Origin of the sequence: Tenuifilum sp. 4138str (assembly GCF_041102575.1) — a bacterium.
Taxonomy (GTDB): Bacteria; Bacteroidota; Bacteroidia; order Bacteroidales; family Tenuifilaceae; genus Tenuifilum; species Tenuifilum osseticum.
This window is the reverse complement of sequence record NZ_JBGCUE010000005.1, coordinates 57,672-173,014: the sequence shown is the minus strand read 5'-3', so window position 1 is coordinate 173,014 and position 115,343 is coordinate 57,672. Positions and strand designations below refer to the sequence as shown.

Here is a 115,343-nt window from a genome sequence, read left to right as displayed (position 1 = left end):
TGTATTGCTTTTGCTTTCAGGTTTTTTTATTGTTTTTGAGGCCTGGGCACAAAAAGGATCAATTGAAGGTGTGGTTTACGACAGGTCGCACAACGAGACCCTTGTGGGTGCCAATGTAATAATTGAGGGTACCACTACCGGTACTATTACCGATTTTGATGGTCGGTTTACCTTATCAAATCTTAATCCGGGAACTTACAATGTTCTAGTTTCTTTTATTTCCTACCAACCCGTAATTTTGAATAACATTAAAGTTGAGCCTAATAAAAGTACAGTAGTAAAAGTTGAGCTTGAAGAAATAACCACTGCCATTGAAGGGGTTACTGTAACAGCCGCACGTAAAACAAACACTGAGGTTGCCATGTTAAGCACCATAAAGGCAAGTCTTACTGTGGCAAGCGGAATATCGGCACAGCAAATTACCCGTTCACAGGATCGCGACGCTTCGGAGGTTATACGCCGTGTTCCCGGAGTTTCAATTATTGACGACAGGTTTGTTGTGGTGCGAGGCCTAAACCAGCGTTATAACAACGCCTGGATAAACAATGCTTCAACTCCCTCCAGCGAATCCGATCAAAAAGCTTTTTCCTTCGATGTTATTCCAAGTGCCATGATTGACAACATGGTGATTTACAAAAGCCCTTCGCCAGAGCTACCAGCAGACTTTACGGGTGGATTCATTAAAATCTCAACGAAAAATATGCCCGATGAAAACTTTCTTAGCATTGGTTATGCAACTGGGTTCAACACTAGCACAAGCTATGGCAATTTTAAGCAGATAACCAAAAGTAAAACCGATTGGCTGGGCTTTGATGATGGTACAAGGAATTTACCCGCCGACTTTCCATCAACACTTAAAGGCTTAACAAACTCACAGCTAGCAAGTTTAGGGCAGAAATTAAACACCAGTTGGGCGCCCCAAAGTGTACAAGCAGTACCTGACCAAAAGTTCAACCTTTCCTTTGGAAGAAAATGGCAGAAAGGGAATAAACGCTTGGGTAACATTACATCACTTTCCTATAGCAACACCTTTGAGACTGAAGAAGTTAATCATAGTGAATACCAGGTGCAGTTAGTGCCTGGCCAGGAACCTCCCTTTAACCATAACTACACCGATAGCATATTTACCCGAAAAGTAAAAATTGGCTTACTTCACAACTGGTCGTTTTTCACTGGTAAAGGGAGTAAAATTGAATTTCGTAACCTTTTTAACCTAATTGGTAAAAGCAATGCAATAATCCGGAATGGGCTAAATGGGCATGAAGGTTTTACCATTCGTTCCTACCAGGATAACTTTCAAAACCGAACAACCTACTCATCACAGCTTGGTGGAGAACACCGCTGGGGCGACAATCAAAAGAATAAATTAGATTGGGTTACAGGCTATGCTCTTTCATACAGGAATGAGCCTGACCTGAAGCAGCTCCGCACTACCCTGCAGGATGAACCCCTTATTCCGCACTACAATGAGTATTACGCAGCAGTTGGAATTACACCCTCAGTAAGCGATGCGGGTAGAGTTTACATGAAACTTGTTGAGCATATTGCCAGTTTAGGAGTCAACTACGAAAGAAAATTAAAAATAGGGAATTGGGAACCTACCCTAAAAAGCGGTACTTACGGGGAATTTAAGGCGCGCTATTTTGACGCACGCATTCTGGGATTTGCCAAAAATTCATCGTACACCGAATCGGTTTGGTTACCAATCGATCAGATTTTTAGTGTGGAAAACATCAACACAAGCCCCGATGGGTTTTTGCTCAGAGAGTCAACCTCAAAATCTGACTCATACAACGTTTCATCCATTTTGGGATCAGCATACATAGCCCTTAACACAAATATTACCAAAAAATTATCATTTTATGGGGGACTTAGGGCGGAATGGATGAACCAGATTCTTAACAGTTACGACCGTTACGGTAGGCCAGTTAAAGTTGAGGATGATGGCATTGATATTTTCCCTTCAGCAAATATTACCTATAACTTTAACGAGAAAAACCTTATCAGGCTGGCAGCAGGTATCTCTATAAACCGACCTGAATACCGCGAAATTGCCCCATTCTACTTCTATAACTTTACCGATGAAGCTGAATTTGTGGGGAACACAAACCTTAAGAACTGCCTCATTCATAACTACGACTTACGCTGGGAACTTTATCCCAATACCGGCGAAACCTTTTCAGTAGGGCTTTTTTATAAAAAGTTTAATGGCCCAATTGAACTTGTATTTAAACCAGCTGGCGCTCGACCCCTCTTCACATACAATAATGCTGAAGGGGCCTATAGCTTTGGTGTAGAAGTTGACCTTCGCAAGTCCCTGCAAGCCATTCCAATGCTTAAAGATTTTTACATGGTCTTGAATGCGTCGTATATACATAGTAAGGTTATTTTCCCTGAAGGAAGTATTTTCAGGAATAGACCCATGCAGGGCCAATCCCCATACGTGGTTAATGCTGGTATTTTCTACCAGAACGATAAAAACAACCTAAGCGTTTCCGTTCAGTACAATGTTATAGGGGATAGAATTCTGGCGGTTGGGATTCCTTTCCAGAACCAGGACCAGGATATTCCTGATTACTACGAAAAGCACCAACATTTAGTTGACATAACAGTATCGAAAGAGTTTGGTAAAAAGGTTGAAATTAAAGCAGGCGTAAAAAATCTTTTAAACCAAAAATATAACACATACCAGCCTTTCATAGGTTCAAACAACAACGATTTGATTATGAACAACAAACTATACGAGCAGGGTATAACATTTTCCCTTGGTGCCAATCTTAGGTTTTAGTGTAGGTTTTAATCACCAGTGCCGGATGTTTAGATTAGTTTTAACATCCGGCTTTTCTTTTTCCCAGCATGATTTATACAATTTACATAAACTTAACATACAAATCATTTTTGGGTAATAATGAGGCAATATTGGAGTATTTACTTTGCAGTAGTTAAATGAGAAAACCATAAAGCAATGAAAAAAATACTGTCAGTTTTAATAGTTAGCATGTTGGCACTAAACCTTATAGCTGCTAACGAAGATGCTAAAAAGGAATCGGCTGAAACTACTTCCAACATGGTTAGCACCATTAGTGGAAAGGTAGTCGATAAAACAACAGGCGAGGCTCTGGCCGGTGTAGCGGTTAAGCTTGATGAGAATACAGTTGTTTATACCGATTTTGAGGGTAACTTTACAATAAACCTCACTCAGCCTAAGGCAAAATTATGTGTTAGTTTGATATCGTATGCACCTGCTGAGGTTGAGGTGAAAAAAAGTTCAAAGGAGGTAAAGATTGAGTTAAACACAGTTGAGTAGAATTTAGAAGTTAACATAACATACTAAACCAGAGTCGGATGCCCTAATCCGGCTCTTTTTTTTTCACCTTAACCTTAATGTAACAAACTGCTAATGTAAAGCTAAGCTCACCTTAACGTTAAAGTTCGATTTGCTGGATACTTTTGGATTGTGAAAAAGAAATAAACTAACCTTTAAATACTAATTGTATGAATCGGAAAAAAAGTAATTTGTTATTAATTGCAGTAGCCCTATTAGGCTTAGTGGTAACATCGTGCGATAAGAACGACGACGATACCCCCAAAGGAACCAAAAAAACCGTATCGGGTGAAATTTCACAAAACACCCTTTGGGAAGCAAAGGACACCATTATTCTCGATGGCTATGTGTATGTTAAATCAGGCGCAACCCTTACCATTGAACCAGGCACTCTGATAAAAGGGTTAAGCGACTCAAAGGCATGCCTTATTGTGGAACGTGGAGCTAGAATTGTGGCAAACGGAACAGCTGAGAAACCCATTGTTTTCACCAGCGATAAGCCAGCAGGAGAACGTAAACCTGGCGACTGGGCAGGGATAATCATTTGCGGGAAAGCCCCTATTAACCAAACCGGGGGTGAAGCAGAGGTTGAAGGCGGAACCGGCGCTGTTTACGGTGGAACCGATCCTAACGATAACTCAGGCATACTAAGGTATGTGCGAATTGAGTTTGCTGGTTATGAAGTTTCCAATGGTAACGAAATTAATGGTTTAACCATGGGCGGCGTAGGCCGTGGAACTACCATTGAGTATGTACAGGTTTCATTCGGCCGCGATGATTCATTCGAATGGTTTGGCGGAACAGTAAATGCTAAATACTTGATTTCCTATCGCGGTGGCGACGACGACTTTGATACCGATAATGGTTTTAGCGGTAATGTGCAGTTCGCTTTAATTCTTCGTGGCCCGGAAGAAGCCGATAAGAGCGATGCTTCCAACGGTTTTGAATCGGATAACGATGCTAACGGTTCATCAAATAGCCCTCTTACTTCAGCAAAGTTTAGCAACATTACAATTCTTGGCCCTTATGCCACTAAAACTCAAGCAAACGTAAATCCCAACCATAAATATGGCTTAAGGTTACGCCGAAATACCCGTTTGAACCTATACAACTCAATAATCGCAGGTTTTAATACTGGTATTTCTCTTGAAGGACCATCAATGGAACTTTACAATGCTGCCAGTGGTCCCGAAATCAAAAATTGCTTAATGGCTGGTATGGTAAAGAATTTTAATGCCAAAACCGATGGAACAAGCTTAACTCAGGAACAATACGAAACCATGTTTAGTTCAGGTAATAACACCATTTATGCTGAAAATAGCGAGCTTCAACTTACGAATGCCTGGAACTGGGGGAATGTAAACGCTGTGCCACAAAGCGGTTCCCCTGCATTAACTGGTGCTTCGTTTACCGGACTCACAGGATTTGAGACAGTTACTTTCCGCGGTGCTTTTGGAACCCAAAACTGGGCTCAGGGATGGACCAACTGGGACCCTGTTAATACCAATTACTAGTACTTTTATTTCATAAAATCAATAAACTTCCCGATATTCGGGAAGTTTTTTTGCACCTTTTTTGAAGTAATTTTCGTAAAATAAGTCTAAAATGCACATTATGAAATTATTTTTAACGTTACTCATCTCATTAGCTTCGCTGGTTAGCTTTGCCCAAACCAATGTTGTTGAACGCGAGGGTAGATATTATGATAGTAATGGGAAATTGTATTCCGGTCGCTACACCTCCTACTATGACAATGGAAACATTAAAGTTGATGCCTTAATCACCAACGGACTACCCGATGGCGAAATGAAACTATTCTACCCAACCGGAAAAATTCAGGAAATTAGGACCTACAGCCTTGGTGAAAAGAATGGCCGATGGGAGAAATGGAACGAAATGGGCATAAAGGTTTCCGAAGCAAACTTTGTGAAGGGTAAAAAACATGGGAAATGGTATGTTTGGGACGATAGCGGCACTCTCCGATACGATATGACCTATTCCGATGGCGAAAAAAGCGGTACCTGGATCATTTATGACGAGAACGGTAAGGAAACCTCACGGAAAGAATACTAGGTTCTCAGAATTAACTTTATAAAAAAGTGTTACATTTGACATCAAAATTTTTGGGCATACACAAGCTCAAAGAATAATTTGATGTTTGATGATTTCATTTAAAAACCGACTTGTTTGGATAACCGGTGCCTCATCGGGCATAGGAAAGGAATTGGCTTTACAGCTCGCTGAGGAAGGGGCTCATCTGATAATCTCGTCGAACGATGCCCAGGAGTTAAGCCATGTGGCCGATGAGTGCCGTGAGTTCACCTCATTCTGCCAGGAATATCCTTTTGACCTTTCCAGTCCCGTAGAGGTAAAAAACACTGCTGAAACCATTATTAATACTTATGGTCAGATATACCTGCTAATCAATAACGGTGGCATAAGCCAACGTTCACTTGTGAAAGACACACCTGTAGAAATCGACCGTAAAATTATGGAGATAGATTACTTCTCCTACGTAATACTCACTAAAACGGTTCTTCCAGGAATGATTGAGGCAGGTGAGGGTTTTATAGCAGCCACAAGCAGCATTTCGGGTAAATTCGGTTTTCCATTGAGGTCCTCGTATGCAGCAGCAAAACACGCCATTCAGGGTTTCTTTGAAACCCTCCGTGCGGAAATGAAACCCCACAACATTTCTGTTACCATTGCCTACCCCGGTCGTATTCAAACAAACATCTCGCTCAGAGCTATTGATCAGAATGGAAAAGAACATGGCAAAATGGATCCGGGGCAGCAGAACGGGTTAAGCGCAAAGGAATGTGCCCGACAGTACATTAAAGCCATAAAGAAACGCAAACCTGAGGTTTTTATAGGTAAAAGCGAGATTTTTATGGTGCACATTAAGCGACTTTTCCCAAGCATCTTTTTCAGAATTGTAACAAAAATCAAACCTACATAAACACTATGTCGAAAATTATATACGGTATCCAACAGGTTGGGATAGGGATATCAAACCTCTCTGAGGCATGGAAATGGTACAAGGAGCATCTGGGTTTTGATATTCGAATTTTTGAGGATAATACTGTGGCTGAGCTTATGCTCCCCTATACGGGTGGACAACCTCAACAGCGCCACGCTGCCCTTGCTCTAAACATGCAAGGTGGTGGTGGATTCGAAATATGGCAGTATAAGGGCCGAACTCCACTTATGCCAGAATTTCAGGTATTGCTTGGCGATAAAGGGATCTTTGCAGCAAAAATCAAATGTCCCAATGTAAAAAAAGCCTATGAGTACTTTGAAAGCATGGGTGTTCCTGTTAGCCAGCTTGCGGTAAATCCAAATGGCGATGAGCATTTTTTTATTAAAGATCCATTTGGTAATTTCTTTGAAATATACAGCCACAGCTACATTTTCAAGGACGAGAAAAAGCCTGTTTCTGGGGTTGGTGGAGCAATTATTGGCGTTAGCGATATTGAAAACGCCCTTAAGGTTTACCGTGATATCCTGGGATACGATACGGTTTTATACGACAAATCAGGAAATTTTGATGATGTAGCAGAACTCCCAGGAGGCAAGGGAAACTTCCGTAGAATGCTACTCACCCACTCCGAAAACCGAAAAGGCAGCTTCAGCAATTTCTTTGGTAAATCGGAAATAGAACTGGTTCAGGCACTCGATCGCGAACCCAACAAAATATTCAAAAACCGTTTCTGGGGCGATTTAGGGTTTATTCACCTGTGTTTTGACATGAAAAACATGAACGACCTGGAAAATGAATGCGTAGCTAAGGGTTTCCCGTTCACTGTAAACTCCAACGTAAAGCACAACGAAAAGGGTAGCTTTGACATGGGTGAAGCTGCCGGTCATTTCTCATACATTGAGGATCCCGATGGAACTCTCATTGAATTTGTTGAAACTCACCGTCTGCCCCTCATTAAGTCCTTGGGCATACAGCTTAATATGGATAAACGTGACCCACATAAACCAATTCCTAATTGGATTACAAAGCTGTTAAGCCTAAAAAGAGTAAAGAATTTGTAGAAATATAAGGCTACCCTCAAGGTAGCCTTACTTTTATTCCATTCGGAGTTTTTAAGGAAGCAATACACTTTTGCCAGCATGAATAATTGCAAAATTCTTAAACCGAGATTAGTGAATAGAAACACAAAAAAACATGTAAATAGCTTTTTTCTATTGGCTTACAAAGGCAATCCCAACTCTAAAAATATTACTGCGTCCATTATTTTATTAGCCCGGTTGAATTTGTTAATTCAAAATACTTTGCCTTAGCTGTTCACTTTTAACTATTCCTCTAACTTCCTCTAACTCCATCATATTCAAAATTCTTCCTTTAACTTTTAATGGCTCACGGTTCACGGCTCACCGTTCACGTTTAACGAACTAAAAATTCCTCTAACTTCCTCTAACTCCATCATATTCTGCCTATTCCGCCTCATTTCCGCCTAAAATCACACATTTAACTGTTCACTTTTCACTTTTCACAATTCCTCTAACTTCATCTAACTCCATCATATTCTGTCTATACCGATTCATTCCTCCTCATTCCATTAACAATGTTTCTATCTCCCCATTTTTTAGCTACATCATTTCTTTCATAGCAACTATTGGCTTAATCCTTTTTGTATTTTTGACGGTTAAGTTTTTGTTAAATGCGCATAAATTCTATTCTTTCAATTTTCCTTTTGGTACAGAGTGCCTATTCTCAAACCATTAATCACTGGGAAACAGCCATTTTTGCCAGCGATACCTGGCGGTATAGGGTAAACCAAACCACAACCCCAACAGGATGGACACTACACAGCTATGATGATAGTCAATGGCCTCAAGGGCCTGGTGGCTTTGGGTACGGCGATAACGACGATGCCACAGTTGTTCCCAGCTGCATATCGGTAAGCATCAGAACTACCTTTATTGTTTCCGATGTTGATGAAATAGCAATGGCCGTGCTAAGTGTCGATTACGACGATGCCTTTATTGCATGGATTAATGGAGTTGAAGTTGCACGCTCGGCAGGTTTACAGGGAGTAAACGTAAACTGGGATACACCATCATCGGAAAATAGAGAGGCTATGATGTACACCGGTGGAAATCCCACCGATTTTTTGATAAAAAAAGATGTTCTGAGCAACGCACTAAGGAGCGGTTTGAATGTTTTGGCCATAGAGGTTCACAACACGGGTATCAATTCATCGGATTTGAGTATCATTCCTTTTTTATCGTTTGGTATCACGGTGAATAACACTTACTATCGCCCTACACCGGAGTGGTTTAACCCACCCGTAACCTCGCTTAGCAGCAATTTGCCCATAGTGATTATTGATACCCAAGGCCAAGCCATTCAATCCGACAACGAAATAGTGGCAACCATGAAAGTTGTTGATAAGCAAAGCCCCCCTAACAGTATAGCCGATAACGATTTTACCTACAATGGTACTATTCATCTTGAGTACCGTGGCCAATCGTCGCTATGGAACGACTGGCCAAAGAAAAGTTACAATGTGGAGCTAATTAACGTACTGGGCGAAAACATTGACTCTGCCCTGATGGGAATGCCCCCTGGCAACGACTGGGCACTTTACGGGCCTTACAACGATAAATCGCTCATTCGTAACGCTCTTGCATACGAAATTGGTAGGCGCATGGGGCGCTATGCTCCCAGAACGGCTTTCTGTGAGCTAATCCTCAACGAACAGTATGCCGGCCTATACCTTCTTATTGAGAAAGTTCGTCGCGATAAAAACCGCGTGAATATTGCTAAACTTACCCAAAACGATATTTCAGGCGATGATTTAACTGGTGGCTACATAGTTAAAATTGATAAGGGTGATTTTGATGAGTTCGGTTGGGCATCGCCCTATACACACAACGGAAAGCCCATTAACTTCCTTTGGCACTACCCTAAACCAGAGAATATCCTACCGGTTCAAAAGAATTATATCCGTAACTACATCACCACCTTTGAGAATACCCTAAACTCATCGTACTGGAACGACCCTTTCCTTGGCTACTACCGCTACGTTAATATGGCATCGGCTGTTGATTACTTTTTGGTTAATGAATTATCAAAAAACATTGATGCCTACCGCATAAGCACTTTCCTGTACAAGGATAAGGATAGTAAGGGAGGAAAGTTAACCTTAGGCCCAATGTGGGATTACGACCTTACCTTTGGCAATGCCAACTACTACAGTGGCGACTCGCCACAGGGTTGGGTTTACAAATCGATTAGCGCCGACGATTACTACCAACCTCCCTTTTGGTGGGATAAGTTTACCACCGACGATAAGTTCAACAATATGGCTCGATGCCGATGGGAAGAGCTTAAAAGTAGTGGATTACTAACCCGTACCGGTGTCCATGCCATTATCGATAGCATGACAACGCTAATACAAGATGCCAGAATACGAAACTACAATACCTTCAACTCACTTGGTGTATGGGTTTGGCCTAATGCATTTGTTGGAAGTACGTACGAGCAGGAGGTCAACTACCTGAAAAATTTCGTCTCCAGCCGGTTGCTTTGGCTTGATGCTAACCTACCCGGGGTATGCAAGGACGAGCCTAATCCAATTATGATCTCAGCAATACCCAATCCGTTCAATGAATACTTCGATCTAAGGGTAATACTACCCGAAGCAGGTCAAATCACCCTAAAGCTTACATCCATTTCCGGATCAGTGGTTTGGCAAATGAGCGAAAATGCAACCCTAACGTCGTTTGTGTACCGATATCAGGCCCAGGATTTGCAGAAAGGGATTTACATACTCACAGCATACCTCAATGGTAAGTATCTTGGCGCGGTTAAGGTGATTAAGGGCTAATAAGGTTTTTACTCCTCAGCTCCAAGCAAACGGTTAACCGTATCAATCACTTCGTCCAGGGCAAAGCCCCGCGAAGCGCCAAACCGAATTAGCTTATTACGCAAGTCGAACCTGTTTTTAGCCTTTACCTGGGGCATTTTCTTGTTAAGGAGGTCAAAAAGATTAATCGGATTTTCGGAATAGCTCAGCTCATTAAGGGCCTGATCGATTATATCCTTTGCAATGCCCTTTGAAGCAAGCATTGCTCTAAGCTTTAGTGGCCCCCATTTGTTTATTCGGCTTTTTTCCCTAACGTAAAGCCGGGCAAAGCGGTTATCGTCCACATACCCATCGGATGAGAGCTTGCCAACAATTTTATCAATTTCTGCTTGAGCAAAACCCCACTGCTTAAGCTTTTGCACCAAATCGTGAGTGCATTTCTCCTGTCGAGCACAAAGGTACTGTAACCGCTCCATGGCCTTTTGGGGAGTTAACGCTTTATGGTTTTCGCCTTTAATCATGGGTTACACTTTTGGGCTTTTACAAATCGGGGTTTGCCTCTAAAATCGTCAATCAGCAAAACATTACCAAATCCTAATGATTTTAAAAGGTTAACAATCTCTGAACCGAGAGCCTCATTAATCTCAAACCAAAGCCAGCCCGAAGTTTCCAAACACCTAACGGAGTGTAGGGCTATTGCTCGGTAGAACTTTAAGGGGTCGGAATCGGGGACAAACAGAGCAATGTGCGGCTCAAAGTCCAGTACATTCCTGTTCATTAGCACCTTTTCCGAATCCCTAATGTAGGGCGGATTGCTAACAATGATATCGAAGGTATAACCGTCGAGCACTGTGGGTTGTAAAATATCACCATGAAAAAAATTCACATTCAAATTATTTGATTTTGCATTGTGCTGCGCCACATCAAGGGCATCGGTGGAAATATCGATTGCGGTAACGCTTGCATCGGGAATATGCTTTGCTAAAGCAAGGGCAATACAACCGCTTCCTGTTCCTACATCAAGAATTCTTGGGGCAACAATCCTATTCTCCTTCACAATTAACGACACCAGCTCTTCGGTTTCGGGGCGCGGAATAAGAACCGAGGGCGTAACCTTTAAAACCAAGTCGGAAAAGTAAGCCAAACCAATGGCGTATTGCAATGGCTTACCGCTTATGAGTTCAGAAATGATTCGTTCAACCTCTTGAACATCCTCGTGCTTAACCTCATGATGCTTGTTTATAAACACTTGATGGTATGGAACATTTAACACCGCCTCTGCTATGTACTTTTTTATGGTGTGTAGTTCGTTCTCATTGAAACTTCCACTAAGACTCCTGGAAACATGATTAAGTATACCGCTAAGGGTGATATGCTCCATAAAATTGCTTAACTTTGTGTAAAACAAAATTACATTTTTTATGGAGAATGCCGATGTTCACCGTAAATACATGGCCCGATGCCTTGAACTTGCCTTGGGTGGGCAAGGTAATGTTGCACCAAATCCTATGGTTGGTGCTGTTATTGTTCATAATAACCAAATAATTGGAGAGGGTTTTCACGCCATGTACGGGCAAGCCCATGCTGAGGTGAATGCAATTAATTCGGTTCAGAACAAGGAGTTACTCAAAGAATCAACACTATACGTTTCGCTTGAGCCATGCTCACACTATGGCAAAACCCCACCCTGCACCGACAGGATTGTTGAATACGAAATTCCCCGCGTGGTGATTGCCACCACCGACCCTAACCCCAAGGTAGCCGGAAGGGGGATTGAGATACTTAGACAAAACGGCAAGGAAGTTATAGTAGGTGTACTGGAGAACGAGGCCATTGAGCTTAATAGACGGTTTATTACCTTCCATACCAAGAACCGACCCTATGTAATTTTGAAATGGGCTCAAACCATGGATGGTTTTATTGATAAAAAGAGGGAACCCAATGAACCTGTAGGCTCAAACTGGATAACCAATGAGCTGGCACGTTCACTTGTTCACCGCTGGCGCAGCGAGGAACAGGCTGTGCTTGTTGGAACTAACACGGTGGAAAAGGATAATCCCCAGCTTAACGTACGGAACTGGAGTGGACGTTCACCAATACGCGTGGTTGTTGACCGCAAGTTGCGCTTGCCCCTTAACTCCAATGTGTTTGATGGAAGCCAGCCAACCCTACTTGTTACCGGAAACAATAGTAGCGCTTTGGCCCGAAAAAGTGAGTTTACAGGAATCGATAATCTGGAGATTATAACCATTGACTTTGTAAAAGGCGTAGAGGCTCAAATACTTAAGGAATTAGCAGAAAGGGAAATACTTTCAGTAATAATTGAGGGCGGAGCAATGCTACTCAACAGCTTTATACAGAAAAACCTTTGGGACGAAGCCCGAATGTTTGTGGGCAATAAGTTCTTTGGCGAAGGGGTTAAAGCCCCTACCCTCAAGGGTAAAATGGTATCGTACGATGAAATTGGCGATAGCAGGCTGTTTGTGTATAGGAACGAGTAAATAATAATAACGAATTGCTCTGTATTAAAAAAAGTTACTTCGCTAAATTAACAGTTTAATTGCATTATTCAACTAAAGTAAAATAGACAAATGAAATAATTACAAAGTAATTACTACAACTAAAACTAAAACTAAAACAAACCTAACAACTTAAATCTTAAAGCATTATGAACAGAATTATTTTTTCAAAGCTAATTTTGATTTTGTATTCAATCATTTTCAGCTTTACCATTAAGAGCTATGGGCAGAAACAAGATTATTCTAAAAATGAAGTTATTAAAGTTTTGGATGAAATTCGATCGTCAATTGAAGTAGTTCATCCGAATCCATACCATAGCACAAGTAAACAAAACATAGATTCAATACAAAAGTCATTGGTTCAAAATTTACCCGATCAATTATCTGAGATTGAACTTTATAAAGTGCTACTGCCGATAGTTAATTCATTTAACGATGGCCATATACAACTTCCCTGCCCCTTTGGTAAATACTTGAATAAAGGCTTAAACAATGGTAAAGGACTCTTTCCCTTTACCCTATACCAAAATAATGATGATGTATTTATAAAAATTTCCGTTTTTGATGAAATAGTTAAGCCAGGTTATCAGTTAGTTTCTATCGACAATAAAAGCATTGGAAGTATTATTGATGATTATTCCAGATATAAACATAGCGACAACTTGGTCATCAGAAAAAGTAAAGTGGTTGATGATTTTACTGCTCTTGATTTCTTTGCTAACAGGGGAAAGGATTCGTATCTAATAGGATATAAAAGAAGTAAAAATGATTCGGTTCAATTTTGTACTATTAACTCAGCTAAAATTAAGGATATTATTAAATTTAATCGATCATACAAGCCTAATAATACCGAATATTTTTCGAATTCAATCATCAAACTCCCAAATTTAATTTATCTGCAGTTACATCCAAGTAAAAACGTTGCTTTGCTAACATTGCCTTCGTTCGACATTAGTAAAGATCAAGAATTGGTATATAAGGAAAAGATTGACTCAGTATTTAGTATTCTTAATGCAAGAAAAATAGATACTTTGCTAATAGACATTCGGAATAATGAAGGGGGAAGGGATTACCCAAGTTTATGTATTCTTGATTACATTGCAACAAATGATTATAGTATGGGGAAAGCTTATTTAAAAAGAAGTTTGCATCAAAAGAAATTATACGAAGAAATCCTAAAGGAAGAACTCTCTGATAGTTCATACCTTAAAAGTCCAGAATATAATAATTACTTTTTAACTAATGATGGCAGCATAGTTGAATTAGATAGTTCAGCTATTAAAGTTAAGAATAGGGTTAAATACAATGGTAAAGTATTTGTTTTAATAGGGAGTAAAACATTCTCTGCAGCATTGACATTTGCATCTACTTGTAAGTGTTATAATTTTGCAACCCTTATAGGAGAAGAAACGTTTGGTCGGACTTCAACATACACATCTCTTGTTCCCATTCAATTATCTATACCAAACATAACATTAATGGTAGCTCACCGAATGGTTAAAAACGCCTGCAGTCAAGGGTTTAATTATGGGCTCACGCCAGATATTGAAATTAAAAGAACTCATGATGATTATCTTAATGGAAAAGATAGCGTTATTGAGTATTTTTTGAATGTAAATTAATGTTGATTAAAAATCAGTATTAATATCCTTTTTTACTACTGTTCCAAACCTAATACAAAAAAAATACTAGCCAATTAATGACTAGTATTTTTTTGTTTTTATTGACTATTCGTCTCTAAAAATGTTACTGCGTTCCTATTTTTTATCAGACTGGTAAAACTTTATATTTCAAGGTATAAGATTTAGCTATCCCATATTCCTCTAACTCCCTCATATTTTGAATTTCCTAATCATTCTGAATCATTTCCACTCAAAATCTCGTGTTTTACTTTATAAAGCCTACTGTTCACGTTTAACGAACTAAAATTCCTCTAACTTCCTCTAACTCCATCATATTCTATTTATTCCGATTCATTCCGATTCATTCCTCTAGAAATTAGCCCGGTTGAATTTTTTAACTCATGAAACTACTATTATACATGAACTAATTGTAATAGTTAATAGCCATTTATACCGCCGCAAAGTTAATTGCATCGGAATCCCAATGGGGAGCATTTAGTATTGCCGGTATTACTTCCTCCGGATTATCAACAAACTGCCAGATGGCATTATGCTCATCACGCATGAATCGTTCATCAATCATCTTTTGGAGCATCTCCTTAAGGTGGTAGTAGAAATTGTCAGTGTTCAGTATTACAATAGGTTTGGTAAACTTACCAAGCCGTTTAAGGGTTATAACCTCCATGAGTTCCTCAAGTGTTCCACAACCGCCAGGCAGGGCTACAACCGCATCAACATCCTGAATAAGCAGCTTTTTACGCTCATGCATATCCTTAACCAGTATGAGCTGGGTAAGGTTCTTATGCCCCCACTCCACCTTCTCCATGAAACGGGGTAAAACGCCAATTACTTTACCACCATGCTCTAATGCGGTATCGGCAATGCAGCCCATAAGCCCATGGGAGCCGCCACCGTAAACAATTGTTACATTTTTGGCCACAAGCTCTTTGGCTAAAACTTTAGTCGCCTCAAAGTACTTGGCATCTACCTTTGAGCTGGAAGCACAGTAAACACAAACTCGCATAGCTATCAAATTAAAAAAACTAAAGCCGGGTAAAGCACACCCGGCTTGTATGGTGATTGAAATACTTACAGTAATGCCTCGAGCTTAGCAACAAGAGCGCTCTTGGGTACAGCGCCTACCTGTTTATCGACCATTTGCCCGTTCTTAAAGAATAAAACGGTAGGAATATTGCGAATACCATAGCGTGCGGCAATTCCTGGGTTGCTGTCAACATCAACCTTTGCTACCACTGCCTTATCCTTATACTCCTCAGCCATTTGCTCAACGTAAGGAGCAATCATACGGCAGGGCCCACACCACTCTGCCCAAAAATCAACCATTGCGGGTTTTCCGGAGTTGAGCACAAGCTCATCAAAATTTGCGTCAGTTACTGCTAATGCCATAGTTTATATGTTTTAAGTTAGATTTGTCGATATCAAAACAATTACAAATTTAAACCAAAAATTTGATAAAAGGTTTACTCCATGGCAACTTTGTAGTTAATCTCGCTATCGTTAAGGTAATCAATAAAATCCTGAGTTATGTTTACGCGGTAAGCCCTGGAGAACAAATCCACAGCAACCTGGTACTCCGGATCGTAAACCTTAAATTTTAGGGTGATATTAGCCTTATCGCGTTGCACATACTTCAAAATATCGTCAATAAAAATATCGTTAATCTCATCGAGGGGAAGGTTAAGCGTAATGCTCTTTATCATCTTTTCGCGCACATCATAAAGCATGTTAATTGACTTGATGTGTAACTCAAGCTCCTCGGGCTTATAGGTTTTAGGCTGAACCTTACCCCTGACCATGATGTAGTAGCCGTTAAAGCAAAAGTTCCGGTAGCTCTCAAAGTCCTTACCAAAGAGCATGATATCCATGGAATCGGTGTAATCTTCAAGGGTTATGCGCCCATACTGTTTCCCATTTTTAGCAGTATCGATACGCGAGGCTATGGTCATGCCGGCAATGGTTACATCCCTGTCGCGATACTGCTCCATGTTGGCCTTAAGGTCGGCAATGGACACATTGCAAAGGCTTTCAATTTCAAAACGGAACTCATCGAGCGGATGGGCTGAAAGGTAGATACCTATCACCTCCTTTTCCTTGTTCAGCTTTTCAATGGTTGGCCATGGGTCTGCCTTGGGCGGTGCAGGTTTAGGAACCTCAAAGCCGGGAACCGACCCAAAAAGCGATTGCTGGGTACTATTCTTTTCCGATTGTACCTTTATTCCGTAGCGCATAAGCTGCTCAAGGTACGATACACCCTTAGCATCAACTGCCAATAGTACACTGCGGTCAAAATCAATAAGATTATCAAAGGCGCCGGCAACTGCAAGAACCTCAAGATTCTTCTTATTTACAGTTTGTAGGTTTACCCGTTCAAAGAAATCGAAGATATTCTTGTACTTCCCCCCTTTAGCTCTTATTTCAATGATGTTTTGTGCTGCATTCTCTCCCATCCCTTTAATAGCGCCTAAACCAAAACGGATATCGCCGTTTGGCATAACGGCAAACTTAATCTGGCTTTCATTCACATCGGGACCAAGCACCTGAATACCCATGCGGCGGCACTCGTCCATAAAAGTGGTAATCTTTTTGATATCGGAAAGGTTACGGCTAAGCACGGCAGCCATGAACTGGCTCGGGAAGTGTGCCTTTAGGTAAGCGGTTTGGTAGGCAACGTATGCGTAGCAGGTTGAGTGCGACTTGTTAAACGCATACTCAGCAAACGATTCCCAGTCGGACCATATTTTTTCAACAATCTTTTTATCGTATCCCTTACTTAGGCAACCCTCAATAAATTTCTCCTTAAGCTCATCCATCACCTTTTTGAGCTTTTTACCCATTGCCTTACGCAGGGCGTCGGCCTGACCCTTTGAAAAGCCTGCAAGCTTTTGCGACAAAAGCATCACCTGCTCCTGGTAAACGGTGATACCATAGGTATCCTTAAGCACCTCCTCCATCTCGGGGATATCGTAAACAATAGGTTCACGGCCGTGCTTTCGGTTAACAAAGCTTGGAATGTAATCCATGGGGCCCGGGCGGTAAAGGGCGTTCATGGCTATAAGATCCTCAAAGCGGTTGGGCTGCAGGGCGCGCATGTACTTTTTCATCCCGGGCGACTCGAACTGGAAGATGGCAGTGGTTTCGCCTCGCGAGAAAAGCTCAAAGGTTTTGGAATCGTCAAGCGGTATGGAGTCGATATCAACCTTTTTGCCTGTTGATTGCTCAATAAGCTGAAGGGTATCCTTAATTATGGACAGGGTTTTCAACCCAAGGAAGTCCATTTTGAGCAAACCAATGTCCTCCACTTGAGTGCCTTCGTACTGGGTAACAAATAGCTTTGCATCGGAGTTTGTGCAGAGTGGAATGTATTCCTCAAGGTCATCGCGGCCAATGATAATACCGCAGGCGTGCACTCCGGTTTGGCGCACTGTACCCTCTAAAACCTGAGCGTGCCTAAGGGTTTGACGAATTAACGGGTTTTCGGATTTGGTCTCCTTTTCAAGCTCAGGCACCTCCTCAAAAGCTTTTTTTAGGGTGATATTTGGGCGCTCAGGAACCATTTTGGCCAACCTGTCGGCAACTGGCAGTTCCACTTCAAGCGTTCGGGCCACGTCCTTGATGGACGATTTGGCAGCCATTGTACCAAAGGTTACAATATGCGCCACGCGCTTGGCTCCATACTTGTTAACAACATACTGAAGCACATCCTCGCGCCCGTCTTCATCAAAGTCGATATCGATATCGGGCATTGAAACACGCTCCGGGTTTAGGAAACGCTCAAACAGCAGGTCGTACTTAATGGGGTCGATATCGGTAATGCGTAAGCAGTAGGCCACTGCTGAACCGGCAGCAGAACCCCTACCGGGCCCAACTGATACCCCCATATCGCGAGCAGCCTTAATGAAGTCCCAAACTATAAGGAAGTAGCTGGGGTATCCCATTCGGGCAATTACTCCCAGCTCAAACTCCAAACGCTCAACAATGGTATCGCTTAGGTTCTCGCCCCAACGTTGCTTTGCCCCTTCGTAGGTGAGGTAGCGGAGGTAATCGTTATCGTCAGTAAACCCATCGGGTAAGGGAAAATAAGGCATAATAGGTTTACTGGATATATCGTAAACCTCAACCTTTTGGTAAATTTCCATGGTATTGCTTATGGCCTCGGGACAGTTGGGAAAAAGTTCCAGCATCTCCTCCTCGCTTTTCAGGTACTCCTGAAAGGTGTAGCGCATTCGGTTTGTTTCGCTTAGCTTTTTACCGGTGTTGAGGCAAATAAGGATATCGTGAGCTGATGCATCGTCGGCCAACACAAAATGCACATCGTTGGTTGCAATGCACTTAACTCCCGTCTTTTTCGATAGCTCAATAAGCGCCTCGTTTACCTTTAGCTGGTTCTCGTAAACCTCATAATCAATTCGGGGCTCACCCGACTTATGCAGCATGAGTTCAAGGTAAAAATCGTCGCCAAAAATCTCCTTATACTCATAAATGAGCCTTTCGGCCTCATCGATATTACCATTCAGAATGGCCTGAGGAATTTCGCCTCCCAAACAAGCGCTTGAGGCAATAATTCCCTTGCTGTACTTGCGAAGCAGTTCCTTATCGATACGGGGTTTGTAGTAAAAACCCTCGGTATAGCCATAGCTAACCAATTTCATAAGGTTATGGTAACCCTCCTTGTTCTTGGCAAGCAGAATAAGGTGGTAGTTATGCCTATCCTCTTTATCGGTTCTATCGAAACGGCTTTTTTTGGCAATGTATGTTTCACAGCCAACAATGGGCTTAAAAAGCTTGGCTTGTGCCTCCTTAAGCTTCAACCTAAGCTCCTCCAACCCGGCAGGGTTACCTCCGCCACGTTCAATTTCACCTTCGGCGTTCTCAATATCGCACTTAAGCTGTTTTATTTCGTCGTTTACCTTGCCGTTTACCATGCTTACCTTTGATAGGAACTCCTTTACCCCAAACATGTTACCATGGTCAGTAAGGGCAATGCCGGGCATTCCCAGCTCCAAGGCACGTGAAATTAGCTTGTCAATACTCGATGCCCCATCGAGGATTGAGTAATGGCTATGAACATGAAGATGAACAAACTGGCCCATTTACCTGTGTATTGAATTAATATCTACCTGATTACTTGCAAAATAGCACTTAAACCTTACATGCGAAGTTAACCAAATAACCCCACTTACCCGTGAATGGAATAGCGTAATTATTGAATTTTTTATCAACAATTTTATGCAGTTAAACTCATATTACTAAGTATCAATAAAAAAATGGTTGAAAAAGAAGAAATATTAGTAACCAAGTGTGAAAAACAGCTAAATTGATGACGTTTTAAAAAGGCATTTCATGTTCTACCTTCTCACTTATTATTGACCTTTAATAAAAAACACCATGAAACACCCATGTAAGGCAACTTATACAAACACGGATGAACAAAGTATGGGTGTTCCATCCGCTCGATAAAGTTTGTTGAAAACAAGAGAGTAACGAGTTAGTAATTAATAATCAATGTAGTTTAGTTAACAAACATAAACATGCTTGTCATCCTGAGCGGCCTGTCCCGCCCTAGCGGGGAGCGAAGGATCTCTAATCGGCCCCATGAGATGTTTCGCTTGCGCTCAATATGACAATAGTTTCACGAACAACGAGTAACAGCAAGTATCATAGAGTTACACAATGTAACACGGTGTTACACAGAGCGTGTGACGTGATATTCTCGAACATCGATTCACAAATAGCGAACAACGCTTCCAGCCCCGTAGGGGCGAAATATTTGTAACCCTATGAATACTCCCATATGTAAGGCGATGCACGCAACACCTTTTCCAAAGAGCAACACTGAAGCCTTGCATCGCAAAGGAAAAGCATTACAAAGAGCTATTTAAACGTTCTTTCTTGTCTTGATACAAGAAAGAACCAAAGAAAATCAAGGCTGAAAAGCCCGACCCGATGGGTACCCCGTGGGTGGAACTGCCACGCGATACAATTCGCCACGCCTGTAGCGTGGCTCATATGGTATCGCTTACTAAGCCCACCGCCATGTTCCACCCCCGACCCATTGTCGGGTCTGGCTTTTATGCCTTTATTTGCTTCTTCCACTCCAAACTCTCTCAGGGAAAACGACTGGGTGTGAGGTCGTTTCCCACGAACAACGAGCAACTTACACGAATAACCTCATTTGTCATCCTGAGCGTAGCGAAGGATCTCTAATCGACCCATTGAGATGTTTCGCTTGAGTGCAACATGACAAATAACCTTAACTAAACAACATTGAATTAATAAATAAATATTTTGTACGGATGAAAAAGTATGTTTTTTTTCTAATCCTGATGTTTGCAATTACGATGCAACTCTTAGCCAGCTCTAACGATACAATACCAGCCTTTATTGGGATTTGGTATACTCCCAAAATGAACTGGTATGTTAATTTCATTCAGCATAAGGCCATAGGTAAACCCCTTGAGGTTGATTTCAACACCTCATCGATGATGAGCGTTGAGGGGAATTTTGGCATACGGCGTATTGGTTTGCGACTGGGTTTAAATGCGCAGTTCGAGAATAACGCAATTAGCAAAGCATACCGTTGGGGGGGATACCTTGGGTTCAAGGGCTACTGGTTGAAGATTCAACGCTCCAACATCTCGGGTACGCTATACTGGACTGGTGAGTTACCACCTGGCGATTACCAGAGTCAGGCTGACTTTAACAATTCCTATTTCAATATAGATATCCTGAAAAATTTTAAAAAGAAAAGGTACGTTGATGGGAATTGGCAACGTGATGTCACTGACAATTCTGGATTTTACTGGGGATTTGGATATACATCAATGGGATTTCCCGTAGAGATTGCCACGCTAACCACCGAGGGTAACCTCCCTGACGACCTAAAGTTTGGCAAGCCTGCATACGACTCGCTCTATAAAATCAGATCGTTCAACTTAAGTGGTGGTTTTGATATGCTAAGGCAGCTATGCCAGGTTGGAGGCCGATATGGCCTGATACCAGGCCAACCTCCAATGAAACTGGCAGTTTATGCATCAACTGAGGACAGGATTGGTTTTGGGCCCGGTAAGCTTACCTCAAGAAGTATACAAATGGCTGAGGCCCTGAATCCAGGACGCACGGTTACCTCTTCATCGTTTTTTAATGTGAATGTGCACTACTTCCTCTCGGTAGGTTTTAGGTATTACATTAAATCGGGCCCATCGCTAATAGTTTTTGCAGCAGGATACGACTTTGAGGGAACCGCGTTTATACCCTTTGGCGCAAACACGCGGAAAAAGGAAGATTTGGGTTTGGATTTTTCAGGTGTTCTGCTAAACCACGGATTTACCTTTAAAATGTATATAGCCTTTGATAGGCGTTGGAACGACATGGAATAAAGAAGTGTACAGTGTGCAGTGTGCAGTGTACAGGGGAGATTGTGGTTAGTGTTTGGTTTTTGGTGTTTAGTGGTTGGTTAATCTAAAACTGTGTAAATCCAATAAATCAGCGAAATCTGCGTCCTATTAATCTCAAAATCTACCATTATCAAACATATCCATGTGTTAGGTAAAGTGGTTTACAAAAAATCATAAGACCATTTGATGAATTGTGAAAATATTTTACTTTTGTTTAAATAAACCTTACAAAAAGTACGGTTATACGCCCTAAATAGATGTATATAATTACTTTTGGTACGGTTATAAACGAGTTGGCAAACATGTTAAAAAACTACATACAAATGAAAAACATTACAAAAATCTTAATTACTATAATGGTTTTAACGAGTTGTTCAAACAAGACAGTTAACAATAATTGGAAAGGAGAATGGATTAGAAAAAAATGGAAAAGTAATGCAACCTTAGAGATTACTAAAGTAACTAGCGATTCTATTGATTTTTTTATTTTTGCACATAGTGGTGGACATACTGGAGAAATTGAAGGAAAAGCAAGTGTTGATGATACAATAGCTATATTTTCGAGTCAAGATGATATGGGAGAATTATGTACGATTGAATTTAGACTATTAAGTGATTCAATGATTTTGGTTAATCAAAAAGAAGGCAGTTGTTTTACTGGACTATCTGTCACTTATTCTGGAACATACATAAATTCAAAATTAATCACAAAAGAATTATCAAATAAACAAAACTTGATTAGCCTTGAAATATTAACATCACAAGAAGATTCAGCATTCAAAGAATTAGTTGGCAATTCGTATGATCTGTTTGTAAATTCTACTCAATTGGTTTCGCAATATAATGATATAGATAGTTTAAAAATGAAAGTTATTTCATCGGGAGTGCGAGGTATGTATACATATATGGAGAATATTATTATGGTGGATTCACTATATCGTTTTTGCGCTGCAGTTATTGATGACAATAAAATTCTATATTTCTCAAATATTGAAGAATTTAAGAATCAATTACCAAAGACAATAGAAAATTGGATGAAAAACTTTAAAGAATATGAGGTTATTTATAAGACAAAATAAAGTCGAGTAGGCAAGGGGGAATCACACCCCCAAGCCTCTCTCAGAACCGTACGTGAACCTCTCGATTCATACGGCTCTTCATGACGAAGACAATCAGGGCAAGTAGCCAAATTGCCAATGCACAAACAGGTAGGGATAGCGTTGCGCAATACCCCACAGGTATTTGTAGGCATTGTACCAATGGCGACGCCTGAATTTACGATACTTGTTGCGTATCCATTTCACCAAACGCATGTTAATGACTCGGAATAGTTTCCGCAGTTCGGACTTTCGGAACCTGGAGTAGTAGTTCACCCACCCTCTGATTTGGGGATTAAGCAGCTCTGCAATCTTGCTCAGCGGAAAGTGTACCCAGCGATGAATCTTTCGCTTGAATATCTCATCACTAATTCGGGCTATGTTCCGACTGCTGATGGCAGGGGAAAACCCCAGTTTCAGTTTGCCATTCATCATAGAGATGCGTGGCTTGAAGGTGAACCCTAGGAAGTCGAACTTCTGATAGTGAACCTTGAACGGGGGTTGGTTCTTTTGGTTTCGGCGACAGTACACGATTTTGGACTTCTCCCTGTTCAGTTCCAGCTTGCAGTCCTTCATGCGTTGCTTTATCGCCTCCAAGAGCCGTAACGCCTGCTTGAAATGTTGGCAGTGCACCACAATATCATCAGCGTACCGCTCAAAGGCTACATCAGGGTAGTGCTTCTCCATCCACTTGTCAAACACGATGTCGAGGAAGATGTTAGCCAGTATAGGGCTAATTACCCCGCCCTGTGGCGTACCCCTTCCCTCGCTCGGCTTGAGCGTTCCATCGGGGAGTTGGACAGGTGCTTTCAGCCAACGCTCGCAGTACAGCAGAGTATGCTTCTTGCTGGTGTAGTAACGTAAGCCTTTCATGAGCAACTCGTGGTCTATGTTATCGAAGAACCCTTTGATGTCCAGGTCAATAACCCAACTGTACTTCATACAGTTAATCCTGCACTGCCCTACGGCATCGTGTGCAGACCTGTTGGGGCGATACCCGAACGAGTTACGGCTGAAACGGTTATCGTTGTCATGCTCCAGCTCTGTTGCTATCACCTGTTGCGCTACCCTATCCGTCACGGTGGGTATCCCTAACGCCCTCTTCTTGCCGTTGGCTTTGGGAATTAGGCTCTGGCGGACAGGTTTGGGGAAGTAACTCCCGCTCGCCATCCTGTTCCATAGTGGGTACAGGTACTTGCGCTTGTTGCCCTCCACCTGTGCTGTGGTAATGCCATCAACACCAGCACTTCCGCCATTGGCTCTCGCACGTTTGAAAGCCTCTAGAACCTGCAACCTCGTTATCAGTTGCGTCTTTTGTTCTTCTACAAAAATCATCCTTAATGAAATTAAGTTGTTATACATACAAGAACCTGTCATGTGAAGCCCTTCGCTCGCGTAGGCATTACTTCCGCTCTCGTGGGTATGGTCGCTACTACGGCTTCATCCGCCCCATCGCTGCACTTCGCTACTTTTGGCATTTCCTTACAGGTTCTCTGCCGTTTCGCTTGGCATTGCAGCGCTGGTTCTCCTGTTCCTTACCAGAGCCCAGACAGGGTTCTTGCCACATTAATGCCGTGGAGCGCATAACCAGTAGTCAGGTCTCCGTTATGCTCGGTCTCTCGGGGTCGCTCCCCCCTCGATTTTGCTCCAGCAAAGGTTATTTTCGACACGTCGATAGTGGATCACTTGCATTCAACTCCCCTGCCCTCACCATGCAAGCGGTAATCGTACAACTGACCACGCTTGCTTTGACCATGTCGCTCAGCACCGATGCTCTTTACACCAGCACCACATGGCGGTTTGACAAATACGCCTGAACGCCTTTGCCGATAGTTCGCCTGTTGGTTGGGCGTTGGAGTAATTCAGCCAGTCAGTTCGCTCGACCTCCGCAATTATCCAATGCCCTTACATCCAGGGTCTATCATCTCTGATAAAGTTGTTGTTACCATCTCAAAGAACTTTTGTATCTTAGTACCCTGTGGTAACTCAGGACACACAACTATTGCCAACACGCAGTTGCTTTCACTGGGGCTAATGATGCAGATGCAGAATTTTTACTACCTTTAACTAACTTTTTAACGGCGGATAACGCCGCTGGCGGTTAACTCCCCAGCGTAAGCAACAGCCGACCGTTGGGCGTAATTTTATTAAGACAGAGACATGAGTTTTGACATTGAAAAATATAAGCAAACTGCTTTAAAAATATTAACACCTATAAAACCAGCCGACAAGAATACGTTAGCAAAAGATAATTTTTTGTTTACTGCTGAACGTAGTAATGCAGGACGAGGTCTTTCAGAATACTTTTTAGTCTATTTCTTGTTTAACAATTTATTGGGTTTCAAAAATTTAGGGAAGTCTGAGAAAATTGCATGGTCATTTCCAATTGACTATAAAGGCAAAGCTTTTTTAATTGAATATAGAAAATTTGGTGTTGGAGTATTCGTTCAAGACAAAGACAAAGATGAGGTTGAAGCGGAAGAGATAGTTAAGAAAGTCAACGGAGCTATAAAAAGTATTAGACCTTTTTACGACTACTTAGCAGAAGAAGCAGTAAAAAAATCAGAATTTAATATTGTAAATAACAACCAAAGACTTTACGACAGGTTTCTGTATTTAAAATCATTGTATAAGAAAGAGAGGAAAAAGTATCTAAAGAATAAAGACAAAATAAAGACAGAGACAAAAGAGTTTGAATATGGCAAAAGCACTTCATATGTAAATCTCGGATTTCAATATCATCAGAATTCTAATTGGCTTGCAATTTCTTGCATTGAGGCTTTCTTTAGTTGGACGGAGCATTTGTTTATTCATTTAGCAGTTATTGCTGAAAATATGTCAAATGGAGAAGATATTGCGAATCTTATTGAAGGAGAGTGGAAAACAAAATTTAAAGCTGCAATAAAAAATAACTCTAAAGAGGCGAACAAATTTTATGACGAACTTTTAATTGTAAGACAGCAGTTAAGAAATTATGTTGCACATGGGGCATTTGGAAAGAATGGCAATGCTTTTTATTTTCATTCAGGAACAGGGGCTGTTCCAGTTCTCATGAATCATAAAAAACAAAAAAACAGGTTTTCATTACACGGCTATTTAACATTCAATGAAGAAGAAGTGATAAAGTTGATTGAAGACTTTGTGAAATTTCTTTGGAAAGGTTCACTTAAGCCAGCAATGTATTATACTCAAGGGTGTGCATTACCAACAATATTGACTCTTGCAGGTAATGGAACATATGCAACCGCAACGACAGACATTAAAACTATGAGAGAATTTTCAGACCATTTAATGAGGGAAATTGACAATGCTGCTAACATGGACTGGTAGAAAAACCAAGCTTAACAGCCGTTTTGCAAAAGCGGGGTTTTCGTGCTTCTATGACAGTGAGGTTCTAAATTCAAGCTTTGTGCATCTAATGAAGTTTAGTGCTAAAAAACCCGCCTGCGGCAAACCGAAAACCATTAATACAAAAAGCCGGCATCCCAGGCCGGCTTTCATTTTTATAGAATTTCTATTTACTTCAGGGCATTGGTCTTAATAATATCGTTGGAGCGGAGCAGGATATCTACATACTGGGCACGGCGGTATGCAAATGGATCGTGTAGGTTCTTTTTGGCCAGCTTTCCCCTAAAATCGTCAATGGACTTATACCCCTTTTTGTTCATCCAGCCTTCAATTTGGGCGAGCATCTCGGTAATGTGGTCAATGCCATTCCTGTAAAGCGTACTAACAACCTGGAAAGTATCGGCACCAGCCAGAATCATCTTAACGGCATCGTTACCATTCATAATGCCGGTGGCAGCACATATATCGGCAGCAATATTGCCGTAAAGCAATCCGGTAAACCGCAAGGGTAACCTGTGGTCGGAGGAGTCGCTGAGGATAATGGTTTGTACCAGCTCCTCCTTATCGATATCGATATCGGGTTGAAATAGCCTGTTGAACAGAACAAAGCCATCTACTTCGGTCTCGTCGAACCGCCGAATAACATCCAATGGGTTGGTATAGAATGGGCTAAGCTTAACGCTAATAGGAATTTTAATTTTTTCTTTTACGCTTTGCAGCACCTCAACCTGCGATTGGATGATTGTTTTTCCCTCAACCTCAAAATCCTTGGGGGTGGTGTAAAAGTTCAGTTCAAGGGCATCGACACCGGTATCGGCAATGGCTTGAGCATACTCAGCCCATGTATCGGGGTGCATGGCGTTAAGACTACCAATAACCGGAATTCCAAGCGTTTCCTTTGCTTTTTTAAGCTTGGCCAGATGTTCGGCCGGTCCTGCATGCTTAAGGGTTGGAAATAGCTTAACCATTTCGGCATGGCGCTCGTTGTACTCCTCAAGCTCATTCTCCAGCTCCAGCTCCTCAAGCTGGATTTGTTCCTCAAAAAGCGATTTAAAAACAACGGCACCCGCTCCAGCCTTCTCAATGGCCTTCAGGGTATCGATGTTTGACGTGAGCGACGATGCACCCACTATCAGCGGGTTCCGCAGCTCTATTCCTAGATAATTAGTTTTGAGTTTTGACATAACGATTGGTATTAGGGATTACTTTTTTCAAATTGAGGTTGCAATTGTTCTGGCAATATCAATAACCGGTTTAGGCCAGTGGTAATCGGAAAAGTTTTGCGCGTTTATTGCAATAACTATCTCTTTTTCCGGAACAACAAACACGTACTGGTCGCCGTAGCCTGCCGCATAGTACATTAAAGGCTCGCCGGTTTGATGCTCAACCCACCAGTGTAGCCCATATCCAGTACTTTCATTAAATACTGATTGAATGGTTATGGAATTGTTTATCCAGTTAGCTGAAACTATCTGCATGTTCCTGTACCTTCCGTTGTTGAGCATCAATAGGCCAATCTTGGCCATATCGAGGGTGGTTAGGGATATCCCTCCCCATGCAGGGAATGGATTATTGGGGTATTCATCCCAACGGTATTGGTCAATGCCTAACGGTTTAAAGATATTTTCCACAACAAACTGGTTGAATGGCATGCCACTAACCCTGCTTACCACCTCAGCAATTACCTGCGACGATAGGCTGTTATAGTTAAACTTTACACCCGCCAAGGTATCGACAGGCAGGTTAAAAAAATGGTCAATCCAATTCGCTTTACTTTCCAAAAGGGCTATCAGGCTGTTCGACGCATAGTTGTATGGGAAAAACCATTCATCCCACTTTAATCCGGTGGTTTGGTTAAGCAAATGTTTTAGAGTGATATTTTTCCTGGCCGGATACTCATTGAACTGCTTGTTATATTCAGGAAAATACTTAACAATCGGCTCATCAACTGAGGGTATTAAACCCCTATCGATACAAATTCCTAAGGCTAGTGATGTGATGCTTTTGGTGACTGAGCTAATCTGATTTAGGCTATTTCTGCTGTTAAAACCATAGTATTGCTCAAAAATGGGTTTACCTCTCATGTTAAGCACAACTACGCCGCTTACCTTGCCGTAAAGCTCTTGCCTAATCTGTTCATTCAGCTCCACAATTTTAGATGATAGTCTTGTAATATCAGTAATACCGGCAAGTCCATCCCCTAACGATGAAATAAAAAGTAGTATCGATATAAATACAATCCGCATATAAGTTCCGTTTACAGTATAAATATATTCAAAAAAAGGGATAAAGGCAAGAGGATTTACATCATAAACCGATGTAAACGCCTTTTGGTTCAATGAAACGATTAAATATTTTTAACTCTGATTAACGGTTGGCCTGCTACTCTATGTATCGTGCTATTTTAGCAAGCCTTTTTAAAGCCAACTCAATGGTTTGATTTGGGCAAGCTATATTGATTCGTTGAAAGCCCTTTCCCTCCGCACCATACTCAGTTCCCGGGCTAAAACCCAACCCGGCCTCATGTACTAAAAGCCTATTTAGCTGGTCATCGGTTAGGTTGGTGTTACGGAAATCGGCCCAAACAAGGTATGTGGCATCGGGTTTACGAATCTTAACCCTGCCATACTTAGCAAGCCCCTCGCTGAGCAGTTCCCAGTTTGAGTTGAGATGTTGCATGAGTCCGCTTAGCCACTCCTCTCCTTGCGGTGTAAATGCCGCTTTTAATGTCTCAAACCCAAAAATATTTCCCATACCTGCTCCGCTTGCCTCCAGCTCAGCTGCAAACCTTGCCTTGAGCTCAGGGTTAGGAATAATAACAAAGCCGCTGGCTAGCCCTGCAAGGTTAAAATTTTTGCTCATTGATGCAAACGTAACAGTAATGCTGGCAAGCTGCTCCGATAACGAAGCGATTGAGAAATGCTTTTTACCATCAAAAACCAAATCGGAGTGTATCTCGTCCGATACAATAATCAGGTTGTGCTTGATACAGATTTCACCAAGTTTGAGGAGTTCCTCCTTGCTCCAAAGCTTTCCAACCGGGTTATGGGGATTGGATAGGATTAGCATCTTGGCACCCTGTGAGGCTTGCTTTTCAAGCAAATCGTAATTGAAGGTGTATTCACTATCGTTCTCAACCAAGGGGTTGAAAGCAAGTTCCCTTCCATTACCTGTTACGGTTGTAAAAAATGGACGATAAACCGGTGGCTGAATGATTACTTTATCGCCTGGGCTTGTGAACGCCCTTATAGCGTGACTTAATCCTGAAACCACACCGGGGCAAAAATCAATCCATTCCGCTTTTAAATCCCAGCTGTGGCGATGCTTATACCACCAAGCTATTGCATTATGGTATTCGGTATCGCGGAAGGTGTAACCCAAAACAGGATGGTTTAACCTTTCGCGGATAGCATCAATAATAAAATCAGGGGTTGGAATATCCATATCGGCTACCCACATGGGTATAACGTCGGGGTTTCCAAAAATAGCCTGCCTTAAATCGTACTTCACACACGATGTGTTTTCCCTGCTGATGAACCGATTGAAATCAAAAGCCATGCTTAAAGATTTAGAAGATGATTTGCAAACCTACCCGAACCCCAAAGGGCTGGATATTTGGATTATCCAAATGGGTAAGGCGCCAAAGGGCGTCGACCCGTATTACCTTGAAAATATTTTCAACACCCACACTTACCTCCATGTAAGGTTTTGAAACCTCACCCAAGCCTGCCGGGAATTGAAGAACCTGCATGTTCTGGTTGCTAATGCTCCCAATCAAGTACTTGGCAGTAGCCACCTCGCGCCATTTTAACCTCCGGAGTATCGGGAAATGGTTAAGGAATATCCCCTGAAAATGGTGCTCATAGTAAAGGCTTACATACTGGTCGGAAGCAAACTCGTAGTAGTTCATCATGTTAAAGGCATACCGGTCAAATGCATAGGTCTCGTTACCCTCATGAAGCTGAAGCAGAGGGTAAGGTACTTTCCCGAAAATTTTGCCTGCATCAAGAATAAATCGGGCATATCCAATGGGGTTGACATTGAATTTATGGTAGTAGTTCAAGTGCAACTTCCAGAAATCGTAGTCGGATCCGGCAAAACCTTTAATTGACCTGGTTATATCAAAGTTCACTTCCGGCCAATTGCTGCCAAGGCTAACTTTCTCAAACTCGCCCGAAACATAGCGTTCATCTTTAATCCAACGGGTATTTAGGGTGAATGTGGCATTGGTAATGCTTTTTAAATCGTTACCTCCTAAAACAGGCGTGAACGGTATAAACTCAGTGGGGTAAATGGTACGGTGGCTAAAAGTGAGCTTATTGGATAGGCCAACAAACCACTCTTTCTCATAGTAAGCCGTAAAGTCCTTTACAAGGGTCAGCTTATTGTTAGGGTTTCGCCTTAGGAATGACGTAAGAATGTTATCCTCCGTGAGCGCATAGGGGCTTTGCCCCAGCTGTTCAATATCGCTTCTGTAGCTTACACCAACTGCTTCACGTGGGTTTTTATTAATCATGTAAAGTGAGCCCACCCCCCACTTAAAGCGCTCATCCTTATCGCCGTATGCCAAAAAGGCATCGAACATAATCTTTTTACTAAACTTATTGCTTGTTCGGCCCGAAACCTTAAACCGGTTCCCTTCAATCTCGTTGAAGCTATAGGTTTGGTAGTATGGCCCTATTTCCCAGTAACCAACCGTATAGTAGTAGTTTACAAACATATCGATAATGTCGATAAATGTTTTGTACATTGGAACCTGCTGTATGGAATCGACCATTTGGTAAATTCCTGCCTCGCGTGGGGTAAGCTCAAACGGGCGAGCCTGATCCCAAAACTCGTCCTTCTGGTCAAGCGCCCCCTCCTCTACTTTCAGGTTGGTGGGCATTTCAGCAACTTCCGTGGGAAAGTCTGCATTTAGCTTAACATCGCTGTACGATATTGTTTTATGGCCAAAGAAACCGGTTGTTTTATCGGTTAGGTTGAAATCGACAAAAAGGGTCATTTGCTTTGGGAACCAAAGGGTATCGTTAAGCGGCATGAACTCAGCAGTAGCCACCATATCGTTCACAAAGTTCAGGTTCACCATATCCGATAACCTAATCTGGGCTTTAACAATAGCCCATGTGCTATCGTTTACCCAGAAATCGCCCGTAAAGGTTGGTTCCATTTTGCGGCGGGGACGGAACGAAATCTGGTAGCACCAACGGTTATCAATATACATGCTGTCCAGCAGAATGTACTTATAGAAAAGCATCCCAGAGTTTGAAATAGGGCTCACCAGCCCCTGGTCAAAAATGTTGATGTAGTTATCGTAAATATTAACGCTTTGGTATATTTTGCCTGTAAACTGCGCTACGCTCTCGTTGTTAACACCCGACATTTTAGTAGCCCTGATGATTTCCTTTTCCATCTTTGGATTAGCGCGGTAGTAGTAATCCGATAACGACTCGGTAATGAATATTGGCAGGTAAGTTTTACCGGTTACCGCATTGGTATCAACATAGTCCCATATAAACTGAAACTGGTTAAATACCTTGCGTTTCTTAATATCCTCATCAATATTATTGATATCAACCTGAATCTTATTATAGTTTTTACAGCTATAGCTAAAATTTGCAGGATTGTTTTTATCCTTGTTCGCGATGATATTCCGGATAATGCGATTTGCCTGGCTCTCGCCCGGTTTAACTACCACTGCCTCAAGCTCAATGGCTTCTGGCTCCAGGTTTACCGATACCTCCTGGTAAACACCCTTTTTAACCCTAAGCATTGCGGGTTTATAACCCACAAAAGAAACTATAAGTGTATCGGTTGCTGTGCGCGACTCAAGAAAAAATTCGCCTTTTTCGGATGTAATGGTACCCTGGGTGGTGTTCTTGAATGTAACATTAACGTATGGCAAAGGCTCGTTAGTTTGAGCATCAAAAACCTTGCCTCTAATCTTGGTTATTTGACCTTGACCGAGAGCAAAATTAGAGCAAAAAAATGCTATAAATAATACTGTTAAAAGGCGTTTCATAGCTAATCCTTAGTTTTAGCCCATTTTGTAGCAAAAATGCTTACCTCGTAAAGCAACCATAGCGGCACAGCTACAATTATCATACTAAATACATCGGGCGGTGTAATAATGGCAGCCAATGAAAGTAACACAACAATAGCTATGAGCCTGTTTCGCTTTAAAACTTCAATCTCAATTATATGCCATTTAGTCAGGTAGAAAACTACTAAAGGCAATTCAAAACTTAACCCCATTGCAAAAACAGTTTGCGTAACTGTTCTAATGAACGATTGAACGGTTATTTGGTTCGCAATTGATTCGCTCAAGCTGTAATTTGCCAGGAAATGAACGGCTATGGGTGCTATAATAAAGTAGCCAAATGCCACACCAGTAATGAAAAGAACTATGCTGTATATTAAAAATTTTATGGAAATCTTTCGTTCCTTATCCTTTAAGGCAGGTAGAATAAACCTTGCAATGGCTGTTACGCTATAAGGTGCAGTAAGTATTGCTCCTCCAAAAATAGCCAGCCTGATATGCAGAGTAAATTGTCCGGCCAGTTCAATGTTGGTAAAACTTAGCCTATGGCTATTGATGCACAAATCGGGTGAGTTTAGAATGCTAGACAGTTTGCATAACCATTGGTTTGTGATAAAGTTGGGGTCACTAACCTGCGTAAGTAGCTCAAGAAGTTTATCGCCAAAAAGAAAGGCAACCACACTTGCCAGCACCACAGCCACAACTACTTTAAGCAAAACCAATCGTAGTTCCGCCAGGTGCTCAAGAATGGTCATCTCCGACCTGCTTTTCATGGCAATAAAGGATAGGTTAAACTATACCCTCGCGCAGTATATCGTGAATGTGAATAACTCCCAAGTATCTATCATTCTCCATTACTAAAAGCTGGGTTATTTTGTGCTGCTCCATCAGGTGGAAGGCATTAATGGCCAACTCATGCGGGTCGATAGTTTTGGGCGTTCTGGACATAATATCCTTGGCGGTTAGCCCCTCAATGGTAGCGTTGTTCTGGAGCATACGACGCAGGTCGCCATCGGTTATTATACCCATGAGCTTTTCGTTATCGTCCAGTACAGCTGTAGCGCCAAGTCTTTTCGACGAAATTTCAATAATAACTGAAGGTATTGGGTCGTTTGGGTGAACCCTCGGCACATTATTCTGCGAGAAGATGTCGGAAACCCTCATGTAAAGCTTTTTCCCAAGCGAGCCTCCGGGATGAAAACGGGCAAAATCGGCAGGAGTAAAACCACGTAGCTTTAAAAGGCATACAGCCAAAGCATCGCCAATTACCAGCTGAGCAGTGGTGCTCGATGTGGGAGCAAGGTTATTGGGGCAGGCTTCGCGCTCTACGGTTGCCCGCAAAACATAGTCGGCCTTTTGGGCCAAATACGAATCTGTATTTGAAACAATGGCAACTACTTTATTCCCTAAATTCTTTATTAAAGGTACAAGTACTTTGATTTCTGGGGTGTTTCCACTCTTTGACAGGCAAATGATAATATCGTCGGGTTGGATAATTCCTAAATCGCCATGGATGGCATCGGCAGCATGCATGAAAATGGCCGGAGTGCCAGTAGAGTTAAGGGTCGCAACTATTTTGCTTGCTATTATGGCGCTTTTGCCTATACCGGTAACAATAACCCTACCTTTTCCGTTAAATATTTCGTTAACCGTTTGCTCAAAGTTATCGTCAATGTACTCTGCAAGTTTCTCAATAGCAGCAGCTTCGGACTTAATGGTTTCAACAGCCAGACTTTTTATTTGTGAGTTCATTGTAAGTCAATTTTTACTACTTTTGTAATCCTTTGTTAAAAGACGCTAAACTAAACCTTAATTTAAATTTAATAGTATATCTTAGAGCAAAAGTATTGTTTTTTTATTTGATTGTTTAAACAAACCTATTAACAAAAGTTAAATACCTACCCAGAGGGAACGCAAGGAAATGAAAGTTGATGCATCGGAAATCTCGTTAAAAGAGTACCTGAACAAGTATTTCGGGTTTACCACCTTCAAAGGTAACCAGGAGGCTATCATTAGGAATGTTCTTGCCGGAAACGACACCTTTGTACTTATGCCTACAGGCGGAGGTAAATCGTTATGCTACCAGCTTCCGGCACTTATACTGGATGGTACGGCCATAATCATATCGCCACTCATCGCCCTGATGAAGAATCAGGTAGATAATATGCGTAGCTTTGTGGTTGAAGATGGTGTAGCGCATTTTCTTAACTCATCGCTAAACAAGGCGCAGATACAGAAGGTAAAAGACGATATAATGGCAGGAACCACCAAGATGCTTTACGTGGCTCCCGAGTCGCTCACCAAGGAGGAGAATGTTCAATTCCTCCGTCAGGTAAAAATATCGTTCTATGCCATTGACGAGGCTCACTGTATCTCGGAATGGGGGCACGATTTTAGACCAGAATACCGCCGTATTCGTCCCATTATTAACGAGATAGGCCAAGCCCCATTAATTGCCCTAACTGCCACAGCAACACCAAAGGTTCAGCACGATATTCAAAAGAACCTGGGCATGCTGAATGCCACGGTTTTCAAATCGTCGTTCAACAGGCCAAACCTGTACTATGAGGTACGCCCCAAGGTTAACGCCGTTAAGGAGATAATCAAGTACATCAAGAATAACCCAGGAAAATCGGGTATTATATACTGCCTTAGCCGCAAAAAGGTTGAGGAGATGGCTGAGGTGCTCAAGGTTAACGGTATAAAGGCACTCCCCTACCATGCCGGTATGGATGCCAGCACCCGTTCCGAGAACCAGGATAAATTCCTGATGGAAGAGGTTGATGTTATTGTGGCTACCATTGCCTTTGGAATGGGTATCGATAAGCCAGATGTTCGATTTGTTATCCACTACGATATACCCAAAAGCCTTGAGGGTTACTACCAGGAAACCGGCCGCGCCGGTCGCGACGGCGGCGAGGGACAATGTATCACCTTTTACAGCTACAAGGATATCCAGAAGCTGGAAAAGTTCATGCAGGGTAAACCGGTATCGGAACAGGAAATAGGCAAACAGCTACTGCTCGAAACCGTATCGTACGCCGAGTCGTCGATGTGTCGCCGCAAAACCTTGCTAAACTACTTTGGCGAGGAGTTCACTGAGGATAATTGCAACTCATGCGATAACTGCCTTAACCCCAAAACCCAGTTCGATGGGCAGGATGAGCTTCAAATGGTTCTGGAAACCATACTTGCCGTTAACCAAAAGTTCAAGGCTGACCATATAGTAAACATCCTTACCGGGAATGTTACCGCTGCCGTTAAATCGTATAAGCATAACCAGCTCGACACCTTTGGCGAAGGGACTGACAAAGACCCCATGTTCTGGAACTCCATAATCCGCCAAGCCTTGGTAATGAAATACATCGATAAGGACATTGAGAACTACGGTTTGCTAATGGTTACCCAAAAGGGTAAGGATTTCCTTGAGAAACCTCAGGAGGTAATGTTTACCCTTGACCAACGCTACGAGGAAGGCGACGACGACGAGGCCATTGGGCTATCGCCCGACAAGGCTGGAGGTGGAGCCGCCGACGATGAGCTGCTGAACATGCTCAAGGAGCTCCGCAAGAAAATGGCCAAGAAGCTAAACCTTCCGCCATTCGTAATTTTCCAAGACCCTTCGCTGGAGGATATGGCTATTCAATACCCAATTACAATTGATGAACTACAGAACATATCGGGTGTTGGAGCGGGTAAAGCGCGACGTTTCGGTAAGGAATTTGTTGAGCTTATTAAGGCATACGTTGAGGAAAAGGAAATTATCCGTCCTCAGGATATGGTTGTAAAATCGGTGGCAAACAAATCGCTCCTGAAGGTATTCATCATCCAAAGCATCGACCGCAAAATGGATTTTGAGGATATTGCTGAGGCTAAGAACCTAGAGATGGACGAACTGCTCACTGAGATTGAGGCCATTGTAAATTCCGGAACACGCATCAATATCGACTACTACATCAACAAAGTAATTGACGAGGATAAGCAGGAGGAGATTTTCGACTACTTCCGTAACGAGGCTCAGACCGAAAGTATTGAGGAAGCAATGGCTGCCCTTGGCGATGATGACATCACCGAGGAGGAAATCCGGTTGATGCGTATCAAGTTCATGTCGGAAATGGGTAACTAACCCAATTCCCAAGTGGGTATGCATGCACTACTGTCAATAAACAATCTAACCAAGAACTACGGAACAACCGAAGCGCTTTGTAACTTCACGCTCGAGGTTGTTGAAGGTCAGGTACTGGGAATTCTTGGCCCTAATGGTAGCGGTAAAACTACACTACTATCGATATTGATGGGCTTACGATACCCAACCTCAGGCCACTTTACATGGTTTAACACCCCACCAAACCATGTTCCAACCACCAGGATTGGCGCTCTTATTGAGGTACCCACATTCTACCCTTACCTTTCCCTTTACGATAATATGCGTATCAGCGCACTGGCTAAGAATATCAGCTATAATGCGATTTTCCCTGCCATTGAGCGGGTTGGCCTAACCCCCAACCTAAAAGCAAAGGTTGCAACCTTCTCACTTGGAATGAAGCAACGCATGGCTATTGCACAAGCCTTGCTGGGTAACCCAAAAATTATTGTCCTTGATGAACCCACAAACGGCTTAGACCCCGAGGGGATTGTTGAGGTTCGGAACCTAATTAAAGAGCTAAATGCCGGAGGCACATCCATCATAGTTGCAAGCCACAACCTCGATGAGGTTCAACGTACCTGTACTCACGTGGCAATACTTAAAAAAGGTCACCTGCAAGCCTTTGGTGGGGTCAACGAACTGCTCACATCGGCCAAGGTGGCAATTGTTGAGGTTCGGAATCCTGAAAATCTGATTGATTTCCTTAACAGCAACCCCACTATTGAGGTTATTGAAAGAGTGGGTAATTCATTCAAATTACTTGTAAATAAAAGCGAGCATCAGGTAACCTTTATAACCGATTTTCAAAATCACGGAATAGCAGTTAACTCTTTCGAAATCCGCAACCTAAACCTTGAGGAGCTATTTATTACATTAGTTCGAAAGTAAAAAAACAGCCTATGATACGAGCAGTAAAAGCGGAGCTAATTAAAACCCTTGGTTATGCAACCTTTTGGGTACTAATTTCGCTCCATGCCATCCTTTTCCTGCTGGTTCTAACAATTGCTAACAAGGCAACACTCAACTTCAATGGAGTAGAATCCAATATATTACTCTCAAAGCCCTACACATGGGGTACAGTTGCCTGGTTAGCCAGCTGGTTTAACCTTATATTAGCCCTTTTATTCATTATTCTCTGCGGTAACGATTTTCTGTTTGGCACTTACCGGCGCGGTTTACTCGATGGCTTTAGCCGCAATAACCTGTTTAAGGCAAAGCTATCGCTTCTAATGCTAATTGCCATTTACGTGGTTGTTCTGGTAACGCTAATTGCGCTTTTTGCAACCCCTGTGCTAAGCTCTTGGGAAAACCTTTTAACCGGCTACGGTTACATTCTGGTACTTTTCATTCAAATGCTTGGCTACTTTTCCATAGCGCTTTTAATAATTGTACTTACCAGAAATATTGCCCTTACCATTATAGTTTACCTGCTTTACTTTGCGTTAATTGAACCTATTATTCGCCTATTTCTACCCGACTCAGCAGCTCAGTTTTTACCTGTTAAGATAATTTCAAATCTCACCCCAATGCCCGATTTCTTGGGCATTATGGCCAAGCAGTTCAGCCAAACCGACTCAATAGATGCAAACACCCTGAACACCATTGATGCCATAAATAACAGCACATCGCTCACACAGAATATTGTGGTTGCTTGCCTGTATATCGCTATCTTTATTGTACTATCCTACTTTACATTTAAAAGAAAAGATTTTTAAAGGTAAAAGTACCGACACGCGAAGGGAGATTCAGGGTTTCAATCACTCACTTTCCTTCAGTCTTACTAAAACACCAAATTAGGTTCATTCTGATTCATTACGAGTTACTAAGAGTCATACCAAGTCATTCCACCACAATCCCGTTTTACGGCTAACGCTTCACGAACCTATATTTTGTTACCTTCTCCCCTTTCTATTCTTCTTGCCCATTTCATAAATTTTCCTATCTTTACTAAACCTTTTAACCACTTATGCATCAATATAAAAAAATGCTATGAAACGATATTTTTTCACATTAGTCCTGGCTATAGCAGTATTTCCATTGGCTGCACAAACCGAGCAAAACCTTGATATGAAGGTTGATAAGCTATTAAGAGAAAACGAGGAATTGAACCATAGAATAGATATTCTTGAGAAACAGATTGACGATGTGCTATGGTTTAACCGCCTTGGCGATGTTGCGTTTATTGACAAAGTCTTTATATACGGCCCACCACCAGCACATATCCGAAACCCTGAGCAAACCGGTGCAAAAAATCCCTTGAAATTTTGGACCTATGTTTTTATACCCCGTAACATTGACCCATCGAAAAAATACCCGCTTATAGTGCTGCCACATGGGGGCGTTCATGCCGATTTTACCACATATCACACCCACATAGTCCGCGAAATGATAGCCCAGGGATACATTGTGGTTGCACCCGAATACCGTGGCAGCACAGGCTATGGCCAATCGTTCTGGCGACAAATTGATTATGGCGGGTTGGAAAACGAGGATGTTTTTGCCAGCCGTAACTATATGGTTGAGAACTACGACTTTGTGGATGGAAACCGTGTAGGAATTGTGGGCTGGAGCCATGGGGGTATGATTGCCCTGCACAATATATTTGACCATCCCGATAGCTACGCTTGCGCCTTTGCCGGTGTGCCTGTATCGGACATGATACTGCGCTATGGCTATGCCGAGGATGAATACCGTAGGCTCTACGATGCCGATTACCACATTGGAAAAACTCCCCGGGAGGATATAAATGAGTACCGTCGTCGCTCACCTGCATGGCAGGCCCACAAGCTAAAAACCCCACTGCTCATTCATACCAACACCAACGATGATGATGTTTACGTAATTGAGGTGGAATCGCTCATTAAATCGCTTAAAGCTGAGGGGAAAAAATTTGAGTACGAAATATTCCAGGATATGCCCGGCGGCCACTCATTCGATAGGATTGATACAAAGGCTGCACGCCAAATCAGGGTGAAAATTTATAAGTTCCTGGCGCAGTACCTTAACCCGCCTAAACCCATAAAATCGGTTGAGGATATTAATAGAGCAGCGTATTTGCCTATAAAGTAAAAAAGAAGGGTGTTTTTCACACCCTTTTTTTATTTTAGCATTCCCGCAACTTCCTCCATACTCCCATCGGTATTAGCAGGGTTTAGCCCCAAAATATGGGCTAATATGGTGTAAACATTTACATTCAGGAACGACGGGTGAACATAACCGTTTTTGAAGGCGGGGCCTTTGGCATAGAATATCCCTTGCATGTCAGGAATTAGGTTATCGTAACCATGGGTGCCGCCGGAATAGCTATCCTTATCGTCGCTCCAGGTTACACTCCAGCCTAGCTCTGCCTCAACCAGAATATCGTTTACCCGTGGATTACTTCCATATACGTAGCGTTTGGGTATCTCGTTTCGCTCCCAAACCTTTAGGTGAGGAATTGATTTTAGCTTGGTAAGGACAGCCTGGTAATGTTCAGGTTGTGGTTGAAGGGTATAAACCGGGTTTCCGCCTGAAATGTACTTGAAATTCTGCTTATCGAGGTAATCGGAAAGGTTAACCACCTTTTGGGACGAAATAGCAGCCATGCCATGATCGGAAAGAATAATTATGTTGAGTTTCCCTGCTATTGGTAATTCCGAAAGACGGTTTAGGAAGTACCCTATTAGGCTATCGAGCTGTTCAACAACCTTTCGGGTTTGGGGCGAAACAGGGCCGTAATCGTGGCTAACCCAGTCGGGTTCGTGGTAGTAAAAAGTAACCAGTCGGGGGCGTTGCTCAACAGGTAGCGTGAACCATTTTAGTACCGTATCGACCCTTTGGGTAAAAGGGACCTTTTGGGCATAGCGTTTCCAGTATGTTGGTTGAATGCCCTGAATAGGAGCCTCGGAACCAACCCAGTAAAACGATGCAGTTTTAACGCCCTGCTTTTCAGCGGTCACCCAAATTGGCTCACCACCGTAAAATTTACCATTTTCAACACTTTTCCTATCGCCAAGCCTGTAGTATCCCAATTCCGGGTCATAGAATGAGTTGTTCACTATACCATGGTGGTCGGGGTGCAATCCGGTTGCTATGCTGTAGTGGTTAGGAAAGGTTTTTGATGGGTAGCAGCTAATGAGCGACTGGGCCCTAACGCCGCTCTGCCCAAAAGCATCGATATTGGGCGTGCTGTAAATATTGGGGTAGTCCCACCTGAATCCATCAAGGGAGATGAGTAAAACGTAGCTATCGGGAGATACTTTATCCTGTGCCCTTAGCGTGTTGCTAAAAACTAATAGGATACCTGATGCAATAATCGGGATAATGGCAAAAAATCGTTTCATAGGAATTGTGGTTTATAGTTAAACACCTTCAAGCTACAAAAGGTTTAACCAAGATTCATCATGATATACTTTTCAACGTCGAACTTACGTTTACAGCCCTCAAAGTTCATGTAGCGTATTTTGCCGAAAATTGGCCTTTCAGGCCAAGCCCTGTCGTGCACCCCTCCAATTGACCATGCAATTCCCGTATAACCATTGGGGTCGCGGCCGTCGAGGCTGTACTTATCGTTCAGGTAAATGGCAAAACGCATGGCTTCCTCAGGGCAGGTAGTCCACTCCAATATCTTTTTAGCCCAGTACATACGCATGTAGCCATGCATTTTCCCTTTATTTACCAGCTGCAGTTGCGCAGCATTCCAAAGTGGATCGTGCGTGTGAGCAATTTCAAATTCGTTTAGGGTATAGAGGTATTCCCTAACATCGAAACGGTGAATGCGGTGCGATTCCTTAGCCCAATCGGGAAATCCGGCAAATCGGGAATAACCCGGATTGTAAAAACAGAAATTATCGGAGAGTTCACGCCTAACAATCAACTCCTCCAGTAATGCCTGCTTATCGGCTTCAGGCACGGGTGCCTTTAGCACCTCAATGGCAACTCGCTGGGCCGATATCTGGCCAAAATGCAAATATGGCGATAGGTTCGATTGCCACTCGAGAGTGGGGTCGTTACGTTTTTCGGCATAGCCCTTTAGCCTGAGCGAAATAAATTCGGAGAGCATTGCGTGGGCAGCGTTCTCGCCGGCCTCAAAAGCCTTAACAGGCTTAACCTCATCGGAAACATTGAGCCAAACCAGCACCTCGTGCCAACGTGTAAGATGGAGATTAGGTTCCGATTTACACTGCAACTTTACATCTGGGAAATCGGTCAGGAAGGTTGATAGGTGTTTCTTTATCTTAGGTCGAAGGGTGTACGCCCCAAACTCCAATTTAGGCGAAGCATACCAACAGGGAACCACATTGTGAGCATCAACCTCATGATGGGGTATGGTTATACGCTGGTTAAGCTGCGATTTCCAATCGCGTTTAACCCAAAGCGGGTCAAAATCACTTACAATAAGCGAAGCCTCAACCCTTTCGGCAAATTCCCAAAGCTGTTCAGCGGGTTCGCCTCTAAGAAGGTTGAAAGGGATTCCCTCAAGGGCAAGGCTTTTTTCAACCTCCGCAAGGCCTTTGAGCATGAAATCGTAATGACGGAGATTGGCAGCAGGGAATGCCGGGGTAAGGGTAAATACAACCCGGAGGGGAACCTTATGCTCATTTGCCTTTAGCTTGGCATAAATAAGCGCCCAGTTATCGGCAACGCGTTGGTCGCGCGACATCCAGTAGATAACCGGGCCCTTCCCTTTTACCTCGCCCACCTTAAGTTCCCTTACCCTATGTTTATTAAAGCTATCCCTGTGGAACATCAATTTACAGGTTTAAGGTAAAAATAGCCAAAAACATTGAGTTCTTGAAATCTGTTTAATAAATTTTAGGGAAATGGGTCAATATCATACCCAATAACCATGAATTAGCAAGTTCAACCAGGCTGATTTTTGAGGAATGAGTCGGAATGAATCGGAATAGGCAGAATATGATGGAGTTAGAGGAAGTTAGAGGAATAGTTAAAAGTGAAAAGTGAACAGCAAAACCGAAGTACCATGAAATAACAAATTAAAATGGACTGAAAAGAATGGGGATGCGTAAACATTTTTATCAATTGACGAATCGACTAACAAAATCTAATCGTTCCGAGATCTCGGAATGTAAGATTTTGATGAGTCGGGATTACCTCGATAAGTCAATAGAAACAAGTTATTTGAATATTTTAATGTATTTCTATTGACTAGTCTTGGTTAATATAAAAGCCGGGGTTACCCGGCCTTCAATAAAGATATTTAACATCTATAGTTCCAACAGCTTGCGTGTTTCCTCAATTTGACCAACCTTTAGCTTGAGTATGTAAGCACCACTGGTTAAGCCCAGGGACTTTGCAGAGAACTCATAGTGTTTTAGGCCAGAATCGAGGGTGTTGTTCTCAATTTCCTTTACCAGCTTTCCGCTCATATCGTAGATGCTAAGGTTAACCTGATCCCGTTGGGCCATGGTAAACTCAATCTTGACCCTATCGGTGTATGGATTAGGGTAAGCGCTTAAGCTGAGAGCTGAAATTTGATTGGTTGGAATTGATGTGGTAGCATTCATCACATTGCTATTATACGCAGCACGAGTACTTACAACTGGTTCTGAGTTCTCGCCTTTGACCTCGCTACGGATTAGGACTAGTACTGGAAACCTATGCTGTGCCACATACCAACGGTAGGTTATATCGGTGATTAAAGCCGAACCGCTACTGAAAACCTGTTTGGTGGTTCTAACCTCCTTAACACGAAGCACATTATTAAGAGTCTGACCGTTTGGAAGTATCAACTTTCCAAAGCCATCGCCCTCAACCTGGTAAGTGCCGGAGATTGTACCAATTACATTATCGTTTACAATATAATTACCCTCGTAATTGCCACTGTAAAAATCGCCATAGCTAAATGGGTAACGCATTTTAATAAAGGGTTTGCTATACTCAAAGCGGGTTACCCCATTTGCCGACATGTAACCAACCTGCTCAAGACTTGCTGGGGTTGATTCAAAAACAAAGAAGTTTCCGAACTCCTCAAGTACCACATTACCCTTGGTAAACTTGCTGCAACACTTTGAAGTGTAAAAACCTTCAATATTACCGGTAAAAGAATTCTGAACCTGCAACTTGCTGAAGTCCCATACCACGTTGCTCCCCGACTGTCCGGGCTCAACATAGCTAGTTAGAACCATTGGGTTCTTTAAATCGGCAAAGAAACCATGGGTTTCCTGCGTTAGCTTTACCTGGGCTGCTGTAATGGTTACGCCCGATGCAAAAATGGCAAATAGTAAAATCTTTTTCATACGATTACCCTTTTGTGTAAAAACAAATTTAATCATACAGCCAACTCAAATCAATAGATTAAGGCAAATAGTTCTAATTTCATTGTTAATTTTGCGATAATTCCTAAAAGTGATGAAAATTGTATTTATTCTTGTGGAACCTGCTGTGCCTGAGAATGTTGGCGCAGCAGCCCGAGCCCTGAAAACAATGGGTTTCAGCGACTTACGACTGGTAAACCCTTGCGATTACCTTTCGGTTGATGCCCGCAAGCTGGCACACGCCTCTAACGATATCCTAGAGAATGCCAGTGTTTATAATACACTTGAGGAAGCACTGCACGATATCGATTTTGCCTTTGCCACGTCGGCCCGCGACAGGTGGATAAAGTTGGATATTATCGACAGCCATGAAATGCCAAAATTTATCGAGGGGAAAGGCGACACAATCAGCAATGTGGCCGTTGTATTTGGCCGAGAGGAGTCGGGGCTTACCAACCACGAGATAAATCTTTGCCAAAGGGTTACCACTATTCCGCTTAAAACTAAATACCCATCGCTAAACCTGGCACAATCGGTGATGGTTTATGCCTATATTCTATCGGGAATCAACTTAGGCGTGAACCAAGCAGCCAAAGCCGACACCTCCCAATCGTTTCAGGCACTTTCAAAAAAAGTTGATGCAGTAATGAAGGCTATTGACCTTGGACCCGATAAGCTTATATACGGTAGGCTCATGGAGCGCCTCAGCGAACTAGGTGAGCAGGATATTAAACTGCTGCACTCCATAACAACCGAGCTAATTCAGAAACTGAACAGGTAAATGAAAAAATTGGATTGAAAACAATAAATCAGAAGTCAGAATCTCAATATCAATATAATATAAAACCCATTCATCCATCAACTTTATCCTTTATCCTTTATCCTTAATCCCCTAACGTTCAGAATAACTGAAGTAACTAAAGCCACCATAAAACAAATTAGGGTAGCGCTATCAACCAGTGTATCGTCAACTTTTAGCTGTAAAAGCCTATTTAGCAAATAGGATACATACGATGTTTCTTGAGGTGTTCTGCCAAGTCCTTGGAGCACCCTGAAGTGCCAATCAGTTAAAGGACAATAGCCCCAACCGTAGAATATGCCAAGCCCAAACCAGCTGAGACCTGTAAGAATAAGCAAGGCCAGATTCCACCTCCGGAACCTGGCCCATATCCAACCCAATAGATTAAATAGTACTATGAATGCATGCAACCCAACAAAAAAGTAGTCAAGTATTTGAAGGATTATATGCATTTATTACTCGCTGGTCATGATGAACAGTGGTTGCATCTCAAAGCTCTTATAGAACGGACGTAAACGTTCAGTATTATAGTAACGCTCCACGTTCACAATCTTCTTCTTGCTGGTAACCACATCAATAGGCATATTATCGTAACGACCATTCTTAAGAACTACAAGCCTTCCGTGAACACCCTTCAGGATAAGATCGAGTGCAAGGTTTCCAAATGCCATGGGGACAATGGAATCAATAGCATCGGGCTCTCCACCCCGAACCAAATAGCCAAGGTTCTGACTTATAATGTTTATGGTTTTACCGTTGTTGAACTTGGGCGTTAGCTCCTTAATCTTTCGGGATACAATATCGCCAATACCACCGAGCTTAGCATGTCCAAAAGCATCGCGTTCGCTACTCTGGAAAACCATTTGCTCAAGGCCTTCAAAGGTAGCCCCCTCCGAAACCAAAACTGTTGAGTACTTACTTGGGTTTCGATTTCTATCCTCAACTAACAGCTCGGTAAGCCGTTCAATGTTGAATTTGTGCTCAGGTATTACGCAGCGGTTAGCCACGCCAGCCATGGTAGGAAGCATGGCGGTAAATCCGGCATATCGGCCAAAAACCTCCATCACCAGTATTCGTTCATGCGAGCCTGCCGAGGTTCGTAACATATCGGTTAATGCAATAGTGCGTGTAACGCAAGTGCTAAACCCTATGCAGTAATCAGTTCCGGGAACATCGTTATCCATGGTTTTAGGGATAGCTATCACCTTAAACCCTTCCTGGTAAAGCCTAACGCCATAGCTGAGGGTATCGTCACCCCCAATGGGTATTAGGTAGTCGATGCCCAAAAAAGATAAATTTTTAATAACCTCAGGTGTTAAATCGTTTATATCCTTGTTATATTTTGCTTTTAGGTGTTCGGGTACATTATCCTTTGCAACCTTAGCAGGGTTTGTGCGCGAGGTATGTAAAAATGTTCCACCGGTACGAAATGCTTTATTAACACGCTCCTCAGTTAAAACCTCAAAGCAATGGCTATTATCCACTTGCTTATCGCGGATAATCTCAATCAAACCAGCCCAACCACGTCGTATTCCAATCACGCTAAAACCTTCGCGTAACGCCCTGATGGTTATAGCTCGTATGGCTGGGTTAAGTCCGGGCACATCGCCCCCGCCAGTAAGTATTGCAATAATTGGAGATTTCTTTTGCTGTTCCATAGCTTTAAATTTTAATTTAAAAACGATTAAATATAAGTTTATTCTGAGCTAAAGTCAATAGAAAAAAAGAGCTACCCATATTGGGCAGCCCTTGAAATTGCTTTAAATAAACTAACTTAAACCCAAGTTCGTCGATAGAAACAGGTAGTTTAACTATTTATTGTGTTCCTATTGATATCTCGGTCAAAACTGCAACAAACTTTCGATATTTACTTTTTCGGCTATTTTATTGGAAAGGAAAACATCTTTGAGAGCCTCAATTGGGTAGAATTTTTCATAATGAACGGCATAGAAAACAGCATACATGGCGCTATTCTTTGCCCCTACCCTCTCGCGGAAAGGAACTTTAACAATGCGAGCACCGGTTTCAGGCGCATCCAATGTTTCATCAATATAGATAACTCCTCCTTTCATTCTGCCAGCCGCTGCGCGGGCATAGCCCAAACCGTCGGTCGATGTGATTATAAGTACATCGGGAACAGGCGAGCCAGTGTAAAGAATCTGCTTAGGAGAAACTATTACCTCCGATGCCGAGAATCCAACACCAACCGTAACCGGGTAACTCCCTTTTTTTGTACTATTAAGACCCGCTACTATGGCAGCCTTTGCCATGAATTCGGCAGCCGACTGAACACCCTCGCCAGCAGAACCCGACAACATTATGCTAAATGGCCTCTCAATACTGCTGGAGTACTTGGGTTTCACCTCAAATTTGTCCGAAATCAAACTCTTAGGTTCGCTGTTAATAGGTGTTTTGAACGAATTACCCTTGCCATCGGCATAAACCTTAACGTTCCAACCGGCATCCTCAACGAGCTTGCTAAGCTTCATTCCCGGATTCGATTTTACACCGTAGCTGGGGCAAATCTCCATGACCTCAACAAGTGAGAACCCAGGGGCTGTAAATGCTTTGGCCAGCGAATCGGAATAATCGCCAATACCAATCACACGTTCAACGTACGATGCTCCAGCAGCAACCATTAGCTCACAGATGTCATAGCCAGGTTTTGTACTTCCCTCGGGGAGAGTAGGCGTTTTAAAACCACACGGGGTAAACTCAGATGGTTGACCACCGGTCATACCGTAAAGCATGTTGTTGTGTACCACAACTGTCATGTCAAAGCCCAAGTGAGCTCCACCAATCAAATGCTGCATGCCAATGGTTGCACCACCATCGCCGGTGAAAACTATCACCTTTTTGCCGGGATTATTTAAACCCGCAGTAATACCGGCAGCCAAAGCCGATGAGCGACCATGCAGCCCATGAACGGTATGCGTTAGGAAGCTCTTATCCACAATTCCATGGCATCCAATATCGGTAACCAGTACCACGTCGAGGGGGTTGACATTAAGTTTTTGTAAGGCCTTCTCAGTATTTTGGGCTACCAACGCATGCCCACAACCCTTGCAAAACGGTAACTGGGCATCGGTTAAGAAACGGGTATTACTCATAGCGCATTACCTCCTCAACTATTTCGGTTGGACTTATCATTTTAGCAATTCCATTTACACCGCTAACACCCTTACGGCCGGCAGCGCCAAACAGCAGGTGACGCAGTTGCCCGGTAAGGTTTTCCTCAACCACCACCACTCTGGTATAGCGGTTAGCAATATCAACATAAATCTGTGGTATTGGAAGAAGTGTTTTTGCTACCAAAAGCGAAACCTTCTTGCCCTTCTCTCTAAGGTGAACAACAGCCTCGCGCGAAGCCTGCGAAGAAATGTCGTAGGTAATAATTAAGGTTTCAGAACCTTGCTGCTCATCAAGCTCATATGTGGTATATTCATCAATATTCCTACGCAACTTTTGCTCAAGGCGCTTGGTGTTTTCAATGGCTTCCGGAAGAACATTTTGTAGGATTCCCTTGGTATCGTGGGTTGATGCTGTAATACGAACCTGATGCTTGTTTTGGCTTACTGGTAAAAAGTCAGGCACCAGGGTTTCATCAGCCTTGTAAGGCAGGTAAGTCCCCTCACCTTTATAGTGCTTAACTTTTTTGGGCTGAATCTCAGGAAGGTTTGACCAGTCGAACGACTGAAGGGTCATCACCATCTCCTTTGATGTTAGAAGCACAACCGGCGTACGAAGTTCAATGGCAGTGTGCACGGCTTTAGCCGATAGCTCCCAGCAATCGTGATAGTTACTAATTGAAAAAGTGGGTATTGAGTAACCACCCGACATAGTACCATAAACCACATTCAAATCGCCCTGTGCGCCGCAGGTTGCGGTACCTGTTGCTGGTCCAAGACGTTGAACTAGCACTATTACCATGGGTAACTCCATCATGGCAGCCATGCCAATTGATTCAACCATCAGGGCATATCCGGGATAAGAGGTAGCCGTAACAGGCACATGACCAGCCACTGCAAAACCACTCATCCATTGTAGCGTGGTAATTTCATCGGGGGCAGCCAGCATGGTGGGGAAACGCTTGCTGGCATAAAGGTAAAGCAAGTTGGCGGGTGTTATAGGATAGCCCACAAAGGTATCGGCGCCAGCCCGTACCAAGGCTTCGGTTATTAATCTCGAACCATCAATAAAAGCAAGGTTCTTTTTACTTTCGTGCATATACTACCTTTTTTTCAATTAAACTATTAATTTCCTTAGCTGAGTAGCCCAGCATCTCCTTAAGAACAGACATGGTATGCTCACCGTAATGCGGGGGAGCCTGAAGCTTAATGGGCTTAGTATTTTCACCCATACTGAAAGCTACTGTTCGTAATCCCTTTATTGGCATACCCGATGTTGTTTTGCTCTCCATCACTAAATCCTGCACCTCAGGGAGTTCAAAAACCTCCTTCATGTTGAACACTCCGCCAGCCGGAATAGCGCGTTTCTCAAACTTCGCCAATAAGTAATCGCGATTGAACTTTGAAATGTGCTCTTGCACAGCATTGTTGCACTCCATGCGGTGCTTAACCCTATTGAAATTGGTTGAGAAACGTTCATCGGTAGCCAGTTCGGGTTTTCCAAGTACTGTGCAAAGTTCAGCAAACTGCTTATCGTTACCAATGGCAAGCACTAAGGGTTTTCCATCGGCTGTATAGAATATTTTACCGTAAGGTACAATATTGGGATGCTCAGAGCCCATTCGTTCAGGGATTTTGTTACCAACCAACCAGTTAGTAGCCTGATTGGCCAGAGCAGCAACACCTGATTTTATCAGGCTTGTTTCAATGAAAGCTCCTTCACCTTTTCTCTCCCGGTTAAGTAAAGCCAGCAAAATGGCCTCTTTAAGTTGATGCCCAGCCAGTAAATCCATAAGGGCTACGGGCATCTTAACGGGTTGGCCATCGGGCTCGCCATTCATGTAGGTAAAACCGCTTTCGGCCTGAATGATAGCATCATAACCGGCACGTTTATTCTTAAGACCATAGCCTGTTATTTGGGCATAAATAATTGACTTGTTATGTTGCTTTAAGGTGTTGTAATCTACCTTGAGCTTTTCGGCATCGCCGGGCTTGTAGCTGGCTAAAACAATATCGCAAACCTTGGCCAGGCGGTAAACTACCTCAAGCCCTTCGGGCTTATTCAAATCGAGAGCTATTGATTTTTTGCCCCAGTTCACGCAGCTGAAGTAACCCGAAATATCAGTCTTAGGGTCTTCGGTTGTTAACTTCCAGGTTCGTGTAACATCGCCGCACGTAACCGAGTTTTCAACTTTAATTACGCTTGCGCCCATCTCGGCTAAAGCCACTCCAACACTTGGCCCGGCCAAAACGTTGGCCAATTCAAGCACTTTTATCCCAAATAGTGGACCTCGTTGCATTATCTGCGAGTGTTAATTACTCCTTTACAAAAAACTTTCTGCGGATATATCCAAATACTAAGGCAGCTAAAGCGAAAAGAACTGCTCCGTAGGTTTTATCGAGATGGAACCAGTTAAGCTTATTGGCTACAATACATAGGAATACGGCTATTGTACCACCGATAAATGCAAGTTTTACAGTAAAAACATCAATCCATCCCCTGAAATAAATACCGGCAATAATTACAATTGCACCAATAGCACGAATTGCATAGCTTATATAGGCTGAATCGAGCACTCCCGCCTTGAAGTAGTATGCCAGTGGAATAGTAATAAGGCTAACAATAATAACCAGGCGACGAGCAATTTGCAGTACCTTTTGCTCATCGGCCTCAGGGTTAATAAAACCATGATAGATATCTTTTGTAGCAATGGTAACTACAGCAAAGTTAACAGGTCCAACAGTTGAGAGAATTGCTGCCAGAATACCTGCCAGAGCCAATCCACCCAAAATGGGATGAATGAACTGTGGGTTTACCAAAAGGTTAGTCATTGCAACTTTTGCAGTGAAAGAGGGAGCGTTAGCGCCAATTTCAAAAACACCAGTAGCAGCAATTAGACCCAGTATAGCAGCCATTACCCCAAACGGAGCAATATAAGCACTTGATAGAATTGAAGCTTTCTTGGCAACTTCAGGGGTTCGGGCAGCAAAAATTGGCTGAATACTTGCCTGAGCGGCCATTCCGCCAAGAACTCCTCCAAGAAGCAAGCTGAAAGCCTCGTTAAAGCTAACACCAAAGGGGTTATAGATGCTACCCACTGCACCTTTAGCGGCAAGCAATTCCTGTAGATGCGCAAAACCTCCAATTTTAACAACACCAATCACCATGGCTGTTCCAAGTCCAATAAACATAACTACAAGGTGAACTATTGATGTAATGGCTAAAGCATGCATACCTCCGATATAGGTATAAAGCGTTATAACACCAGCACCAATTATAACAGCATAAACCCAATCAATTTGAAATATAGAACTCATTACACTGGTTGCGGTTTGGAGCTGAACGTATGCCAACGTTATGTATGCAATTAGAAATGCAATTGCCGAAACCCTTTTAGCATGAATGCCAAAGAGATGCTCCAGCATTTCACTTACAGTATGAACATTGTTTTTGCGGTAATGCTTAGCTACGGTAAAACCAATGATTATCATACCTAATGATGTAGCCACGTTGTAAAGAATTGGCTGAAACGAGAGCTTCTGAAAAGCCTTTTCGCTAACGCCAATAGTGCTCATACCGCCTAGCCATTCAGCAGCAACTACCACTGAACATAGCAAAATTCCAAGGTTCCGGCCCGCCACCAAGTAATCGGCAACCGAACGCGATGCCACTTTCCGGGTTAAAAACGATACCCCTACTACTATTGCAAAGTATGCAATAACAATCCAAAAGTAAATGTTACCAAGTAAAGCTTCCATAAGAAATTATCTGTTTTTTAGTATTTATGTTTTTAAAATTTGGCTGCCAAATTAATCAAATATTTATCACCCTATCATATATTTTTTAACATTTTTTTACCCATTCCTTAATTTTTGTTTCAAAATGTAACCAAAACTATCTGATATGGAAACTATTCCTAACTATCTAAACAAATGGTTGCTGATTTAAACAAATATTTGACTTGCACTCCTTTTTTCGTAAATTGCTTAAAATATTCATTTGGTATGAAAAGATTGCTTATTCTATCGACAATATTAGCCCTAAGCCTGAATTTGGGGTTTGCCATTCAAAAAGAGCATGTTAAAAACGATAGCTTATCACACAAGAGTCAAACTGAGGCTGTTCATGCAACCAAAATGGTTTCGGAAATTGAGAACCAAGATGAAGTAACCGAAGGCTCACATGAAGGGCACGGCCTAAACCTTGCTCCTTTCCTTTTCATTATTCTATCGTTGTTTATTGGAACTGCTACTCGGCACCTGTTAAGCAAAGGGTTATTACCATACACCATTATGCTTTTAATTATTGGACTGATTTTAGGATTGCTTACCCGATTTGATGTTCTACAGGCTGTTGGATTGGGTATTATTGGGCAAGCGGTTCAATGGGCAGGAAATATCGACCCGCACCTGATTCTTTACCTTTTCCTGCCAACCCTTATTTTCGAGGCAGCCTATGCCCTTCACATACACACCTTTAAAAAATCGTTGGTTAATGCGGTAATACTTGCCGTTCCCGGTATAATGGTTGCAATTGTGATAACAGCTTTTGCTCTTCTGCTCATCAAATCGATAGGTATTGGTTTAAACGAGTGGACAATACTACTTGCCTTCCTATTTGGCGCCATAATCAGCGCAACCGACCCGGTGGCTGTTGTGGCTATCCTTAAGGAAGTAGGAGCAAGCAAAAGGCTTTCAACCATTACCGAAAGCGAGTCGATGCTTAACGATGGTACAGCTATCGTACTCTTCATGACCATATTTGGCCTAATTACGGGCGAGGCTGGAGGTAATGCCTTTATTGAGTTCTTGAAGGTTTCGTTGGGCGGTGTGCTTGTGGGAGCAGTTATCGGTTGGGGAATACTTTCGTGGCTTAAGAAAGTATTTAACGATGCGTTAATAGAGATAACTGTAGTGATTGGGGCTGCTTACCTGTCGTTCTACATTGCCGAATCGGTTTTGCACGTATCGGGTGTTATTGCTGTGGTAACATTGGGTATTTCCATGGCAGGGCCAGGAAAAACAAAAGTCAGCCCTGAGGTTACCCACTTCCTTCATGAGTTCTGGGAATTGGCAGCATTTATTGCAAACACCCTAATTTTCATCATAGTTGGTGTTGTTATTGCGCAGCAGGTCAACTACACTTTAAGCGACCTTAAAGTTTTGTTACTGGTATATGTTACCATTCATATTGCACGCCTTGGAACCATCTACGTTTTTTACCCCCTGATGCGCCGAATTGGCTATGGTATAGCCTTTAAAGATTCAATTGTTCTATGGTGGGGTGGACTAAGGGGCGCTGTAGCGCTTGCCTTAGCACTGATTGTTGCCATTGATAGCCGTATTCCCTTTGAACCCCGCAACCAGCTGCTATCACTTACTGCCGGTATTGTTATTTTGACTTCACTTATAAACGCCACTACGGTACGTTGGCTCATTGATAAGCTTGGCCTCTCCAAAATTGGTGATATCAAGGCAGGCCTTATGATGCAATCGCTACAACAAATTAGGCTAAGCGGCGAGAAGGAAATTGAAAAGTTCAAAGAAAATAGGTACATGTCCGGAGCCGATTGGGACAAAGTATCGAGTTTCCTTATTGATGCCAATGCAGTGGAGGAAAAACCTCAACACTTTAACCTGGAAGATGCCATTGCTGAAACCCGTAAACGTCTGCTCCAGAAAGAGAAGGAAAGTTACTGGCGACAGTTCAGCATGGGTATGCTTAGCTCCGAAGGGGTAAACCTACTCTCTGACCAAATTGATGCCCTGCTCGATTTTGGCGGAAAAATTCCCCTTTCGGAACGACAAGATATCGAAAATATTTGGACTACACCCAAAACAATAGCTAAGCTTCAGAATCTCCCGCTAGTTGGCAGAATTTGGAAACGTAAATTCCTAAACCGTTTAGCATTGAGTTATGATTGTGCCAGAGCCTTTGTGGCCGCTCAGGAAGAGAATCAAAAATCACTTTCTAGCCTTATTATTGGTTTCTCATTAGGGGTAGCGGAGTCGTCGAAAGAAACTGAACTACTTAGCGCCCTTGAGGATGAGCTAAACGAGAACCGCATTACTGGGCAAACCTTCCTCCGAAATTTACGGGAGAAATACCCAGATATTTGTAGGAATATTGAAACCTTACTTGCCTCGCGCTCACTCCTGAACCAACAGGAGGAAATGTTAGAACGTTTAAAGAAACAGGGACGCCTGGAACCCGATGAGGTGGAACGAATTCAGGCATACATACACTCCTCAATGAAGCAACTAATTGACACCTCCCTAAAGGAGAACACAGAACTAAAGGTGGCTGCTGCTCTTAGGAATACTCCCGGCTTAAACAATCTATCAAAAGATGCCCAGCAGTTCCTAATCACTAAAGGGCAGCTAAAAATTTACCCCGAAGGAAGTGTCATAGCTAAACAAGACTCTGATCCCGATGGTATTTATATTATCATCAATGGTACGGTAAATTACTATAAATCCGAAACCCTAACCGGCGTAAAGGAGATTTCCGATGTTTTTGGGGCATACGAGTGGTTTATATCTTCTAAGCTACGTTACACCTTTACTGCTGAGACCCCTGTTACACTGATCAAAATAAACACTTCAACCATTAAGTTGCTTACCAACAAATTCCCTGAAACAAAACGTTTGCTGCAATTTAGCGCTTCTGCCGATATCGCTCTTGAGCTTCTTAAACAAAACGAAAAATTTAGTGAACAATCCATCCGTAAGCTCAGAACCCTTATCCGAAATGCAGAGCTATTTGAGCTGAATGATGGTGAAAAACACCGTTTTTCAGGTTCAGCATGTATTCTGGTTAAGGGTCAGGCTATTACTGAAGAGCAGGATACCTTGTTCACTGCACCGGCAATACTTGACGAGTGTAACTTTAGAAGTAAAGGTGATGCTTTAGCCCTTATTTTACCTTAAGGCTTTTTAGCCTCAACCATGGGCTGAAAACGCTTGTATGTAGGCAAAGCAGCGGGGCCATACCAAAAGAAATACTCCGCATCGAACAATCCGAATTTTACTGCAGGATTGGCATTTATCAATTTTTGAGCTTCTTCTGTTTTGCTTGTGTTAAGAATGTAAAAGCTCCTGAAGTTTTTATCATTCTTACCCATTGGCCCTGTAACTATGAGCGTTCCGCTGTTTGTCATCTCATTTATTGCATCAACATGTCCCTTGTATAGCCACTGGAGCGAGTCGCGACTCTTTATCTGTTTTGTACCAGTCTTAAGCATAACCATCACATACCACTTCATACCATACTCATCGGCTCCAAGGGAGTCGGCAAGGGCTTTGTTGTAATTGGAAACAGGGGTTTGACCCTGTGCCTGAGTAGTGGTTGCAAAAAGAATTAGCAACGCCGAAAAGCAAAACAACCTCATTTTCTGCAACTTTATTCTTATCTGTATAAAAAATCAAGCCAAGTTAATTAAAAAATGTTAATTATGCAACCTGAAAGTTCGTATTTATTTATCAACAGTTTTTAAAAAAAATTGCTATACTTACAACCGGTTTTAAAATCAATTTACAATGGCTCAAATTTTACTTGTTTTATTCTACTTATTAATTCCGTTTGTTATTCTTCATCTATGTCATAAGTTTCCTTTTGTCAACAAATTAGGGGCTGTATTTATTGCATACCTGGTGGGGTTAATAGTAGGCAACATTGGTATTTTACCCGAATGGGCTGGAAGTATTCAGGATACCCTAACAACCATAACAGTTCCACTAGCCATTCCATTGTTGCTCTTCTCCTCAAACCTGAAGCAATGGAAAAGTATGGCAGGGAAAGCCATGGTATCGCTATTAATCGGAATAACATCGGTAGTAGCAATTGTAATTGCAGGTTACTTTATTTTCATGGGCAAAGGAATGGCTGATTTATGGAAAGTAAGCGGAATGCTTATTGGAGTATATACAGGAGGTACTCCCAACCTAGCATCGCTCAAAATGATGCTAAATGTTGATCCAGACGTTTACATCCTTACCCATACCTATGACATGATAATTTCCACAGTTTTCCTTGCGTTTTTAATGACTGTTGGGAAAAAGTTCTTCTCGCTATTCCTGCCAGCCTTTAAGGATGATAACATGGAGGAAGTTGAGTACACTAACGGCAGCGACCCATTCTGGGGAATTTTTAAGCGTGAAATATTTTACCCTTTGCTAAAAGCATACGGATTAACTATACTTATTTTCGCCATTGCTGGTGGTTTATCGCTTTTGGTGCCTAAAAATAGCCAAGTTGTGGTTGTTATACTTACCATTACCACTTTAAGTATCGTTGCATCAACCTTTAAAAAGATAAACGCCATTGAGAAAACCTTTGAATCGGGGATGTACCTTATACTGATATTTAGTGTGGTTGTAGCCTCCATGGCCGATATAAGCCGGTTTGCAGGCTTAACACCCGGGTTATTTGGATACATTACCCTTGCAGTATTGGGTTCGTTATTCCTTCAGGTTGTACTAGGAAAAATATTCAAGGTAGATGTCGATACCACTATAATCACCTCCACAGCTCTAATCTGTTCTCCTCCATTTGTTCCGGTTGTTGCTGCAGCAATAAACAATCGAAAAGTAATTCTTTCGGGGATAACTATTGGAATTATTGGCTATGCTGTAGGAAATTACCTTGGGTTTGCCATAGCCGAACTTCTAAAAACCATTCAATAAAAAAGCCGGCCTAAGGCCGGCTTTAAAATTTCAGTTAGCAGCTAGAATAAAAAGTTAAGTCCAATGTAGGTTCCTGATAGTCCATCGTCCTTGGTCATAGCACGACCATGGTCAACTGCAATTACAAAGTTTTGGTTCATCACAACACGCAAGCCAAGTCCCCAGCTGGTATGCAATTTCTCTTTGTCATTGCTAAAGTAATCCGATGGGGAGTATGGAACCTCAATAAAATTGGGTACCTCAACATCAACTTTACGTACCACCTGACCACCATCTACAAAAGCGTTAAGCGATAGGTAAAAGTTTTGGTTGATGAAGTGAAAGCGAGCGAACTTCCAACGCATTTCAAAGTTGCCATAGGCAATTCCATCGCCCACTACCCGGTTACGAATTATACCACGCAAGCTTTTAGCACCACCAAGCCCCTCGTTGGTTGCGCCCCTTAAGAAAATTGTTGTCATGTTGGGTTGCAGGTAGAACGGGCATGTTCCGAAAAGGGTTCCCTGATAACCCAGCCTGTAAACAAACGATAGCCTCTCATGAACTAATGTGAAATACTGACGGTGAATAATACTTAGCTTTGCATGCTGGTACTTACTTCCAATGCCTAAAAACGACGGAGCATAGGTTATAACCGCCTCGGTCCACATCCCTTTCATGGGATTGGGTTCGTTATCGCGAGTATCGTAAACCGCACCAACTTTCAGGTAGGTAACAAATCCACCATTCTTTTCATCTTCACCAATCAATCCCCAGTTAATGTAGCGCTGGTAAAGTCCACCTCCTACATAGGGTAACTTATCGGCTTCATCTTTCCCCCTATTCAGCTTGTCAACATCAACCGTATCAATTTTAAAATCATACAGGCCTATACCGGCAACCCAGCCAAACTTTTCGTTTTTTAGTTTCCCTTGCAGGTCGGTAGTAAACCTCAACAGTTTCCTATCGTACTTATAGAATGCACGGCTGCGGTAATCGGCGCTTTCGTCATCGGCCCAGTCCAAATTGAATACCGATTCGTATCCGTTAAAACCATAAAAGTCATACATCTTATCAGTTAAATACGAAAGGTCAGCAGTCACCCTGAGCCCGGGAATAACATACTTTGAATCGTAAAACAATCGGTTTATACCACTACCCTTAGTGAAGCGCGAGACCTCAGCGTAAACGTTATGCTTGTACTTGGGGTAAATTGTACCATCGCCGTAGTGGAAAAGGTTTACCAATGCTCCATACTCAAAACCAAGGTCGGTATCGTAGGCTACCACGGGTAACCCTCCAACATTCCAACCCGATTTTACTTTTTCAACTTTTTTGTCATCGCTGGTTTGCTGGGCAAATAATCCCGTAACGGTAAATAGTATCGCAGCAAGTAGTATTAACTTCCTCATAGATTTAGTTTTATGGTTTTCTCAAAACTAAGGATTTTTTTAATAGGTAGATACAACTAATAGAATGAATAGAAATATTTAAACCGAAGTACTATGAATTAACAAATACAAATGGGCTAATATTAGAGGAATGAGTTGGAATGAACCTGAATGAACCTGAATGAGTCGGAATGAATCGGAATGAGCCGGAATGTGAGGAAGTTAGATGAAGTTAGAGGAAGTTAGAGGAAGTTAGAGGAATAGTGAACAGTGAACAGCTAAACCGAAGTTCCATGAATTAACAAAATAATTTGGGCTGATGAAAATGGAGAGGCGGTAACATTTTTACAGGAAATCATGATGGATTGGGTATGAACATGAATAAAAAGTTACCGCCCCGCATTGCAGGTTTTTAATGTTCTTCACACCTGTTTCAGAGTTTCACAGTAATTCCTGGCCACTTTTCTAGAATCCGCTTAGCGGAACGAATAGAGTTGGTAGAAGTAGTAGGAATCCGGTAATAATAAGTATTATCATTAAGGGAAGGAACCACCTAAACCACTTGTTGTAAGGAATACGGGCAATGCTAAGCACTCCAACCATTACCCCCGATGTTGGAGTTATTAGATTTGTGAAACCTCCACCTAGCTGGTAAACCGTTACCGTGGTTTGACGGCTTATCCCAATTAAATCGGAAAACTGCGACATCAATGGAATGGTAAGCGCAGCCTTAGCCGAACCCGATGCAATTATGAGATTCAATAGATTGTAAAATACATACATAATGGCAATGGATGTAACCTTACCATAACCCATCATAGCTTCGGCCGAGTAGTTCAGCAGTGAATCGATTATACGCCCTTGCTCCAGTATTACAACAATACCGCTTGCCAAACCAACAACAAGTGCTGCCGACATGATATCCTTTGCTCCAGCAATAAACGAACGTGCAAGGTCGTTTGCATTTTTTCCAAATGCAATCCCAGCCAGCAAACCCATCACCAGGAAGAGTGTTGCTATCTCCTTGATATACCAGCCATATCCCATTACACCCACTATCAAAAATAGAATGGTGAAAAGCAGTATATTAACTATGAAAAGCTGAACCGAATGTCTTAGCGCCAAAATTCCAACCAAAATCCATACAACCGTAGCAATCGGAATAATTGGTACAGAGATGATGCTTTGCCCCACAACCAAATGGCTTATTGGGTAATAGTATGAAAAAATGGCAAAAACTACCGCTAGCCCAATAAATGTAGCCCACGCGCTCTTGCCGGGTTTTGATTTGGTTCCGTTCTCCTCATGAGCCGCTTTGTGCCTCCAGTACTCATCAATTTCATAAACGGGCGATAGTTTTGGATTCTTTTTAATCCTACGGGCATACCAAATCACATAGCCAATGCCTATAGTGTTTATAACCAACCATATAACAAACCTATACTCAATGCCCGAAAATAGCTGAATCCCCGACAAACCCTGAGCAATACCAATGGTAAAAGGATTTAGTAAGGCGCTTGCAAAGCCTAAACCCGCACCCAGGAAACATAAGCTTATTCCCACAATGGAATCGTAGCCCATACTTATGGCAAGCGGTACAAAAATCACAACAAAAGCAATGGTTTCTTCACTCATACCAATTACCGCACCAAAAAAGCTGAAGCAAATCATAATTAGTGTTATAACAAGATTATCGACACCAATCACCTTTAGCGGTTTAAACCGCTCAATACGTTTGGTAAAGTTTAGGAACGAAAGAATAGCAACATCAAGCGCCTTACTCTCATTGAGCAACCAAAATGCCCCACCAATCATTAGAATGTAAAAAATGATATCGTAAGTTCGCTTCATTCCCTGAAAAATAGATGTAAACACTTGCCAGGTCTGTGGTTGATTATCAACCTGGTGGAAGGAACCCGGGACAATTACCTCACGGTCGATACCATTAACGTTCTTTACCTCCCTGGCAAATTCTCCCCCCGGTACAAACCAGGTCAAAACCGCAGCAAAAACAATAAGAGCAAAAATAATTACATAGGTATGCGGAAATTCACTCTTTTTCTTTTCCTGTTCCATGTTCATAGTGTTTTGATATAATACGGTTTCAAGGCTACTTGCCCCTAATCCGTACAAAACTAATGTTTAACTTTTAATTGCCCAATAATAGAAGGGAAATCGCTTGGGGTTATAATTCCAACCAGTAAACTGTCGGGTTTACCTTTCTGCGTCACTAAAGCCGCTTGCAGGTAAGCACCATTTCGAACTGAATTATTGAAAAGGCCTATCAACGATACAACATCGGTATTTTCCGATACTATACAGTAATCGTCATCATCGATATAATTTAAAAGTTGACTAACCGGAGTGTTATCAATTATTCCAGAGCTATTAACCAACCATCGCGCAATGGTTTTGGCTGTAATAAGTCCGATTATTTTGCCGTTTTCCACTACCGGGCATCGCATGAATCCCTTTTCGGCGAAGGTAGTTAAAACCTCCTTTACAGAAGCACTAGGTGATACACTATAGGGATTTAACTTCATTACTGTTTTCACAACCGGCGGGTTTTGCAGCAGGTTTTTGATGTGAATAACTTCCTGCACAACATCTGGATGGGGCTCAGCAATTATGAAATTCTGCCTGCGGGTATGAACTATTGCATTCCTAAGCTGCGAGAATTCCTTTAAATCCGATGCATAGTAATTCACAACCTGGTTTAAGCTACGAGCTTTGCGCAGCAAGTCCGAAAAATTGGTAGTATATTCATCCTTGCATATTTCCTTTAGGCTCCGCTCAATTTCAGTGAAAACCTCAAGGAATATTTCGGAATTGCGCTTATTTGCTAGTTCTTGGTTCTGCATAACCTTTCGATATATTCAATTATTTCGGTTTGATTATCGGGGTTAAACCAACAAATGTCGTTATCCCTAGCCCACCATGTCAGCTGCCGTTTGGCATACCGACGTGTATTCCGCTTAATAAGTTCTATAGCCTGTTCAAGGGTTATTTCACCGTCGAGGTATTGAAATATCTCCTTGTAACCTACCGTATTAAGGGCATTATAATTTCTAAAACCTACAAGTTGCTTTACCTCATCAACCAAACCCAGCTCAATCATTTGGTCAACCCTTTTATTTATTCGCTCATACAACTCTTCGCGCGGTCGGGTTAAACCAATTTTTATGGGTATGAATGGTCGCTCCTTTTTGGGTGCTGTTAAAAATGAGCTAAAGGTTTTGCCTGTTTGCAGGCAAACCTCAACAGCCTTTAATACCCTTTGCGGATTCTTCAAATCAACCTGATTGTAGTATTCTGGGTCAAGTATTTTAAGCTGATGCCTTAAGCTCTCAATACCCTCGGTTTTTAGCTGTTGCTGTAACATTTTTCTCAGCTCAGGGTCAGGTGTGGGAAAATCGTCAATTCCATTTAGAAGCGCATCAATGTAAAGCCCTGAACCGCCTACAAGTATTGCAAAATCGTTGCTAAGGTAGATTTGCTTGAGCAAGTCGAGTGCCTCGAGCTCAAACATGCCACAGCTGTAACGTTCAGCAACCGACTTGTGCCCAATAAAGTAATGCTGCGCCTGCGATAATTCCCACTCCGTGGGAAAGGCTGTACCTATTCGCATCTCCCGGTAAAACTGACGGGAATCGCACGAAATGATTGGTGTATTGAAGTGTTTAGCCAATTTAAGGCTCAACTCCGTTTTCCCCACTCCGGTTGGTCCCAAAAGAACAATCAGATATTTATCGGGTAAGGACATTAATCAGCCCAGGTTAAAATGAAGGAATAAATGAAGTAGGTTACCACTCATCCTTATCCTCAAAACCTAAATTGCCCAACCCATCTTCATCGTTATACTCATCAAAAATATCATCTATTTCATTGGGCTCTTCAAGTGGGATATCTTCCTCAAAGGCAAAATCCTCAGCTAGCTGAATAGGTGCATCGCCAACCGATGCGGTACAAACCGGATATTTCACAGCAGGATTGGGTTCAAGTATGTCAATTAGCTCAATGAAAAGGCTTCGGTCAGTAAAAATATCGTACACGTAAAGCAAACGCTCCCTACGGTTGCACATCAACTCCTTAATTTTTACCTTATCCATGGGTATGGCAGCCATCTCGGTATCGTTCTGCATGTCAATCAGCGTAAGTTCCATCCCCTTGTTCCATTGCTCATCGGCCAAAAAGAACGAGGCTAGCTGACCAGGGTCAAAACCTAGGTTTTCCTGTATAGCCTTATGGAAAGTGTAAAAAGTACTATCTGCATCTACCTCAAAATCGCGCAGGAATAGCTCATCCTCGTCCGATAGCATTCTAAACTTGTAAATCATCGCAATAAGTTTATTAATACAAAAATAGCATCAATATTGAACATTTCTAAAAAATTCGAGGAAAAAACCATTTACCCTAATGTTCCTAAGAACTCAATGGTATCTACTCCGTCGGAGTAATCGTTCAGCTTAGGTTTTTGGGTATCGCCTAATTGAACTCTCCGGCTATGGTCTATACTTAGCTGCGTAGCAACGCATTGAATTTTTGAATCGTTTACTTTGATATAATCAATAGCCGAATTAATCCCCGAATACTCCTGGTAGTTAACCGTGGCAACCTGAGCATCGAGTTTCTCATTTGGCACAATTAGGGCAAAACCTGTATCGAGGTGGGGTGTTTGGTTCATTAACAGTATCGTTCTATTATACTCGTAATTATTGGCATACCTATGGTGATTTACAAGATTTTTCCATCTACTCATACTACCAATTAGCCTATTAAAATTATACCCTTCAGGGACAAGTAGTTTTGACACATTTCTGCATCCTAGGCCAAAATAGGTAAAAATATCGTCGGAAAGTAGTGCTAATTCATCGTCGGTTTCATTGCCCGACAGTAATGCCAACCCATTCCTATGCCCACGTATCAACGATGGGTAGTTCCGGAAGTAAAAGTCAAAGTAGCGAACTGAGCTATCGCTACCCGTTGCTATAACCGCATCGTAACCCTTAATTGGGCCTTCGGATACTTGGATGCAATCGCCAAATGCAGGTTCAATGTCAATCAGCATTTTAGCAACAGCCCCCATTAAATCCCCATCCTTTGACGAAAGTTTGATAATGATTTTATGGCCAGCAATGAGGACACACAGAAAATCGTGGAATCCAACCAGGGGAATATTCCCTGCCATTATAACCCCAACGTTTTTTTTAAGGTCTGGGTTAAAGTATTGTTCCGGATATACTTTTATCCACTCTTCAAGTTTATCGGTGTGTAGCCACTCATGGGCAATTGAGTCAACCGCACAAATCACATTTTCAGGAGTAAACCACGGGTTAATATGTTGAGCAGTAAGGGCATTATGTCCTAACGGGTGATTTGGATCACGAACCGCAACGGGTAACTGTTGCCCGAGCTTAACAAACGCGTTAATCCTTTTTTCTAATTTCATGTCGAATGTTTATTGATCTGCAAACCTAATCGATTTTTTGTTTCAATTTGTATGATTTAGCTTTTAGTGAACCAGAAAGTTTAAACTTATACCTAAATTTGAAAAAGAAATATTCAAAAACATGAAGCGGATTTTAACCCTATACGGCGAAATTTTTCGAATTTCATTAAACTCAATTCTAGCCACAAAGCTTAGATCCATTCTTACCATTCTAATAATCTCATTAGGAATAATGGCTTTAGTTGGCATCCTAACCGCAATTGAATCAATTGAGGGTAGCTTAACCAGCTCATTCACTAGTATGGGTGCAAATACTTTTACCATTCAGAGTCGTGGAATGAATGTAAATATTGCTGGAAGTAGATACAGGAAGAAAAACTATTCATACATCTCCTTACAACAGGCCCGACAGTTCAAGGAAGATTACCGATTCCCCGCCGATGTGTCAATCTCGGTGTATGCTTCAGGTGCAAGCACCATTAAGTACATGTCCAAAAAAACTAATCCCAACATATCTGTTCGGGGTGTTGATGAGGAATTTATAAAAGTATCGGGTGTTGAAATTGAACGAGGCCGAAATTTCTCATCAATTGATATACTGGATAGCCGACACGTTGCTATTATTGGCCAAGAAGTGGCTAACAAGCTATTTATGAAGAACGAAAACCCAATCGATAAGTTTATAAATGTAGGAAGTGGAAAGTACAGGGTGATTGGGGTGCTCAAAAATAAGGGTTCAGGATTTGGAGGCGGTCCAAACCGTTCGGTTTACCTGCCATACACAAACGTTGCCGCATTCTTCTCGCGCCCAAACATGAACTACTCAATAAGCATACAACCCTACGATCCTAAACTGCTTGAAGCTGCAGTAAGCGAAGCCGAAGGTATTTTTCGAATTGTACGGAATCTCTCGGCAACCGATGAGAGCGATTTTAACATTGAGAAAAGCGACAACCTTGCCAAACTCCTTATAGAAAACCTTAAGTTTGTTTCCATAGCAGCAACCGTTATTGGTATAATTACACTTATTGGTGCAGCGGTTGGGCTTATGAATATTATGCTTGTAGCTGTTGCTGAACGCACCCGCGAAATAGGCACCCGTAAAGCAATCGGCGCTAAATCGTCGGAGATTAAACAGCAGTTCCTCTTTGAGGCAATTCTTATTTGTCAGCTTGGTGGTTTGCTTGGTGTATTCCTTGGGATTCTAATTGGAAACCTCGTATCCATACTTACCAGTAGCCCTTTCATAATTCCATGGGGTTGGATTCTAGGCGGTTTGGTAATTTCATTTTTGGTTGGTTTAGCCTCGGGTTATTTCCCTGCCGTAAAGGCCTCGAAACTCGATCCCATTGAAGCACTTAGGTATGAATAGGTCAGAGCCTATAGAGTGCCGCAAAAACCAACATTATGAATTAAAGATTCAGTGTCGTTTAGTTAAGGATATTTGTCAAATTGTGCGCAAGGGAAACATCACGTTGTTGTGATTTATCGGGATAGACTTCGCCGAAGCATTTCATTGCTCTTTTCTCTTCAATCATTTGAAGAAGTCCCTCGACTTTGCTTGGGATGACAAAAACCCTACCTTCCTTTCTGCTCCCTTGTCATGCTGAACTAGCTGAAGCATCTCTTTACCTTTAATTCTTGTTGTTTTTTTGTAAATCGCTCTTTGCCATGCCTTTCCGTTGCGATGCAACGCTTCACCCTTGCTCTTTGGAATTCAATAGCGTGCATCGCAATACATGGGAATAGTCATTGGGTTACAAATATTACGCCCCTACGGGGCTGAAAACGTTGTTCGTTGTTCGTGAAAAACGACCTCACCCCCTCCCCTCTCCTGACAGGAGAGGGGAGCGCAATAAGGAAGCTTTATCGTGAATTAAAGTCTCCCCTCTCAGGGGAGATTTAGAGGGGTCATCTAGGTTGAATATGGGAAACAACCTCAACCCAGACCTTTTTCCTGAGAGGGAGTGGAGCGGAAGAAGCAAGCCGTGGCATAAAAGCCTGACCCGGCAATGGGTCGGGGAGTGGAACATGGCGATGGGTTTAATAAGCGATACCACATGAGTCACGCCGCAGGCGTGGCGAATAGTATCGCGCGGCAGTTCCACCCACGGGGCACCCATCGGGTCGGGCTTTTTAGCCTTGATTTTCTTTGGTTCTTTCTTGTATCAAGACAAGAAAGAACATTTAAAACGCTCTTTGCAATACCTTTCTGTTGCGATGCAACGCTTCACCTTTGCTCTTTGGTATAAGTATTGCGTGCATCGCTATACTTGTGGGAGTAGCCATGGAGTTACAAATATTACGCCCCTACGGGGCTGAAAACGTTGTTCGTTGTTCGTGAATCGTTGTTCGTGAATATCACGTCACACGCTCTGTGAAACACCGTATTACACAGTGTAACTCTGTGATGCTTTCTTTTGCTAGGTGTTCATGACACGATTGTCATGCTATGCCCAGTCGACGCATCTCTTTTCTCTTCTATACTCACTTGCCGTTGCCCGAAATCCTTCGCTACGACATTATGACAAAAAGAGGGTCTGTTTTTTTATCTGAACGATATTGAATGATAAACATAGGTCAGAACTTTACCTATCAACTATCAATAAAAAAAGGCTGCTTGAAGGCAGCCTTTTCAAAATTTATAATGCTTATTATTTAAATAGCTTATGAATTAGGTCTACCACACGGTTTGAGTATCCCCATTCGTTATCGTACCATGAAAGAACTTTAACCATGTTGCCAATAACCATTGTGCTCTGAGCATCGAAAATTGATGAGTGGGAGTTGTGGATAATATCAACCGATACAATAGGATCCTCAGTGTACTCAAGAATACCTTTCATAGGACCTTCGGCAGCCTTTTTCATAGCAGCATTAACCTCTTCCTTGGTCACCTCTTTTTTCAGCACAGCTACAAAATCAACAAGTGAACCCTTTGGGGTTGGAACGCGAACAGCAAGACCATCGAGTTTACCCTTCAACTCTGGAATAACCTTTCCTACAGCCTTTGCAGCACCAGTAGTGGTAGGAATCTGTGAAACGGCTGCTGAACGAGCACGACGCAAATCGCTGTGAGGGGCATCAAGAATACGTTGATCGTTGGTATATGAGTGGATGGTGTTCATGAAACCACGCTCAACACCAAAAGCATCGTTCAATACCTTTACAACCGGAGCCAAGCAGTTGGTTGTACAGCTGGCATTGGATACGCATTGGTCAGTTGGCTGTAATGCCTCATCATTTACGCCAAGAACAATCATCCTATCAATTTCATCCTTTGCAGGTACGCAAAGAATTACCTTTTTAGCACCATTCTTGATATGGTCGCCATAGCCGCCCTTCTCGCTTTCGCGCTTGGTAAAAATACCAGTCGATTCAATAACTACATCGGGAGTTTCGCTCCACTTGATGTTAAGGGGCGAACGCTCAGCTGTTACCCTGTACTTTTTACCGTTTACAATTAGGTTTTCGGCATCAAACTCTACCTTACCCTCATAACGACCCTGGGTAGAATCGTACTTTAACAGGTGGGCAAGAGTTTTAGTATCGGTTAAATCGTTGATACCTACAACTTCAAGTTCGGGACGCTCAAGCGCAATCTTAAAAACGTTGCGGCCAATTCGTCCAAATCCATTGATTGCAACTTTAATTTTTGTCATAGCTAGTTAAAGTTAGTTATTATGAATTGTGAGCATAAAATTCAGCCAAACAAAGGTACTTAAAATTGAACAATTTGTTAATGTAAAATTTGAATATTCAACAAATTTTAACGCAAACGGTTGAGAACCAAAGGTTGTTTGCAGGTTACAAATTATAGCTCTAAGGCCTTTAGGTCATCGGGGGTATTAATATTATAAAACCACATCCGTGTCTGAAAATCGTCAGGTAACTCCAGGTATTGTGTGTTTGACTGGCTTAAAAGTTCTGTTATTGGATGTCCTTGTTTGTCGGAAAGTATACTTTTAATTCTTGATACAAGTGTTTTGCTATACAACCCAAACAAGGGTTCCAGAAAATCGCCATGTTTGGGGACTACAACCTCGGCATTACTTTGCTGGTAGATGTTCAGTAGCTGCTGAAATATATCCTTACTGGCAAATGGCATATCAACAGAGACTATTAAAACCAAGTTGCTAGCAGCATTGGTTAAAGCACTATGGATACCGCCAAGAGGCCCACAATTTAGAATTTTATCAGGGAAAATGGGTGCATCAACGGGATAGGTCCTGCTACTGTTTGAAATTACAATTACCTCCGAAACCTCAGCTCTAAATGTATTGTAAATTCTGCTTATTAAGGGAATCCCGTCGACCGTTATAAGAGCTTTATCAATCCCCCCTAATCGGCTCGACTTGCCGCCAGCTAAAATTGCAAGGGATACCTTTTGCATGATGATCTAGAAAACCAGTTCGCCAAGCCCTTCGCGAAGAATTACAGGCTCATCGCCTGAGCAATCAACAATGGTTGAAGGGATATTTCCTCCAATACCTCCATCGATAACAATGTCTACAAGGTTCTTGTAATTTTCATAAATGAGCTCAGGGTCGGAGGTGTACTCTACAACCTCATCGCTATCCTTTAGCGATGTTGTCAGGATAGGATTACCTAACCTATCAACCAACTCCAAGGGAATTTGGTGATTGGGTATTCTAATGCCAACCGTTTTCCGTTTACTCAAAAAGTAATCGGGAACCCTGTGCAAACCCGGTAAGATAAAGGTAAATGGACCGGGTAAATTCTTTTTCATCAATTTAAATGTAGGGTTGCTAACCTTGGCAAAGTCGGCAATATTGCTTAAATCCTTACATATAAATGAAAAATGGGCATCCTTGGGCTTAAGCCCTTTAAGCTTAATAACCCGTTCAACTGCCTTTACATTTGTAATATCGCAACCTATACCGTAAACCGTATCTGTGGGATAAATAACAACACCACCCCGTTGCAGAACCGCAACCACTCGGTCAATATCCCGTGGGTTGGGGTTCTGGGGGTGCATTGTTATGTAGAGGCATTCAGGCATTAGCCATTCACCTTTTTATAGTCATCTAAAAACTTTTGTAAACCAATATCGGTTAATGGGTGGTTAAGTAAACCAAGAATTGCGCTAAGCGGACAAGTAGCAACATCGGCGCCAGCCTCAAGGCACTGGATAATATGCATGGTATGACGGATTGAAGCAGCTAAAACCTGGGTGCTAAATTCGTAGTAATTGTAAACATCAACAATTTTTCGGATTAGCTCAACCCCATCGGTCGATACATCATCGAGTCTACCAATAAATGGTGAAACATATGTTGCTCCTGCTTTGGCTGCAAGTAAGGCCTGTCCAACTGAAAACACAAGAGTACAGTTAGTACGTATTCCATTATCGGTGAAATACTTGATGGCCTTGATGCCATCCTTGGTACACGGAACCTTTACCACTATTTGAGGATGCAAGGCAGCCAACTCCTTACCCTCACGTATCATCCCCTCATAATCGGTTGCAATTACCTCAGCGCTTACATCGCCCTTTACAATGTTGCAAATGTCTACGTAATGCTTTTTGATGTTCTCAGCACCACGAATATTCTCCTTTGCCATCAACGATGGGTTGGTAGTAACGCCATCAAGAACGCCAAGATCATTTGCCTCGCGAATTTGATCAAGGTTTGCTGTGTCAATAAAAAACTTCATATACTGTTCTGTTTTAGCTTGATTTTGTGATGCAAAACTAATCAATTTAGTCGGATGTGGCAATTTAAAATGGGATTTTACTAGATTTAGAATTTAAGGAAAAGCTAGGGGAGGTTCGTGAGCCGTGAGCCGTAAATCGTGAACCGTTAAACGGAATTGATCAACCATCAACCATCAACTAAAAAAATCTGCAACTATCCTTGTTTATATTCCAAAAATGTTTTATATCTTTGATTAAAGGGTTGTTAATTTAAAAAACATAACAGAAAAATAACCTAAAATGCCAAGTGCCATTACAACAATAATTGTTGATGACGAGCCCAACTCGAGGGATATGATTGATTTCCTACTTAAAAGTAGCGATGATGTAAAGGTTTTGGACAAATGCGAAAACATTACACAAGCCTTTAAATCAATTAAACAGCATAACCCCGATATTATTTTTCTGGATATAGAAATGCCCGGGGGTTCAGGGTTTGATCTCCTTCAAATGCTACGCAATACCCCTTACAACCCTACAGTTGTATTTATAACTGCCTACAATCAGTTTGCCATTAAAGCCATTAAACATGCTGCTTTTGATTATCTGCTTAAACCCATCGATATTGACGATATAAATGATACCCTTGCCCGTTACCGTGAAAAAAAACGTAATGGCATCAAAACCGATAAGTCAAAAGCAGAGCTTCTGCTTGAGCACCTTGAGGAGTTTCCTAAACTTAAGTTTAACATGCGCAACGGGGTTCTTTTTGTTGATCCCGATGACATTATCTGGTGCGAGGCAAGCGGTAGCTATACTGTTCTTCACTTACATTCCCGAAAGGATGAGGTTGTCTCGGTTTCTCTTAAAGATGTGGAGCAGCAGTTACTTCAGTATCCCTTTTTCCGTGTAAGTCGCTCAGCAATAATAAATCTGAAGTATCTAACTAAAATTGACCGTAGGAACAAGGCATGTATTGTTCAAAAAAACGACCTGGTTTTCAAAATCACTGGCTCCCCTCAACAGCTCAAGGCACTGGAAAATCGATAATTGCTTCAAAAATTTTTACTTCAACCCCGAAAAAAGCATTTTCGTAAACCAAAGCATGCATTTCATACATTAACCGCAATTCTCTATTCCACATCTTATTTCAAAGATTTAACTTGAGCCTGGTTTACAAATGCAACAAAATGGGCTCGTTTGAACAATTCAACTGGAAAGGGAAACAAATTTTAATAGTAGAAGACGACAAACCTAGTTCCATTCTACTTACTGCCCTTTTAAGCCGAACAGGTGCTAAGCTTTACTTTGCCACTAATGGGCAACAGGCTGTTGATATTGTCAAAACCAATTACTCAATTGATCTAATCCTAATGGATATAAAGCTTGAAGGCATGAATGGCATTCAGGCATCAACAATCATACACGAACACAATCCTAGTATTCCAATTATTGCACAAACCGCCTGCGTAATGGCCGGCGATAGGGAGAATTGCATGGCGGCTGGCTGTGTGGCATATGTTTCAAAACCAATTGATGCCTACGAGCTGCTTCAAGTAATTGATAAGTATATCAATGCTATTAAAATAGAAAACACGGTAAAAACCCTCTCCTAATCAACTGGAATATAATTTGTAAATAGGAATCAAAAATCAGGGGTCAGAAAACACAATAATCCCACATCTTGGGAGGCGATCTTGAATAATCTTGAATCTTGAATCCAAAATCCCTATTCCCTAGCCAAGTACTTTATCCATTATCCTTTAGCTTTTATCCTTTAGCCTGCTTTTCGATACTACTGCTGCTCTTTGCATTGATTTCCTGTTGCGATGCAACGCTTCACTCTTGCTCATTGGAATACCACAGCCTGCATCGCAATAAATGTGGGAGTAGCCATGGATTTACAAATGTTTCGCCCCTACGGGGCTGGAAGCGTTGCTCGTTGTTCGCTGTTCGTGAAAAACGACCTCTCCCCCACCCCTCTCCTGACAGGAGAGGGGTGAAGCAATTAGGAGACCTAATTGCAGGGCTAAAGTCTCCCCTCTCAGGGGAGATTTAGAGGGGTCATCTGGGTTGAATATGGAAAACGACCTCAACCCAGCCCTTTTCCCTGAGAGGGAATGGAGCGGAAGAGGCAAGCAATGGCATAAAAGCCTGACCCGACAATGGGTCGGGGGTGGAACGTGGCGGTGGGCTTAGTAAGCGATACCACATGAGTCACGCCGCAGGTGTGGCGAATAGTATCGCGCGGCAGTTCCACCCGCGGGGCACCCATCGGGTCGGGCTTTTCAGCCTTGATTTTCTTTGGTTCTTTCTTGTATCAAGACAAGAAAGAACGCATAAATCAATCTTTGCAATGCATTAGCGTTGCGATGCAACGTTTCAGTATTGCTTACTGGGAAAAGTGTTGCGTGCATCGCAACACATACGGGAGTGACCTGGAATTACAAATGTTTAGCCCCTACGGGGCTGGAAACGTTGAACTTTATATTTAATCCTGCTTTGCGATACAAACTCCTAAACCTTGAACTTAGAATTTCACTTCGCGGTTTAGTCTCATTATCTTATTCGCAGCACACTTTTACACTATTTTTACTACATTTGTGGAATATGGAATTCAAGCTAATATCGGATTTTAAGCCAGCAGGCGATCAGCCTGAAGCAATAAACCAGCTAACCGAAGGATTGATACGTGGCGATAGGCACCAGACCCTGCTCGGGGTAACCGGCTCGGGTAAAACATTTACCATTGCTAACGTTATTGCCAACCTTAATAGACCCGTTTTGGTGCTTAGCCACAATAAAACTCTGGCCGCTCAACTTTACGGAGAGTTTAAAGCTTTTTTCCCCGAAAATGCCGTTGAGTACTTTGTTTCATACTATGACTACTACCAACCGGAAGCCTACCTACCCGTAACCGATACTTACATTGAGAAAGATCTTTCCATTAACGACGAAATTGAAAAGTTAAGGCTTAGCGCCACTTCCTCATTGCTATCAGGAAGGCGCGACGTTGTTGTTGTTTCCTCTGTATCGTGCCTTTACGGTATTGGAAACCCACAGGATTTCTACAACAGCAAGATAAACCTTAGGGTTGGACAAAAAATTACTCGCAACCATTTACTACGCCAGCTAGTTGATAGTCTGTACTCAAGGAACGAGGTGGAGTTTAAGCGTGGTACCTTTAGGGTTAAAGGCGATAGCGTTGATGTTTACCTTGCATACGGCGATAGGGGCATTCGTATCATTTTTTGGGGCGATGAAATTGAAACCATTGAGGAGTTCGACCCTGTTTCTGGGCGTTTCATTGAAACTTTAGACGATACTGTTATTTACCCGGCAAATATTTTTATTGCTGGGAAGGAGCGTATCAACGAGGCTATCAGACAAATTCAGGATGATTTAGTTAAACAGGTTGAATTCTTCCAGAGCCAAGGGCGTTTACTGGAAGCCAAACGCATTAAAGAGCGAGTGGAGTACGACCTGGAAATGATTCGCGAACTTGGATACTGCCCGGGTATTGAGAACTACTCGCGTTACTTTGATGGTCGCCCGCCAGGCATGCGCCCTTTCTGCCTGCTCGACTACTTCCCCGACGATTTTATAACTGTTATTGACGAAAGCCATGTTACCATACCCCAGATCAGGGCCATGTATGGTGGCGACAACTCCCGCAAGCAAACGCTGGTAGAGTACGGTTTTAGGCTGCCCGCAGCAATCGATAACCGCCCCCTTAGGTTCGAGGAGTTTGAACAGCTGGTTGGGCAAACCATTTTTGTTAGTGCAACTCCTGCCGATTATGAGCTTACAAAATGCCAGGGCATTGTGGTTGATCAGGTGGTTAGACCCACCGGCCTACTCGATCCCCCAATTATTGTTCGGCCATGCCAAACCCAGGTTGATGATTTAATTGGGGAAATAAACCAATGCGTTACCCGCGATGAGCGAGTACTGGTGACCACCCTCACCAAACGCATGGCCGAGGAACTAACTAAATATTTAACCCGCCTCGATATCCGGTGCAGGTATATTCACTCCGATGTCGATACCCTTGAGCGCGTGCAAATCATGGAGGATTTGCGGAAAGGGCTCTTCGATGTTCTGGTTGGTGTTAACCTGCTGCGTGAGGGGCTCGATCTGCCTGAGGTATCGCTGGTTGCCATACTCGATGCCGATAAGGAGGGATTTTTGCGCTCCGCGCGTTCACTTACCCAAACCGCTGGTAGAGCAGCGCGAAACATTAATGGTAGGGTAATTATGTATGCCGATAAGATTACCGACTCCATGCGCATTACCATTGAGGAAACCAATCGTCGTCGTGAAAAACAGCTACGTTACAACGAGAAACATGGCATCACACCTACCCAGATAGTCAAAGCCCATAAGCCAATAATGGGCAGCATGCAATCGGCTGCTAAGGTATATGTGGAACCCGAAAAGGTTGACTATGCTGCCGATCCTGTTGTTAAGTACATGACCCGCGATGAACTCATCCAAGCCATCGAGCATACCCGTCAGGCCATGGAAGCTGAAGCCAAACAGCTTAACTTTATAGAAGCCGCCCGCTACCGCGACGAAATGTACGCCTTACAGAAAATGCTTGAAAGCAAAAGGTAGATGGTAGTTGCTCGTTGTTCGTGGAACTATTGTCATGCTGAGCTAGCCGAAGCATCTTTTCGTACGTTCTAACCTTTTATCTCTTTTGATTGGGTTTCCTGAAATTGTTCTTTGCAATACCTTTCTGTTGCGATGCAATGTTTCAGTGTTGATCTTTGGAATGCCATAGCGTGCATCGCATTACACGTTGGATTAGCCTTAGTATTACAAATATTACGCCCCTACGGGGCTGGAAACGTTGCTCGTTGCTCGTGAATAGTTGTTCGTTGTTCGTGAAAGCCTTTCTGTGTAACACCGTGTTACACAGTGTAACTCTGTGATACTTGTTTTTGATCAGTTCACAAAACTATTGTCATGTTGAGCGCAAGCGAAACATCTCAAGGGTCAATTAGAGATCCTTCGCTACGCTCAGGATGACAAATGAAGTTATTCGTGTAAGTTGTTCGTGGAATATGACCTCACCCAAACCCTTTTTCCTAAGAGAGAATGGAGTGGAAAAAGCAACATTGGCATAAAAGCCTGACCCGGCAATGGGTCGGGGGTGGAACGTGGCGGTGGGCTTTGTAAGCGATACCACATGAGTCACGCCACAGGAGTGGCGAATAGTATCGCGTGGCAGTTCCACCCACGGGGCACCCATCGGTTCGGGCTTTTCAGCCTTGATTTTCTTTGGTTCTTTCTTGTATCAAGACAAGAAAGAACATGAAAACCGCTCTTTGCAATATCTTTCTGTTGCGATGCAACGCTTCACTCTTGATCTTTGGAATACCATAGCGTGCATCGCATTACCTGTAGGATTAGCCTTAGTATTACAAATATTACGCCCCTACGGGGCTGGTAACTGTGCTCGTTGTTCGTGAATGTCATGTCATTCACTCTGTGAAACACTGTATTACATTGTGTAACTCTGTGATACTTGTTTTTGATCAGTTCACAAGACTATTGTCATGTTGAGCGCAAGCGAAACATCTCATTGAAGCCGATTAGAGATCCTTCGCTTCACTCAGGATGACAAGCGGAGTTGACAGTTGATGGTTGATAGTTGATAGTGAAAAAAAACTTTCACTAAACACTAAACACCAAACACTAAAAACCCCTATACACTGCACACTGTACACTGCACACTATTCAATAGATCCTTCGCTACGCTCAGGATGACAAGTGTAAGTTGATGGTTGATCAATTCCGTTAAACGTTTAACGGCTCACGGTTCACGGTTAACAAACCTCTTTTCACTTTTAACTTTTCACTTTTAACTTTCCCCATCCCCCTTTCCCCAAGCCTAACAACCTTTTTATCTCCAAAAACAAAGATTTTATCAACAAAATTTGCATGTAAAAAAAAAAAATATATTATTTTTAAAAAATATTTCAATTGACTGGAACTAAATTCTCTAAACACTATTTATTAACTTAACACTTACAGCTATGAGAAAACTATTTTTTGCAGCAGCCATGTTGCTCCTTAGCCAGGCTGGCTTTGGGCAGGCAGTAAACGACCAGGCCATTATTCCTGTGTCGGTTACACTGAACTCAATTTTACGCTTAACGGTTGTTTCGGGTGGTAACATTGATTTTGTTGTTAACACAATAGGTCAATACACTTCTGGTATAAATACTGGGGGTAATGATGCTCGTTACCAAACAAACTTTACAGTTTCAGCCTCTCAGGACTTTGATGTTACAATTAGAGCTGAGGATGCTAACTTTTTAGGGCAAGACAATGCAGCTAATACCATGCCTCTAAACAATGTAGGTCTCGATCTTTCAGAATCAGGTTCTGGTAACGATCCAGCCAACTGGGCTTTGCCTGCCGCGGTATTAGCATTGACCAATGGGGCCCAGAATATTGTAACCGGTGTAGCCGGAGCCGCTGCCGGTGGAGCCGACAAGAATAATTTCACTATTCGTTGGAGACTTGGCACCTCTGAAGGAGCAATGAATGCAAGTTCACTACTTGCGCAAAGTTTAACCCCCGATAGGTACATTACCAATGTATTTTTAGAGCTTGTTCCTAAATAGCAGGATAGGGCTTAGGCCCTATCCTTTCGCATTAATCATAACGGTAATGGCCTGTAGTAGGTTGTGTAGTAAGGTATTTATTTTATATTTCCTAACATTACTAGTATTTACCTTACCTTTTAAAGGTAAAGTAATAGCCCAGAATATTACTAAAAGGATCTGGGTGACTTCCGGAGGGTCGGTTGCATTTAGCTTTAAATCCCTTACTGAGTATTCATCAGGGAAAGTATTAAACAATTGGACCCGATTAAATATCCACTATAGGGATACCTCTAATGCCGGAGGCGATGGGACTAGTATAGGTTGGAGACTATTGGTAAGAGCTGGTTCAGCCACCATACAATCGGATGGCGCTGCACCTGATATTCCCCTTACTGCAATACAAGTAAAACCAAATACTACAATTCCCGGTACCACAACAACCGATATTACACTATCCAGCGCTAATCAAATTATTGTGGAAGGTGGCGATCCGGGTGCATTACCTGTAACAGGCGAAATTGTGATTACTTATGAATGCGGTACACCTCCCGCTACCCCTTTATTGGGTAGACAGCCCGATTATTACTTTGTTGATCTAGTTTTTACATTGGTGGAAATTAACCCCTGATGTTTTGAAAGTGAGTTACAAAAGAATAGTATTATTACCACTTTTTTTAATTGCCCATAATGTTATGGGCCAATATTTGTTTTTTAACACTTACGAACCACAAAAAATTGATATTAAATTTGTAAAGCATAGCGTTGAAGCAAGCAAAGGAAAAACAATTTTCAACGTTGTTAAAGTAATAAATCAATCCTCACAACCACAAACCTTTACTTTTCAACTTACTGTACCTTCGGGTTGGCAAGTATTAGGTTATGAGAAGCAAGAGTTAACACTCCCCCCGCTCGACTCAACACTAATACCCGTTAGGGTAGCAGTGGGTGAAAATGTTCGAGGTGATATTGGGTACTCAATAATTGCAGCAATATCGGACTCTCGAGGTAATCTTATTAAGAATGAGTACAGTTTTGTAAAGGTACCCCGCGAGGTTGACCTTAAGGTGAAATTTCTTACCCGATTTGAGTATTTGGACCAACAAACGGGATATGCTCCCATTAAAGTAAAAATTGAAAATAGGGGTAATAGGGAGGAACTTGTAAGTATTAATCTGGAAACCGACAACTACTTAGGCATTGGAACTGCCCGATTAAAAAATTATATCCAGGATATTAATATAGCTCCTTACACCGATTCAACTGTTATTTTTGACGTTTACTTGGACAAAGAAATTCAAACTAGCCGCGATTTATTTAAGTTGAATATACAAGCTAAAACTATCGATAGCACATTCCGCGCAACCAGCTGGCTAAAAAATTTATCATATTCTTATACAAATTACATACCCGAATCCCGTAGGGTTTTAATAGCAGAGCTTTTTGCCCGAGGGCTATTCTCAAACTATGCAAAACCAGCATATGCATCTATAATACAAGGTAATATTTTATTTCGTAAACAAAGGGAGATTTACTTTTTTTATAACAACGATAATACAACACCAGCTGAAAATCTTTATCGCTATAACAGAATGTGGGTGGGTTATAGAAACGGTAAATATTTTATTCAGGCAGGTGATATTAATAAGAGCATTGAAAGTAGTCTTTACGGACGAGGCGGAAGTGCTGGAATTAGTATAAAAAAATTCAGGTTTGAAGCCATTGCAACTCAAAGGGTTATAAATCCACAAAATAATTTTGGAGCAGAACTTGAATTTTCTCCCTCTCAAAACTATGGTTTTAAACTAGGGGGTGTTTATACAGAATCGCTTAACGAGAATTTCACCTCTACTATTGGTTTAACTGGTTTTAGGCTTGCACCAATAAAAAGACTAAGATTAGGTTACGATATTGCTTACAATCAAGTAAAATTTGGAAGGCCAAATGATACTGTTTATAATAAAGTTGCTTTAGGCCATACAGCTTATGTAAATTTCAATACCAGAAAACTTAATGCATCAGTTCGTTTTAAATCTGGTCAACCTTTTCTAAACTCAAGTTTTAATGGTCGGTCCGAATTGATGTCGCAATTTGTTTATACCCTTAATGATAAAAATTATATACAGTACTACGCAATTGACAACCGGAATAGCCCAGGCGATTACCGTACCTACAACTTAGTAAAACAGCCATTTACTAATTTCCATAAGCAGTTGGTTACTTGGGGGTACTTCCCGAATAACAGGATACATTTTTTTACGGGGCCAGGATTTGAAGTTAATTCATCAGATATCTTCCCTGTTATTAGAAGGGGTCAAGATTATTTTTCAACATTGGTATATAATTACAATGTTGGTTTCCGTTTTAAAGGCGAAAAACCCGGTAGTTCTTTAACTGCACAAGTATTTACTGGATTTGTAAATGTAATCCATAAACCAATCTATTTTGTTGATTCAACGTTCTCCATCCCCCCTACACGTGCAAAATTTAATTATCAGTACTTCTCTCTCAATTTGCGACAACCACGCTGGGGCTTTCAAGCCATGTATACCAATGGCCCACGTTCGGTATACGAGCAGTTTAGCTGGTATTATGCTTCCAGGCCAAACCGTCTTTTAAGGGTTATGCCCTACTTTGATTCCTTTATCTATAAAGAAATGCTGCGCCTGCAGGTAAATATCTCGTACTCTAACGATTTAGTTTCTAAATCAAGCTATTCTAACATAACCTCTCAAATTTTTTGGTATCTACCCAAAGATTGGCAACTACGATTTTTAAATGTTTACACCATACAATCCAGGGTAACACCAACCGAGGCGGTTGAGCGTTTTCAGAATATGTACTTTGAGGCAAGCGTTCGTAAGGAGTTTGGCATTCAACAACCCTACCTGAAATTCCACACCTTGAAACTAGTATTTTTCAAGGATTTCAACGGTAACAGGATAATGAATGAGAATGAACCGGGAATTAAAAATGTTCTTGTAAATATTCAAAGGGTTGATAGCGAGGCCATGGAATATGCTGACTTTACTTCCGGCGAGTTACTTTCAAACCAATATGGCGAAGTGGTTTATGAAAATATTCCTGCAGGAATTTATGAACTATCATATAACCCTGTTGGTAATGAAGCTGGAACATTCTCTAAAGCTGATATAGACATCAATTTTACCCTTAATAAGGATATGACCCTGTATATCCCTTTTGTTGAAAAAAACAAAGTTTTTGGTCGAGTAATTCTAAATCGTAGTAAATTATCAGGATTAGGGAAAGTTGATGTTTCAAATGTAAGGGTAACCGCTACCGATAGCCGAGGAAATACATACTCCACACTTACCGATAAGAATGGAGAGTTTGTTATTTATGCCCCCGTAACCGATGAGTATATTGTTAGTATAAACAACATTTTTTACCAGGACTTTGACCTACGCCAGAACAACTTCCGGGTTCAGTTCAATGGCTACAAGCAGTTTGAGGTAAACTTTGTGTTTGATGAAAAGATACGCCGTATCAACTTTAGCCCATCGGCTCAGGACCTAACTGCCGAGGGAGTTACACAAATCCGACGAACAAACCTAAGGGGTACAGTTAAGGATGCGCTATCGCTCAAGCCGCTAAGGGCACGCGTTAACCTGGTTAATACCAAGAACAATAGCATTGTGGCATCGGTTTACTCCAACCCACAAACAGGCGATTATGCCATATCGTTTGCCGCCGATGATATTTATGCCCTTGAGGTTGTTGCCGACGATTACTGGTACTATGCCGAAAATCTTAACCTGAACCAGGTTACCACGTTTATGAATGTTACCCGCGATGTACTGCTTAAACCAATAGCAATAGGCTCAAAGCTTGAACTCAACATCCGATTCGATATCAACAAAGCTGACCTTGGCCCCGAAACAGTTGCTGAGCTTAACCGCTTGATCAGTATTCTGCGCCAAAATCCTGGCATTAAGGTTGAGGTTCAGGGACACTCCGATGACCTTGAAGCAATTAACAATCAGAAGATTGCAGAGGATCGCGCTAAACGGGTTGCAGAATACCTGATTGAAAATGGCTTTAGCAATCTGCAGGTTCGTGGCTTTGGTAATACAGTTCCAATAGCACCCAACGATACCGAAGAAAACCGTGCACTTAACCGTAGGGTTGAAATTGAGGTTATTGGGAAGTAGGTGAGGAAGGGTAAAGGATAATCGTTATACGTTATTCGTTAAACGTTAAACGGTTTATGGTATACTTTTTACGGTTCATGGCTAACGCTTCACGATTCCCGGCTCACGTCTCACGTCTCACGGTTCACAAACTTCCTAATCCCCCCATATCCAACTTCTCCCCTATTATCTTTATCTTTGTCAAAATTTTGAATTATCATGTCTTTTTTTACTATTACTATTCTAGCAATTGGTCTTTCCTTCGATACCTTTGCAGTATCAATCACATGCGGAATAGCCCGGAAACATATTGTATTTTGGGAGGCCTTTAGGGTTGCAGCAGTATTTGCTTTTTTTCAGTCAACAATGCCGGTTTTGGGCTGGGGTTTTGGGTTAGCCATAAAATCGTTTGTTGAGCCTATCGATCACTGGTTAGCGCTGGCATTGCTTTGCCTTATCGGCATAAAAATGGTTGTTGAGGCATTCGGAAGGGAGGAGAACAACAGCACTCTTGATCCACTAAACCCAAAAGTACTTTTTACCCTTGCATTAGCAACCAGTATCGATGCTTTTGCAGTAGGGATAGGGTTTGTAGCGGTAAATGTAAACATGCTGCATGCATACCTTATAATTGGCTCCGTTACTTTTTTGGTAGCCATGCTTGGTATGCTTTTCGGAAAAAGTATTGGCAGCGTGTTGGGTAAAAGAATGGAGATAATAGGTGGGCTTATACTTATTGGGCTGGGAGTAAAGATCGTTTTTGAACACGTTGGCTAAGGACTTTATTAAACGATAAGATTACGCACCTCCATGGCATGGATTATAATATCAACAATCTCATGCACCGATAGGGTCATGGCATTAAAGGTGATATCAAAGCGGGTATAATCAGTGTCCTTCCCGCCAAAATAAACCCTAATCTCTTCGCGCTTACGGTCAATTTCACGAACATACAGTTCAGCCTCCCTAGGTTCAAAATGGTACATTTCCTCAACCCGCAACACTCGCCATTCAAAAGGGGCTTCAAGGTGTATATGAATTGAACGAGGAATATCACGTGTTATTGCTACACCGCCTCTTCCCAGTATAACAACATGCCCTTTTGAGGCTTCGGATCGAATAATGCTTTTTACTGTATTCTGAATGTGTTTATCGCTTTTATAGTATTTTGTTGACATTGACTCTAGTATCTCCTGCATTATCCCCTTGCGCTTTGCTTCAAAAACATAGTCAATATTCTCCTTAGGTAAACCAAGTTTAGCAGATGCAATGTGGAGAATCTCTTCCTTTGCCAACCAACGCCAGGCTAACTCATTTTTCAACCTGTACCTTTTATTTAATTCCTCAATTAGTGTTGAAGAAACTTGTTTACCCGGACACCCCATTTCGCGCGAAATGGTTACAACCGGCCCTGGCTCCTTGTACATATCGCTAGGTCGTTTTCCCCATTCCGATAAATATCTTATAAGGGCTATACTCATAGTATTTTCTATTTGTTCTAAAGATATAAAATTTAAGATTTCAAGTCAATAAAAAAGGGGTTAGAAAAACCTAACCCCAAATGATTTGGCCAAAATAGAAATTGAACATCCTTTAAACACTGGCTTTTGGCAATGTAAAGAAGAACTTGCTACCCTTATCGGGTTGGCTTTCGGCCCAGATCTCACCTCCATTCATTTGAACAAACTCTTTACATAGAATCAGTCCCAATCCTGTACCCTTTTCATTCTTGGTTCCAGGCGTGGAGGTAATTTGGGTACCAAATAGCTTTTGGAGCACATCGGGAGTCATACCCCTACCGGTATCCTCAACACATACAGTTACCCTATCCGCGCCGGTAGTACTCCATATTGTGATCCTATCGCCAGCATTACAGAATTTTATGGCATTTGAAATCAGATTACGAATTACAATATCAGTCATATCGGTATCGGCAAAAACAAAGGTACCATCCGGAATACTGTTCTTTAACTTGATCTCCTTGTTTTCAGCAGCCTCGGTTAAAAGCTGAATACGGGAATTAACCATCTGATTTAAGTCGAAGTTCTGAGGATTAACCTTTACTCCATGCATTTGGGTTTTAGCCCAGGTTAAGAGATTCTCAAGTAGTGCTGTAGTATGGTTAACGTTAACCGAGAGTTCATCGAGTATCTCCTTGAAGTTTTCAGGAGTAAAATGACCTTCCTTTGCAATGTTGAGCATGGTAATTAAAGAAAAAAGCGGACTCCTAAGGTCATGGGCAATGATTGAGAACAACTTATCTTTGAGAGCATTCAACTCACGTAACTCATCAGCCTGACGGCTAATAGCATCGCGCTGTCTGGAAATCTCATCGTTTTTCTCTTTTAGTAATCTGTTTGCCCTGCGTTTCTGAACGTATGCGTAGTAAAGTGCTGCTGCAAATGCCAACGAGAATAGTATTAAACCAATGTAAACCTTCTGAAGCAACTTTTGATGCTGAATTACTGCGTCGCGTAACTTCATCTCAGCGTTTAAGAGCTCTATCTGCATTTGCTGCTCACGGGTTAACTCTTCAACCTCTTTGAGGGTTTGTTCTTTTTCCTTTAATTCCTTACTTGTTTCAACAAGTCTCTTTTCAGTATGCTCCTTTTCCTGTGATACCTGCTGCACAACCCTACCGGCGCTATCAACCATTGCTTTTGCCTGCAATTCTTTCTTCCTGATTTCCTCGGCCTGTATTTTCTTGGTTAGCATGGCATACAGGCTAAAATATTCAGCAGCTTTTTCCGTATTCCTTAAACCCTCATAAGCCCTGTTGTAGTTGTAGTATACATTACGTAACAATTTCTGATCGCCAACCTCCTGTGCTATAGCTTCTGTTTTGGTAAGATTTGACAAAGAGCCCTGATAGTTACCCTGCTCAATCTGAACCGTTGAAATATTATAAAGTATTTGACCAACGTCCCCTTTTTTTCCGCTTGAAGTAGCAATATTAAGCGCACTTTCAAAACATTTTTGAGCATGGGTATAGTCTGAAATTTCAGAGTAAACTAAACCAAGATTGATATATAAAAGCTTTTCGCCATTCTTATTCCCTACTTTAGTAATATTCTCGAGGGCCTTCTCAAAATATTCTATTGCGTTTTGGTAGTCATTTGCTCTCCAGTAGGCATTTGCTGCCTTATCGTAGTAGTAAACAGCTTGATTTGCATTCCCTGCATTTTCGTATTCCCTGGCCAGTTTAATAATCTCATCAACACCTTGAGGTTCCTGTGAAGGTATAACCGTAAAACCGGAATAGGACAAGGAGAAAAATAATAATATTAGTAGTGAATATTTCCAGAAAAAAGACCTAATCATAGTTTATCCTTTTAAACCAACTGCAATTTTTATTGAATCATACGTGGACTAATCTTTTATCGATACGTTTTACTCCATTTTTTCTGTGAATGGAGCTTACGTGTAGGCAAATGGCTTTTTTTGTGTTGTAAATTTAAGTTTCAAAATTATGACAAACTTTCAAAATCAGCAAACTTGTCATATTTTATATTGACATATTTACATTTTTGTATATTTGGTTTGAAATTTGATTATGACTTTTAAAAATTGATAGCTATGCTCGAGATAACCAAACTAAAAGAATTCACTGAACAAATCAAGGGAAAGGAAAGGGCTTACCTCCTAGTGTTTAAGAAGGGAACAGGGGTTAGCGACTGTGCGTTTAGTGCAGTTAACGAAGCTGCTAACACTACAAAAATGGATAATGTATTTTATGTTGATGCCCCAACCTACCCTGAAATACACAAGCACTTCGGGGTAACCAGTGCTCCCTCGCTTCTGGTTTTTGAAAAGGGTCAACTTAAAGATATGGTAAAGGGTTGCCACGATGCACAGTTCTACAGGCAACTTTTTGAGAATGCTGTTTACCAGCAAAGAGCCCAAAATTCTCCTCAACAAAAGAGTGTGACTGTTTATTCTACACCAACCTGCCCATGGTGCAACACCCTCAAAAGTTTCCTGCGTAAGAATGGTATAGTTTTTACTGATATCGACGTTTCGCGCGACCATGAGGCTGCTCGCCAAATGGTTTCAGCAACAGGCCAACAGGGTGTTCCTCAAGCCAACATTGGCGGTGAATGGGTGGTAGGCTTCGACCAGCAAAAAATTAAACGACTACTCAATATTCAAACCCAATAAATTTGTTCGATATGAAAGAATTAGTACCAGTTAACCAGCATGTTGTGCTCGACTTGAGCGACGATAACACTGAACAGGTTACATCATCGGGTATTATTATTCCCGATACAGCCAAGGAAAAACCATCGTGGGCAAGGGTAGTTGCCGTAGGCAACATCGAGAACTCCGAAATTGCCGTTAACGATCTGGTGGTTTTTAAAAAGTACTCAGGAACCGAGGTTGAATTCGAAGGAAAAACTTACCTCCTAATACCCTACGCCGATTTGCTGGCAAAGGTTGTGGAAACAGAATCTATTTAACTATCGTATTCTGACTTTCCTATGTTTTCTGCACGCCACCGTTTGGCGTGCTTTTTACTTTTTTAAAATGCTCTGCTTTAAACCCAAGTACTATGAATTAATCGTTTTTTTTCACTATTCCTCTAACTTCCTCTAACTTCTTCTAACTTCTTCTAACTTCCTCTAACTTCTACTAACTCCCTCACATTCAGACTTATTCCGATTCATTCCGAATCATTCCGAATCATTCCCATAAATTCATACCACTTCAATTAAACCTATTCATTATAAGAGTTGTTTTTTATCAATAGCAGTAAACCATTTTATGAGAGTTTACTCACATACTTTTACATATTCATTTTTACAGACATGGAAAGCAAAATATTTCAGGTTACAGGCATGTCGTGTGCCGGTTGTGCAATTAGTGTGGAAACTATCCTTAAAAGCCAACCGGGAGTGTTGGATGCTGGGGTTAATTTTGCCAGCAGCACGGTTTGGGTAAACTTTGACAGCAATATTACATCCCCGGAGAATCTTCGCAATGCTGTTCGCTCAATTGGTTACGACTTGGTTATTGATAGCAATAATTACGATATTGATGCAGAAAAAAAACTGCACATCAATACCCTTAGAAACCGATTTATTTACTCACTATTACTTTCGATTCCCTTAATGTTTGTGCAAATGATTCTCATGCATTGGAGTTACACCCCAATAATAGTATTGATACTCTCAACTCCTGTAATTTTTTGGTTTGGAAGGCAATTTCATATAAATGCTTACAAGCAGCTTAAGCATTTTAAAGCGAACATGGATAGCCTCATTTCCATTAGTTCAACAGTTGCATATTTGTATAGCATTGCAGCCATTTTCTTAAAAGAAAATTTACAAAACAGGGGTATAACGCCACACCTTTACTTTGAATCGGCAGCCATGATAATCACCTTTGTTCTACTGGGGAAATGGCTTGAAGAGAGAGCAAAAGGCAAAACGGCTTCAGCTATTAAAAGGATCATGGGGCTGCAGCCCCAAATGGTATGGGTAAAGCAAAACGAAAGTATTGAAGAGGTTCCATTGTCCGAGGTAAGAAAAGGAATGAATGTAATGGTTAAGCCCGGTGAGCGTATCCCAGTTGATGGTACAGTAACTGAAGGTCATAGCTGGGTAGATGAGAGCACAATTACTGGTGAACCAATACCTGCCGAAAAAAGTATTAACAAAAAAGTTTGGGCTGGAACAATTAATCTAAACGGTTTGTTATACGTTAGGGCTGAACAGATAGGTTCAGAGTCGGTTTTGGGCAAAATCATCGAAACCGTTACTAATGCTCAAAATTCAAAAGCCCCTGTTCAGAAACTAGCCGATAGAGTTGCAGGAATTTTTGTGCCTATCATCATCGCAATTAGCATTCTTACGTTTACTGCATGGTTGGTAATTGCTCCAGATTTAGCGTTCAGCCATGGAATTATTGCCGCCATTTCGGTTTTGGCAATAGCATGCCCCTGTGCACTTGGATTGGCAACTCCAACAGCAATAATGGTTGGTATCGGCAAGGCTGCCCAAAAAAACATTCTGGTTCGCGATGCCGAAAGCCTTGAGCATGCGTGCAAAATTGATACGATAATTTTCGATAAAACAGGCACGCTTACCGAAGGTAGGCCTACAGTTGAATCCATTAATTGGTTCCACCACGATGATAAATACCCTGGCATACTTGGCATTATTGAGCAGCATTCCAATCATCCCCTTGCAAAATCAATTGTTGAGTTCATTGGTGCAAGCAGTAGAATGATTACCATTGAATCTTTTTCCGAGAAGACAGGAAAAGGGGTGAAGGCTATTGTTGATGGTAAAGTGTATCGCGTTGGTAGCTTGGAGTACTTGAACCAATCTGGGGTAATTGATGTTATACCAAACCAAGCCAGTATCAGTGGCACGCTTATTGGGTTTGCTGAAGAAAACCGGTTGTTAGCCACTGTAGCTATTACGGATAAAATAAAGGATAAAGCCCCATCAGCAATTGCTAAGCTAAGGAATATTGGTATTGAGCCAATCATACTGTCGGGCGATAGCTCAATGAGTGTTGAAAAAATTGCAAGCGAGGTTGGCATTGAAAGGTTCGAAAAGGGAATGCTCCCTGCCGATAAAAAGACCTACGTTGAAAATCTAAAAGCCCAAGGGAAAACAGTAGCGATGGTTGGCGATGGAATAAACGATACCGAAGCGCTAAGTATAGCTGATGTTAGCATTGCTATGGGCAAGGGATCGGACATTGCGATTGATGCTTCACAGGTAACAATCCTTAAGACCGACCTAAATGCAATCCCAGAGCTAATAGCAATTTCGCGACAAACTGTAAAAACAATTAGGCAAAACCTTTTTTGGGCATTTATTTATAACCTGATCAGTATTCCTATAGCCGCAGGGGTTCTATACCCATTTACCGGATTACTACTCGATCCTATGATTGCAGCCCTAGCCATGGCATTTAGTTCTGTTTCGGTTGTTACTAACAGCCTAATACTAAAAGCCAAGCGAATTGATTAAGCAACCCTACACTTGTGAAAGGCCTCAAGCACCTTGTGCTTGTACTCTTGCATGATATGCCTAAACCAATAGGTGTATTGTTCGGGGTTTTTCTCAATATCGTTAACCAAAAATTCAATGTTAACCCATTTCCATCCAGCTACTTCACTAGGATTCGGGCTTGGAGTTCCGTCGAACCGACCCAAATAAACCCAATCAATCTCGTTTTCAACTAAACCGTTATCGAATTCCACCCTGTAATGGAAAGTGAATAGATGCTTTAGGGGGCACGAAAAGCCCATTTCATGCATTAAACGTTCATTAATAACTGTTTCCATCTGTTCACTTTCGGTTAGATGGCTGCAGCAAGCATTTGTCCACAATCCTGGTGAATGGTATTTCTCGTGCGCCCTTTGGTGAATAAGCATTTCACCCTTGCCGTTGCAAATTAGAATGGAAAATGCTCTGTGTAGAATTCCATCGATATGAACTTGCTGTTTCTCGCCATACCCAATAATATTGTCATTGGAATCTACTAATGCAATTAATGGTTCTGCCATAAATGCTATTTCAAGAAATTACCGTTACTGAGTTCCTCTAAGGCTTTTCGTATTTCGGCGTCGGTATTCATTACGATGGGGCCATGCCAGGCAATGGGCTCATTATTAGGCTCAGCGCCAAAGAACAGAAAGTTTGCTCCGCTTTCACCAGCCCTAATTTGAATAATTGAACCCTGCGATAATGCAACACCACAAGGTGCCTTAATTGGCTTTGGGTCATTTGCAACTGTAACCTCACCCTCATAAATAAACAGAAAGTACTTATAACTCCAAAACTCAGGAGTAATAACTTCATCGAATACAGAATCAGGCCATAGTTTTACGTCAAAAATATCAACTGGCTTGTAAAGGCCCTGCATTCCACCATCGCGTTTACGATACTTCCCGGAAATAACCTTAACCTGCGATGAGGTTGTTTCAACAACTGGAATTTCTTCTCTTTTTAGTTCACGATACACAGGAGCTACCATTTTATACTCCTGGGGCAAATTGAGCCAAAGCTGGATGCCATACATCTTTCCACTATCACTTAAGGGCATCTCGCTATGTATTATACCACTTCCGGCAGTCATCCACTGAACCTCGCCTGGGCCAATTATTCCGCTTCTTCCAGTACTATCGGTATGCTTTACTTGGCCTTCAAGCATGTACGTTATGGTTTCAAACCCCCTATGGGGATGCTCAGGAAAGCCTGCCATATACTCCGATTCCGAACTGGAACCAAAATAGTCAAGCAGTAAAAAGGGATCGCACTCGTATCGGGTTTCAAAACCCAAAACCCTTTGTACGCTTACCCCTGCTCCCTCGGTCATTCGTTTGGGATTGTAGATGGCTTTTACGGTTACCATTATATCAATTGGTTGTTACATCTGTAAATATAACAAATTTTCGCAAACTGTTGTTTAATCGTTTACCCTGCTTTTAATAAATTATTTTAATTGTTGATTAAAAGTTGGCTCAACAATAAATGTTTAGGTTAATAGTTACTATTTTTAGGCCTGATAAATATAATATTGAATGATGAAAAGGTTATTATTCCTAGTTTACCTCTTCGTTTTCTTTTTTCAAATCGCGCTTACAGCGCAGGAGAGCAGTAGGTTCAACTCCCTGAACATAGCTTACGAAAAAGGACTTGACCTATACCAAAAGGAAATGTATGCCGATGCTCAAAAAACATTTGAGCAATACATTGCAAGCTTGCCTAAAGGTTACTACCAGCAAAGGGTTTCAGCTGAGTTCTACAGGGCAATGTGTGCAATTTTTCTGAATAACGATGATGCTGAATATCTTATAGGTCAATTTATTCAAAGCTACCCTGAAAGTCAACTTATTGATCAGGCATACTTTGCCATGGGAAAAATGCAGTACCAGCAAAAAAAGTATTCGCAGACGGTATATTGGCTTTCAAAAGTTGATAAGAACGGATTGGAAAAAGACAGGCGTTTTGAGTGGCAGTTCATGCTAGGATACTGTTATTTCATGACTAACGATTACGAATCGGCCAATAGATGGCTGTTCCAGGTGAAAGACATCGATAATAAGTTTGCAGCGCCAGCAACCTATTATTACTCGCACATTGCTTACATTCAAAAGAAATACGCTACTGCCCTAAAAGGTTTTGAGAAACTTCAGAACAATGAACTTTTTGCTCCACTTGTTCCTTACTACATTACTCATATATACTACCTACAGGGTGAATATAAAAAGGTAACCTCCTACTCCCCTCCTTTAGCTAGGGATGACAAAAACAAACGTGCACATGAAATTGCCAAAATTGTTGGTGATGCCTTTTTCAAGCTTAAACAGTACGATAGCTCACTAACCTACCTTAGGATTTACGAGGAAAAAAACAAACAGCAACTCTCACGTGAGGATATATACCTTTTGGGATTTGCCTACTACAAAAATACCAAGTATTCCGAGGCAGCAAAGTACCTGGAACGTATTTCCACCGTTGACGACTCCCTAAGCCAAAACGCTAACTACCACTTAGCCGACTGCTACCTTAAGCTTGGTGATAAGAATAAAGCTCGCCAAGCATTTGGACTTGCCTCAAGACTTGATTTTGATAAAATTATAAAGGAGGATGCTCTATTCAACTTCGCCAAGCTAACTTACGAACAGCTTTATGCGCCTTTCAATGAAGCAATCGATGCCTTTAAGGCATACATCAAAGAATATCCCAATTCACCCAGAATTGATGAGGCATACAACTACTTAACACTTGCCTATTTAAGTTCAAGAAACTACAAGGAGGCAGTGGAATCGTTGGAGAAAATCACTAAGAAAGACGCAACCATTAATACAGCCTTACAGCGTGCAGCATACTTCCGCGGACTGGAACTTTTCCAAAACCTTAACTATACCGATGCAATACAAATGTTTACAAAATCGCTTGAGTATGCCGGTTATAACCAACAAATTGCAGCACAAGCGCTATTCTGGAGAGCTGAATCGCACTACCGCCTATCAAACTACGAAAACGCAGCCAATGACCTTGAAAGGTTTATAGTTACCCCTGGATCTTTTGGCCTGGAGGAGTATCTTATTGCACACTATAACCTGGGCTATGCGTACTTTAAAATGAAACAGTACGATACAGCCATTACTTGGTTCCGTAAGTATAATAGCTTACTGAACGATTCGCGAGTAAACACGGTTGCCGACGCTTACAACAGGATTGGTGACTGTTTCTTTATCCAACGACGCTATTGGGCTGCAATTGATTACTATGAAAAAGCCGCTAACCTTGATGTGCTCGATGCCGACTACGCCCTATTCCAAAGAGGTTTTTCATTGGGTTTGGTTAGCCGTCCGGAGAAAAAGATAGAAACATTAAAGGGGCTTCTTAGCAAATACCCAACATCAAGCTACACCGATGATGCAATTTTTGAGATAGCTGAGGCATATAACATTCTTGAAAATACAAGCCAGGCCATTGATTTCTATAAGCGAGTTGAGTCGGAATTCCCCAACAGCAGCTACTACCCAAAAGCTTTAGTTCAAATTGGACTGCTATACTACAACTCAAGCGATTTGGAAAACTCACTCGCATACTACAAGAGAGTTGTGGAAAATTATCCGAATACGCCTGAAGCCAAAAATGCCCTAATAGGTATTAGAAACATTTATATAGATAAAGGCGATGCAGCAACCTACTTTAACTATGCATCCAAGCTTGGATCAATTGCCAATATAAGTGCTTCCGAGAAAGACTCGCTAAGCTACATGGCAGCGGAGAAAGTTTACCTTACAGGTAGCTGTGAAAAATCAATACTTGCATTTGAGGACTACCTCAGCGAAAACCCTCAAGGTAGTTTTGCTGTAAATGCAATGTACTACATTGCCGACTGTAATATCCGGAATAACAACGTTGATAAGGCAGTGGAATACTTTGAAAATATAATTAATAGACCCCGTAACAGTTTCACTGAACAAAGCTTACTAAGGATTAGCAATATCTACCTTAACCAAAAACAGTACGAAAAAGCTTACACCTACCTTGACAACTTAGAGTCGATAGCTGAAGTTAAGAGTATGTTGCTCGATGCCCGTTTAGGCAAGCTACGCTGTGCATTTGAGCTGCAACGCGACGACCAAATGCCCGTGATTGCGGCAAGTATTTTGAGTACCGAGAAGCTATCGCCTGAACTCGAGCGTGAAACCCGTTTTAAGTTAGCCAAAGCCAACTACCGTTCCAAAAAGTACGACGATGCCCTTATTGAGTTCTCAAAGGTTGCACAGAACCTCAAGACTATTGAAGGTGCTGAGTCCAAGTACATGAAGGCTCTAATTTACTATGAACGCGGCGAGTATAATAGAACTGAAAACGAAGTTTTCTCATTTGCAGAGAACAATACTCCCCACCAGTACTGGTTAGCCAAAAGCTTCATTTTGCTTGCCGATTCATATGCCGCTCAAAACGACTTCTTCCAGGCCAAAGCTACCCTACAAAGCGTTTTAGATGGCTACTCAAACACTACCGATGGAATTATCGACGAGGCTACCACAAAGTTAAACCAACTTGTAAAATCGGAAAAGGAACGTCAATCTGTAAAACAAGATTAATTTCACAGCAATGAGAAGCGGAATAAAATACATAACAATAACCCTGTGTGCATCAATGTTTTTAATGGCAGGCAGCCATACCGCTGCGCAAACCAACGAGTTGAAAAAGGAAGTACAAGTTGTTAGACCCTACGAACCATCTATTTCCGATGCAAACAAGATCAACCTTCAACCTAAGATTGTTGACACCATAAAGGTGAACCCCAACTTTACCTACTCCATAGTCCAACGGCCTATTGAAACCTACTTTACGCCTACTCCCCTATCGGCTGCCCGAATGGTTTCCGAACCATTGCCCGATTTACATATGAGTTACATGCGTGTAGGTTTAGGGAACACAGCCCTTCCCTACGCTGAAGCCTACCTCAGCAGTAACCGAAACAAGGATAACCTTTACGGTGCTTGGGTAAAATTTTTTAATACTAACTCCAAACTTGAACTTACCAACAACCTAAAGGTTAAAGCCCCCGCATCAAATATCGATATCATGGCATTTGGTAAGAGAATGTTTAACCAAAAAATTTTACTGGGCGACATCGGCTTTACCCAAAATAACCGAACTTACTATGGTTACTTTTTTGAAAATCCTGCGCTCACACCTTCCAACGACAAGCAAAGCATAAATAGGTTTGCTGCAAATCTTGAATTTAAAACCACAAACAAAGATTCAGCTAGCATAAACTACCATGCTCAAACCAACTTCTACCATCTCACCGATAGGTACGACCTTCAGGAAACAATGATTACAGGACTCTTTAACCTCAACAAATATTTTGGACAGGAACAGTTTGGCGGCGAAATTTCGTTCACCCATTACGGTCGCTCCAATCCAACAGGTTCAAAAAATAACGCACTTTTGCAGATTAAACCCTGGGCCCATTTCTTTGGCGACCAATGGCATGCCTATGCCGGTTTAAACATTATTTACGATGCCAATGGAAATGTAAACAACACCTACTTCTTCCCTCGCGCTTACCTCTCGTATGATATTGTTAGCCATTACATTATACCCTATGTTGAAATTGATGGCTATGTTCAGGAGAACTCATACTCTCATCTTCTAAAACAAAACCCATGGTTGACCTCGAGCATTGATACATGGAATACTGTATATAAACTCATGGTAGGCGGAGGGGTTAAAGGTAAATTCAGCCCTACCGTTTCGTATCATGTTAATGCTAACTACTCCATTATTGATAGTTTGGGACTAATGGTTAACATCAACTTCGATAACAATAACCCCTTATTTAACCGATTCAGCTTATTATACGAAAATACGGAGCGAACTACGGTTAAAGGAGAAATAGCTTTTGAACCATCAAAATCGTTTCAAGTAAAACTTAATGGAGCATTTTACCAGTACAAAACGCAAAAAATATCACACCCCTGGCATTTGCCCGATTACGAAATTATTGGCTTTATCCAGTATGCATTCCGGAATAAGCTGAAACTGAATGCTGAGGTATTTGCTATAGGCAAGCGATGGGCAAAGGATCCTAACGATAGCCCAATTAGACTTAAAGAATACATAGACATCAACCTTGGTGCTGAGTACATCTACAATAAAAGAATGTCGATTTTTGTTTGCGCAAATAATATTACTGGGGCAAAATACCAGCTATGGTATCTGTACCCAACCCAAAGGTTTAACATGCTGGCTGGAGTGAGTTACAAATTCTAGAGATATTGCAACTTATCCAGTGATCAAAAAGACATCTTCTGCTTATACCCAAATATGTAGGGTTTGATATCAATTTAAAAATATCAACATCAAGTGTAATTAATTAAATGTCAATTAGTTGGTCAAATAAAAAAGATACAAAACCATTAAGATAAACCAAATATTTTGGTTATCTTTGAAGGTTAATTTTAAAGTTGATTTAGTGCTATTCTGCTATGAGCGATAAGGAAAAAGAATTAAAGGGTGAAAATGGAAATGTTAGCTACTCAGCCAGTAGCATTCAAGTTCTGGAGGGGTTAGAGGCTGTGCGCATGCGCCCAGCCATGTATATTGGCGACACAGGAAATAAAGGATTACACCACTTGGTTTACGAGGTGGTTGACAACTCTATTGACGAAGCACTTGCGGGCTACTGTAATTGCATCGATTTAGTTATTAACGAAGATGGGTCAATAACTATTTCCGATAACGGACGTGGAATACCGGTTGACTTCCACGAAAAGGAAAAGAAGTCGGCACTGGAAGTGGTGCTTACGGTTCTCCATGCTGGTGGTAAGTTCGATAAGGACTCATACAAGGTTTCCGGTGGGTTGCATGGTGTGGGTGTATCGTGCGTTAATGCACTCTCAGTAACCCTAATTGCCGAGGTTAAGCGCGATGGAAAGATATACAGGCAGGAGTTTTCCCGCGGTAAGCCAACAACAGAGCTTAAGGTTATTGGAAGCACTGAGGAAACCGGTACAACCATAACATTCATGCCCGATAGCCAGATATTCACTCAAACCACTGTGTTTAACTTTGAAATTCTGGAATCGCGGCTAAGAGAACTAGCTTTCCTTAATAAAGGCATTAAGCTAACCCTTACCGATAAACGCGAGATAATTGAAAACGGTACCCGTAGTTACCGTTACGCTGAATTCTACTCACAGGATGGTTTAAAGGAATTCATCAAATTTTTGGACCTAAACCGTGAGCCTTTAACTGAAAACATTATTTACATTGAAAACGACAAAGGTGAAGTTCCCGTAGAGGTTGCCATGCAATACAACACTTCATTCTCCGAGAACGTCCACTCATACGTAAACAACATAAACACAATTGAAGGTGGCACCCACCTTACGGGGTTCAGAAGTGCACTTACCCGCACCCTAAAAAAATATGCCGACGACTCAGGAATGTTGAGCAAGCTCAAATTCGATATCAGCGGCGACGATTTCCGCGAGGGATTAACTGCTGTAATCTCTGTTAAGGTGGCTGAACCCCAATTTGAGGGTCAAACAAAAACCAAGCTGGGAAACCCCGAGGTTCGTATAGCTGTTGACCAGGCGGTAAGCGAAGCCCTGGCCAACTACTTGGAAGAAAACCCTAAGGACGCAAGGAATATTGTACAAAAGGTAATACTCGCCGCTCAGGCTCGTCATGCTGCCCGTAAGGCACGTGAGTTAGTTCAGCGTAAAACCGTTCTTTCAGGTTCAGGTCTTCCCGGAAAACTTGCCGACTGTTCCGATAAGGACCCAGCTGTATCAGAGATCTTTCTTGTTGAGGGCGATTCGGCAGGAGGTACAGCAAAACAAGGACGCGATAGGCGTTTCCAGGCAATTCTACCGCTACGTGGTAAAATCCTGAACGTGGAAAAAGCCATGCAGCACAAAATATTCGAAAACGAAGAAATTAAGAACATCTTCACTGCGTTAGGAGTTTCAATTGGAACAGAAGAAGATAGTAAGGCCATTAACCTTACGGGATTAAGGTATAATAAAATTATTATCATGACCGATGCCGATGTTGATGGTAGCCACATCGCAACACTTATTATGACCTTCTTTTTCCGCTATATGACCGATTTAATAAACAAGGGTCACCTCTACATTGCAACCCCTCCTCTATACTTGGTTAAAAAGGGTAAGGAAGAACGATATTGTTGGAACGAAGAGGAACGATTGAAAGCTGTTGAAGAGCTTGGTAAGGGAAAGGATGGATCGGTGCATGTTCAACGGTATAAAGGTTTGGGTGAGATGAATGCCGAACAGCTTTGGACTACAACCATGAACCCTGAAACCCGAATACTCCGTCAGGTAACCATTGAAAGTGCCGCTGAAGCTGATAGGATTTTCTCCATGCTCATGGGCGATGAGGTTCCCCCTAGGAGGGAGTTCATTGAACGTCATGCCAAATATGCAAATATCGATGCGTAGTAGAAAAGGCCGGAATTCCGGCCTTTTATTTTTCTATCCCTTCAAGGCTAAATCGTTTCTGCAGCAAACCTTGGCCATCGTAAAGCCACTTTACCGATACCGGATTCCCCATCAAATACCATATCCTACCGGCAATTGCTCCATTGGGATAGAATGTTGTCCAAACACCATTTTCTTTATCATCAATGTAATTCCCATCAATAATAAGCGCTCCCATACTGTTAAAATATTTCCACCTACCGCAAGCTTTCCCCTTACAGTAACTACCATGCTGTTTCACATTTCCGTTTGGCCACCAAAAAATCCATTCGCCATCTAAAACCCCTTTTGTAAAATTGCCTTGGCCATGCTTTTGTCCACCCTGATAGTAGCTTGTCCACCATCCCACCTTTTGGTTCATTAAATAGCTTCCGGTTTCTTTTATACTACCATCGGGGTAATACTCAGTATAATTCCCATCCTGAGAACCATTTCGATACTCTGCCTTAATCTGCAATACACCATTCTCATAATTCGATATCAAAACGCCATCTATCCTTCCATTACTATAGTAGGCCTTTCGCATTAGTACTCCATTTTTATAGTATGCGTAAAGCGTATCGCAGTAATTACCCAAACATTTAGTGCCCTTATAGTTAAGCTCGCCAGTATCGTAATAGGTTTCCCAGAGTCCGTTAAGGGTATCGTTTTTATATCCACTACGCAGACGGAGTAATCCGGACTCGTCGAAAACCTCACTTATCCCATTTAGCCTACCCTTACTATATTCTGATTTTGCGCTAAGCTTTCCGTTAGGATAGTAAGTCTCAAGCACTCCATCCAAAAGGTCATTCTTGTAGTACCCTTGCTGGTAAAGCGTACCATCGGAATTCCAGAAGAGGAAAGGGCCATCCTTTTTGCCACTGTTATAATGGAATAGGCTTAACCTAGCACCACTTGGGTAGTAAGTAATCCAAACACTATCGGGTTTTCCGTTTGTATAGAAACCCTCTTGATTTAAAACTCCGTTATCAAAAAAGTAAAGGTAACGGCCTTGTCGTAAGGTATCGCCATTAACTACTAATCCTTGAAACTTTTCTTTAACCATCCCATTTGGAGCTTGCCTTTCAACAAAAACAAACGTTGACTGGGCAAATAAATAGCCCGCCAGCTGAAAAAATCCTACAAATAGAATGGCTTTTAACCTCAAGGGTAATTATGGATTTACTTTAGTACTATCAGCTTTATCTGCTTTAGGTATCTCGCCAGCTATATCAATAACAAGCTGCGATCCTTCCAGTGGGTATTTTGGGCCATAGTCAACAATAATAGCCAAGGCATACTTTCCCGCTGGTAAATCATTTGGCAACTCCATTTCCACAGTCCTAGTTAGCTTAGGAAAAATTTCAAAATCCTTTGGAGGAAATTGTTTTTCCTCAGCAGTTAGCATATTCGATGCCAAAAGGAAAACCTTACATTGAGCAACCTTATCGCCAAGGTTTTCAATTACTGCAGAAAATTTTCTTTGAGGGTCGCCTGGCTTAGTTACTTCTTGAAAGTTGCTAACCTTAATGGAGTAGTTTTGATTTGACTTGGGCGACTGGTAAACCAATACACCAATTCTTCCGCTTACAGTTATTCCTGCAGCAAGCTGCTTATCGGCACTCCAACTGGTTTGCTCACGGGTTGGTTGTATAAAAAGCATACACCATGCAGTCCCGTATTCCTCGCCAGGAACTAGCATGTTAACCTGAATTTGAATATCCTCGCCCGGATTCAACTCAAAAAAAGCCGGGTTAACGTTAATCCAGTTTGCGCAGGTGCGCTTGGTTGAATTAGGAGGTAGAATTTTCCGCTCTCCGCTTGTTGTTGGGAGAAAATCAGCGAACGAAACGGTATATGATACTCTCCTACTGCTATGATTCTTTACGGTAATAGTTTTCATCTGACTTGTAGCGGGTTCTGCATCAAACTCCAAACGCACAGGCGCTACCTCAAAATCTTGACCAAGGGCAAGATTAGAAAATAGTAACCCGCCAATAATGTAAAACAGGTTTCGCTTAAGCATACTTTTTTAACCTTTTAAATATTTTCCAATTTTCAAAAATAAATGATAAAAGCAAAATATTTCCCATAAAAATATTAAAAATATCGATAAATAGAAGGTAAACGTATTTAAAAATTTGCATTTATCATGGTTATACTGCTTAAGCAGAGCAAAGGGCATTTTAAAAAGTTAATATTTATCCTAGGTGTAAAAAGCAACTTAGTTAACTCAGGTTTGGATTAAATAAAATACATGGTTGTTTTTTGAACAATAAAAAAAAATAAGTAAGTTTGAGTAAAATATAATTACAGGTTGAAACAGGTTAAACTGATTTTTTTAATGTTTTTTGTGATGGCCACTGCTATTTACGCAGTTGGCCAGCAGGAGATTGTTACAATCCCAAAAGAAAAGCAGGACGATATTGACAGATACAAAGAGTTAGTAGTTCGATATAAGCAGGCAAACAACTCACAGCAAGCGGCATTCTATCTGAATAAAATAGCATTTATTTATTGGGAGTTTGGTAATCCCAAAGAGGCTATTAACTATTTTCTTGAAACCATTCCGCTCAACGAAAAGGTTGGAAACTATAACGATATTAAGGCTGTTTACAGCAACATAGCTCTAATATACTCTGACATGGACAGGCTCGATCTTACCCTTGAGTACTTTTACAAGAGCCTTGAAGCCCGCAGAAAACTTAATAATAAAGGAGAGGTTGCTGCCGGTTTAATTGATGTTGCATACATTCACACAGCCCTTAACCAATCCGAAAAAGCCATTCAACTGCTTGAGGAGGCACTTGAACTTTCCAGGGAGGTAAACAATCCCCGCTTAATCCTTAACTCGCTTAAGCTACTTGCCCAAAACTACGATAACCTAGGAAACAAAGCCAAAGCAACTGAGTTTGGCGGTATGGCTAACGCCTATGAACAACAACTTGCCACCCAGCAAATAAAAACTGAATACGAGACAAAGGTTGTAAAATCGCAAGCCGAAGCAGAAAGGGAACGTATGCAACGTACCCAACAGGAGCTCCTTATGAGTTTGCGCGAGTTGCAATCAAAAGCCATGCAAGACTCCCTTAACTTTGTAGTTCTACGTAAGCAGGATAGCCTTCGCAAGGCAGAGGAGGAAGCCCAACGCAAGCAAACCGAAATTGATCTGCTTAATACCGATAGAATGCTCAAGGAGGCACAGCTGAGGGAGCGAGAGGCTCAATCCAGAGTTCAAAGGATAATCATTCTGGCCGGTGCAATATTTGTTTTAGTACTGATTATCTCATCGGTTGCCATCTACAAGAATTACACAGACAAAAAGAAAGCGAACGAACTGCTTAACCTGCAAAATATTGAAATACAACAGCAACGCGACCAAATCCAGAAACAGAACGAGAACATAAGTAAGAGTATTAACTACGCACAAGGCATTCAAAGGGCCTTACTCCCTCCACAATCCAACCTACAGGCTATTTTCCCTGAATCGTTCATATTTTTCCGTCCACGCGATGTGGTGAGTGGCGACTACTACTGGTTCAAGGAGTTAACCACCGGATACGGATCCAATGAAAAAACGGGTAAAGTTGCCGTATCGGCAATTGACTGTACTGGACACGGTGTTCCCGGTGCGTTCCTGTCCATGATTGGTTACAACCTACTCGATGATATTGTATTCCGTGGAATTCATAAACCAGGAGCTATTCTAACCGAACTTAACAATGGTATCCGAAGAACCCTTAGGCAGGATGAAACCGATAACCGTGATGGTATGGATATGGCCCTTTGCGTTGTTGATACCAAAACTAACATTGTTGAATTCTCTGGAGCTAAAAACCCCTTAGTTTATGTGGTTAACAACGAGGTGAACCGTATTAGAGGCGATAAAGAATCAATTGGAGGCGGAATGGATTACCGTAACGATGAGTTCACCACCCACGTAATAAAGGTTGAAAGCCCTACATGGTTCTATATGTTCTCCGATGGGTTTATCGATCAATTTGGGGGCCCCGATGGACGAAAATATATGATTAAAAATTTTATTGACCTTCTGGCTGGCATATCCATTCTGCCCCCCGATCAGCAGCGCGAGATTCTTAAAAACACTTTAAAGGATTGGTTGGGAACAAAATATCCGCAGGTTGACGATATCCTAGTGGTTGGCTTTAAAATCGATCCTAAATAATTTTTAATTTTCTCCTATTAATTTCCAATTTTATTGGGTTCTTCGTTATTTTTCCCGAATATTGTAGGGTACTATTACATGAATTATGATGCTACAGTTTTTTAAATACCATGGTGCTGGTAATGACTTTATAATGATTGACAATCGTGACCAAGCTTTTACCCCAACGGTTCAAGGTGTTAAACACCTTTGCGACAGACATTATGGAATTGGAGCCGACGGTCTTATATTGCTTGAAACCCAGAATGGCATGCCATTCATGCGTTACTTTAATTGCGATGGTAACGAGTCGACCATGTGCGGGAATGGGGGAAGATGCTTTGCCACTTTTGCCAAGAAAATTGGGCTGGCCAACGGATTATCATTCGACTTTCAAGGGATTGATGGGATGCACTCGGCAATTTTCAATACCGATGGCACAGTAAAGCTCAAAATGATTGATGTAGAAACCCTAGAAATAATTGACGATTGTTACTTTATCAATACAGGCTCCCCGCACTATGTGACCATGGTTAGGGATGTTAATGGCGTTGATGTGGACCGCGAGGGCCGCCTCATAAGGCAAAGCGTGAATTTCAACAATGGAGGAACCAATGTGAATTTTATTCAGGAAGTAGCTCCTGGTAGAATAAAAATCCGAACCTACGAGCGGGGTGTAGAGGCTGAAACCCTAGCCTGCGGAACTGGTGCAACAGCATCAGCCATAGCATACTCTCACTACTTCGATATCAACCAAACCCCAATTGAGGTTGAAGCCCTTGGCGGTTTACTCAAGGTCTATTTTGATCAAATTGAAGAAAAATACCTGAACGTTTGGCTCGAAGGGCCTGCCGAAGAAGTTTTTGAGGGCAAAATTAATTACTAAAACAAAATTGCATTAATTTCATTTTTTCTTAATTTTGTTAACATTCCTTGCTTTGTGTTACTTTACTAAAAGTTGAAAAAGATGAAGCCATTAAAGTTGTTGGAAACCAGCGATACCCCAGAGGTCACACTGGATAAGGAAAGGGGCCGTTTTGAGTTCTATGGAAAAATTATGCCCGAGAACCCCAAGGAGTTCTTTGAGCCTATAATTGAATGGTTTCATGAGTATTTAAAGGAGCCAAATCAAGAAACTAATCTGGTTTTCAAGCTCGACTACTTTAACACTGCTGCCTCAAAAAAGATTATTGAAATTCTCTCATTACTACAAAATATTAAAAAAGAAAATAAAGCCGTACAGGTAAACTGGTATTACAAAAGTATTGATGAGGATATGCTTGAGGTTGGTGAAACCTTCTCGGAAATAATTCATATACCCTTTAACTTTTACCCGTACTAAGTATTTCGCATGATGCCAAAAATTCAGAATGTGATTTAGCTCACATTTAATTTTGTCGTGGCTTTATTTTAAAAACATGAAAAATTGACATACCTCTGGTTAACATTTGTTAATCAGCTGCACAAGGTATTTTTTTTGTTACCTAAATTAGCAGAAACCATAAAACAAGTTAGACTATGAAAGCACAGAAATTTATACTACCAGTAATTTATGCCACTCTTGGTGGCATGCTGGCCATCATTTTAAGCAACCATGTATTGAGTTCGAATAATAATGAGGGAGTTGTTACCCAAAAAACTCCCGCTCAGGTAGTTAGAGCGTTTGCACCCGATTCCTCATCTACTGACTTTACCTGGGCTGCAGAGCGATCGGTTGATGCAGTAGTACACGTAACAACAGAGTTCACCCAATCTGTTGACTACTCGTTCGGGAACCCCTTATTTGACTTCTTTTTTGGGCCACGCGACTATATGCCGCGCCAAAAGGTTCAGAGCTCTGGATCTGGAGTTATTTTAACCCACGATGGTTTCATTGTTACCAATAACCATGTGATTGAAAATGCCGATGAAATTACTGTAGTGCTGAACGACAAGCGCAAGTTTACTGCAAAACTAGTGGGTACTGATCCAAGTACCGATATTGCGCTTCTAAAGATAGATGCTACCGATCTGCCCTTCCTATCCTTTGGCAACTCCGATAACATTAAAATTGGCGAATGGGTATTAGCCATTGGAAATCCCTTTAACCTAACATCAACGGTTACCGCTGGAATTGTAAGTGCCAAAGCACGAAATATCAACATACTTAGTGGACGCGAATTCGCCATAGAATCGTTTATTCAAATCGATGCTGCAGTTAACCCAGGAAACAGCGGCGGTGCTTTAATAAACCTTAGGGGTGAACTAATTGGTATTAATACAGCCATTGCTTCAAGAACGGGTTCATTTACTGGTTATGCATTTGCAATACCCTCAAACATTGTTAAAAAGGTTGTGACCGATATCATTGAATTTGGTGAGGTACAACGGGCCATTCTGGGTGTTAGAATCCAAGAACTTACCGCAGAGCTAGCCAAGGAAAAAGGGATAAAGGAAATTAAAGGAGTTTACATATTTGATGTTGAAAAGGGTGGCGCTGCTGATGCTGCTGGTATTAAACCCGGCGATGTAATCCTCTCGGTTAATGGCGTTGATGTTAACAGCACTGCTCAGCTACAGGAACAAATCAGCCGTTACCGTCCTAACCAGCAAGTTGACATTGTGGTAAACCGTGATAATTCAAAGAAACGATTCAATGTAACACTCCGCAACCTTAAAGGTGGTTTGGGTGTAGTAAAAACCGATGATACGTTAAGTAGCTTAGGTGCAGAGTTTAAAGAAATCACCGATAAGCAAAAGCAAGAGCTTGGAATTAATTACGGTTTACAAATAGTTGAACTCCAGGATGGTAAGCTTAAGGAAGGTGGAATTAAGAAAGGATACATTATTACCCGTATGAACCGGACACCAATTCGCAATATCGATGACTTAAAGCGTGTACTAAGCATTTCATCGGGTGGAGTTTTAATTGAGGGGGTTTACCCCAATGGTGTGGTTGCCTACTATGCAATTGGCGTAAACTAAAAATTATGAGATTTTGACATATTAAATGAAACTTTTTAAAAATAGCAACGTTTTAACTTAACACGTTAGAACGTTGCTTGTTTATTTTGTTTAACATATTTTTTTTCTTGATATTAACTAGTGTTTGTAGTAATTTTGCACTAAATATACGGGTCGGATGAGACAATTAAAGATCACAAAATCAATCACTAACAGGGAGAGCGCATCGCTCGATAAGTATTTACAAGAGATTGGTAAGGAAGACCTTATCACTGTAGAAGAGGAAGTTGAGCTTGCCCAGCGTATTCGCAAAGGCGATCAGGCAGCGCTGGAGAAATTGACACGTGCCAATTTGCGTTTTGTGGTTTCGGTAGCCAAGCAGTACCAAAACCAGGGACTTAGCCTACCCGACCTAATTAACGAGGGTAACCTAGGGCTTATTAAAGCTGCTGAAAAATTTGATGAAACCCGTGGTTTCAAATTCATTTCCTATGCTGTTTGGTGGATTCGTCAATCCATACTGCAAGCATTAGCGGAACAATCGCGCATTGTTCGCCTACCGCTTAACCAGGTGGGATCGCTAAACAAAATTAACAAAGCATTCTCAAAGTTTGAGCAGGAGTTTGAGCGTACACCTTCGCCCGAAGAGTTAGCTGATTTACTTGAGCTACCCAAGGAAAAGGTAAATGATACGCTCCGCGTAAGTGGCCGCCACGTATCAGTTGACGCTCCCTTTGTTGATGGTGAGGACAATAGCCTTTTGGACGTTCTTGTCAACAACGATTCGCCAAGCGCCGACCGTGGTTTAATAAATGAATCGTTAAGCCGCGAAATAGACCGCGCTCTTGCCACACTCACAGAGCGAGAAAGGGACATCATTAAACTTTTCTTCGGGATAGGCTGCCAGGAGATGACCCTTGAAGAAATTGGCGAAAAATTTGGCTTAACCCGTGAACGTGTACGTCAGATAAAAGAAAAAGCTATCCGCCGTTTGCGCCACACTTCGCGTAGTAAATTACTAAAATCGTATCTTGGTTAACAAAAAGCCCGCCAATTGGCGGGCTTTTCAATTATTTATCCAAATACATTACTTACAGTCCTTGCACTCCTCAAGGTTTCGGTTGTAAACAGCCATGGCCCTGTTGCTCATACCCATGCTAGAGAATCCTCCATCGTTATAAATGTTTTGCATGGTGATTTTGCGGGTTAAATCGCTGAATAGGGTTATACAAAAATCGGCACAATCGAGCGCACTGGCATTACCCAAGGGCGACATACGATCAGAGAAATCGAGCAGGGCATCAAAACCCATTACTCCACCACCTGCAGTGGTTTCAGTTGGAGACTGCGATACCGTGTTGATACGAACACCTCGTTCCCGACCATAGATATACCCAAAGCTCCGTGCAATAGACTCAAGCAGGGCTTTTGCATCGGCCATATCGTTGTAACCGTAAAGGGTACGTTGAGCTGCGATATAGGAAAGGGCTACTACCGAACCGCCATGGGTAATAGCATCCTTTTTCCAGCAGGTTTGCAAAATTTTATGGAATGAAATGGCTGAAATATCGAGTGTCTTAAGGAAAAAATCGTAATCCAAATCGTCATAAGTTCTGCCCTTTCGAACGTTAGGCGACATCCCGATGGAATGGAGCACAAAATCAATTTTACCACCAAAACGCTCCATGGTTTGGTCAATAAGGTTCTCCAGGTCTTGAATGTTTGTGGCATCGGCGGGAATAACAACCGTGTTCATTCGCTCAGCAAGCTCATATAAATTGCCAAAGCGAAGTGCCACTGGGGTATTGGTTAAAACAACCTCAGCACCCTCCTCAAATGCGCGTTCTGCCACTTTCCACGCAATGGATTTCTCGTTTAGGGCACCAAAAATAAGTCCCTTTTTACCTTTCAGTAAATTGTAAGCCATAAATACATCGTTTAATTGAACTAACAAAGATAAACAAAGAAACCGGAAATTGGTTCAATTAACTTAAACTAACGTTTGATTTAAGCAGTTCCTTTGCATTCATGAGTGCAGCATCGGTAACCTTCTCCCCACTTAGCATTTTGGCTATTTCCACTACCCTTTCATCAGGAGTAAGAAGCTTTATACCTGTAGAGCTTTGGCTGTTGGTTACCGACTTGTAAACCAAGAAGTGGTTGCTGCCCTTTGCAGCAATTTGCGGTAAGTGGGTGATATTGATTACCTGCATACCTTTAGCCAACTCGTAGATGATGGTTCCCATCCTATCAGCTATCTCGCCAGAAACGCCTGTATCAATCTCATCAAAAATTATAGTGGGCAAACCAGTTGATTTTACCAGTAACGATTTTAGGCTAAGCATTAACCTGGAAAGCTCGCCACCCGATGCAACCCTCGATAGTTCCTGGGGCTCGATTTGCTTATTGGCTGAAAAGTAAAAGGTGACCCTATCGGTACCCCAGGGTTGGAACTCTTCCAGTTTTTCGATACGAATCCTAAAAACAGCGTGTTTGATTCCCAACTGCTGAAGCAACTCTGTTACGAACTGCTCAACCTTAGGCGCTGAGCTTGTTCTAATCTGACTAAGGTTCTTTGACTTTTCCTGAAGCTTTTGCTCTAAGATCCGGAGTGCTTTTCTCTTTTCATCCAGGTTGAAGTCAATTTGTGCAATTTCATTTACTCTACTTTCAAGCTGATTTCGGAATTCAACTAGCTCATCAAAGTTAGCCAAGCGGTGCTTGTTAAGTAAAGAGTAAATAAGATCGATACGTTGGGTTACGGTATGTAACTGTTCATCGTCAACTTCAACTTTTGAGTTGAGCAAGTCAATTTCATCAGCAATATCCTTAAGCTCTATACGGCAACTCTCAATCCGAGAAATTAGGTTACTAGCCTGGGAGAATACTGATTCAATGCGCCGCAGGTTGGACTCAATCTCCTTTACTTTTGACAACACTGCAAGTTCGTCGGCATTAAGGGTTCCATAGGAGAACTCGAGGGCTGTTTTAATTTCCGATGCATGCGTAAGCTGTTTTTGAAGTGCTTCCAGCTCATCGAGTTCGCCGCTACGCAGGTTAGCTGCATTTAGCTCATTGAGCTGATGGGATAGGTAATCGAAATCGCGCTTTGCATTTTCAGCGTTAGCCTCTAACCTATCGAACTCAGTTTTAAGCTTTCGAAACTCATCGTACAGCTGACGGTAATCGGTAAGTAAATCCCTTGATACAGCAAAGGCATCAAGCACATCGAGCTGAAAACGGGTGTTACCCAGTAAAAGGTTCTGATGCTGGGAGTGGATATCGATGAGCTTTTCGGTAAGCTCCTTGAGCTGGTTAAGATTAACCGGAATCTCGTTGATAAATGCACGAGATTTCCCATTCTCACTTATCTGGCGACGAATGGTGGTAATATCATCATAATCAATATCGTTTGCCTCAAAAAATTCATTTAGGCTATACTCTGAAATGTCAAACTCAACCTCAACAATGCACGACCTATCGTTATGTTTGAGTACCGATGTATCGGCTCGTTGGCCCTGAATCAAAGAAAGTGCACCTAACAATATCGATTTACCGGCACCGGTTTCACCGGTAATAATATTTAACCCTTGCTTGAACTCTATTTCAAGCTCATCAATTATAGCATAGTTCTGTATGTAGAGTTTACGAATCATGCTATTAGCGGTGTTACTGTGTATTCTGTTCTATTATACGCTTATACTTTGCAGCGTTTGGGTTGTCAATTTCTGTAAGGATATTTACCACTCGAGCTTTTTCGGTTGGGTACGATTCTGAAAAAATATTGACAAGTTCCTCGTTTTTAGCATCAAAAAACAGCTGCAGGGCGAAAAGATAGGGATCGGGTTTCTCGCGGTAAACTCGCTGAAGCAAAGCAAGCGATTCGGCAATCTCAACTCTTCCCTCAGCTGCCTTTTCGCTCATCACATCTAATCCCAATCGGTGGTAGCGATAAAGGGCCTCGCGCAAGGGTTGATACTTTGGGTTTAGGAGATTCTCAATCATCCAGTACCTATTCTTTCTGTTTCCCTCATAGGCCTTCCAGCCTCGTTCAACAGCATTTTGAGCATTATTTACAATGCGTTCGGCTTTCTGAAAGTACTCTGTTCCTCCTAGTTTTGAAAATGAATCGTAGTCCAGCCCTATAATGATATATGCGTAAAACGCAAGGATGGAAGTTAAGTTGCTGAGGTGCGATGATTCTGAAAACTCTAGCTTCTCGTACTCGCGATACCGAAAGTGAAGGTTATTATCCTGAAAATTGAGCATCGTAGTGTTGTACGATGTATTAAATACCGGTCGACGTGATTGTATCTGAATGGTTCCCTTAAACTCATCGGAGCCTATCTGCTCGGTTATGTTGAGCATGATGCTACACTCGATACGCTCATCAAATCCGTAAACATGGTTGGTCCACGGAGTGTTGTTCATGAACTCGTAAATGGCAGTTTGCATGTTCTGGAATAGCAGCCTGTTGGTACCCTGAATCCTTTGAGAGTTTACGGAGACATTGCATCGCAGTTCCTGCGAGTTTGCCACAAATGGTACTAACACTAAAAGTAAGCCAATAAACCTTTTCATGCAAATCAGCCTTTATTCAACATTTCGTATACAGCATTAACAATATCGATTGCAACCATATCCTTGGGCTTTGTTTCAAAGGGAACTACCTGACCACTGCGCATGATAAAGGTTACCTTATTGGTATCGGTTCCAAAACCTGCACCAGGGTCGTTCATGGAGTTTAAAACAATCATGTCTAGATTTTTCCGTTGCAGCTTTGCCTTTGCATTCTCAATCTCGTTAGCAGTTTCCAGTGCAAAACCAACTAGGAGTTGATTGCTCTTCTTTGCTTTACCAAGGTGGGCAGCAATATCGTGTGTGGGTTTAAGCCTAAGAACAAGGTCATCGGCCTCGCGCTTAATTTTTTGATTGGCAACATTTTCAACTGTGAAATCAGCTACGGCAGCAGCAAGGATGGCAACCTTAGCCTCGCCAAAAAGGGTGGTAGCTGCCTTATACATTTCTGCAGCACTAGTTACCCTGTGTATGTTGATATTGGGGTGGTTAGGGTATTGCGAGACAGGTCCGCTTACAAAATCAACAATAGCACCCTGGCGAGCCAGCTCAAGGGCAATGGCATTACCCATCTTGCCACTGGAGTGGTTACCAATAAACCGAACGGGATCAATATGCTCGTAGGTTGGCCCTGATGTAACTAATACCCGAACACCACTAAGGCGCTGACTGGTTAAAAAAAAACTTACAACCTGCTCAAGAATATTCTCGGGTTCTTCCATTCTGCCTTTCCCACTCAGGCCGCTAGCAAGCTCTCCTGTTGCCGCTTCTATAATAATATTCCCTCGAGACTGAAGCGTTGAGATATTCTGTTGAGTTGCTGGGTGCCTATACATATCTAAATCCATTGCGGGAGCTACCATAACCGGGCAACGGGCCGAAAGATAAGTTGTAAGCAACAGATTATCGGCTACTCCGGTAGCCATTTTAGCAATGGTATTGGCCGAAGCCGGCGCAATGATATATAAATCGGACCAAAGGCCTAAATCCACATGACTATTCCAATCGCCATTTTCAGGATTGAAAAAATCAACCAGGATAGGATTTTTTGAGAAAGTTGCCAACGTAAGGGGAGTAATAAACTCCTTGGCCAGGGGTGTCATTAACACTTTAACCTCTGCACCCTCCTTTACAAGCAAACGAATAAGCGTTGCAGCCTTGTAGGCTGCAATGCTTCCGGTAACACCGATTAGAATATGTTTTCCTTTAAGCCTCACTCTCGGAAGTTTGTTCTTCCTTAAACTCATAGTGCAGCTTTCCATCCAGAAACTCTTGTGCTGCTATGAGTGTAGGTTTGGGAAGACGCTCATAGAACTTTGAAATCTCAATTTGCTCACGGTTTTCAAAAACCTCTTCAAGGTTATCGGTATAGTAAGCAAATTCCTCGAGCTTACGGTTAAGCTCCTGCTTCATATCAATGCTAATCTTATTGGCACGTTTGGCAATTATCCGAACCGATTGGTAGATATTGCCTGTTTCCCTATCCAACTTATCCAAATCGCGGGTTACTGTGTTAACTGGTGCATTGATTTTCTTGATGTCCATAGCGATATTTATACTTAGTTTAAATTTTGCAAAACTTTCATGGTAGCATCGTACATTTTTTTTGCCTCGCTCGAGTACTTTGAACTTGGGTATTCACTGATAAAGGAGTAGTACTCATCAAGCGCATTCTGAAAACGTTCCCTACGCTTGCTCTCAATACTATTATCGGCTAAAAGGTACGATGCTTTAAGTAGATGAAACATTAACTCCTCGCGGTGCTTACTTTCAGGGTAGTCCCTTATACTATTTCGAATTGCTACAATAGCTGCCTTGTAATCGCCAATCTTGTAGTAAAGCATTGCGCTAAGGTACGATTTTTCAACCAGTTTATCGCGCAATTCAACCATTATCTTATTCACCTCGGCCTTACGGGAGGTATTGGGGTATCGATTTATAAATTCAGTAAAAGCCTCAATGGCCGCAAGGGTATTGGTCTGATCCAGCTCAGGCCTTGGCGACGACATGTAGTAACAGTAAGCATACATGAATTCAGCCTCCTCGGTAAAAACGCTGCGCTGATAGTTTTTACGGAACATATCGAACTGATGACCTGCAAGCAGGTAGTCGCCCTGGTGAAAGTAACCTTGAGCCAAATAAAAATCAATAGTGTCGGCCCGGAATGTACCCTTATACACGTTTTGAAGCTGCTCAAGTAGGGTTACATAACGGTAATGATCTTTCTTTTTGTAGTACTCCAAGGCCATCTTGTATTTATACTCATAGTCCTTGCTCTTAAGAACCTTCTCAAATCCACTACACGACGATAAAAGAACAATAATAAAGGAAAGCAATACAATTCTTTCAAACTTAAAAAGGCCCTGAATTTTCATAATCAAACCAATTATTATTTAATGCTTTGTTTTAAGCAGGCAAATTTATTCAAAATCTTTGTGAAAATTAATGTTTTTGGAGTTACATGACCAAAAAATTGATGCCATTCGATCATAAAATTTGTTAATGCACAGTATTACAGATAAATAGCAAATGATGTGAATAAATTTTATAACCAACAAACGCATTGAGAGCAAATTTAGTATAGATTTGCTGAGAATTTGAGGTAACGAATTACTAACCAAAATTTTTTATAACCGTGGATATTTTTGATAAGATTAACAACATGGGCCCAATAGGCCAATGGCAGCAGTATAGCCATGGCTATTTTTCATTCCCAAAACTTGAGGGCGAAATTAAACCCCGTATGATTTTCCGTGGGAAAGAGGTTTTAACATGGAGCTTGAACAACTACTTGGGTTTAGCCAACCACCCTGAAGTTCGCAAAGCCGATGCTGAAGCTGCCGCAAAGTATGGCATGGCGTACCCGATGGGAGCCCGCATGATGAGCGGTCAAACCAACAAGCACGAGGAACTTGAGCAAAAACTTGCAAAGTTCGTAGGCAAGGAATCAGCTTACCTGCTAAACTACGGCTACCAGGGTATGGTTTCCATTATTGATACCATGCTTAACCGTAACGATGTGGTTGTATACGATTCCGAGTCGCATGCTTGTATTATTGATGGGCTTCGCCTTTTCCCAGGTAAACGGTTTGTATTCCAACATAACGACATGGATAGCTGCCGCAAAATGTTGCAGCATGCAACCAAAACCGCTGAGAAAACCGGTGGCGGAATTCTCCTGATTACCGAAGGCGTATTTGGAATGGCCGGTGACCTTGGTAATCTTAAGGCTATTGTTGACATGAAGAAGGAGTTTAACTTCCGCATTCTGGTTGACGATGCACATGGTTTTGGAACCATGGGTAAAACAGGTGCCGGTACCCCAGAACACTTTGGCGTGCAGGACGATATTGACCTTTACTTTGCAACTTTTGCCAAAAGCATGGCAGGCATTGGTGGTTTTGTAGCATCGAATGAAAAAGTAATACGCTACCTAGCCTACAACATGCGTTCGCAAATCTTTGCTAAGTCGTTACCCATGCCTATGGTATTTGGTGCACTTAAGCGTTTGGAACTGCTACAAACCCAACCAGAGCTCAAGGAAAACCTTTGGAAGGTTGTCAATGCGCTTCAAACGGGATTAAAGGAAATGGGATTTGATATAGGCAAAACTGAATCGCCAGTAACCCCCGTTTACATGAAAGGTGGAATACCCGAAGCAGCAAACATGGTTTACGATTTGCGTGAGAACTATGGCATTTTCTGCTCCATGGTGGTTTACCCTGTGATTCCAAAAGGACAAATCCTGCTCCGACTTATACCTACGGCCGTACATACCCTGGACGATGTTAAGGAAACAATAAACGCCTTTGCAGCCGTAAGGGGAAAACTGCTGGCAGGAAAGTACGATAAGGAAAAGATTGCTCAGATATAGTAGTAAACAGATATTCAAAACAAAACCCCGTTTTAACGGGGTTTTTGTTTTTATTGAAATCAGAGAGGCATTAAAAGTTTCGCTCCCCAAGATACCGTTCAGCATCAATGGCAGCCATGCAACCCGAACCGGCAGCAGTAATAGCTTGACGGTAATGCGGATCCTGAACATCACCGCAGGCAAAAACGCCTGGCAGATTGGTTTTAGATGTTCCAGGAACAGTTTTTATATAACCAACTTCATCGGTCTCGATCCAAGGTTTGAAGATATCGGAGTTAGGGTGATGGCCAATGGCTAAGAAAAATCCGGAAATATCAATTTTTACATCCTCGCCGGTTTTTGTGTTGGTAAGTATTACTCCGTTTACCCCACTTTGGTCACCCACAATCTCTTTTGTTACGTGCTCAAACATAACGGTGATGTTGGGTGTGTTGAATACCCTATCCTGCATTGCCTTTGATGCTCTTAGGAAGGGTTTACGGACAATCATGTAAACCTTGTTACACAGTCCAGCCAGGTAGGTAGCCTCTTCACAGGCCGTATCGCCACCCCCAACTACAGCAACGTCCTTCCCACGGTAAAAGAAACCATCGCATGTGGCACAAGCCGAAACCCCCATACCCTTGAACTTTTCTTCCGATTCAAGACCAAGGTACTTTGCTGTTGCTCCTGTTGCAATGATTAGAGCATCGGTTTCAATTACCTTCTCATCATCTATAACAACCCTGTAGGGTTGCTTGGACAGATCGGTGGAAGTTGCTATACCAAACCTCACATCGGTACCAAAACGCATTGCCTGCTTTTTGAGGTCTTCCATCATTTCGGTACCTGTAATACCCTCGGGGTAACCGGGGAAATTCTCAATTTCAGTTGTGGTAGTTAGCTGTCCGCCGGGCTGGATACCCTCGTATAGAACAGGCTTGAGGTTGGCTCTTGCTGCATATATTGCAGCAGTATAGCCTGCAGGCCCTGAACCAAGAATTAGAACCCGCACATTCTCAACAGGCAGTTCCTTGCCTGCTGATTCCTTAGCATCATCGGTGTTTAGTGATTTAAATATCGCCATAGCTATATATATATTTATTAATTTAGATATTTCAATTTGATGCAAAAATACTAATAATTTGCAATGCCTAAACAATTATTTAAATTGATTTTAAACAATATTTTTTGATGAATAAAGATAGTTATTATTTTTTAGGCTATGAGCTTTAGAGTATAAAGGATTTTAAAAATATGTATCAATGTCTTTTAGTTAAGGTTATTTGTTATGTTGAGTACAAGCGAAACATCACGCTGTCGTGCTGAGTCCTGATTTATAGGGATAGACTTTGCCGAAGCATCTCTTTGCTCCTTTCTCTTCAGTCCTTTGATGAGATCCTTCGACTTTGCTTGGGGTGACAAAAACCCTACCTTCCCTTCTGCTCCATTGTCATGCTGAGCTAGCCGAAGCATCTATTTCCCTTTAACCCTTGTTGTGTTTTTGGAGACTGCTCTTTGCTATGCTTTTCTTTTGCGATGCAACGCTTTCCCTTTGCTCTTTGGAAAATGTATGGTGTGCATCGCTCCAGATTTAAGAATACTAATGTTTTACAAATATTACGCCCCTACGGGGCGGGAAGCGTTGTTCGTTGTTCGTGAAGCTATTGTCATGTTGAGCGCAAGCGAAACATCTCATGGGGTCGATTTGAGATCCTACGCTATGCTCAGGATGACAAATGAAGTCATTCGTGTAAGTTCCTCGTTGTTCGTTGCTCGTGGGATACAACCTCACCCCAGCACTTTTCCCTGAGAGGGAATGGAGCGGAAGATGCAGGCAGAGGCATAAAAGCCTGACCCGGCAATGGGTCGTGGGTGGAACGTGGCGGTGGGCTTAGTAAGCGATACCAAATGAGCCACGCCTACGGCGTGGTGAATTGTATCGCGTGGCAGTTCCACCCACGGGGTACCCATCGGGTCGGGCTTTTCAGCCTTGATCTTCTTTGGTTCTTTCTTGTATCAAGACAAGAAAGAACATGTAAATAATTCTTTGTAATGATTTTTCTTTTGCGATGCAACGTTTCAGGATTGTTCTATGGAAAATGCATTGCGTGCATCGCAAAATAATTTGAATACCTCATTACCCTGGGTTAAAACCCAGGGCTAATGTTATTTGCCCTTTCAGGGCGATTTATTTGTGCGTCTGAAGACGTGTGCTAGCTAGTGAGTTCTTAATCTTAAATCGAGATCCCTCGACTTTGCTTGGGGTGACAATGGAGTTGCAAATGTTTCACCCCTACGGGGCAGGAAGCGTTGTTCGTTATTCGTTGCTCGTTGTTCGTGAATATTACGTCACACGCTCTGTGTAACACCGTGTTACATTGTGTAACTCTGTGATACTTGCTATTGCTCGTTTCATGAGAAGGTTGTCATGTTGAGCGCAAGTGATACATCTCATGGGGTCGATGAGAGATCCTTCGCTACGCTCTGGATGACAAATAACCTTAACTAAACGATATTGAAGTATGCATAACAAAAAAGCTGACAAGCCTCTGCCTATCAGCTATAATTATACTTAGATACAAATACCAGAGGCGAAAACCAGTGATACCCCTTGTTAATCCATTCTATCGTTTTCTGCCAAACTCAAAACCTAAGGTAAACGATGCCGTTGTAAATGTGGGTATTTCATCCTTACTTAGCAAAAGGGTCTTAGGCCGAAAGGCAAAACCAAGGGTAAAGGCCGATTCAGACTTTTCCGTGTCTTGAATTGGGATAACATAGTTAACCTTAAAACCCAGACCCGCATATCCTGCGTAACCATCGTTTATAGTCTCAATACCCGATTCCGGCTCAAAGGAACGAGTCTGAAAAAGGCCATAAATTCCTACGCCAATAAATAGGTTTACCTGATCATTGCTACCCTTACTAAAGGGATTAATCAAAAAATCAACCCCAAGCAAGTTTTGAAGGGCAACTGCACTTACGGTATCGTTTTGGTAGTGAAAATTGCAGAGTGAGAAATCGTAGTTAAGCCTACTTTGAGCACCTTTTATGGAAAACCTATTAAAAAGGCCAAAGCTAAAGGATTTACCAATGGAGTTTTTATGAAAATCGGGCTGGTTGGAGTTAAACATGTAACCATTCCCTAGGTTAGCATACATTCCAGTGATGTTTTGAGCCTTTACGCTAGAAAATGCGAAAGCACATAGGATTACAGAAATTAACACTTTCTTCATATTTCTAAATTTTTGTTTTACAAGCAATTAATTTTAACAAATGATAAATTCAATATTTTTTGTTTATGCTTTCATCAATCTCACTAATAAAATTGACCAAAACGATTTTGGTTTCAAAATCGACATAACTCTAGTTGAACAATACGCCTGTCTGATTATACAAATGTATTTTTTTTTCAGAAATATCCAAATCCAAAAGTATTAGTTGTTGGTTGTTCGTTGATAGTTGATGGTTGACCCGTCATGAAAATAGCGAGGGAAGAAATTTGGCAAGCATACATTACGGTTCTACCTAAACGATGTGTAAAAAACTGCATGGAAAAGAAAAAGGAGGCTTGACTGCCTCCTTATTCTTCTTGGTCGGGGTGATCCGACTCGAACAATTTCGTTGTTCGTTGATAGTTGATAGTTGATGGTTGAAATTTGACCCGTCATTAAAATAGCGAGGGAAAATATTTGGGAAACATCCATCATAGTTCACCCTAAACGATGTGTAAAAAAAATGCATGGAAAAGAATAAGGAGGCATGACTGCCTCCTTATTCTTCTTGGTCGGGGTGATCCGACTCGAACAATTTCGTTGTTCGTTGATAGTTGATAGTTGATGGTGGAAATTGACCCGTCATGAAAATAGCGAGGGAAGATATTTGGCAAGCATACATCACGGTTCTCCCTAAACGATGTGTAAAAAACAGCATGGAAAAAAAAGAAGGAGGCTGTTTTGCCTCCTCTTTTTCACCTGTCGGGGTGATCCGACTCGAACGGACGACCATCCCGACCCAAGTCGGGATGCGCTAGTCAACTGATTGATTAGTTGATAGTTGCTGGTTGAAGATAGATGCAAAAACAAAGCCTTTAGGAAATGCCATGCATACATTAAAAAGAAAGATGGAAGCATATTCACAAAAGAAAAAGGAGGCATGACTGCCTCCTTTTTCTTCTTGGTCGGGGTGATCCGACTCGAACTCCACGACCATCCCGACACAAAGTCGGGATGCGCTAGCCAACTGAATGATTAGTTGATGGTTGTTGGTTGATGGTTGTTGGTTGAAGAGAGAGGCAAAATACAACGCTTTAGGGAACTGCAATGTTTGAATTTGGCTGAAATGGATGAGGGAAAAACTCACAAAAGAATAAGGAGGCTTGATTGCCTCCTTATTCTCCTTGGTCGGGGTGATCCGACTCGAACTCCACGACCATCCCGACCCAAGTCGGGATGCGCTAGCCAACTGAATGATTAGTTGATGGTTGTTAGTTGATGGTTGTTGGTTGAAGAGAGAGGGAAAAGACAACGCTTAAGGGAGCTGCAATGCTTGATTTGGCTGAAATGAATGAGGGAGAAAAACTCATAAAAGAAAAAGGAGGCTTGACTGCCTCCTTCTTCTCCTTGGTCGGGGTGATCCGACTCGAACGGACGACCATCCCGACCCAAGTCGGGATGCGCTAGCCAACTGATTGATTAGTTGATGGTTGTTAGTTGATGGTTGTTGGTTGAAGAGAAAGGCAAAATATAACGCATTAGGGAACTGCAATGCTTGAATTTGGCTGAAATGGATGAGGAAGATAAAATCACAAAAGAAAAAGGAGGCTTGATTGCCTCCTTATTTTTCTTGGTCGGGGTGATCCGACTCGAA

At 41.9% G+C, this 115,343-nt stretch carries 90 protein-coding genes (1 of these 90 only partly in view); 40 read left to right on the top strand and 50 right to left on the bottom strand.

Annotation, left to right across the window (positions count from 1 at the left end):
• The 7 genes from AB6811_RS07010 to AB6811_RS06980 all read left to right on the top strand — a co-directional run.
• Positions 1-2,788, top strand: partial view of a TonB-dependent receptor gene (locus AB6811_RS07010; protein ID WP_369489732.1) — the 3' portion only. The gene continues 23 nt to the left of window position 1, outside the view; 2,788 of the gene's 2,811 nt are visible here — the last part of the coding sequence; its start codon lies off the left edge, out of view; it ends in the stop codon at positions 2,786-2,788.
• Positions 2,789-2,965: 177 nt separating this feature from the next.
• Positions 2,966-3,307: a carboxypeptidase-like regulatory domain-containing protein gene (locus AB6811_RS07005; protein WP_369489731.1), complete on the top strand. Its 342-nt coding sequence runs from the start codon at positions 2,966-2,968 to the stop codon at positions 3,305-3,307.
• Positions 3,308-3,495: 188 nt separating this feature from the next.
• Positions 3,496-4,839 carry a beta-helix domain-containing protein gene (locus AB6811_RS07000; RefSeq protein WP_369489730.1) on the top strand — a complete coding sequence of 448 codons (1,344 nt, stop codon included), beginning with the start codon at positions 3,496-3,498 and terminating at the stop codon, positions 4,837-4,839.
• 100 nt (positions 4,840-4,939) lie between these two features.
• Complete coding sequence (locus AB6811_RS06995; protein WP_369489729.1) at positions 4,940-5,398, top strand: toxin-antitoxin system YwqK family antitoxin; 459 nt, start codon at positions 4,940-4,942, stop codon at positions 5,396-5,398.
• 88 nt (positions 5,399-5,486) lie between these two features.
• Positions 5,487-6,284 carry an SDR family oxidoreductase gene (locus AB6811_RS06990; protein ID WP_369489728.1) on the top strand — a complete coding sequence of 266 codons (798 nt, stop codon included), beginning with the start codon at positions 5,487-5,489 and terminating at the stop codon, positions 6,282-6,284.
• Positions 6,285-6,289: 5 nt separating this feature from the next.
• Positions 6,290-7,366, top strand: a complete 1,077-nt coding sequence (locus AB6811_RS06985) for a VOC family protein (protein WP_369489727.1) — start codon at positions 6,290-6,292, stop codon at positions 7,364-7,366.
• A 629-nt stretch (positions 7,367-7,995) separates the two neighbouring features.
• A complete protein-coding gene (locus AB6811_RS06980; protein WP_369489726.1) occupies positions 7,996-10,167 on the top strand; it encodes a CotH kinase family protein in 2,172 nt (723 codons plus the stop codon).
• Between the two features lie 8 nt (positions 10,168-10,175).
• On the opposite strand, the gene AB6811_RS06975 is transcribed toward AB6811_RS06980, so the two are convergent.
• Together AB6811_RS06975 and prmC are read right to left on the bottom strand one after the other, a co-directional pair.
• Positions 10,176-10,667, bottom strand: a complete 492-nt coding sequence (locus AB6811_RS06975; protein ID WP_369489725.1) for a regulatory protein RecX — start codon at positions 10,665-10,667, stop codon at positions 10,176-10,178.
• Positions 10,664-11,527 (bottom strand): peptide chain release factor N(5)-glutamine methyltransferase, encoded by an 864-nt coding sequence (prmC, locus tag AB6811_RS06970; RefSeq protein WP_369489724.1) that lies wholly within the window; start codon positions 11,525-11,527, stop codon positions 10,664-10,666. Before prmC ends, AB6811_RS06975 begins: the two co-directional genes overlap by 4 nt.
• A gap of 40 nt (positions 11,528-11,567) precedes the next feature.
• Here prmC and ribD point away from each other — a divergent pair, with 40 nt between their 5' ends.
• Positions 11,568-12,647, top strand: a complete 1,080-nt coding sequence (gene ribD, locus AB6811_RS06965; RefSeq protein WP_369489723.1) for a bifunctional diaminohydroxyphosphoribosylaminopyrimidine deaminase/5-amino-6-(5-phosphoribosylamino)uracil reductase RibD — start codon at positions 11,568-11,570, stop codon at positions 12,645-12,647.
• 167 nt (positions 12,648-12,814) lie between these two features.
• Positions 12,815-14,287: a S41 family peptidase gene (locus AB6811_RS06960; protein WP_369489722.1), complete on the top strand. Its 1,473-nt coding sequence runs from the start codon at positions 12,815-12,817 to the stop codon at positions 14,285-14,287.
• Between the two features lie 448 nt (positions 14,288-14,735).
• Here AB6811_RS06960 and AB6811_RS06955 read toward each other — a convergent pair whose 3' ends face one another.
• The 3 genes from AB6811_RS06955 to dnaE form a co-directional block, all read right to left on the bottom strand.
• Positions 14,736-15,311, bottom strand: coding sequence for an LOG family protein (locus tag AB6811_RS06955; protein ID WP_369489721.1), 576 nt, complete (start codon positions 15,309-15,311; stop codon positions 14,736-14,738).
• Between the two features lie 65 nt (positions 15,312-15,376).
• Positions 15,377-15,694, bottom strand: a complete 318-nt coding sequence (trxA, locus tag AB6811_RS06950) for a thioredoxin (protein WP_369489720.1) — start codon at positions 15,692-15,694, stop codon at positions 15,377-15,379.
• A gap of 74 nt (positions 15,695-15,768) precedes the next feature.
• Positions 15,769-19,398 carry a DNA polymerase III subunit alpha gene (dnaE, locus tag AB6811_RS06945; protein ID WP_369489719.1) on the bottom strand — a complete coding sequence of 1,210 codons (3,630 nt, stop codon included), beginning with the start codon at positions 19,396-19,398 and terminating at the stop codon, positions 15,769-15,771.
• An 853-nt stretch (positions 19,399-20,251) separates the two neighbouring features.
• On the opposite strand from dnaE, the gene AB6811_RS06940 reads away from it, so the two are divergent.
• The 3 genes from AB6811_RS06940 to AB6811_RS06930 all read left to right on the top strand — a co-directional run bounded on the left by AB6811_RS06940 (position 20,252) and on the right by AB6811_RS06930 (position 22,781).
• On the top strand, positions 20,252-20,512 hold the full coding sequence (locus AB6811_RS06940; RefSeq protein ID WP_369489718.1) for a hypothetical protein: 261 nt from the start codon (positions 20,252-20,254) through the stop codon (positions 20,510-20,512).
• Positions 20,513-20,601: 89 nt separating this feature from the next.
• Complete coding sequence (locus tag AB6811_RS06935; RefSeq protein ID WP_369489717.1) at positions 20,602-21,684, top strand: hypothetical protein; 1,083 nt, start codon at positions 20,602-20,604, stop codon at positions 21,682-21,684.
• Between the two features lie 341 nt (positions 21,685-22,025).
• On the top strand, positions 22,026-22,781 hold the full coding sequence (locus AB6811_RS06930) for a hypothetical protein (protein ID WP_369489716.1): 756 nt from the start codon (positions 22,026-22,028) through the stop codon (positions 22,779-22,781).
• 93 nt (positions 22,782-22,874) lie between these two features.
• Here AB6811_RS06930 and ltrA read toward each other — a convergent pair whose 3' ends face one another.
• The gene (gene ltrA, locus AB6811_RS06925; protein ID WP_369489715.1) at positions 22,875-24,134 is read right to left on the bottom strand and encodes a group II intron reverse transcriptase/maturase; all 1,260 of its coding nucleotides are present in this window, start codon (positions 24,132-24,134) and stop codon (positions 22,875-22,877) included.
• An 825-nt stretch (positions 24,135-24,959) separates the two neighbouring features.
• On the opposite strand from ltrA, the gene AB6811_RS06920 reads away from it, so the two are divergent.
• On the top strand, positions 24,960-26,129 hold the full coding sequence (locus tag AB6811_RS06920) for a hypothetical protein (RefSeq protein ID WP_369489714.1): 1,170 nt from the start codon (positions 24,960-24,962) through the stop codon (positions 26,127-26,129).
• Positions 26,130-26,317: 188 nt separating this feature from the next.
• Here the strand turns inward: AB6811_RS06920 and AB6811_RS06915 are convergent, their stop codons facing one another.
• The 6 genes from AB6811_RS06915 to AB6811_RS06890 form a co-directional block, all read right to left on the bottom strand.
• Positions 26,318-27,331, bottom strand: a complete 1,014-nt coding sequence (locus AB6811_RS06915) for a dihydroorotate dehydrogenase-like protein (protein ID WP_369489713.1) — start codon at positions 27,329-27,331, stop codon at positions 26,318-26,320.
• A 27-nt stretch (positions 27,332-27,358) separates the two neighbouring features.
• The gene (locus tag AB6811_RS06910) at positions 27,359-28,393 is read right to left on the bottom strand and encodes a serine hydrolase domain-containing protein (protein WP_369489712.1); all 1,035 of its coding nucleotides are present in this window, start codon (positions 28,391-28,393) and stop codon (positions 27,359-27,361) included.
• Positions 28,394-28,529: 136 nt separating this feature from the next.
• Positions 28,530-29,705, bottom strand: coding sequence for a MalY/PatB family protein (locus AB6811_RS06905; protein WP_369489711.1), 1,176 nt, complete (start codon positions 29,703-29,705; stop codon positions 28,530-28,532).
• 10 nt (positions 29,706-29,715) lie between these two features.
• Positions 29,716-32,166, bottom strand: a complete 2,451-nt coding sequence (locus tag AB6811_RS06900) for a DUF5686 and carboxypeptidase-like regulatory domain-containing protein (RefSeq protein WP_369489710.1) — start codon at positions 32,164-32,166, stop codon at positions 29,716-29,718.
• Between the two features lie 2 nt (positions 32,167-32,168).
• Complete coding sequence (tatC, locus tag AB6811_RS06895) at positions 32,169-32,957, bottom strand: twin-arginine translocase subunit TatC (protein WP_369489709.1); 789 nt, start codon at positions 32,955-32,957, stop codon at positions 32,169-32,171.
• Positions 32,958-32,973: 16 nt separating this feature from the next.
• Positions 32,974-33,936 (bottom strand): KpsF/GutQ family sugar-phosphate isomerase, encoded by a 963-nt coding sequence (locus AB6811_RS06890; protein ID WP_369489708.1) that lies wholly within the window; start codon positions 33,934-33,936, stop codon positions 32,974-32,976.
• Positions 33,937-34,105: 169 nt separating this feature from the next.
• On the opposite strand from AB6811_RS06890, the gene recQ reads away from it, so the two are divergent.
• The 4 genes from recQ (at position 34,106) to AB6811_RS06870 (ending at position 39,400) form a co-directional block, all read left to right on the top strand.
• The gene (gene recQ / locus AB6811_RS06885) at positions 34,106-36,310 is read left to right on the top strand and encodes a DNA helicase RecQ (RefSeq protein ID WP_369489707.1); all 2,205 of its coding nucleotides are present in this window, start codon (positions 34,106-34,108) and stop codon (positions 36,308-36,310) included.
• A gap of 18 nt (positions 36,311-36,328) precedes the next feature.
• Positions 36,329-37,219 (top strand): ABC transporter ATP-binding protein, encoded by an 891-nt coding sequence (locus tag AB6811_RS06880; protein ID WP_369489706.1) that lies wholly within the window; start codon positions 36,329-36,331, stop codon positions 37,217-37,219.
• An 11-nt stretch (positions 37,220-37,230) separates the two neighbouring features.
• Entirely contained in the window at positions 37,231-38,046 is an 816-nt protein-coding gene (locus AB6811_RS06875) for an ABC-2 transporter permease (protein ID WP_369489705.1), read from the top strand.
• Positions 38,047-38,398: 352 nt separating this feature from the next.
• A complete protein-coding gene (locus tag AB6811_RS06870; RefSeq protein ID WP_369489756.1) occupies positions 38,399-39,400 on the top strand; it encodes an alpha/beta hydrolase family protein in 1,002 nt (333 codons plus the stop codon).
• Positions 39,401-39,429: 29 nt separating this feature from the next.
• On the opposite strand, the gene AB6811_RS06865 is transcribed toward AB6811_RS06870, so the two are convergent.
• From AB6811_RS06865 to AB6811_RS06855, 3 genes are all read right to left on the bottom strand, one after another.
• Complete coding sequence (locus AB6811_RS06865; protein ID WP_369489704.1) at positions 39,430-40,653, bottom strand: alkaline phosphatase family protein; 1,224 nt, start codon at positions 40,651-40,653, stop codon at positions 39,430-39,432.
• A 44-nt stretch (positions 40,654-40,697) separates the two neighbouring features.
• Positions 40,698-42,059: a deoxyribodipyrimidine photo-lyase gene (locus tag AB6811_RS06860; RefSeq protein WP_369489703.1), complete on the bottom strand. Its 1,362-nt coding sequence runs from the start codon at positions 42,057-42,059 to the stop codon at positions 40,698-40,700.
• A gap of 478 nt (positions 42,060-42,537) precedes the next feature.
• The gene (locus AB6811_RS06855; protein WP_369489702.1) at positions 42,538-43,569 is read right to left on the bottom strand and encodes a T9SS type A sorting domain-containing protein; all 1,032 of its coding nucleotides are present in this window, start codon (positions 43,567-43,569) and stop codon (positions 42,538-42,540) included.
• A 112-nt stretch (positions 43,570-43,681) separates the two neighbouring features.
• Here AB6811_RS06855 and AB6811_RS06850 point away from each other — a divergent pair, with 112 nt between their 5' ends.
• The gene (locus AB6811_RS06850; protein WP_369489701.1) at positions 43,682-44,368 is read left to right on the top strand and encodes a tRNA/rRNA methyltransferase; all 687 of its coding nucleotides are present in this window, start codon (positions 43,682-43,684) and stop codon (positions 44,366-44,368) included.
• An 83-nt stretch (positions 44,369-44,451) separates the two neighbouring features.
• Here the strand turns inward: AB6811_RS06850 and AB6811_RS06845 are convergent, their stop codons facing one another.
• From AB6811_RS06845 to AB6811_RS06820, 6 genes are all read right to left on the bottom strand, one after another.
• The gene (locus tag AB6811_RS06845) at positions 44,452-44,838 is read right to left on the bottom strand and encodes a DUF2784 domain-containing protein (protein ID WP_369489700.1); all 387 of its coding nucleotides are present in this window, start codon (positions 44,836-44,838) and stop codon (positions 44,452-44,454) included.
• A 3-nt stretch (positions 44,839-44,841) separates the two neighbouring features.
• On the bottom strand, positions 44,842-46,044 hold the full coding sequence (locus AB6811_RS06840; RefSeq protein ID WP_369489699.1) for a 6-phosphofructokinase: 1,203 nt from the start codon (positions 46,042-46,044) through the stop codon (positions 44,842-44,844).
• A gap of 183 nt (positions 46,045-46,227) precedes the next feature.
• Complete coding sequence (locus AB6811_RS06835) at positions 46,228-47,496, bottom strand: thiamine pyrophosphate-dependent enzyme (RefSeq protein ID WP_369489698.1); 1,269 nt, start codon at positions 47,494-47,496, stop codon at positions 46,228-46,230.
• A complete protein-coding gene (locus AB6811_RS06830) occupies positions 47,489-48,613 on the bottom strand; it encodes a hypothetical protein (RefSeq protein WP_369489697.1) in 1,125 nt (374 codons plus the stop codon). Before AB6811_RS06830 ends, AB6811_RS06835 begins: the two co-directional genes overlap by 8 nt.
• Positions 48,600-49,814, bottom strand: a complete 1,215-nt coding sequence (locus AB6811_RS06825; RefSeq protein WP_369489696.1) for a CaiB/BaiF CoA transferase family protein — start codon at positions 49,812-49,814, stop codon at positions 48,600-48,602. Before AB6811_RS06825 ends, AB6811_RS06830 begins: the two co-directional genes overlap by 14 nt.
• A 16-nt stretch (positions 49,815-49,830) precedes the next feature.
• Positions 49,831-51,273, bottom strand: coding sequence for a sodium:solute symporter family protein (locus tag AB6811_RS06820; protein ID WP_369489695.1), 1,443 nt, complete (start codon positions 51,271-51,273; stop codon positions 49,831-49,833).
• A 246-nt stretch (positions 51,274-51,519) separates the two neighbouring features.
• Between AB6811_RS06820 and AB6811_RS06815 the strand changes: the two genes are divergently transcribed.
• A complete protein-coding gene (locus AB6811_RS06815; protein WP_369489694.1) occupies positions 51,520-54,444 on the top strand; it encodes a cation:proton antiporter in 2,925 nt (974 codons plus the stop codon).
• Here AB6811_RS06815 and AB6811_RS06810 read toward each other — a convergent pair.
• Positions 54,441-54,905, bottom strand: a complete 465-nt coding sequence (locus AB6811_RS06810) for a YciI family protein (protein ID WP_369489693.1) — start codon at positions 54,903-54,905, stop codon at positions 54,441-54,443. The two genes, AB6811_RS06815 and AB6811_RS06810, sit on opposite strands and share 4 nt — an antisense overlap.
• A gap of 148 nt (positions 54,906-55,053) precedes the next feature.
• On the opposite strand from AB6811_RS06810, the gene AB6811_RS06805 reads away from it, so the two are divergent.
• Positions 55,054-56,199 (top strand): DUF819 family protein, encoded by a 1,146-nt coding sequence (locus AB6811_RS06805; RefSeq protein WP_369489692.1) that lies wholly within the window; start codon positions 55,054-55,056, stop codon positions 56,197-56,199.
• Between the two features lie 41 nt (positions 56,200-56,240).
• Here AB6811_RS06805 and omp85 read toward each other — a convergent pair whose 3' ends face one another.
• The 6 genes from omp85 to AB6811_RS06775 form a co-directional block, all read right to left on the bottom strand.
• The gene (omp85, locus tag AB6811_RS06800) at positions 56,241-57,590 is read right to left on the bottom strand and encodes an Omp85 family outer membrane protein (protein ID WP_369489691.1); all 1,350 of its coding nucleotides are present in this window, start codon (positions 57,588-57,590) and stop codon (positions 56,241-56,243) included.
• 444 nt (positions 57,591-58,034) lie between these two features.
• Positions 58,035-59,645, bottom strand: a complete 1,611-nt coding sequence (locus AB6811_RS06795; protein ID WP_369489690.1) for a YfcC family protein — start codon at positions 59,643-59,645, stop codon at positions 58,035-58,037.
• 59 nt (positions 59,646-59,704) lie between these two features.
• Positions 59,705-60,430 (bottom strand): CBS domain-containing protein, encoded by a 726-nt coding sequence (locus AB6811_RS06790; protein WP_369489689.1) that lies wholly within the window; start codon positions 60,428-60,430, stop codon positions 59,705-59,707.
• Positions 60,412-61,332 (bottom strand): tRNA (adenosine(37)-N6)-dimethylallyltransferase MiaA, encoded by a 921-nt coding sequence (miaA, locus tag AB6811_RS06785; protein ID WP_369489688.1) that lies wholly within the window; start codon positions 61,330-61,332, stop codon positions 60,412-60,414. The genes AB6811_RS06790 and miaA overlap by 19 nt, the downstream gene beginning before the upstream one ends.
• A 40-nt stretch (positions 61,333-61,372) precedes the next feature.
• The gene (locus tag AB6811_RS06780; protein ID WP_369489687.1) at positions 61,373-61,906 is read right to left on the bottom strand and encodes an IS1096 element passenger TnpR family protein; all 534 of its coding nucleotides are present in this window, start codon (positions 61,904-61,906) and stop codon (positions 61,373-61,375) included.
• A gap of 71 nt (positions 61,907-61,977) precedes the next feature.
• Positions 61,978-63,018, bottom strand: a complete 1,041-nt coding sequence (locus tag AB6811_RS06775) for an aldehyde dehydrogenase family protein (RefSeq protein ID WP_369489686.1) — start codon at positions 63,016-63,018, stop codon at positions 61,978-61,980.
• 121 nt (positions 63,019-63,139) lie between these two features.
• Here AB6811_RS06775 and AB6811_RS06770 point away from each other — a divergent pair, with 121 nt between their 5' ends.
• A complete protein-coding gene (locus AB6811_RS06770; RefSeq protein WP_369489685.1) occupies positions 63,140-64,390 on the top strand; it encodes an ABC transporter permease in 1,251 nt (416 codons plus the stop codon).
• 567 nt (positions 64,391-64,957) lie between these two features.
• Here the strand turns inward: AB6811_RS06770 and AB6811_RS06765 are convergent.
• The 5 genes from AB6811_RS06765 to fsa form a co-directional block, all read right to left on the bottom strand.
• Positions 64,958-65,080 carry a hypothetical protein gene (locus tag AB6811_RS06765; RefSeq protein ID WP_369489684.1) on the bottom strand — a complete coding sequence of 41 codons (123 nt, stop codon included), beginning with the start codon at positions 65,078-65,080 and terminating at the stop codon, positions 64,958-64,960.
• A gap of 592 nt (positions 65,081-65,672) precedes the next feature.
• Entirely contained in the window at positions 65,673-66,680 is a 1,008-nt protein-coding gene (gap, locus tag AB6811_RS06760) for a type I glyceraldehyde-3-phosphate dehydrogenase (RefSeq protein ID WP_369489683.1), read from the bottom strand.
• Positions 66,681-66,832: 152 nt separating this feature from the next.
• Positions 66,833-67,411 carry a molybdenum cofactor guanylyltransferase gene (gene mobA / locus AB6811_RS06755; protein WP_369489682.1) on the bottom strand — a complete coding sequence of 193 codons (579 nt, stop codon included), beginning with the start codon at positions 67,409-67,411 and terminating at the stop codon, positions 66,833-66,835.
• Positions 67,412-67,417: 6 nt separating this feature from the next.
• Positions 67,418-68,017, bottom strand: coding sequence for an L-threonylcarbamoyladenylate synthase (locus AB6811_RS06750; protein ID WP_369489681.1), 600 nt, complete (start codon positions 68,015-68,017; stop codon positions 67,418-67,420).
• Between the two features lie 23 nt (positions 68,018-68,040).
• Positions 68,041-68,697, bottom strand: coding sequence for a fructose-6-phosphate aldolase (gene fsa / locus AB6811_RS06745; RefSeq protein WP_369489680.1), 657 nt, complete (start codon positions 68,695-68,697; stop codon positions 68,041-68,043).
• Between the two features lie 280 nt (positions 68,698-68,977).
• Between fsa and AB6811_RS06740 the strand changes: the two genes are divergently transcribed.
• Both AB6811_RS06740 and AB6811_RS06735 read left to right on the top strand, forming a co-directional pair.
• Positions 68,978-69,727, top strand: a complete 750-nt coding sequence (locus AB6811_RS06740) for a LytR/AlgR family response regulator transcription factor (protein ID WP_369489679.1) — start codon at positions 68,978-68,980, stop codon at positions 69,725-69,727.
• 140 nt (positions 69,728-69,867) lie between these two features.
• Positions 69,868-70,293, top strand: coding sequence for a response regulator (locus tag AB6811_RS06735; protein ID WP_369489678.1), 426 nt, complete (start codon positions 69,868-69,870; stop codon positions 70,291-70,293).
• Between the two features lie 476 nt (positions 70,294-70,769).
• On the opposite strand, the gene AB6811_RS06730 is transcribed toward AB6811_RS06735, so the two are convergent.
• The gene (locus tag AB6811_RS06730; protein ID WP_369489677.1) at positions 70,770-70,952 is read right to left on the bottom strand and encodes a hypothetical protein; all 183 of its coding nucleotides are present in this window, start codon (positions 70,950-70,952) and stop codon (positions 70,770-70,772) included.
• 335 nt (positions 70,953-71,287) lie between these two features.
• Between AB6811_RS06730 and uvrB the strand changes: the two genes are divergently transcribed.
• Positions 71,288-73,294, top strand: a complete 2,007-nt coding sequence (gene uvrB, locus AB6811_RS06725; RefSeq protein ID WP_369489676.1) for an excinuclease ABC subunit UvrB — start codon at positions 71,288-71,290, stop codon at positions 73,292-73,294.
• 388 nt (positions 73,295-73,682) lie between these two features.
• Here the strand turns inward: uvrB and AB6811_RS06720 are convergent, their stop codons facing one another.
• Positions 73,683-73,934 carry a hypothetical protein gene (locus AB6811_RS06720; protein WP_369489675.1) on the bottom strand — a complete coding sequence of 84 codons (252 nt, stop codon included), beginning with the start codon at positions 73,932-73,934 and terminating at the stop codon, positions 73,683-73,685.
• Between the two features lie 787 nt (positions 73,935-74,721).
• On the opposite strand from AB6811_RS06720, the gene AB6811_RS06715 reads away from it, so the two are divergent.
• The 4 genes from AB6811_RS06715 (at position 74,722) to AB6811_RS06700 (ending at position 80,222) form a co-directional block, all read left to right on the top strand.
• Positions 74,722-75,315: a hypothetical protein gene (locus AB6811_RS06715; protein ID WP_369489674.1), complete on the top strand. Its 594-nt coding sequence runs from the start codon at positions 74,722-74,724 to the stop codon at positions 75,313-75,315.
• Positions 75,316-75,361: 46 nt separating this feature from the next.
• The gene (locus AB6811_RS06710) at positions 75,362-75,925 is read left to right on the top strand and encodes a hypothetical protein (RefSeq protein WP_369489673.1); all 564 of its coding nucleotides are present in this window, start codon (positions 75,362-75,364) and stop codon (positions 75,923-75,925) included.
• Between the two features lie 64 nt (positions 75,926-75,989).
• Entirely contained in the window at positions 75,990-79,466 is a 3,477-nt protein-coding gene (locus tag AB6811_RS06705) for an OmpA family protein (RefSeq protein ID WP_369489672.1), read from the top strand.
• A gap of 198 nt (positions 79,467-79,664) precedes the next feature.
• Positions 79,665-80,222, top strand: coding sequence for a manganese efflux pump MntP (locus AB6811_RS06700; RefSeq protein WP_369489671.1), 558 nt, complete (start codon positions 79,665-79,667; stop codon positions 80,220-80,222).
• Between the two features lie 8 nt (positions 80,223-80,230).
• On the opposite strand, the gene AB6811_RS06695 is transcribed toward AB6811_RS06700, so the two are convergent.
• Together AB6811_RS06695 and AB6811_RS06690 are read right to left on the bottom strand one after the other, a co-directional pair.
• The gene (locus AB6811_RS06695) at positions 80,231-80,926 is read right to left on the bottom strand and encodes a cytidylate kinase-like family protein (protein ID WP_369489670.1); all 696 of its coding nucleotides are present in this window, start codon (positions 80,924-80,926) and stop codon (positions 80,231-80,233) included.
• 112 nt (positions 80,927-81,038) lie between these two features.
• A complete protein-coding gene (locus AB6811_RS06690; protein ID WP_369489669.1) occupies positions 81,039-82,766 on the bottom strand; it encodes an ATP-binding protein in 1,728 nt (575 codons plus the stop codon).
• 255 nt (positions 82,767-83,021) lie between these two features.
• On the opposite strand from AB6811_RS06690, the gene AB6811_RS06685 reads away from it, so the two are divergent.
• The 3 genes from AB6811_RS06685 to AB6811_RS06675 all read left to right on the top strand — a co-directional run bounded on the left by AB6811_RS06685 (position 83,022) and on the right by AB6811_RS06675 (position 86,428).
• Complete coding sequence (locus AB6811_RS06685) at positions 83,022-83,603, top strand: glutaredoxin domain-containing protein (protein ID WP_369489668.1); 582 nt, start codon at positions 83,022-83,024, stop codon at positions 83,601-83,603.
• A gap of 11 nt (positions 83,604-83,614) precedes the next feature.
• A complete protein-coding gene (locus tag AB6811_RS06680) occupies positions 83,615-83,902 on the top strand; it encodes a GroES family chaperonin (RefSeq protein WP_369489667.1) in 288 nt (95 codons plus the stop codon).
• Positions 83,903-84,250: 348 nt separating this feature from the next.
• On the top strand, positions 84,251-86,428 hold the full coding sequence (locus AB6811_RS06675; RefSeq protein ID WP_369489666.1) for a heavy metal translocating P-type ATPase: 2,178 nt from the start codon (positions 84,251-84,253) through the stop codon (positions 86,426-86,428).
• Here AB6811_RS06675 and idi read toward each other — a convergent pair.
• Together idi and AB6811_RS06665 are read right to left on the bottom strand one after the other, a co-directional pair.
• A complete protein-coding gene (idi, locus tag AB6811_RS06670; protein WP_369489665.1) occupies positions 86,425-86,967 on the bottom strand; it encodes an isopentenyl-diphosphate Delta-isomerase in 543 nt (180 codons plus the stop codon). The genes AB6811_RS06675 and idi overlap by 4 nt on opposite strands.
• Before the next feature lie 5 nt (positions 86,968-86,972).
• Positions 86,973-87,815: a pirin family protein gene (locus tag AB6811_RS06665; protein WP_369489664.1), complete on the bottom strand. Its 843-nt coding sequence runs from the start codon at positions 87,813-87,815 to the stop codon at positions 86,973-86,975.
• Positions 87,816-87,987: 172 nt separating this feature from the next.
• Here AB6811_RS06665 and AB6811_RS06660 point away from each other — a divergent pair, with 172 nt between their 5' ends.
• From AB6811_RS06660 to gyrB, 3 genes are all read left to right on the top strand, one after another.
• Positions 87,988-91,035, top strand: a complete 3,048-nt coding sequence (locus tag AB6811_RS06660; protein WP_369489663.1) for a tetratricopeptide repeat protein — start codon at positions 87,988-87,990, stop codon at positions 91,033-91,035.
• A gap of 10 nt (positions 91,036-91,045) precedes the next feature.
• Positions 91,046-92,716: a TonB-dependent receptor gene (locus AB6811_RS06655; protein ID WP_369489662.1), complete on the top strand. Its 1,671-nt coding sequence runs from the start codon at positions 91,046-91,048 to the stop codon at positions 92,714-92,716.
• 215 nt (positions 92,717-92,931) lie between these two features.
• Positions 92,932-94,911 (top strand): DNA topoisomerase (ATP-hydrolyzing) subunit B, encoded by a 1,980-nt coding sequence (gene gyrB / locus AB6811_RS06650; protein ID WP_369489661.1) that lies wholly within the window; start codon positions 92,932-92,934, stop codon positions 94,909-94,911.
• A gap of 25 nt (positions 94,912-94,936) precedes the next feature.
• On the opposite strand, the gene AB6811_RS06645 is transcribed toward gyrB, so the two are convergent.
• Positions 94,937-96,100: a toxin-antitoxin system YwqK family antitoxin gene (locus AB6811_RS06645; protein ID WP_369489660.1), complete on the bottom strand. Its 1,164-nt coding sequence runs from the start codon at positions 96,098-96,100 to the stop codon at positions 94,937-94,939.
• 6 nt (positions 96,101-96,106) lie between these two features.
• Complete coding sequence (locus AB6811_RS06640) at positions 96,107-96,958, bottom strand: fimbrial biogenesis chaperone (protein ID WP_369489659.1); 852 nt, start codon at positions 96,956-96,958, stop codon at positions 96,107-96,109.
• 330 nt (positions 96,959-97,288) lie between these two features.
• On the opposite strand from AB6811_RS06640, the gene AB6811_RS06635 reads away from it, so the two are divergent.
• From AB6811_RS06635 to AB6811_RS06615, 5 genes are all read left to right on the top strand, one after another.
• Positions 97,289-99,118, top strand: coding sequence for a SpoIIE family protein phosphatase (locus AB6811_RS06635; protein WP_369489657.1), 1,830 nt, complete (start codon positions 97,289-97,291; stop codon positions 99,116-99,118).
• 85 nt (positions 99,119-99,203) lie between these two features.
• Positions 99,204-99,983, top strand: a complete 780-nt coding sequence (gene dapF / locus AB6811_RS06630; protein ID WP_369489655.1) for a diaminopimelate epimerase — start codon at positions 99,204-99,206, stop codon at positions 99,981-99,983.
• 81 nt (positions 99,984-100,064) lie between these two features.
• Positions 100,065-100,439, top strand: a complete 375-nt coding sequence (locus AB6811_RS06625; RefSeq protein ID WP_369489654.1) for a DUF1987 domain-containing protein — start codon at positions 100,065-100,067, stop codon at positions 100,437-100,439.
• 176 nt (positions 100,440-100,615) lie between these two features.
• Positions 100,616-102,061: a Do family serine endopeptidase gene (locus tag AB6811_RS06620; protein ID WP_369489653.1), complete on the top strand. Its 1,446-nt coding sequence runs from the start codon at positions 100,616-100,618 to the stop codon at positions 102,059-102,061.
• A 157-nt stretch (positions 102,062-102,218) separates the two neighbouring features.
• Positions 102,219-103,079, top strand: a complete 861-nt coding sequence (locus AB6811_RS06615; protein WP_369489652.1) for a sigma-70 family RNA polymerase sigma factor — start codon at positions 102,219-102,221, stop codon at positions 103,077-103,079.
• Positions 103,080-103,127: 48 nt separating this feature from the next.
• On the opposite strand, the gene AB6811_RS06610 is transcribed toward AB6811_RS06615, so the two are convergent.
• The 6 genes from AB6811_RS06610 to AB6811_RS06585 are packed head-to-tail and all read right to left on the bottom strand — an operon-like array spanning position 103,128 to position 108,993.
• Complete coding sequence (locus tag AB6811_RS06610; RefSeq protein WP_369489651.1) at positions 103,128-103,967, bottom strand: enoyl-ACP reductase FabI; 840 nt, start codon at positions 103,965-103,967, stop codon at positions 103,128-103,130.
• A 58-nt stretch (positions 103,968-104,025) separates the two neighbouring features.
• Positions 104,026-105,696, bottom strand: a complete 1,671-nt coding sequence (gene recN, locus AB6811_RS06605) for a DNA repair protein RecN (RefSeq protein WP_369489650.1) — start codon at positions 105,694-105,696, stop codon at positions 104,026-104,028.
• A gap of 13 nt (positions 105,697-105,709) precedes the next feature.
• On the bottom strand, positions 105,710-106,621 hold the full coding sequence (gene porD / locus AB6811_RS06600; protein ID WP_369489649.1) for a type IX secretion system protein PorD: 912 nt from the start codon (positions 106,619-106,621) through the stop codon (positions 105,710-105,712).
• Positions 106,622-106,626: 5 nt separating this feature from the next.
• Complete coding sequence (gene coaBC, locus AB6811_RS06595) at positions 106,627-107,835, bottom strand: bifunctional phosphopantothenoylcysteine decarboxylase/phosphopantothenate--cysteine ligase CoaBC (protein WP_369489648.1); 1,209 nt, start codon at positions 107,833-107,835, stop codon at positions 106,627-106,629.
• Positions 107,825-108,163 carry a DNA-directed RNA polymerase subunit omega gene (locus AB6811_RS06590; protein WP_369489647.1) on the bottom strand — a complete coding sequence of 113 codons (339 nt, stop codon included), beginning with the start codon at positions 108,161-108,163 and terminating at the stop codon, positions 107,825-107,827. The genes coaBC and AB6811_RS06590 overlap by 11 nt, the downstream gene beginning before the upstream one ends.
• Before the next feature lie 14 nt (positions 108,164-108,177).
• On the bottom strand, positions 108,178-108,993 hold the full coding sequence (locus tag AB6811_RS06585; protein ID WP_369489646.1) for an outer membrane protein assembly factor BamD: 816 nt from the start codon (positions 108,991-108,993) through the stop codon (positions 108,178-108,180).
• A 287-nt stretch (positions 108,994-109,280) separates the two neighbouring features.
• Between AB6811_RS06585 and AB6811_RS06580 the strand changes: the two genes are divergently transcribed.
• Complete coding sequence (locus tag AB6811_RS06580) at positions 109,281-110,492, top strand: aminotransferase class I/II-fold pyridoxal phosphate-dependent enzyme (RefSeq protein WP_439655713.1); 1,212 nt, start codon at positions 109,281-109,283, stop codon at positions 110,490-110,492.
• A 70-nt stretch (positions 110,493-110,562) separates the two neighbouring features.
• Here AB6811_RS06580 and trxB read toward each other — a convergent pair whose 3' ends face one another.
• The 3 genes from trxB to AB6811_RS06565 all read right to left on the bottom strand — a co-directional run bounded on the left by trxB (position 110,563) and on the right by AB6811_RS06565 (position 113,710).
• Positions 110,563-111,558: a thioredoxin-disulfide reductase gene (gene trxB / locus AB6811_RS06575; RefSeq protein ID WP_369489644.1), complete on the bottom strand. Its 996-nt coding sequence runs from the start codon at positions 111,556-111,558 to the stop codon at positions 110,563-110,565.
• 704 nt (positions 111,559-112,262) lie between these two features.
• Positions 112,263-112,445 (bottom strand): hypothetical protein, encoded by a 183-nt coding sequence (locus AB6811_RS06570; RefSeq protein ID WP_369489643.1) that lies wholly within the window; start codon positions 112,443-112,445, stop codon positions 112,263-112,265.
• 653 nt (positions 112,446-113,098) lie between these two features.
• The gene (locus tag AB6811_RS06565) at positions 113,099-113,710 is read right to left on the bottom strand and encodes a hypothetical protein (protein WP_369489642.1); all 612 of its coding nucleotides are present in this window, start codon (positions 113,708-113,710) and stop codon (positions 113,099-113,101) included.
• Between the last annotated feature and the right edge of the window lie 1,633 nt (positions 113,711-115,343).

Excerpts from the sequence above, each read along its gene's own strand:
- AB6811_RS07005 (WP_369489731.1), top strand. The coding sequence starts at position 2,966 with ATGAAAAAAATACTGTCAGTTTTAATAGTTAGCATGTTGGCACTAAAC.
- AB6811_RS07000 (WP_369489730.1), top strand. The coding sequence starts at position 3,496 with ATGAATCGGAAAAAAAGTAATTTGTTATTAATTGCAGTAGCCCTATTA.
- AB6811_RS06995 (WP_369489729.1), top strand. The coding sequence starts at position 4,940 with ATGAAATTATTTTTAACGTTACTCATCTCATTAGCTTCGCTGGTTAGC.
- AB6811_RS06990 (WP_369489728.1), top strand. The coding sequence starts at position 5,487 with ATGATTTCATTTAAAAACCGACTTGTTTGGATAACCGGTGCCTCATCG.
- AB6811_RS06985 (WP_369489727.1), top strand. The coding sequence starts at position 6,290 with ATGTCGAAAATTATATACGGTATCCAACAGGTTGGGATAGGGATATCA.
- AB6811_RS06980 (WP_369489726.1), top strand. The coding sequence starts at position 7,996 with ATGCGCATAAATTCTATTCTTTCAATTTTCCTTTTGGTACAGAGTGCC.
- AB6811_RS06975 (WP_369489725.1), bottom strand. The coding sequence starts at position 10,667 with ATGATTAAAGGCGAAAACCATAAAGCGTTAACTCCCCAAAAGGCCATG.
- prmC (WP_369489724.1), bottom strand. The coding sequence starts at position 11,527 with ATGGAGCATATCACCCTTAGCGGTATACTTAATCATGTTTCCAGGAGT.
- ribD (WP_369489723.1), top strand. The coding sequence starts at position 11,568 with ATGGAGAATGCCGATGTTCACCGTAAATACATGGCCCGATGCCTTGAA.
- AB6811_RS06960 (WP_369489722.1), top strand. The coding sequence starts at position 12,815 with ATGAACAGAATTATTTTTTCAAAGCTAATTTTGATTTTGTATTCAATC.
- AB6811_RS06955 (WP_369489721.1), bottom strand. The coding sequence starts at position 15,311 with ATGCGAGTTTGTGTTTACTGTGCTTCCAGCTCAAAGGTAGATGCCAAG.
- trxA (WP_369489720.1), bottom strand. The coding sequence starts at position 15,694 with ATGGCATTAGCAGTAACTGACGCAAATTTTGATGAGCTTGTGCTCAAC.
- dnaE (WP_369489719.1), bottom strand. The coding sequence starts at position 19,398 with ATGGGCCAGTTTGTTCATCTTCATGTTCATAGCCATTACTCAATCCTC.
- AB6811_RS06940 (WP_369489718.1), top strand. The coding sequence starts at position 20,252 with ATGGGTACCCCGTGGGTGGAACTGCCACGCGATACAATTCGCCACGCC.
- AB6811_RS06935 (WP_369489717.1), top strand. The coding sequence starts at position 20,602 with ATGAAAAAGTATGTTTTTTTTCTAATCCTGATGTTTGCAATTACGATG.
- AB6811_RS06930 (WP_369489716.1), top strand. The coding sequence starts at position 22,026 with ATGAAAAACATTACAAAAATCTTAATTACTATAATGGTTTTAACGAGT.
- ltrA (WP_369489715.1), bottom strand. The coding sequence starts at position 24,134 with ATGATTTTTGTAGAAGAACAAAAGACGCAACTGATAACGAGGTTGCAG.
- AB6811_RS06920 (WP_369489714.1), top strand. The coding sequence starts at position 24,960 with ATGAGTTTTGACATTGAAAAATATAAGCAAACTGCTTTAAAAATATTA.
- AB6811_RS06915 (WP_369489713.1), bottom strand. The coding sequence starts at position 27,331 with ATGTCAAAACTCAAAACTAATTATCTAGGAATAGAGCTGCGGAACCCG.
- AB6811_RS06910 (WP_369489712.1), bottom strand. The coding sequence starts at position 28,393 with ATGCGGATTGTATTTATATCGATACTACTTTTTATTTCATCGTTAGGG.
- AB6811_RS06905 (WP_369489711.1), bottom strand. The coding sequence starts at position 29,705 with ATGGCTTTTGATTTCAATCGGTTCATCAGCAGGGAAAACACATCGTGT.
- AB6811_RS06900 (WP_369489710.1), bottom strand. The coding sequence starts at position 32,166 with ATGAAACGCCTTTTAACAGTATTATTTATAGCATTTTTTTGCTCTAAT.
- tatC (WP_369489709.1), bottom strand. The coding sequence starts at position 32,957 with ATGAAAAGCAGGTCGGAGATGACCATTCTTGAGCACCTGGCGGAACTA.
- AB6811_RS06890 (WP_369489708.1), bottom strand. The coding sequence starts at position 33,936 with ATGAACTCACAAATAAAAAGTCTGGCTGTTGAAACCATTAAGTCCGAA.
- recQ (WP_369489707.1), top strand. The coding sequence starts at position 34,106 with ATGAAAGTTGATGCATCGGAAATCTCGTTAAAAGAGTACCTGAACAAG.
- AB6811_RS06880 (WP_369489706.1), top strand. The coding sequence starts at position 36,329 with ATGCATGCACTACTGTCAATAAACAATCTAACCAAGAACTACGGAACA.
- AB6811_RS06875 (WP_369489705.1), top strand. The coding sequence starts at position 37,231 with ATGATACGAGCAGTAAAAGCGGAGCTAATTAAAACCCTTGGTTATGCA.
- AB6811_RS06870 (WP_369489756.1), top strand. The coding sequence starts at position 38,399 with ATGAAGGTTGATAAGCTATTAAGAGAAAACGAGGAATTGAACCATAGA.
- AB6811_RS06865 (WP_369489704.1), bottom strand. The coding sequence starts at position 40,653 with ATGAAACGATTTTTTGCCATTATCCCGATTATTGCATCAGGTATCCTA.
- AB6811_RS06860 (WP_369489703.1), bottom strand. The coding sequence starts at position 42,059 with ATGTTCCACAGGGATAGCTTTAATAAACATAGGGTAAGGGAACTTAAG.
- AB6811_RS06855 (WP_369489702.1), bottom strand. The coding sequence starts at position 43,569 with ATGAAAAAGATTTTACTATTTGCCATTTTTGCATCGGGCGTAACCATT.
- AB6811_RS06850 (WP_369489701.1), top strand. The coding sequence starts at position 43,682 with ATGAAAATTGTATTTATTCTTGTGGAACCTGCTGTGCCTGAGAATGTT.
- AB6811_RS06845 (WP_369489700.1), bottom strand. The coding sequence starts at position 44,838 with ATGCATATAATCCTTCAAATACTTGACTACTTTTTTGTTGGGTTGCAT.
- AB6811_RS06840 (WP_369489699.1), bottom strand. The coding sequence starts at position 46,044 with ATGGAACAGCAAAAGAAATCTCCAATTATTGCAATACTTACTGGCGGG.
- AB6811_RS06835 (WP_369489698.1), bottom strand. The coding sequence starts at position 47,496 with ATGAGTAATACCCGTTTCTTAACCGATGCCCAGTTACCGTTTTGCAAG.
- AB6811_RS06830 (WP_369489697.1), bottom strand. The coding sequence starts at position 48,613 with ATGCACGAAAGTAAAAAGAACCTTGCTTTTATTGATGGTTCGAGATTA.
- AB6811_RS06825 (WP_369489696.1), bottom strand. The coding sequence starts at position 49,814 with ATGCAACGAGGTCCACTATTTGGGATAAAAGTGCTTGAATTGGCCAAC.
- AB6811_RS06820 (WP_369489695.1), bottom strand. The coding sequence starts at position 51,273 with ATGGAAGCTTTACTTGGTAACATTTACTTTTGGATTGTTATTGCATAC.
- AB6811_RS06815 (WP_369489694.1), top strand. The coding sequence starts at position 51,520 with ATGAAAAGATTGCTTATTCTATCGACAATATTAGCCCTAAGCCTGAAT.
- AB6811_RS06810 (WP_369489693.1), bottom strand. The coding sequence starts at position 54,905 with ATGAGGTTGTTTTGCTTTTCGGCGTTGCTAATTCTTTTTGCAACCACT.
- AB6811_RS06805 (WP_369489692.1), top strand. The coding sequence starts at position 55,054 with ATGGCTCAAATTTTACTTGTTTTATTCTACTTATTAATTCCGTTTGTT.
- omp85 (WP_369489691.1), bottom strand. The coding sequence starts at position 57,590 with ATGAGGAAGTTAATACTACTTGCTGCGATACTATTTACCGTTACGGGA.
- AB6811_RS06795 (WP_369489690.1), bottom strand. The coding sequence starts at position 59,645 with ATGGAACAGGAAAAGAAAAAGAGTGAATTTCCGCATACCTATGTAATT.
- AB6811_RS06790 (WP_369489689.1), bottom strand. The coding sequence starts at position 60,430 with ATGCAGAACCAAGAACTAGCAAATAAGCGCAATTCCGAAATATTCCTT.
- miaA (WP_369489688.1), bottom strand. The coding sequence starts at position 61,332 with ATGTCCTTACCCGATAAATATCTGATTGTTCTTTTGGGACCAACCGGA.
- AB6811_RS06780 (WP_369489687.1), bottom strand. The coding sequence starts at position 61,906 with ATGATTTACAAGTTTAGAATGCTATCGGACGAGGATGAGCTATTCCTG.
- AB6811_RS06775 (WP_369489686.1), bottom strand. The coding sequence starts at position 63,018 with ATGAAATTAGAAAAAAGGATTAACGCGTTTGTTAAGCTCGGGCAACAG.
- AB6811_RS06770 (WP_369489685.1), top strand. The coding sequence starts at position 63,140 with ATGAAGCGGATTTTAACCCTATACGGCGAAATTTTTCGAATTTCATTA.
- AB6811_RS06765 (WP_369489684.1), bottom strand. The coding sequence starts at position 65,080 with ATGTGGTATCGCTTATTAAACCCATCGCCATGTTCCACTCCCCGACCC.
- gap (WP_369489683.1), bottom strand. The coding sequence starts at position 66,680 with ATGACAAAAATTAAAGTTGCAATCAATGGATTTGGACGAATTGGCCGC.
- mobA (WP_369489682.1), bottom strand. The coding sequence starts at position 67,411 with ATGCAAAAGGTATCCCTTGCAATTTTAGCTGGCGGCAAGTCGAGCCGA.
- AB6811_RS06750 (WP_369489681.1), bottom strand. The coding sequence starts at position 68,017 with ATGCACCCCCAGAACCCCAACCCACGGGATATTGACCGAGTGGTTGCG.
- fsa (WP_369489680.1), bottom strand. The coding sequence starts at position 68,697 with ATGAAGTTTTTTATTGACACAGCAAACCTTGATCAAATTCGCGAGGCA.
- AB6811_RS06740 (WP_369489679.1), top strand. The coding sequence starts at position 68,978 with ATGCCAAGTGCCATTACAACAATAATTGTTGATGACGAGCCCAACTCG.
- AB6811_RS06735 (WP_369489678.1), top strand. The coding sequence starts at position 69,868 with ATGGGCTCGTTTGAACAATTCAACTGGAAAGGGAAACAAATTTTAATA.
- AB6811_RS06730 (WP_369489677.1), bottom strand. The coding sequence starts at position 70,952 with ATGGGTGCCCCGCGGGTGGAACTGCCGCGCGATACTATTCGCCACACC.
- uvrB (WP_369489676.1), top strand. The coding sequence starts at position 71,288 with ATGGAATTCAAGCTAATATCGGATTTTAAGCCAGCAGGCGATCAGCCT.
- AB6811_RS06720 (WP_369489675.1), bottom strand. The coding sequence starts at position 73,934 with ATGGGTGCCCCGTGGGTGGAACTGCCACGCGATACTATTCGCCACTCC.
- AB6811_RS06715 (WP_369489674.1), top strand. The coding sequence starts at position 74,722 with ATGAGAAAACTATTTTTTGCAGCAGCCATGTTGCTCCTTAGCCAGGCT.
- AB6811_RS06710 (WP_369489673.1), top strand. The coding sequence starts at position 75,362 with ATGGCCTGTAGTAGGTTGTGTAGTAAGGTATTTATTTTATATTTCCTA.
- AB6811_RS06705 (WP_369489672.1), top strand. The coding sequence starts at position 75,990 with ATGGGCCAATATTTGTTTTTTAACACTTACGAACCACAAAAAATTGAT.
- AB6811_RS06700 (WP_369489671.1), top strand. The coding sequence starts at position 79,665 with ATGTCTTTTTTTACTATTACTATTCTAGCAATTGGTCTTTCCTTCGAT.
- AB6811_RS06695 (WP_369489670.1), bottom strand. The coding sequence starts at position 80,926 with ATGAGTATAGCCCTTATAAGATATTTATCGGAATGGGGAAAACGACCT.
- AB6811_RS06690 (WP_369489669.1), bottom strand. The coding sequence starts at position 82,766 with ATGATTAGGTCTTTTTTCTGGAAATATTCACTACTAATATTATTATTT.
- AB6811_RS06685 (WP_369489668.1), top strand. The coding sequence starts at position 83,022 with ATGCTCGAGATAACCAAACTAAAAGAATTCACTGAACAAATCAAGGGA.
- AB6811_RS06680 (WP_369489667.1), top strand. The coding sequence starts at position 83,615 with ATGAAAGAATTAGTACCAGTTAACCAGCATGTTGTGCTCGACTTGAGC.
- AB6811_RS06675 (WP_369489666.1), top strand. The coding sequence starts at position 84,251 with ATGGAAAGCAAAATATTTCAGGTTACAGGCATGTCGTGTGCCGGTTGT.
- idi (WP_369489665.1), bottom strand. The coding sequence starts at position 86,967 with ATGGCAGAACCATTAATTGCATTAGTAGATTCCAATGACAATATTATT.
- AB6811_RS06665 (WP_369489664.1), bottom strand. The coding sequence starts at position 87,815 with ATGGTAACCGTAAAAGCCATCTACAATCCCAAACGAATGACCGAGGGA.
- AB6811_RS06660 (WP_369489663.1), top strand. The coding sequence starts at position 87,988 with ATGAAAAGGTTATTATTCCTAGTTTACCTCTTCGTTTTCTTTTTTCAA.
- AB6811_RS06655 (WP_369489662.1), top strand. The coding sequence starts at position 91,046 with ATGAGAAGCGGAATAAAATACATAACAATAACCCTGTGTGCATCAATG.
- gyrB (WP_369489661.1), top strand. The coding sequence starts at position 92,932 with ATGAGCGATAAGGAAAAAGAATTAAAGGGTGAAAATGGAAATGTTAGC.
- AB6811_RS06640 (WP_369489659.1), bottom strand. The coding sequence starts at position 96,958 with ATGCTTAAGCGAAACCTGTTTTACATTATTGGCGGGTTACTATTTTCT.
- AB6811_RS06635 (WP_369489657.1), top strand. The coding sequence starts at position 97,289 with ATGGCCACTGCTATTTACGCAGTTGGCCAGCAGGAGATTGTTACAATC.
- dapF (WP_369489655.1), top strand. The coding sequence starts at position 99,204 with ATGATGCTACAGTTTTTTAAATACCATGGTGCTGGTAATGACTTTATA.
- AB6811_RS06625 (WP_369489654.1), top strand. The coding sequence starts at position 100,065 with ATGAAGCCATTAAAGTTGTTGGAAACCAGCGATACCCCAGAGGTCACA.
- AB6811_RS06620 (WP_369489653.1), top strand. The coding sequence starts at position 100,616 with ATGAAAGCACAGAAATTTATACTACCAGTAATTTATGCCACTCTTGGT.
- AB6811_RS06615 (WP_369489652.1), top strand. The coding sequence starts at position 102,219 with ATGAGACAATTAAAGATCACAAAATCAATCACTAACAGGGAGAGCGCA.
- AB6811_RS06610 (WP_369489651.1), bottom strand. The coding sequence starts at position 103,967 with ATGGCTTACAATTTACTGAAAGGTAAAAAGGGACTTATTTTTGGTGCC.
- recN (WP_369489650.1), bottom strand. The coding sequence starts at position 105,696 with ATGATTCGTAAACTCTACATACAGAACTATGCTATAATTGATGAGCTT.
- porD (WP_369489649.1), bottom strand. The coding sequence starts at position 106,621 with ATGAAAAGGTTTATTGGCTTACTTTTAGTGTTAGTACCATTTGTGGCA.
- AB6811_RS06590 (WP_369489647.1), bottom strand. The coding sequence starts at position 108,163 with ATGGACATCAAGAAAATCAATGCACCAGTTAACACAGTAACCCGCGAT.
- AB6811_RS06585 (WP_369489646.1), bottom strand. The coding sequence starts at position 108,993 with ATGAAAATTCAGGGCCTTTTTAAGTTTGAAAGAATTGTATTGCTTTCC.
- AB6811_RS06580 (WP_439655713.1), top strand. The coding sequence starts at position 109,281 with ATGGGCCCAATAGGCCAATGGCAGCAGTATAGCCATGGCTATTTTTCA.
- trxB (WP_369489644.1), bottom strand. The coding sequence starts at position 111,558 with ATGGCGATATTTAAATCACTAAACACCGATGATGCTAAGGAATCAGCA.
- AB6811_RS06570 (WP_369489643.1), bottom strand. The coding sequence starts at position 112,445 with ATGGGTACCCCGTGGGTGGAACTGCCACGCGATACAATTCACCACGCC.
- AB6811_RS06565 (WP_369489642.1), bottom strand. The coding sequence starts at position 113,710 with ATGAAGAAAGTGTTAATTTCTGTAATCCTATGTGCTTTCGCATTTTCT.